We start from the raw sequence: 115,343 nt of genomic DNA on the forward strand, positions 1-115,343 counted from the left end.
CCGCTCCACCGCGATGGGGCAGCGTCCATTTGGTGTGTTGGTGGTTCGCCCGCCTCCCCCCCCCCCCCCCCCCCCCCCCCCCCCCCCCCCCCCCCCCCCACGTCCGCGCACCGTGCCCGACGGCCGAGTCGTCACGGCGCCACAGGCGTGCCATACCCTTGCTCCGGAGCGGCGGCGTGACCGGAGGAGTCGATGCTGGGATGACGGCTGAGCGACCGATGCCCACGCAGGACGACGTGCTCGGGTACTTCGACACGCTGTCGAACTGGGGGCGCTGGGGCGACGACGACGAGCTCGGCACGCTGAACCACATCACCGACGACGTCCGGCTGGCGGCGGCGCGGGCCGTGCGCCACGGCCGGGGCGTGTCGTGCGCGTGGGAGGTCGCCGTGCCGGAGGAGATGGAGCGGGCGACCACGACGTGCCCGTGCGCGGCCGACATGCCCGGCGCCGAGAACATGCCGGTGCCCGGTTTCCGCAACGACCGGCGGTGGGGCTTCTCCTTGGAGCGGCTCGGCCTCACGTTCCACGGCAACACCGTGACCCACGTCGACTCGCCGTGCCACCTCTTCTGGGACGGCACGATGTACAACGGGCGGTCGCACTCGTTGGTCGACCCCGCGACGGGATCGGCGTGGGCGGCTGTCACGGCGGCGGCGAACGGGATCGTCACGCGTGGCGTCCTGCTGGATGTCGCGAGGGTCCGCGATGTGCCGTGGCTGGAACCGGGGCAGGGCGTGTTCCCCGAGGACCTGGAGGAGGCCGAACGCCGGCAGGGCGTGCGGGTGCGGTCCGGCGACGCGGTGCTCCTGCGTACCGGCCATGGCCGCGCCCGGCACGAGGCCGGCCCGTCCGGCGGCTTCACGCAGGCCGGCTGGCACGCGTCCTGCCTGCCGTGGCTGCACGAACGCGGGGTCGCGCTGATCGGCGCCGACACCCCTCAGGACGTTCAGCCGTCGGGGTACGAGGACGTGTTGATGCCGGTGCACGCCGTGGGTCTCGTCGCGATGGGCCTGTGGTTGCTCGACAACTGCGACCTGGAGGCGTGCGCGACGACCGCCGCCGAGCTCGGCCAGTGGGACTTCCAGCTCGCGGTGGCGCCGGTTCGCTTCGCCGGCACGTCCGGCAGCCCGGTCAACCCGATCGCCACGTTCTGACCGCGAGACCCGCGGATCGCCTCGCCGTCGCCCGGCAGCCGGAGGTAGCGCGCACGTGGTGCGGGCGGCTTTGGAGAACGTCGACAGAAATGCGCGGCTCGCCTTGGTGGTTTCGGCATGTCGTGGCCTCGGCATGGGCCACTACGTTGGCGGGCATGGACAATGACGTTCGTCACGCCGCGCCGCGTGCCCGCTTCGATCGCCAGGGGCGGCGCCTGCTAGTGCTCGGCATCGGGGTCTTAGCCGTGCTCGTCTCCGCCACCGTGCTGGCCTTGAAGGACCTCGGCGCGGTGATGGTGCACTTCGTGGCCCAGGGGACGCCGGTCTGGGCGCTGGGCCTGTTCGTCTTCGCCGTGTGCGCGGGCATCGCGAAGATCGTGGCCTCGTTCAGCGAACCCATGGGCCGCGTCGTGCGGATAGTCGAACTCCGCCGGGCGGCCGGCGACGATCCCGGCCGCGACGACTGAGCCGCGCGCCCGTGCGGCGGGTCATCGCCGCGGCTGGAAGTAGCGCTTCGTGATGTGGTTGCCGACGGCCGTGCCGAGCGCGGTGCCGTCGACGTCCGCGGACCGGAAGTGGATGCCTGCCCAGATGCGGGCTCCGACGACCTCGGCGGTCGCCTGCGAGAAGCTGTCGAAGTGCCGCGTGGTGCCGCTGTCGACGCTGAACGCGCTGAAGGGGACGCGGTCCCGGCCGAAGAAGTGCGCGTACGCCGTCATCTGCGCGGCCGTGCGGCACGTGTGGCCGGAGGGGTAGTCGGGGTTCGGCGGGGTCGTCACCAGCGGGGTCCAGCCGGGGTCGGCCGCGGTGGCGGGGTTGCCGTCGGTGTCGGCGGACCGGATGGCGGTGATCGGCCGCCAGAAGTGCCAGAACTCCTTGTCGTTCGCGCACGCGATCGCGCCGTCCGCGCCCGTGACGTCCGCCAGCGCGTAGAAGCGCGCGGTCTCCAGGACGTCGAGTCGTTGGGTGACGGCGAGGTCCCGCTTCATCCCCCAGCTGACGGAACGTCGGTCGTGCCACCAGAGCGCCGCGTCGGTCTGGTCCGCGGTGCGGGCGGTGCTCGTCGCCGAGCCCAACCGCTTGACCTCGTCGAAATCGCGGGCGTACGCGTGGCTCGTGACCGCCGGCGGCCCCGGGGTGCGGAACATGGTCGCGTCCGGAACGGCGAACGGCTTCAGGAAACCCACCCAGGCTCCCGTGTTCTCGAAGCCAGGGGGAGTGGGGCGGTACTGGCCCGGCTCCGTGCCGACGGTCCAGGGCCGGGGGTCGAAGGCGCCGTCGTCCTGCCGTGCCGTGATCATCGCGGCGGCGGCCTGTGCGCCGACCCGGATGCCGTCGCGCTTCGCCGGTCCCTCGGGGATGCCGGCGAGCCACTGGTGGTACTGCGTGCGCAGCCTTTCCCGCTGTGCCGGGAAGATCGCGTCCAGCACCCGGTAGGCGGCCGTGCCGACGGCGGCGTCCGTCGACTCGCGCCCGTTGGCCCGCGGTGCGACGAGGTAGGGCTCGTACGGCGTGCCGGCGATCGCGTTCACCGCGTCGTAGACGGCGCCGCTGACCATCGCGAAACCGCGTCCGGCGACCTGTGGCGGCGACTGCTGCGCGACGTCCCAGATGGCGGTCTGCGCGTTGAGGTCCCAGACGACGACCGCGTTCGGTGACGCGTTCGCCTCGGCGACGGCCGGCGGCGCGAGGGCGAGCGACGCCGTCAGGGCAAGAACCGCGTGAACCGCCGTGCGGCGCGTCATGACCATCGTCAACCCCGGCTGTATCCCTAGCGCATCGACACGACTACGCAACGTATCGCCAGGTGTCGGGCAGGCGCAACACCCAGCCGCCGCCGCAGGCGGGTTCGGGTCGATCTCATCCATGACCTGCGGTTTTCCCCTGGAGGTCGGCCGGAGGTCGGAGGTCACCTGTTCGTGTGGTCCACGCGCCGTGCGGGGCCGTGCAAAGGAAAACCCCGGCTCGGCCACCGACGTCTCGTGGACGGAGGTGGCCGAACCGGGGTCCCGGGTGTGCGGTCAGGCGGCCGCCGGGCCCCGGTAGGTGGCGCTGCCGAAGGCGAGCATCGGGTAGCCGACGAACCCGAACAGCCAGAGGCCGACGACGCCGAACCCGCTGCCCTTGCCGAACGACTTCGCCATGTCGATCGCGACGAGCAGCGAGATGACGATGTTGACGACCGGGATGAAGAACAGGATCAGCCACCAGCCGGGACGGCCCACGATCTTCAGCTGCACGTAGATGTTGTAGAGCGGGATGATCGCCGCCCACCCGGGCTTGCCCGCCTTCGCGAAGACCTTCCACATGGCCACGATCAGGAAGAGGCCGATCACCGCGCCGATGACGGCGGGGATGACGAGGGCGGACGAGTCGGTCTGGTTCACCGCGTGATTCCTTCCGGCAACCGGCGGAGGTGCGGGCGCTGATCGCACGCATCGGGGTTCCCCCAGCCGGTCGTGGCGCGGAACGTTCCCAGTCGGCGGGCGCGAACGCACCGGTGTTGGCCGATTCGTGAGCCGTTCGAGATCAATCCAGTGCTCGGGCCCGCCGGGTCGCCGGGCCGCCGGTGTCCGGCCATCAAACGGGTGATGACGGCCGGAGGTGCTGCGGTCGAACAGCCGGGGTGCCATGTTGAGAGGTGGCGTAGTGGCGTGCACTCTCGCGGGAGGCGCGATGCGGCGGACAACGGTCGTCCTGCTGTCGGTGACGGGCCTGCTCGCGGGGTGCCTCGGCCAGGCGCGGGACGAGGACCCGGCCCGCAACGCCGACGCCAGGGAAGTCACGTTGACGATCACGGCCAACGCGGTGGCGGGCGGGAAGAACGCGCGCGGCGCGGACTGGATCGCGAACTGGGTGATCCCCAGGTTCACCGAGGCGCAGAAGGCCAAGGGCGTGGACGCCACGGTCCGCTTCGAGCAGAACGGCGCCGGCGACGAGGACTTCAAGACGAAGGTCGCGCTGGACCTCAAGACCGGCGGCGGCGGTGACGTCGTCGAGTTGGACGGCATCTGGCTCGGTGAGTTCGCCCAGGCCGGTCTGGTCGAGCCGCTGGACGACGTCGTCGGCGGGGACGAGGTCGACTCGTGGGACGGCTGGCGGCAGATCCCCGCCGCCGTGCAGGGCCTCGGCGAGTTCGACGGCCGGCGCTACGGCGTGCCGATGGGCACCGACGGCCGGGTGCTGTTCTACAACAAGAAGCTGTTCGCGCAGGCCGGCCTGCCCACCGACTGGCAGCCGCGCAGCTGGGACGACGTCCTCGACACCGCCGCGAAGCTCAAGTCGCTGCCCGGGGTCTGGCCGCTGCAGCTCAACGCCGGCACCGCGATGGGCGAGGCCACCACGATGCAGGGCGTGCTGCCCGCGTTGGTGGGCACCGGCACGGCCGTGCACGAGGACGGCAAGTGGCAGGGCGCCACGGCCGGCGTCAAGGACGTCCTCTCGCTCTACCAGCGCGTCTACCGGGACGGGCTCGGCGACCCGATCCTCCAGCAGGAGGCGAAGGGCCGTGACCGGTCTTTCGCGCTGTTCGCCGAGAACAAGATCGGCATCCTGATGGAGAGCGACTACTTCTGGCGCTCGGTGGTCGAGCCGCGCGTCGGCGTCGCCAAGATGGCCGACCGCGACACGGCCGTCGGGTGGGCGCTGATCCCCGCCCGCGTGCCCGGCGCCGGGGTCGGCGGCCAGGACTTCGTCAGCATGTCCGGTGGCGGCGTGCGGGTGGTCAACCCGAACACGCCGTACCCGCGGCAGGCGTGGGAGCTCATGGAGTTCCTCAACTCGGCCGAGGCGGTCAAGTCGGCGTTGGCGGGCGCCGCGCAGGTCACCCAGCGCACCGACGTGAACGACGAGGTGCTGGCGGGCGACCCGATGCTGGCCTTCATCGCCGAACGCGTGCTGCCGATCACCCGCTACCGGCCCGGCCTGGCGGACTACCCGAAGGTGTCGGCGGCGTTGCGGCAGGCGACCGCCGACGTGGTGGCGGGCAAGAGCCCGGAGGACGCCGCGAGGTCCTACCACGACGCGCTGGTCGAGGCGGTCGGCGAGGACGCCGTTGCGGGCGGCTGAGGACCGCGACCCGGCGGGGCTCGGCACGACGCGGGCGATCGGGTTCCTCGCGCCGGCGCTGCTGCTGATCGGCCTGTTCCTGGTGTTCCCGGCGCTGTGGACGCTCTACATCGGGATCACCGACTACCAGCTGACCGGACCGGCCGCGGCCGAGCCGAGCGTGGTCGGCCTGGACAACTTCGCCACCGCGCTGGCCGACCCGCTGTTCGCCAACTCGCTCTGGCTGACCGCGCTGTTCGTGCTCGGCTCCGCGCTCGTCGGGCAGAACGCGCTCGGCTTCGCGCTCGCCTGGCTCCTGCGCCGGGTGCGGCCGCGGCTGCGGCGCGTCGTCGAGGCCTTCGTGCTGCTGGCGTGGATCCTGCCCGGTCCCGTCGTCGCCTACCTGTGGTTCGCCGTGCTGAGCCGGGACGGCGGCACGCTCGGCCTGCTCCTCGGCCAACCGGGGACGGCGTGGCTGGTCGAGTACCCGATGGCGAGCCTGATCGTGTTCAACACCTGGCGCGGCACGGCGTTCTCCATGCTGCTGTACAACTCCGCGCTGCGAGCCGTGCCGCCGTCGCACCTGGAGACCGCCCGGCTGGCCGGCGCGGGCGGCTGGCAGACCGTGCGCGACGTGGTGTTCCCGCACATCCGCGCGCACGTGCTGACCAACACGCTGCTGATCAGCCTGTGGACGGCCAACGACTTCACGCCGTTCCTGCTCACCGCGGGCGGCCCGAACCACGAGTCGGAGGTGCTGCCCGTGCTGATCTACCGGCAGGCGTTGGAGAGCGGCCGGCTCGGGTACGCGTCGGCGATGTCGTTGCTGCTGCTGGTCGGGAACCTGGCGGTGGCGCTGGTGTACCTGCGGCTGTTGCGCAGGCGCGCGTGACACCGGGGTCGGTGGTGCGCCGGATCGGCTTCCACGTGCTGATCGCGGTGGTGCTGGCGTTCTTCGCGGTGCCGATGCTGTGGCTGGCCGGCGCGCCGTTCGACACGCGGCCGGGCTTCGGCATCCGCTGGCCGGAGTGGACGTCGGCGAACGTCATCGCCACCCTCGGCCACCCGTACGTGGTGCGGTCGCTGGTCAACTCGCTGGTGCTGTGCCTGGTGGCGACCGCGGTGACGACGGCGTTCGCCGCCTTGGCCGCCTACGCGCTCTCCCGCGTGCGCATCCCCGGCCGGGACGTGCTGCTCTACGTGCTGCTGTTGCTGTCCAGCGTGGTCACGGGCACCGCGGCCATGGTGCCGCTGTTCGTGCTGATGCTGCAGCTCGGGCTCATCGACTCCCGCTTCGGCACGGCGCTGGTGATCGCGGGCGGCATGCTGCCCGCCGCCATCTTCATCCTGAAGGACTTCGTGGACTCCGTGCCGCGCTCGTACGAGGAGTCCGCGCGGGTGTTCGGCGCCTCGCCCCGGCAGGTGCTCGGGCACGTGGTGCTGCCGACCGCCAGGCCGGGGCTGGCGATGATCCTGGTGTGGTCGTTCGTCAACGCGTGGGGCAACTTCCTGCTGCCGTTCCTGCTGCTGCGCGACGTCGGCAAGCAGCCGGCCGCGGTGCTGATCCGGACGTTGCAGGACGAGGGCGGCAGCGCCAACCTGACCGTGATCCCGGTGTTCTCGCTGCTGTACTCCATCCCGGTCGTGCTGCTGTACCTGGTCGTCGACAAGCGCTACGGGTTCCGATTCCACGGGGGGATCAAGAGCTGATGGCGGGCATCGACATCACCGGTCTGTCCACTGTGTACCCGAACGGGGTGCGCGCGGTGGACGGCCTCGACCTGGGCGTCGTGGACGGCGAGCTGTTCGCGCTGCTCGGACCGTCCGGCTGCGGCAAGACCACGTTGCTGCGCACGATCGCCGGCCTCGAGCTGCCCTCGGCGGGCGCCATCGCGATCGGGTCGCGCGACGTGACCCGCCTGCCACCCGGCGGGCGCGGGGTGGCGATGGTGTTCCAGGACTACGCGTTGTTCCCGCACATGACGGTGGCGGAGAACATCGCCTACCCGCTGCGCGTGCGCCGTGCGCCCAAAGCGCGGCAACGGGAAGCGGCGGTCGAGGTGGCCGAGGGCCTGAGCCTGTCCGCGCTGCTCGACCGCAGGCCCGGTCAGCTGTCCGGCGGTCAGCAGCAGCGGGCGGCGCTGGGGCGGGCCGTCGCCGCGGGCGCCGACGTCCTGCTGCTGGACGAGCCGCTGTCCAACCTGGACGCCCGGTTGCGGCTGGAGGCCAGGACGTTCCTCAAGCGGTTGCAGCACGAGCTGGCGCTCACGACCGTCTTCGTGACCCACGACCAGGCCGAGGCGCTGGCGCTGGCCGACCGGATCGCGGTGATGGAGGCGGGCCGGATCCGCCAGCTGGGCACGCCGCGCGAGGTGTTCCAACGGCCCGCCGACACGTTCGTCGCGAACTTCATCGGCTCCACCCCGATGAACCTGATCGGGGCCCGGACCCGCGACGGTCACGTCGAGTGCGCCGGGACCAGGCTGCCGGGCCCGCCGGGACTGGCCGACGGCACCCCCGTCGTGGTGGGCGTGCGGCCCGAGTACCTGGCGCCGGCCGGCGAGGGCATCACGGGCCGGGTGTCCACGGTCGAGAACCTGGGTGTCTCGTCATTGGTGACCCTCGACTGCCCGGACGGCACGCTGATCAGCCTCACCGTGCCGGAGCAGGAGGAGCCCACCCTCGGCACGTCCCTCACCGTCGCCGCCGCGCCCGGCAGGCTGCTGTACTACGGCGCGGACGACGGCCGCCTGCTGGGCGGCTGACCGGTCCGAGGGAGCGCACCTCGCGCGACGTGGTTCCGGACCGCGCAAGGCACGCCGCCGGCGTGGCGGAACGTCGCTACACTCGGTGATCTTCCGGCGGAGGGTGTCCGATGTTCGAGTTGGTGGCGAAGCTCGCGGAGATCTTGTCGTCACACTGGGTGCGGTTCCTCGACGGTCGGCGGTCCGGGCGCGACGCCGAGGTCGCGGCGCACGTCGTCGGCGTGGTGCTCGCCCTCCAGGACCTGTGTGTGCGCGGCGAGCGGCTGCTCGTGCTCGCCGAGGAGCTGGCCGGCGACTCGCCCGGGCCGCGGACCTCGGCGGAGTTCGAGGGCGTGCTGGCCGAGCAGGTGCGCGAGGTCGGGGCGCTGCGGCTGCGGCTGTCGGACGCGAAGCCGCTGCTGGCCACCGTCGACCCGCTGTTCTACCCGGAGCTCGCCCCGGTCGTGGACCAGAAGTCCGGTCTGCTGACGCGGTGGACCAGGCAGGCGTCGCTGAGCGCGTTCTCCACCACGACGTTGTTCTTCCTGCCGTCGCGCGACGTGGCGAACCTGGTCGAGGAGGCGGGCGCGGGAGCCGAACTCGACCGCGGCCCGTACGCGCACGCCGTGGCCGAGGGCGTGCGCGCGGTCCGGGCGCGGGAGCTGCGGGACCTGCGCACCGCCGCCGCCAAGGGCGCCGGGATCCACGCCGAGATCGCCACCGCACGGGCGGGCCTGGCCCGCACCAAGGACTTCTGCGCGACGTTGCTCCGGGCGACCGAGGCCGCCGTGGGCCCGGAGGCCATGACGCGGCTGCGGCGCGAACTGCTCCCCTGACCGATCGGGTCAGCGGTGGTGCCGCAGCGCCCGGACCAGCTCCGGGTCGCGCGGGTAGCCCATCGTGGCGAACGCGATGCCGCCGATGTCGGTGGCCAGGACCGTCGTCCGCGCGAAACCCAGCAGCACGGCCAACCGGTCGACGTTGAACATCATCCGCTGGAACAGGCCGGTGCGCCGGAGGGGTTCGTCGAGGCGGACCTCGTCCACGCTCAGCTCGACCCGGTTCGACCAGCTGAACTGGAGCAGCGCGGTGGCGGCGCCCTCGCGCAGGACGAGGTCGACGCTGCCGGTCCCGCCGGGGTACAGCACGAGGTCGGCGCGCGCCCCGTCGAGCCGGTGCAGCAGCGTCGCGGCGAACCGGGAGGGGCTGATCGGCGCCCACGCGCGCCACGTCGCCACGAACTCGTCGTCCAGGCCCACGACGGTCAACCCGGGCTCCAGCCGGCGGAAGGCCGCGATGTCGACGGGTTCGGCGGCGTGGTCGGGTCGCCCGGCCGGCGTCACCGAGATCCGAGCCGCGTCGGCCACCAGTTCGTCCCACAGCGGGTCGGGGCGGAACGGCGGGAACGGCAGGTCGCCGCCGAGCGCCTCCCAGGCGCGCCGCCACCACGCCACCGCGCGCACGGGCCGCATCCCGACGAGCGTGGCCGCGACGACTTGGCACCGCACCAGCACCAGCGACGCGCCGACCGCGACCAGCTCGATCGAACCCGGCCGCTCGCTCGTCAGGGCCGCGTGCTCGGCGGCGTGCTCCATCTCGGAGTAGGCCACGACGTGGGGCGCGTCGGCGATCCGGTACTCGATGGCCGAGTCCAGCACGGCCCCGGTGCCCACCGGCTGGAACACGACGTCGTCCGGGGTGAGGATCAACGGCCACACGCCGTGCTCGTCGCCCATCACGAACTCCACGGCGGGGTCGCCGTCGGGCGCGCGGATGTCGCGGCACCGGCGGACCGCGTCGGCGTCGATCAGGACCGCGTCGTCGAGGGCGGGCACGTGCACGCGGACGCCGTTCGCGACGGCGGTCACCCGGAGGCCGGGCAGGTGTTCGAGCGCGCGGATGACGTCCGTGACGTCCATGCGGCCTCCGATCGTCGGCTGCGGCCATTGTCCACGCACGCGCAACGCAAGAACGCCGATCTCTCCGAGCGGCGGTTGTCGTGGGCCGGCCGGATTGCGGCGTGGTGCGCTCGGCGGCGTTTGCGCCGGTGCCCGGCGTCAGCGGTCGATGGCGATGTCGACGGCGACCGGTGCGCCCGTCGCGTCCACGTCCAGGTGGACGGGGAAGAACCCGTCACCGATGGAGGTCATCGCCATCATGACGTCGGCGCCGCCGACCGCGAGGGTGGCGGCCTCGTGGTCGGCGGCCCGGACGGCCGCCATCACCTGCCAGTGGTGCGAGTGCGGGCGGAAGTCGAGGGCGAACCTGCGCTCCGGCTCGGACCTCTTGCGCTCCTCCAAGGCGACCGCCCGCCGGTACGCCTCCCGGATCGGGAGGGAGAGCCAGCCGTAGGCGTCGTCACCCGGCGTGCCGGTGCGACCCGCACCGAACTCGGTGGCGACCTCGTCCTCGTCCCCGCCCCAGAACACCACGTCGGCGAGGCCGTCCAGGGAATCGTCGTGGACCCAGGAGCCGAGCGCGTCCGCGTCGGCGAAGGCGAACCGGGCGTGGTCGATCCTGATCCGCGTGAGCGGGCGGCGCTCGGCCACCTCGCCGTCGCCGAGCTCGATGCGGATGCGGGCCCAGCCCCACTGCCCGCGCGTGGCCGCCACCCGCAGCGCCCGGTCGGTCGGCACGCCGCCGACCGGGACGACCGGCACACCGGTGACCAGGAAGTCCGGGTCGCCCGCCGCGATCGCGTGCCGCACCCGCTCGCGGTGCGGGATCCGGCGGGGGAACCGGTGCGGCGAAGCGCTGAGCCCGCGCGCACTGCAGTGCTCGTCGAACTTCGCGGCGAACCGCTCCGCCGCGTGCTCGGGGATGTCGTACAGCCGGCGACCGGACTGGTGGTCGAACGACCGCGCGGCGGCGTCCGCGTCGGGACCGACGACCTCGAAGTCGACCGCCGCGACCCCGCCGGGTCCGCCCACCTCGTCCGGGGAGCGGTCGCCGGACCACAGCCCCAGGTACCCGCCGTCCACCAGCACCAGCTGCCCGGACGGACAGGTCACCGAACCGAGCTCCACCTCGTGCACGGCGAGCAGTCTACGAACCGCGCGCGAGCACGTGCCGGTGGCCGGGTGCGAACCCGGTGTGCCGCGGCGGCTCGTCGGGCGGCGGTGCGGGTTCGGGCGGAGTTCTCGTTGGTGTGGTTCGGGTCGTGGGAAATTGGTGAGCCGAGGCGTTGGCCGGCCAGGCGTCGACCATGTAGAATAGCGGGAAAGTGTCGCGCGATCCGTTGTACGCGAACGATGTGGCCGCCGCGTTCGGAGCGGCACCGCGGAAGTCCTTGGCAGGCAAGCACTGGCCGTCGGGGCACGGCGTCCGGCTGGACGAGGTGGTCGACCTCGTGGCGTGAACGGCGGCACTGCACACCGGGCGAGGGCCGCTGCCCGTCGTGAACGTCCCGACGCGGTTCTCGGCGATCTGCGGGACGTGGCCGCTGGATCCCGCGTTGTCCTGGGGAGCTGACGGAGAGTCCACTGTGGAGGGTCTGGCGGGGCTGCGGTTCGACCGCGGCGTGATCCCGGTTCGGACGCCACGTCGTACCGCGAAGCAGGCAGACGCACGGCAAGAGAGGAAGACATGGCCAGTACCGAAGACCAGGTCCGAACCGAACCGGGTGCCGCCGACCGCGCCGCGATCGCGGCACTGCCCGTGAACCTGACATCGGCGTGGCAGGCGCACGACGCCGCCGCGTTCGCCGACCTCTTCATCGACGACGGCACGATGATCCTGCCGGGCCTGTACCGCAAGGGCAAAGAGGACATCCGCGCCTACATGGCCCAGGCCTTCCAGGGCGCGTACCGGGGCACCAGGGTCACCGGCGAGCCCATCCACCTCAAGATGCTCAACGACGACAGCGCGGTGCTGGTCACCAAGGGTGGCGTGCTAGCGCCCGACGAGACCGAAGTCCACCCGAGCCGGGAGATCAGGGCGTCGTGGATCGTCGTGCGCCAGGGCGGGCAGTGGAAGCTGGCCGCGTACCACAACAGCCCGGTCAACGTCTGATCTGACCCGGCCTGTGCGCTCAGGCCAGGCGGGCCGCGGCCGCGGTGCGCACGGGCGTGGTGTCGATCGGGTCGTCGGCCAGGTCGCGCAGGCGCGCCCGGGTTTCCCGGGTGAGCGGCGCGCGTGCGGCGGCGAACGCCCGGACCTGTTCCTCGCAGTCCCACAGGCCTTCGACCAGCAGGTGGTCCGATGAGACGGGGCTGAGCGCGACCAACGCGTCGAGGTACGCGGCCCGTTCGTAGGAGTGGGGGGTGTCCGACCACAGTCGTCGCAGGACGGGGACGGCCCGGTGCGCCGCGGCGTGGTGGTCTGCCGTCGAACCCGACAGCCGCGACAGCCGGGCGAGGCCGGTGGCCGCGACGTCGTAGCCGCACCAGTCCTCGCCAGGTGGGCGTTCCAGGGTGGACAGCATCAGCTCGACGTCCCGGTGGTCGCCGTGCGCGGCGAGGACGCGGGTCGCGATCCGGCGGAGGGGGTGGTCGGGGTCCGCCGACCAGCGGCGCGCGTGGTCGGCGGCCCGCGGTCCCAGCGGTTGGAGGGCACGGCCGAGTCCGGGCACAGGGGTGTCTAGGATGAGGTGCTCCGCCAGGTCCAGCAGTGCGGGTTCCGGACCGCGTCGGGCGATCTCGAACAAGGCCTGGGTCTTCGCGGCTCTTGGCACGTCGCGGTCGCGGAGCAGGGCGAGCAGTTCGCCGGTGGGGCGGTCGCGGTGCGGGTCGGGTCGGCCGGGAGCGCGGTCGGTTGCGGGACGGGTGGCCCAGGCGTGCCGCCGCTCCCAGGTCAGCCAGGGGTCGCTGCGCCAGAGCAGGCCACGCCGGTCGTCCGGGGTCAGGCGGCGCCGCGCGGTGCCGGCGAGGTCGTCCCACCAGGCGCGGGGCCATTCGGCGGCTGCGGTTTCGAGCACGTCGATCCAGTGCGGGCCGCCGCGGACGTGGTCCCGGACGGCGGTGACGGCCTCGCGGGACCCGGCGGTGCCGAGGGCCACCAGCAGGGAGGCGAGGGTGAGGGCCGTCTGGTCGTCCCCGGTGTCCCGGAGCAGTGCGGTGATCGGGTGCAGGGGCAGGGCGAGATCGCGGACCAGTCGCGCCAGGTACACCGCTCGGTCGTCGACCTGCCAGTCCCAGCGGTAGTCGTGCACGACGCAGTCGTGGACGAGGTCGGCGGAGGTCGGGTCGGTGGTCGCGAGCATCGCTCCCCGGCCGCGGCCGCGCTGGAGCATCCCGGCGAGGGTGTCGGCAGGGGCTGGGCGCATCGACGCCATTGTGGGTCGGGAGGGGCGGTCGAGCCAGCGGATTCGGGTCCGGCTCGGGTCAGCCGCTCTGGTTGGACGTGTGGGTTCCGGCCGCGTGCGGAGGTGGCGGGGTCGAGGCGGCCCACGGGGCGGCCAGGTGGTCGTGTCGCGCGGCGAGGTGGTCTTGCAGGCGTGCGTGGCGGAACTGGTAGGTGGCGCCGACCTGGCGCAGGAACCCCAGGCGGTGGGCTTCGGCGAGGAACGCCTGGAGCCGCCACGGGAGGCGTCCACGGGCCGCCGGCAGGAGCCGTGCGCTGGTGTAGTGCGCCCACGCCGACGCGTTCAGGGCCACCACGAGGCACACGGCTGAAGTGTCGAGGAGGCGATCCGCTCGAACGGACGACGCGGGCGTCACGACGTCGCGGAGACCGCTGGGGTTCTTGATCCACCTCAGGGCGGCGAAGCCGACGCCGACGACCGCACCGCCCACGAGCCCGGCCGACGCGGCGTCGAGGGAGGCGGTGAAGCTGCCCCTGCCGAGGCTGAAGACGCAGCAGGTCGCGCCCATCAGGAGGTCGAGCAACGCCGCGACGGACATCCACAGCACCACGCGCCGCCAGGGTGAAGCGGTCGTCGGCGCCCAGCGGTGCAGCTGCCACCAGGCCAGGTCGTAGGTGCCCTGTCGTCGCAGCCCGGCGGCGAGGTGCGTCAGGTGGTGCGGGGCCCGAGCCGGGTCCCGGCGGCGCCGGGCGGTGTCCTGGCGGTGAGCGCGGGTGTAGAGGGTCGGGACGAAGGCGTCCAGCAGGTGGTGCTCGACGGCGGCGGGGGTGGGGAAGCGGCCGGTGTCGGTGAGTTCGGTGGGGTCGCCGGGGGCGTCGGCGTACGCGGTTCGGGCGAGGGCCACCACGAGCGGGTTGGCGAGCGCCTGGGCGGTCGGCCCGTCCGGGTGCCCGGCCAGGACGTCCCAGTGCTCCTGGCGGGGGCCGGGTGGGGTGGCCAGGCGGAGCAGGGTGACGGCGTCGTCGGGGCGGACGGGTGCGGGCGTGACGACCGCCGCGCCGGTCAGGACGCGGCCGTCGGCGAGCAGGTCGTCGATCGCGCTCGGCCCGAAGGTCTCCGCGTCGGCCAGGGCCCGGTAGTCGGCGGCGATGCGGCGTCGCAGCCACGCTCGCGGGCGGTCGCGGGCCGGGGCGAACGAGGCGAGCGAGAGCAGCACCGGTCGCCGTGACCGGCCTGGTTGTCGCCCGGCCGGGTGGTGCGGTGAGCCCGGATCAGGTGACGGGGTAACCCGGCGGTCCGCGTGAGGCCGGTTCCGGGTCACGTGGACGTGGCGTGACCGCGGTCCCCGGAGGGCTGAGCCCTCGCGACTCGTCCGAGTGGACGTGCCGGACCGCGCACATGGGGGTCGCACCGCCGGGTAGTACCGCGGGTGGCTGAGCGCGGCCGGCACAACTCCGAGTGGGAGTCAGCAATGGGAAAGTCAATCGTGCAACCGAGGTCGGGGGCGGGTGGGCGGTCCGCCGTCTACGTCGACGGCCCCTATCCCGGCACCGAGGAGACCGCGGCGGAACTGGCGGCCTCCGGGTTCGACACCGCGATCCTCTGGAGCCTGCACGTCCACGAGAACGGCGACCTCTACTACAACGAGAACCTGATCGTGTCGGAGGGGGAGTACTGCGGCGACGAGGGCTGGCCGACCTGGGTGGCGTCCTTGAAGACCAGGCCGGACTCGAAGGTCGGTCGCGTCGAGGTCTCGATCGGCTCCTACGGCGCCGCCGACTGGGAGAACATCGAGAGCCTGGTCCTGCGGCGCAGCGACGACGGCGGGACCGGGCCGGACAGCATCCTGTACCGCAACTTCAAGGCCTTGCAGGACGAGCTCCGGGTCGACGCGCTCAACAGCGACGACGAGTCGTGCTACGACGTGGACTCGACCGTGGAGTTCGCCAGGATGGCGGAGGGGATCGGGTACCGGAAGTTCACCTTCGTGCCCTACGAGGAAGTGGACTACTGGAAGGAAGTCGCGAGGGAACTCGGCTCCCTGGTGGACCGCGTCTACCTGCAGTGCTACGCGGGAGGCGGGGACAACGACCCCGCGGAGTGGGTGGGCGAGCTGGGCCTGGCGGTCGACCCCGGGCTGTGGTGCAAGCACGGCTCGGACTGCCGCGAAGGCGACTCGCCGGAGGAGGTCGGGCAGGCGTTGCGGGAGATGGGCACGACCACGCCGATCTACGGCGGCTTCATGTGGCGCTACTCCGACATGCGCCTGTGCTCGAAGCCGGGGCAGACCGTGGCGGACTACGCGGCGGCGATCAACTCCGCGACCGGCGCCAAGGACGTGTCGAAGCCCGCCGCCACGGGCCGGCCCGGACGATGAGCGGTCGCGCGGTGCCGTGAACGCGGGCGACCGGCACACCACCCGCCGTCCCCACCGGCCCCGGATCACGCACCGGCCTCGATAGGATCGCCGCTCCGGCGAGAGCGGGGAGGAACGGCGAGGGTGACCGGCGACGACGTGCTGGAGATCCTGGACGCCCTGCGGGAGGCCGGCAGCGACGTGTGGATCGGCGGTGGCTGGGGCGTCGACGCCCTGCTGGGCAGGCAGACCCGCCCACACCGGGACCTGGACCTCATGCACCGCGGTGAACAGGAGCCGGCCGTCCTCGCGACCCTCGCCGAAGCGGGGTTCGCCGAATCGGTCGACTGGCGTCCGGTGCGCTTCGTCGTCGCGGACGCGAAGGGCCGCGAGATCGACCTGCACCCGCTCGTCTTCGCCGCCGACGGGAGCGCGACGCAGGCTTCGCCGGAACCAGGGCGCCCGTTCGCCTACCCGGCCGCGTGCTTCGTCACCGGCACGATCCTGAACCGCACCGTGCCCTGCCTGTCCGCCGAGCAGCAGGTCTACTTCCACCAGGGCTACGAGCCGACCGACCGGGACCGCCACGACATGGCCCGGCTGCGCGAGGCGTTCGGGATCGCCACCCACTTCTGACCCGCCGCACGTGCCCGCCGGCGGTCCGTTCCCGCACGTGCCCGCTGTGTGGGAGCGCGGACCGCCGGTGATTCCGGGTGTCAGAGGCGTGCCGCGCCCTTCGCGGTGGTGGTCGCGGCGGCTTGCGCACGTCGTTCACGGGCGCGTTCCTCGGCGGTGCCGCGAACGCCGTCGGCGGCGGCGGACAGGGTGGGTGCGGAGTGGTCGCCGACGATCCCGCCGCGGATGCTGTTGTTCGCCGCCACCTCGGCCACCGGGTTGTTCGCGGTCAGCCGGAGGACGCCGTTGACGATGTTGTCGTCCAGGGTCGTGCGGCCGCCGGTCGTGTTCGAGATGCCGACGTCCCGGGCGAAGTAGCCGCCGGAGGCGCAGCTGTCGAGGCCGCCGTTCGGGCCGAGCTGCACGCCGCCGAGGTTGCCGGCGAACGTGGCCCGACCGCCGACGGCGGTGCCGCAGACGACGCTGCCGGTCGGGTTGTTCAGCACGGACAGCGCGCCGTCCACGAAGCTGTCGTGCAGGTCGGTGAAGTACGCCGCGGTGGTGCCGACGTCGCCGGTGACCTCGCTGCCGGTCACGCTGACCTCGCCGACGCCCGAGGTGAGGTCGCCGTCGATCCTCGAACCACGCTCGACGAACAGGAAGCCCTCGATGGTCGCCGTGCCCTTCGGCTCGACGACCACGCCGCCGACGTCGGTGTTGTTCAGGTAGAGCCCGAAGCCGCCGGCCGCGAGGGTGATCCCGCCGTCGACCCTGGTGTCGGTCGAGTCGAGGTAGCCGTCGGCCGCGACCTTGACCGAACCGTTGACCGTGCCGCCGGTGATCACGAGGTTCGAGCCGGCGGCCACGCGCACGTTGCCGGTGACGGTGGTGCCCGTCAACGAGCACGACTCGCCCGGCGGCACGTACAGGTCGCTGGGGACCGTGACGGCGCCGCCGCTGCCGACGCAGTACATCACCAGGTCCGCGCGCGCGTCCTGGGCGGCGCCCAGCACCGACGCGGCGACGATGGCGCTCAAGGTGGCGAGCGCGGGTGCGGTCCGTCTGGTCATCTCGGTTCTCCCTGTTGCGGTGGAAGGAACTACTCGCCGATGTCGGATCGCGAGGCCGCGCGCACGATGACGGCCTGCTCCCTCGTGGTCAGCACGCCCCTGGCCACCAGGTCGGTGGTGACGAGGTCGACGTGCCGGACGAAGGCACCGTGGTCGGGGTGCTCGCCGTGCTGGTCGACGAGGTCGCTGACGGTGCAACCGTCGCCGGTGTCGACGTTCGCGACCCGGGTGTCCTCGTCCCCGATGACCACCGTCGGCCGCGTGTCGGAGTCGGGGCAGGCGTCCGCACCCGGTTTCACCACGGCGAAGGACGCGGACTTCACCTCGGCGGCGTTGCCGGCCTTGTCGGTGGCGCGGTACCGCACGGTGTGGCTGCCCGCCGTGCCGACCACGACGGACGACGAGTACGCGGTCCACTCGCCGCTGTCGAGCGCGTACTCGACCCGGTCGACGCCCGACTGCGCGTCCGTCGCGGTGATCGTCACGGTCGCGGTGTCCAGGTAGGCGCCGTCGGGGTTCCTGGCCCCGGACACCACGGCGGACGTCGTCGGCGGCTCGGTGTCGACCGGCGTGGTGACGACGGTGAAGGCCACCATGCCCTCCGGCGAGGTGTTGCCCGCGTTGTCCGTCGCGCGGAAGTGGACCATGTGCGATCCGGGCGCGGTGACCTCGACCGGCGCGGTGTAGGCCGTCCACGGCCCGGAGTGCAGCTGGTACTCCCGGCCGCGCACGCCCGAGTCCGCGTCGGTCGCGGTGATGGTGACGGTCGCCTTGTCGACGTAGTTGCCCTGCGCGTCCTTGGTCCCCGCGACGTCGGCGGCCACCTCGGGCGGTGTCGTGTCGGACGGCGGTTCGACCACGCGGAACGACACCGAGCCGATCTCGGAGGTGTTGCCCGCCCGGTCGGTCGCCCGGTACTGCACGGAGTGGTCGCCGACCGCCGTGACGCGGACCGGCGCGGTGTAGGGCGCGAAGCCGGTGTCGTCCACCTCGTACTCGACCGACGCCACCCCCGAGCCCGCGTCGGAGGCGGTCACGGTGACCGTGGCGCTGCCGAGGTAGTTGCCGGCGGCGTCGCGCGGGCCGGTGACCTCGCCGGCCGCGGTCGGCGGGGTGGTGTCCTCACCACCCTCGGTCACGGTGAACTCGCCGGACATCGTGCCGTGGCCGGGGATCGTGCACAGGTAGCGGTACTTGCCCGGGGTGAGCGTCACCGCGGCCTCGTGCCTGCCGTTGCGCGCGTCGAACGGGTTGGCCAGGATGTTCAGCTCCACGTCGTGGTTGTAGCCGGGCGTGGAGGTGTCGAAGGTGAGCGTGTGCGGCATGCCGGTGGTGTTGCCGGTGGCCTCGCTGTTCTCGAAGACGATCGTCGTCGGGCCGGGCGCCGCGGTGCTCGGCGCGGACTTGTAGCGGGTGATGTCGTTGTCCGCGGTCCAGGTCAGCACCTGCTCCTGGGCCTGGACGGGAGCGGACGGCAGCGCGGTGGCCGGGAGGACGGCGGCCAGGGACAGCAGCGCCGCGGCCACCGCGGCGGTCGGACGTCGGAACATGGTGCACCTTCCTGAGCGCGGACCTGCCGGACGGCTAGAGCGACCGCACTCGGATGTTGCGGAAGTCGATCACGTCGGACGGGCCGTGGTTCTGCAGGCCGAGGAAGCCCTCGGCGAACTGGCGCAGGTCCGTGGGCGGGTCGCTCGGCCGGGACGACTGCTTGCCAGGCGCGTTGTCGAACTCGTTGATCACCACGCCGTCGCGGACGATCGTGTAGTGCTGCCCGACGACCCGGATCTCGTAGTCGTGCCAGCCGCCCTTGGCGGGCGCGCCGGACGGCGGCAGCCCGACCGGGTCGAAGTTGTAGACCGATCCGGTCTTCTGCGGCTCGCCGGTCTCGCCGTCGTAGATCTGGATCTCGTGCCCGCAGTAGATCGCCACCCACGCCGCCGACGTCCGCGCCGAGCCGACGGTCCCGCAGCTGTCCGGCGGGCGTTGGTCCACGGGCGTGCGGGGATCGGGGAACCTGGTGAACACGCCGCTGTTGGCGCGCACGCCGTCCGGTGACATGTCGCGGAACTGGAGCTTCACCGAGAAGTCCCCGAACTGCTCGCGCGCGTACCAGAGCATGCCCAGCCCGCCGGAGGAGCGCAGCGCGCCGTCCGGCTGGATCGAGAACGACCCGGACGGCGCCTGGACCCAGCCCCGCAGCGACGCCGCGGTGCCGTCGAAGATCGGCTCGTAGCCGGTGTTGCCCGCCGTGCCGATGTCGGAGCCGGCGGCGGCGCGGGCCAGCGCGGTGTTCTCGCGGGCGGTGAGCACGCCGTCGCGCTGCAACCGGTCGGCGACCTCGGTGACGTGCCGGACGAACGTGCCGTGGTCGACCCACGGGCTCTCGTCGTCGATCAGGTCGTTGACCGTGCAGCCGCCGCCGACCGGCTTGTTGGCCACGCCCGAGTCCGACTCGCCCAGCCACACCGTGGCCCGGTCGTCGGGGACCGCGCAGCCGACGTCCACGGTGAGCGGCACGACCTGCGTCTCGCCGTCTGCGTAGGTCACGGTGAGCTTGGCCTGGTACTCGCCCACCCGGTCGTAGGTGTGCCGCGGGTCGGCCTCGGTGGACGACGTGCCGTCGCCGAACTCCCAGCGGTGCGACGCGCCACCGGACTTGGAGCCGGTGAAGGCGACGGTGAGCGGCTTGCCGTGCACCGCGACCGAGCCGGCGGCCGGCTTCGGCGTCTTCGCGCCGCCTTGGTAGGTGATCCGGATCAGCTTCTGGTTGGGGTGCAGGCTGAAGAACCCACCGCCGTAGTCCAGCAGGTAGAGCGCGCCGTCCCGGCCGAACTTCGCGTCCATCCAGCTCTGGAGCCGGTCGTCGCCGAGGCCGCCGGGGATGATCGCGCGCAGGCTCTCGGCGAAGGCCGGGGGAGCGGCGGTCGGCACACCGGCCGGGTCGACGGTCACCGCGACCCGGTTGGCCGAGTTCGACTGGTCGCCGATGAACCACTTGTCGTCCCAGTACTCCGGCCACGCGACACCGCTGCCGGTGTCGACCAGCTCCCGGTGGTAGGTCGGTCCGGTCATGACGGCCTGGCCGCCACCGCGCAGGTACGGCTGGGTGTAGGTGGCGTCGGCGGCGTTGTAGGTGGGGATGCCGCTGCCGTCCGGGCGGTCCGGGAACACCGGGCCGCCGCCTCCCGGCGCGTACCAGATCATGTTGTCCTTGACCGGCGGCAGGTCGACCAGGCCGGTGTTGCGCGGCGAGTGGTTCTTCGGCGCGTCGCAGTCGTACCAGCCGGTCAGCACGGTCGCGTCGGTGTTGCTGCGGTCGCGGTAGGGCTGCTTGTTCCCCATGCAGAAGGGCCAGCCGTGGTTGCCCGCCTCGGTGATGATGGTCGCGGTCTCGTACTTGGCCGGGCCCAGCTCCGGGCTCGGTTGCAGCGCGTCCGGACCGACCCAGGCGGCGGTCAGCCACTGCGTGACGGGGTCGATCTGCAGGCGCGAGATGTTGCGCACGCCCATCACGTAGATCTCCGGGCGGGTCTTCGCGGTCCCCGGCGGGAACAGGTTGCCCGGCGGGATCGTGTACGTGCCGTCCGGCTCGGGGTGGATGCGGATGATCTTGCCGTTGAGGTCGTCGGTGTTGCCGGCGGTGCGGCGGGCGTCCTGGAAGGACAGTCCCTCCCACTCGGCGGTCCAGTTGTTGCCGGAGTAGCCCTGCGAGCCCAGGGAGGAGTTGCTGTCGCCGGAACCCACGTACAGGTTGCCCTTGGCGTCGAACGCCATGCCGCCGCCCGCGTGGCAGCAGCTGTGCTGCTGGACCTCCCACTGGAGCAGGTCCTTGCGGGTGGCCAGGTCGATCGTCTGCGTCGCGCGGTCGTAGGTGAGGCGCGAGATCGTCCGCTTGCCCGTCCGCTTCTCGCGGTCGACGGTGTCGTGCGGCATCCAGTAGACGTAGAGCCGGCCGTTCTCGGCGAACGCCGGGTCGGGCACGATGCCCAGCAGGCCTTCCTCGTTCTTGACGAGTTCCGTTCCGCTGCCGCGGTTGCCCATCACCGGCAGCGTCGCCAGCAGCTTCACCTGCTTGGTGTCAGGTCGGAACTGGTGGATCGTGCCGCAGCCGAGGCCGACGTGGGGATCGGTCCACGCGACGACGGGGCCGGTGGGGCAGGCGGCCTTGCCGACGTAGAACACCGTGCCGTCCGGGGCGACGGTCAGGCCGTGCGGCTCGCCGATCTGGTCGAGCCGGCCGGTCTGGTTGGCCGCGGTCAGCCGCTCGACCTCGTAGTTCGACGCGATGGTGGCCTGGCAGTCGCCGCGCACCAGGCCGGTCGTCCACTTCAGGGCGCCGGTCAGGTGGCTGCGGAGGGCCTGCTCGCCGTAGCCCTCTTCGGTGTGGCCCATGCCGGTGTAGAAGGACCGACCGCCCTCGTAGTCGCGGCACCAGGAGACCGGGTGGAACGGGCCGTTGGCGCCTGGACCGGGGTCGTAGTGCCGCTCCTCGACCTGGGCGACCGTGTGCACGACGCCGACCGGGTTGGGCTCCCAGTTGTACCAGCGGTCCGATCGGGCGAGGATGAGCGGCAGGCCCTCGTTCGCCGGGTGCTGCCGGTCGAGGAGGTTCACCACGGACCGGTGCACCTGGGGGTCCGGTATGGGTGTCGGGTCGCCGGCGTACAGGCGCAGGTCGGCGAGCTGGGTGATCGGCTCGCCCCCGTTGGCCGTGATGTCCAGGCGGTAGTGCTGGAACGACCGCGGTTCGGCGATGGTGAACGTGCGGCTCTGGAAGCGCTCCGGGAAGGTCTGGCCGGTCCGGCGGTCCAGGTCGGTCCAGGTCGTGCCGTCCGCGGAGCCCCGCAGCGTCCAGTCCTTCGGGTCGCGGCCGGGTGCGTCGTTGGCCGAGGTGAGCGTGTAGCGGTTGACCGCGGCGGCGGCCGGCAGCCGGTAGGCCGCCCACGCCGTCGTGCTCCGGACCAGCCACTTGGTCTCCGGCTTGCCGTCGGCCAGCATCTCCTTGGTCTCGTTCGGCGGGTTCTCGGCGCTCGCCGTCACCGCGCTCGCCGTCTCGGGGGTGGCGGTGGTGCCGACGGGACGGGTCCCGATGAGACCGGCGAACCAGGACGACTCGGGCTGCGCCTTCGCGGCGTCGGCCACCCCGAGGAACCCGCCGCCGTTCTTCACGTAGTCGCGCAGCGCCGCTTCCTGGTCACGGCTGAGCGTCGCGCCGGAGGCGGACAGGAACACGACCGCGCGGTACCCGGCGAGGGTGTCGGCGGTGAACACGGCCGGGTCGGACGACGCGTCGACGGCGATGCCGTTGGCGGCCCCGATGTCCCGGAACGCCTCGGTGGCGCGGGCGACCGGGTCCTGCTGCTCGGCGGCCGGGCCGTGGAAGACCAGGACCGACGCCGACGCGGCGGTGGTGATCGGCGCCTGCCGCGGCACGGCCGGTGACGCGGTCGCGGAGGTGAGTGATCCGCCGAGCAGGACCGCCGCCGCGGTCACCGCCGACAGCGCCCTCCTCCCTGTTCTCCCGCGGTGTCCGCCCGGAGAGGTCGTTGGCCCCATCCCTCACTCCTTCGTCGTCGCCGGCCACGAGGTCATCGCGTGGGCGAGTGCTGGTGCTGCCCCTCGGTCGGGGCGTGCGCGGTCGCCGCGCCGTGGCTGTGCCCGCGGAACCGGTCGATCGCCTCCTGCGCGCCGGGCGGCATGCTGCCGTCGGCGTTGCGCACGAGGAAGATCCCGGACATCCCGGTCTCCGAGTGGTTCTGCACGTGGCAGTGGTACATCCACGCGCCGGGGCCGACGCCGTCGCCGGCCAGCACCTGGAACCCGAACGAGCTGCCCGGGTTGAGGTCCTTGTTGTCGATCACCCGGCTCGGGTCGGACGCCCCTTCGAGCATCCCGGTGCGGTTGTCGGCCCACCGGTGCGCGTGCAGGTGGAACGTGTGGAACTGGTTGCCGTGCCCGATCGCGATCCACTCCACCCGCTGGCCGAGGTCGGCCTCGAAGATCGGCGTGTGCGGCGCGACCAGGTTGTTGACGGTCATCTCGTTGAACACGACGGTGAACTGCTTGTCCGGCAGGATGTCTCCGCGGCGGCGCACGACCAGCGCGCCGTACAGCCCGCGCGCGATGCCCAGGGAACCGTGGTCGGTGCCCATGGCGTGGTCGTGGTAGTGCCAGTAGCCCGCGTTGCCGGGCATCAGGCGCCTGCCCGAGGTGGCGGTCATCTCCCGTGATCGCCAGGTGTAGGTCCGCGTCTCGCCGGGGTTGTTGAAGGAGGCGTTGAGCGGGCTGCCGTCGGACTCGACGCCGTAGTCGACGCCGTGCGGGTGGATGGACATCCGCCGGTCGGTGTTGTTGACCAGGGTGACTTCGAGCGTGTCGCCCTCGTAGATCTCCAGGACGGGACCCGGCACGGTCGCCTGACCGGGCGCCAGGCCGTAGCCGTACAGGTTGTCCGGCAGGGCTTCCGCGTACAGGGTGACCTTCTTGACCACGCCCTCCTGCGCGTTGGCGACGTGCCGGGGCGCCACCGGGCCGAGCGCCATGGCGGCCGGCACGGCGAGCCCGGCCGTGCCGGTCGCCAGCACGGCGCGCCGGGACACGAGCCTGGTGAACCAGCCGGGTTGGGCGTGCTCGTCCATCGTTCTCCGTCCAGGTCGACGGCATTCGCCCGGAAAGGGCGGAGCCGGTGCCGGAAAGGCGCGGAACAATGAGGGCGTGAGCCGCTCGGGAATGGACTCGGCGTCCATTCCTCGCGCGGCGAACAAACCGTCCGGGGCGCGCTCGCGCGGACGGCGTCGGAGGTTGTGGTTGTCCGGTGCGGTTGCGCGAAGTTTGGCAGTCTTTCGCAACAACCATCTGCAACTTATGCATGGTTTCAACGAAAGTGAAGGGCCAAGTGGCCTAACGGACCGGACAATCCGTGTCATAGTGTGGGAAAGTCGTGCATCGTTCACTCGGTCGGCCCATCGGGCCGCACTCGGCGCGGACAACACCGGTGGCTCGTGCTCGTCCGAATTCGTTCTCGGTCCGTGCCGGTTGCCGTCGATCCGCGATCGTGCTTTTTCGCCGACGATCGCGGGTCGCGGTCGGACGTCGGTTTCCGCCGGGTGCGGCGATTCGTCCGGGCGACAGCCGTGGTGTCAGAGTCGTCTCGTCGTGAACAGGGTCGTCCCGCGGGCCGGGTCCACTTCCACCCGCTCGGTCTCGGTGAACCCGAGCTTGGTCAGCACGCGGCGGGAGGCGGTGTTCCAGTCCCAGACCGTGGCCCACACCCGGTGGTGCCCCGACGACCTCGCCCAGTCCAGGACCGCCGACGCGGCTTCGGTCGCGTAACCCTGACGCCAGGCCCGGCGCAGCAGCTCGAACGCCAGTTCCGGTTCCCCTTCGGCTCCTCGGCCGCTGTCGATCAACCCGCAGTAGCCGATGACGTCACCGGTCGCCTTCCGCTCGATGGCCAGCAATCCCGTCGACGACGGCGGCTCGTCGGCGCGGATCGCCTGCTCGAGCTCCTCGACCGTGGGGCGGCCGTCGGCGTCGATCCGGCGGTGCGGCGGCACTCGCGGATCGCGTTCGGTCCACAGCTCGCGCTGGACGACGGCGTCGGCCACCCGCCACGGCCTGAGCAGCAGGCGATCCGTTTCGAGCACGACCTCGCGTCCCGGTGTCACCTCGGCTGCCATGACCGCGACTGTCCACCACGTGGCCGCTTCACCTCGCGGAGGGCTCCCCGTCCCGCCAGGGCTCGGTGGCCCGCCAGGCCTCCAGCGACGAGGACAGGCCGTCGACCAGGAGCGGGAGCTGCGGGGCCAGCGCCAGGCAGGCGACCACCTGCAGGTCGCGCAAGCGCTCCATGGCGCGCAGCACGCCCGGGTCGACCGCGCGCAGGCCGAGTTCGGCCGCGGCGGCGTCGTAGGACGCGATCGCCTCCTCGCCGGTGTGCGCGAGGTCCCACTCGACCGGGGCGACGCCGACGTGCTCGTAGTCGGAGTACAGCAGGGCGTCGGCGGTCTCGATCAGGTTGTAGAACGGGGCGTCGCCGTGGACCACTTGGACGGGCACGCCGGGGAACATCCGCGTGAACGCGGCGGGCGACGCGATGGCGGGCGACAGGACGGCCCACTCGGCGCGGGCCCGGGCCAGGTCGGCGGCGGGCAGCAGGTCGTCACGACCTTCGAGGTCGTCGAAGGCGAGGTCGACGTACCCCTGCATCCCCGGGTAGAAGCCGGTCTCGCCCGGGTACTCGGCCAGGATCGAGTGCAGGCGCGCGACGACGGGCATGCGCTTGACCACGTCGTAATCGGTGGGGGTCACGCCGTCGACCTTCTCCCAGAAGGTCATCGCGAAACCGTCGCGCTCGACGGGCTCGGCCGGGACGAGCCCACTGGGCACGACGGTCGGCTCGCCGCGTGCCGCCAGCCACCTCGACACCGCCAGCTCCGTGCGCTGGAAGCCCGTCGACGAGGTGCCGCGCGGGGTCACGACCGGCACTCGTGCGACGACCGGTGACGGCGCGAGGTCCACCACCACCGAGAAGACGTCGTACACGACCTCAGCCTCGGAAGCGTCCAGCCCCAGCGCCGTCGCGGCGTCGACGGCGGCGTCGCGGGCACGTCGTGAGCGGGCTGCGCGTTCTTCCTCGGTGATCATGAGCGCCACTCTAGGACTCGGCGCCGGGGGCGGCCGGCCACCCGACTTTAAGACCACCGTAATCCCCGGTCCCATCCTGGTTCGTGGCGTCGCGGGGCACGGCCGCGCGCGGAGACCAAGGGGGATCGATGAGCAGGACGACGTGGTGGGCACGGGTGGCGATGGGCTGCCTCGCGGTGGGGCTGGCGACCGGGCAGGCGAGCGCGGAGACGGCCGCCGTGGACCTCCAGCTGGTGGAGGCCGTGAGCCCGTCCACCGACGCCGACAAGTCCGTGCGGGCGCTGTGCCCGCGGGGCACGAAGCTGTACTCGGCGGGCGGCGCGGTCGACAACCGGTCGGGGGACGTGGCGATCGACGCCATCCGGCCGTTGGCGGACCTGTCCGGGGTCGTGGTGCGGGCCAGGTCGCTCACGACCACGCCCGCGTGGGCGGTGACCGCCTACGCGGTCTGCGGCACGGGCAACCCCGAACTGGCGCGCGAGGACCCGTTCGGCACGGCGGAGGTCGTCCCCAAGGAGCACTCCGACTCCTGCCCGGTCGCCAACAGCCTGACCGGTCTCGGTGGCGAGGTCGTCGGGAACGACGGCGCGGACAAGGCGGCCCTGTACGGGCTCGTGCCCGACGAGGGCCTGACCACGGCCACCGCGATGGGGTCCGGACCGGCGAACGCGCAGTGGACGGTGAAGGCGTCGGCGATCTGCGACGCCACGATGGCCGGCAGCCTGGTGCGCGTGGTGGCCGACTCGGGCGAGTTCCCCGACCTCGGGGCGCAGGAGGCCACCGCGACCTGCGACGACGGGTTCCGGCTCGTGGGCGGTGGCGGCTTGGTGAGCGGCGAGACGCCCGACTCCGAGGCGATCCTGGTGAGCGCCAAGCCGGACCCGGGGACCGACTCGATGACGGTGATCGCGCCGGAAGGCGCCAGCCGGTGGAACGTGGAGGCCTACGCGATCTGCCTCAAGGAGGCGTGAGCCCCGCACCGCGCGGCGTGGAGTCGGGGAACGGGCTCGGCTCCACGTCGATCTCCCGCATCCGCGACACGTAGGCCCGGTAGCGCCGTCGCGCCTCGCCGTGGCTGCCCGCCGCCGTCAGGGCCCGGACCAGGGTCAGGTGCGCGGTCTCGTCGTAGCCGTCGCGTTCCAGGACCCGCAGGCAGTACCGGGTGGTCGCGACGTGGTCGCCGGCGGCGGCGACGTGCTCGGCGAGCGCCGAGGCGACCTGGAGGTAGGTGAGGCGGGTGTCCTCGCGCAGCTCGGCCGCCCAGTCCGCGTAGGGGTCCTCCTCCAGGAAGTCGCCGGTGTAGGCGGTCTCCGCCGAGGCGAGCAGCGCCGGCGACCGGCCCGCCAGCCCGGCCTTCGCGTCGGCGTGGAACCGGAGCACGTCCACGTCGACCGCGGCCGGGTCCAGGCGCACCTGGTCGTGGTCGGCGACGATGCCGTGCCGGTCGCACCGGTCGGGGTCGAGCACCAGGCGCGCGGTCGACAGCGCCACCGAGAACCGGTTGGCGACGCGTTCCGGCGGCTCGTCCGGCCACAGCAGCGCCATCAGCGCCTCGCGGGTCGCGGGCCGTCCCCGCCGTGCGACGAGGATCTTGACCAGGTCGCGCGCCTTCTTCGACTGCCACGCGGTTGCCGGGACCGCCGCGCCGCGGACCAGCACCTGGAACCCGCCGAGGGTGCGGATCGACACCGCGGGCCCGGTCGACCGGCCGCAGCTCTCGGCGACGGACGCGGCTTCCGCGACCAGCCCGCGGGCGCCGATCCGGCCGGCGGCCTGGCCCGCCACGGTGACCAGCGCCAGCCCGTCCGCCCCGCCGAGCACGCGTGCCTTGGCGATCGACACCTCGATGCCGCCGATCGGGTTGCCGATCTCGGCCCACGCCGCGGCGGCCTGGGCCAGCAGCGACAACGCCTCGTCGCGCCCGGTCCTGGCCCTGCCGAGCAGTTCGAGCGACGCGGCGACGGCGGCCCGGTCGCCGCGACGGGCGGCCACCGCGTGGGCCCGGCCGGCGTGGGAGGCGGCCTCGTCGGGTTCACCCCGGGCCAGCGCCAGCCGTGCGGCGGCCAGCAGCGCCGCCGGGTAGCCGAGGCCGGTGCCGCACGACAACGCCCGGCGCACGAGGTCCTGGGCGGTCCCGGGCTGCTCGTCGGCCAGCACCCGGGCCAGCCCCGCCAGCGCGGGCACCAGCTGCGGCACCGCGTCGTTCTCCTCGGCCAGCCGCACCGCCTCGGCGAAGGCGTCCCGGGCCAGCGCCCGCTCACCCCGGAGCCGGTGGACCTCGCCCAACGACTCCAGGGCCAGGCTGGCGAGCCGCGAACCCGTCCTGGTGTACACCTTCCGCGCCGCGTGCAGGTCGGCCGCGGCTTCGTCGAGCCGCCCCAGGCCCAGCCACGCCGCGCCCCGGTTGTTCAGCGCGAGCGCCCGGTAGCTGGTGAACCCCGTGAGGTCGGCCAGCCGCAACGCGGTGTCCAGCTCGGCCAGCGCCTCCGCGTGGTCCGCCTCGTGCACGAGGTGGGCGGACCGGTTGACCCGGATCCTGATCTCGGCGAGCACGTCGCCGGCGAGCCGGGCGTGCGCCAACGCCCGCGCGTAGTGGTCCGCGATCGCCGGGCGGTCGCCCTCCGCGTCGGCGATCATGGCCAGCACGGTGTGGGTGGCGGCCAGGGCCGCGTCGTCGCCCGCTTCCTCGGCCAGCGCCGACGCCGCGGCGATCTCGGCCCGGCTCGACGCGACGTCGCCCCGCGCCCAGTGCGCGCTCGCCGCGAGCCCGCGCACCCTGGCCTCGGCCGCCGGGTCGGCCCCGGTGGTCGAGCACTCCTTGCAGGCCGCCAGCGTCCGGTCCGGCGCACCGCTGAAGTAGTGCATCGCCGCGATGCGGGCCGCCAGCGCCGGAGGCGTGCGGGCGCCCGGCGGAGTCGCCCGCCGCAGGCACGCCAGCGCCAGGCCCCACTCGCCGCGCACCTGGTGCGCCACGCCGGCCAGCTGCCACGTGACCGGGTCGCGCTCGTCGGGCGGGATCTCGGCCACGGCGGCGATCACGGTGTCCGCGCCGCCCTGCTGCACCAGCTCCTCGCCGCGTTCGGCCAGCAGGGCGCCGACGACCCGGTGCTCGCCGAGCCCGGCCAGCGCGGCGAGCGCCTCGGCGGGGCGGCCCTGCCCGGCGAGCCAGGCGGCGGCGGTCGTGCCGAGCCGTCGTCGCTCGTCGGCGCCCAGCCCGGCGCGGCCGGCGACGAACGCGCGTGCCAGCGGGATCAGGCCGAGCCGACCCGGGTCCGCGATCAGCCGCTCGACGAACAGCCCGCGGGCCAGCAGGTCGGCGAGCACCCGCGCGGCATCGGCGAACCCGAGCGCCGCCAGCAGGTCGGCGTCGAAGCGGTCGAACAGCGCCGCGACCGCCAGCAGCTCGCGGACCGGTCGCGGTTCCCGGTCGAAGACCTCGTGGGCCAGGTAGTCGTACAGCGCGCGGTTGTGCGGCAACGCGGCGGGCGGTGCGTGCCGCGTCGGTCCGGGGCCGGTCGTCGGGTTGCGGCCCAGCGCCTCGGCGGCCATCCGCACCGCCACCGGCCAGCCGCCGGACAGGCGGTGGACCTCCGCGGCGGCGCGGTCGTCGGCCACCAGCTCCCGCGTCTCCCGTTCGGTGAACGCCAACTGCGCGGCGGTCACCTCCAGCGGCCCGGACGGCCGCTGCACCGGGAACGGCGGCGGCTCCCGGCCGGACAGCACGACGTGCAGGGCAGGCGGCGCGTGCAGGCACAGCGCTTCGAGCAGGCCGCACGTCCGGTCGTCGGGGCCGATGACGTGCAGGTCGTCCACCACCAGGAGCAGCGTCCGCCCGCCGGCGGCCTCGGCGATCGCGTCGCACAGGGAGGCGGCCATCGCGTGCGCCCGGTCGGTGCGCCCGGCCTCGCCCGCGGCCTCGTCGTCGGCCAGGACCGCGGGCGGCTCGAAGCGGAGCGAGGGCAGGACGACGCGCAGGGCCCGGGCGAGGCGGACGAGCAGCGGCTGGGCGGAGCGGTCCTCCTCGGTGAGCGTGTGCCAGGCGACCTCCGCCCGCGCGGTCCACCCGGCGAGGAACGTGGTCTTGCCGTACCCGGCGGGCGCCACCACCGTCGTGATCCTGCTCGACCGCGCCGCGGCCAGCAGGTAGTCCAGGCGAGGCCGCACGACGGTGTCGGTGGTCCCGGTCTGCGTCACACGTAATCCATCGCACATCGATGCCCGTTGATGCGAGCTCGTCGCCGGATTCACCCGATGTGATCAGCCCGGGTGGCCGGTCGGCCGTGCCGCCTTATGCCGACGCTAAGGCCACCGGAAGGCGCGTGACGACCGTGGTGCGCGACCACCTCACCGACCTTCCAAGGGGCATCGATGAAACTCCGGACCTCCCGCGGGAAACGACACCTGCCGGGCACCGCGATCGTGCTGCTGCTGATCGCGGCGCTCGCGCCCGTGGTGACCACGTCGGTCGCCAGGGCCGAGGACCCGTGCGCGGACCGTCCCGCCACCGAGCTGGACCGGCGCGCCGACTGGCGCTGCGTCGGGCTCGCCACCTACGCCGATCCCGCCGCCGTGCCGCGGCCGGTCGCGCTCACCGACGAGGAGGCCCAGCGGCTGGACGTGACCCAGCCGGAGAGCTGGGAGCTCGGCGTCGCGGTCTCCCCGGACGGGCGGCTGTACCGGCAGATCACGCCGTCGCCGGTCGGCCCCGAGGAGACCCGCCCGGTCAACCCGACGCCGGCGGACGAGGACCCCGAGGGCGAGCCGCGGCCCGACACCGACGAGCGCACGGCGGGGGACGGGTTCGGCACCCGCACGGTGTTCGACGCCGACGACCGCGTGCTGCGGACCGCGACCACGAGCTACCCGTGGCGGGCGATGGGCTCGATCTCGGCGCCCGGCTCCACCACCTCGCACTGCTCCGGCTCCCTGGTCGGGCCGCGGCACCTGCTGACCGCCGGCCACTGCATCCACCAGGGCGGCGGCGGCAAGGGCCAGGGCTGGTTCCCGAACCGCAAGGTGGCTCCGGGCCAGAACGGGATCGGCGCCTACCCGAACGGCCTGAAGAACTCCACCTGGTACTTCAGCGTCTCCGGCTGGTACGACTGGGGCAACCCGGCCTACGACTACGGGATGATCGTGCTGGCGGACGAGGAGTCCACCGCGCGCCTGGGCTGGCTCGGGTGGCGTCCCCGCGGGTACTGGGGCGGGCACTGGACGTTCGGCTACCCGGGCTGGGACCACCAGTGCGCGGCCTCGCCCTCGGCCGACGGGCAGTGCGACAACCACCTGTACGGCGACGACAACTCCACGAAGATCGTGCTGGCCAAGATGATCAAGACCCGCGCCGATACCCAGACCGGTCAGAGCGGATCACCGATCTACCAGTACAACGGCGGTGACCGGCGGGTGATCGCGATCATGGCCTACCACGGCAACTGGGGCACCAAGGTGACCGGGAAGAGGTCCGACAACTTCTGCCACTGGATCCACCTGCAGCCCAGCGCGTTCAACGACCACGAGTGCGAGTAGGGCCACGGGCGCCGAGGGCCCGCCTCGGCGCCCGTGGTCGGGGCGATCCACCACCTGAGCCACGACCGGCCGGCGTGCGCGCCAGGTCGTGAGCCGATGTCGCGGGGCCGGTCGCGTTCGGATCCGTTCGGATCCGTTCGCACCGGCCCTCGCGGCGTCGCGGACCGGATGTGCTTCCCGGTGGCCTGATGGTGCCCAGGAGAGGAACGCCCGTGCGCTCACGCAGACGCCCCGGCCGGGGTCGCTCGTCCACACCGGGAACACCGCCGAGACCCCGTGCCGCGCTGGCGATCGGGGTCGCGCTCGCCCTGGTGGCGAGCGCGCTCAGCGTCCCCACCGCGTTCGCCGATCCCGCGCCGCGCGGTTGGCCCGGCGTGACCCGGTCCGAGTCCGTGCCGGGCACCGGTGTCGAGGTGCGCCCGCGCCCGCCCGACCCGGTCGTCGAGTCCGCCGTCACCGCGCCGAAGGCCGCTCGCGACGTCGCCCGGCCGAAGGCGGGCGCCGCCGAGGTCGAGGTGGCGGCCGAGCCCGCCCGCGCGGCCGACCTGCCGGTGCGGGTCGGTGTCGCCGGCGCCAAGAGCCCGCGGCGGGTGCGGGTCGAGGTGCTCGACCGGCCGGTGGCCGAGAGGGCGGGCGTCGGCGGTGTGCTGTTCCGCGTCCAACGCGCCGATGGCGCCGCCGACGCCGGGCCGGTCACCGTGGACGTGGACTACTCGTCGTTCCGCGACGAGTTCGGCGGCGACTACGCGTCCCGGCTGAGCCTGGTGCGGCTGCCCGCCTGCGCGGCGTGGGCGCCGGAACGCGCCGAGTGCGTCACCGGCACCCCCGTGCCCGCGCGCAACGACGTGCGCGGCAGCCGCATCCGCGGCGAGCTCACCGCGTCCGGCACGCCCGGCGTCCCCGACGACGAGAAGCAACGCCGCCGCGTCACGGCGCCCGACGTGCTCTACGCGGTGACGGCGGCGTCCGGCGGCAGCGCGGGCAACTTCAAGCCGACGTCGCTGTCACCGTCGGCCACGTGGGAGGTCGGCCTCCAGTCCGGCGACTTCTCCTGGGCCTACCCCCTCGACCTGCCCCCGGTGCCCGGACCGGAGCCGGACGTGGCGCTGGCCTACTCCTCCGGCGGGATCGACGGGCGCACCGCCGCGAGCAACAACCAGGCGTCCTGGATCGGCGAGGGCTTCGACTTCCAGCCCGGCTTCATCGAGCGCCAGTACACCTCCTGCGCCGCGGACGCGGCGGGCGGCAACAACGCGACCCCCACCGGGGACCTCTGCTACGCCTCGGCCAACGCCGTCGTGGCGCTGCCCGGGGTGGCCGGCGAACTCGTGCACGACGCGGGCCGCGGCGTCTGGCGCGCCGAGCAGGACGACGGCTGGAAGGTCGACCAGCTCTTCGGCGCCGACAACGGCGACAACGACGGCGAGCACTGGCGCATGACCGCGCCCGACGGCACGCAGTACTTCTTCGGCCTGCGTGCCGCCGCGCGCTCGGCGTGGACCGTGCCCGTGTTCGGCAACCAACCCGGCGAACCGTGCCACGCCTCGTCGTTCGCCGCGTCGTGGTGCCAGCAGGCGTACCGGTGGATGCTCGACCGGGTCGTGGACCGGCACGGCGACACCATCGCCTACTACTACGACACCGACACCAACCACTACGGCCGCAACAACACCGCGTCCCTGGCCACGCCGTTCGTGCGCAGCGGGCAGTTGGCGCGCATCGACTACGGCCTGCGCGACGGCCAGGCCGAACCCGCCGCGCGGGTCGTGTTCACCGCCGCCGACCGGTGCCTGCCGGGTTCGGCGTGCACGCGGTCGCAGCCGGCCGACTGGCCCGACGTGCCGTGGGACCAGCAGTGCGACGGCGGCACGTGCGCGGGCAAGCACTCGCCCGTCTTCTTCGGCGCCAAGCGGCTGGCGAAGATCACCAGCCAGGTGCGGCGGGACGGGCAGCTCGCGGACGTCGACTCCTGGGCGTTGAACCACCTGTTCCCGGCCACCCACGACGCCACCAGCCCGGTCCTGTGGCTGGAGTCGATCACCCACACCGGGCACGTCGGCGGCACCGCGGTCACCCCGGACGTCAACTTCGACGGCGTGCTCCTGGACAACCGCGTCGTGCCCGACCTCGACCAGCCGTTGATGAAGCGGTGGCGCGTCGGCCGGGTGCACACCGAGACCGGCGGCGAGATCCAGGTGACGTACGCCTCGCACGGCTGCGCTCAAGGCAACCTGCCCGCCCCCGACGGCAACGGCCTGCCCTGCTACCCGGCGAACTGGTCGCCGGAGGGCACGTCCACGCCCAAGCTGGACTGGTTCCACAAGTACCTGGTCACCGAGGTCCGGGAGATCGACCGGGTCGGCGGTTCACCCGACGAGGTGACGTCCTACGAGTACTCCGGTGACGCCGCGTGGCACCACGACGACGCCGAACTCGTCCCCGACGAGCTGAAGTCGTGGGGCCAGTGGCGGGGTTACCAGAGCGTGAAGGTCCGCACCGGCGAGCCGTCCGGCCCGCGCACGCTGGTCGAGCACCGCTTCTTCCGGGGCATGTGGGGCGACCGCAAGGCCGACGGCACCACCCGCCAGGACGTGGTCGACGGACGCCGGGACGACCCCGCGCTGCGCGGCTTCTCCTACGAGGAGATCACCTACGACGGCGACGGCGGTCCCGAGGTCGAACGGGAGATCACCGAACCGGAGGTCATCGGCCCGAACGCGGTGCGCCGCCGCGCGTCCGGCGACCTGGGCGCCTACGTCACCGAGGTCAAGAAGACGAGGGTCCGCACCGCGTTGGCGGGCGGCGGCTTCCGGGAGACCGAGGAGCAGCACTTCTACGACGACCTCGGGGCCCACGTCCGGACGTCGGACCTCGGCGACCTCGCCGTCGCCGACGACGACACGTGCACGCGCGTGGAGTACGCCCGCAACCTCGACGCGTGGCTGATCGCCACCCCCAAGCGGGTGGTGAAGGTGTCGGTGAACTGCTCGGTCGCCGACTACGCGCCGGGCGACGTGATCTCCGACGAGCGCACGTACTACGACGGGTCCGACGACCTCGACGCGCCGCCCGCCAAGGGCGACCCGACGCGCGAGGAGGAACTGTCCGGTTGGGACGGTGCCGCCCCGCGCTACACCACGGTCGAGCGGTCGGTGTACGACGCGCACGGCCGTGAGGTCGAGGAGTACGACGCGTTGGGCGACAAGGAGACCACGGCGTACACGCCGGCGGTCGGCGGCCCCGTGACGTCGGTGACGACCACCAACGCGTTGGGGCACACCGAGAGCACGGCGTTCCAGGTCGCCACCGGCGACGCGGTGGAGCAGGTCGACGAGAACGGCCGCCGCACCACCATGACCTACGACCCGCTGGGGCGCCTGACCAAGGTGTGGCAGCCGGGCCGCGGCGCCGACGACGTGCCGGACGTGGAGTTCGAGTACCTGTTCCGCAACGACGCGCCGTCCGCCGTGATCACGAAGAAGCTGCTCGGCCACGGCGGTCAGGTGGCCACCCACACCCTGTTCGACGGGCTGCTGCGGGAACGCCAGGTGCAGGCGCCCGCGCCCGACGGCGGCCGGATCGTCACCGACACGATCTACGACAGCCACGGCCGGGTGGCGCGCACCAACGCCGCCTACCACAACCCCGACCGGCCCGGTACCGACCTGCTGGCCGTGTCCGACCGGGACGTCCCGGCGCAGACCGCGTTCGGCTACGACGGCGCGGGTCGTGAGATCGCCGAGGTGCTGCTGGTCGGCGGCACCGAGAAGTGGCGCACGACCACCGCCTACGGCGGCAACTGGGTGAGCGAGGACCCACCCGACGGCGGCACCGCGACCACCGAGCTGCTCGACGCCGAGGGGCGCGTGGTGGAGCTGCGCCAGTACTCGTCCGGCTCCCCGTCGGGCGACTACGACGCCACCAGGTACACCTACACCAAGGCGGGCGAGCAGGAGACCATCACCGACCCGGCGGGCAACACCTGGCGCAGCCACTACGACGTGCGCGGCCGCCTCGTGCGGGTGGACGACCCCGACCAGGGCACGTCCACGATGACGTACGACGACGAGGACCAGCTCCTCACCAGCACCGGCTCGCGCGGCTCCACCCTGACGCACAGCTACGACCCGCTGGGCCGCAGGACCGCGACGCACCAGGGTGGCGCCAAGGTGCTGGAGTGGACCTTCGACAGCCTCGGCAAGGGCCTGCCGGTGGCGGAGATCCGCTACGTCGACGGGCAGGCGTACCGGGACGAGGTGACCGGCTACAACGACGCCGAGCTGCCGACCGGCAACGCCGTCACCGTCCCGGCGCGGGAAGGCGCGCTCGCCGGTCGGTACGAGTCGACGTTGGCCTACAACGCCGCCGACCAGGTGACGTCGGTGTCGCTGCCCGCGATGGGCGGCCTGCCGGCGGAGGTGCTGGAGCAGGGCTACGACCAGTTCGGCAACGTCGACTCGATGCGGGGCCTGTCGAGGTACGTCGAGCAGACGCTGCGCACCGACCTCGGCGAGGTCGGCATGTACATCATGGGTGACGCGGGCCGGCAGGTCGCCCAGGCGTTCGAGTACGAAGAGGGCACCCGGCGGCTCGTCGGCGCCACGATGTACCAGGAGAACGCCGCGACGCCCGTCGTGGACCGCGAGCTGGAGTACGACCCGGCGGGCAACATCACCAAGCTGGTCAACGCCTCCGCCGGCCGGGCGGTGGACACGCAGTGCTTCCGCGTCGACCACCTGCGGCGGCTGACCGACGCGTGGACCGCGCCGTGGTCGTGCGACGAGGAGCCGAGCGCCGGCGGGCCCGCGCCGTACTGGCACTCGTACACCTACGACAAGATCGGCAACCGGCTCACCGAGGTGCTGCACGGTGCGGACGGCGACACCACCCGCACCTACGAGTACCCGCGGCCGGGTTCGAAGCAGCTGTCGTCGGTGCGTACCACGAGGCCGGGCGTGCCCGACGACGTGCGTTCCTTCGAGTACGACGTCGAGGGCAACACCACCGTTCGCGGTGCGCAGTCGTTGTCCTACGACGCCGAGGGCCACGTGACGTCGGTGGTCGAGGGCGACAAGACCACGTCGTTCGAGTACGACGCCGACGGCGACCGGCTGATCCGCCGTGACCCCGAGGGCACCACGTTGTACATCGGCACGACCGAGCTGCACGTGGACAAGGTGGGCCTGCTCACCGCGACGCGGTACTACGAGCACAACGAGGACACGATCGCGGTCCGCACCCCTGAGTCGTTGACGTGGCTGTCCGCCGACCACCACGGCACCGCCGAGACTTCGGTGGACGCTTCGTCGTTGGCCGCGGAGCACCGGCTGCGCCTGCCGTTCGGCGTCGATCGCGGCGAGAAGCCGGGCGGCTGGGTCGGTGATCGCGGTTTCGTCGGCGGCACGGAGGACGCCTCGACCGGTCTGACCCACCTCGGCGCGCGCGAGTACGACCCGGAGACGGGCCGGTTCCTGTCGGTGGACCCGATCATCGACGAGGAGGACCCGCAACAGCTGCACGGCTACCTGTACTCCAACAACAACCCGCTGACGTTCAGCGACCCGGACGGCCTGCTGTGGGGCTGGGTCAAGAAGGCCGCGAAGGTCGTGACCAAGGTGGCAGAGGTCGCCTCCTACATCCCGGGTCCGATCGGCACGGCCGCGGGCATCGCGGGTGCGGCGGCGCACGCGGCGCTGGGCAACAAGAAGAAGGCCCTGGAGATGGCGGCCGGCGCGGCGGCCAACCTCGTGCCGGGCGGCAAGCTGCTGCTCAAGGCGGGCATGGCGGTGGCCAAGAAGGTCGGCAAGGCCGCCACGAAGGCCGCCGCGAAGGGTGCCAAGGCGACGGCGAAGGCGGGCAAGGCCGTCGCGAAGGCTGCCAAGGGGACGGCTAAGGCGGCCAAGACCGCCGTGAGCAAGACGAAGAGAGCGGTCAAACGGGCCACCGGCAAGATGGACACCCCCAAGCAGTTGAACCACACGCGCGGCACCAAGGAGAACGCCAATGCGGTCAAGACCCGCAAGTCGGTGGGCAAGGAGCATTCGACGTTCCTGCTCGGCCGCCGGTGGGCGAACGCCCACACGAGGGTCGCGAACGCGCTCGGCAAGGCCAAGCCGAGCCAACCGCACATCCGAAAGCTGAACTTCGCGTGGCCGGTGGGGCGCGACAGCAACGGCAAGCTCCAGAGGTCGGTTCGGGTGAGCAACGGGAAGCAGGGCATGCACGGCTCGCCGTGGCACAAACCCAAGAAGCCGAAGGGCAAGAGCGGGAAGAAAAAGAAGAAGTAGCGCCGTTCGAGTGCCGGGCGGCACAGCGCGCGGACCTGGTCGGACAGGGCGCGGGTCCGGCCGGGTCGCCGGAGTTCTGACGAGGTAGGTTCCGAGGATGAGGAGGAGTCCGGTGGACGACGTACTGCGGCACGCCCGCGCGGCGTACGGGGACTTGGGGAAGCCGGACTACTCGTTCTTCCAGCGCGCCCGTGAGAACAACCCCTGGGCCGGCCTGCTGAAGTCCCTGTCCGCCCGGTTCAAGCTCGAGGACTGGACGGACTGGGAGGACGGCGTCGGATTCTCCTACACCGTGCGCAGCCGGGCGGACTCCAACCGGTCCTGGAGCCTGTGGCTGTCGGCCGTCGGGCCGTACGCGTTGTTGTGCGCCAACGTGGCCGAGACCCTGCGGCGGCAGGACGTGATCACGTTCGCGGACGAGGCGGACCCCGACCCGGCGGATCTGGTGCGCGAGCTGCACGCGGCGAGCCTCACCCTGCTCACGGCCGACGAGGTGGAGACGACCGTCGACTTCACCTCGTTCGAGGGCAAGTACCCCGCTTCGACCTTCGTCCTGCTGTTCGGCGAGGAAGACGTGCCTTGGTGGCCCGAGGAGTGACCGCTGGGCGCGCTTGCCGGGTCGGATGTCGGGGCTGGTCGGGCGTTACCGCGACCAGTCAGGCCAAGGGCGGAGGACGCGCCGGCGCTGAAAGGCGTCGGAATGGGCCAAAGGGCTCAGCCACCGGCCGCGCGGGATGCGGAGAGGCTCCCTCCTGTGCACTGGCGGGTGGGGCCTCTTGAGGCCACGCCGTCGTGGTGAGCGGTGCGTTCCAAGAAGGTCGGACGGGCGGTCGCGCGAGGTGGCCGCCCGTTCCGCTGTTCGGATTCGTTCGACCCCGTGCGAACACCTCGCCGAACACGGTGCGCGGGACCCAGGCTGGCGGCGGTGCCGGGTTGGCCGGTGGGCGGCTGAGGAGAGCTCGCATGGGTGCAGCGTGGAGACGTCTGGTGGCGCGGGGTGCGGCGTTGGCGGTTGGTGGGGCGCTCCTGGTCGTGCCGCCCGCGGTCGCGGGGCCGGAGGGGTGGGGTGAGCTGCCCGGCGCGCGGTCGGTGGCGGGGAAGGTGGCCGGCAACGCGCCGGTGCCCGGGTTGGCGGTCGACGCCGCGGCGGTGACGAAGGCGCCCGAGCAGCAGGTCGCCGCCACGGCACGTGGTGGGGCGGTCGAGGTCGTCGAGCAGGGCGGGCAGGGGGTGTTGTTCCGGGTCGCGCGCGCCGGAGCACCCGTGTCGGTCGAGTTGGACTACGCCGGGATGCGGCACGCGTTCGGCGGGGACTACGCGTCACGGCTGCGGGTCGTGGACGTGGCCACCGGGGAGGTCGTGCCCGCCCGCAACGACGTCGAGGCGGGCAAGGTCCACGTCGAGGTCGCGGGCGGCAGGGCCGGGGGGTGGACGGCCGGGCCCGACGGGACCCGGGTCGCACCGACGCGCAGCGCCACCTACGCGCTCACCGCCGGCACGTCGGGTGAATCGGGCAGCTTCTCGCCCACCTCGCTGGCGCCGTCGGCGACCTGGGCGGTGGGCGTGCAGTCCGGTGACTTCTCCTGGAACCACCCGATCGAGGTGCCGCCCGCGCCCGGCCCGACGCCGCAGGTCGCGTTGTCCTACTCCTCCGGCGTGGTGGACGGGCGGACCGCCTCCACGAACAACCAGGCCTCCTGGCTCGGCGAGGGCTTCTCCTACGAACCCGGCTTCATCGAGCGCACCTACGAACCCTGCGCGGAGGACGGCGAACCCGGCAAGGGCGACCTGTGCTGGGACCGGCAGGCCGCGCACATCGTGCTGCCCGGACTCACCGGCGAGCTGGTCTGGGACGCCGGCCGCGACCACTGGCGCGCGGCCAACGACGAGGGCTGGCGGGTCGAGCTGCGCACCGGCGCGGCCAACGGCGACGACGACGGCGAGCACTGGCTGGTCACCGGCCCGGACGGCACGCGGTACTCGTTCGGCTCCGCCGGCGCGGCCGAGTCGGTCTGGACGGCGCCGGTGTTCGGCAACGACGCGGGCGAGCCGTGCCACGGACCGTCGTTCGACACCTCGTGGTGCCGGCAGGCCTACCGGTGGAACCTCGACCTGATCACCGACACCCACGGCGACCAGGTCTCCTACCACTACGACACCGAGGTCAACCACTACGGCCGCGCCGGGGTCGCGGGCAACGCCACGCCGTACGTGCGCGCCGGGCACCTGACCCGCATCGACTACGGCCACCGCGCCGGCACCGAGCCCACCGCCCGCGTGGTGTTCACCGGCGCGCCGCGCTGCATCCCCGGTTCGGCCTGCCAACCGTCCAGGCCGGCCGACTGGCCGGACACCCCGTGGGACCTCGCCTGCGCGGGCGGCGGGTGCGCGGTCGCGGGACCGAGCTTCTGGGGCACGACCAGGCTGGCGTCGATCACCACGCAGGTGCGGTCGGGCGACGGGTTCGCCGACGTGGACTCCTGGCGGCTCGACCACGTCTTCCCGGCCACCGCGGACCACACCAGCCCGACGCTGTGGCTGCGCGCCCTCACCCGTACCGGCCACGTCGGCGGCACGGCCACCATGCCGCCGCTGCTGTTCGACGGCGTGCGCCTGCCCAACCGCGTCCCAGTCGGCAACGACCTGGAACCGATGAACAAGTGGCGCCTCTCCCGCGTGCACAACGAGACCGGCGGCTCGACCGAGGTCACCTACCTGGACGATCCGTGCGACCCCGGGTCCCTGCCGCGCCAGGACGTGAACGCCGAGAAGTGCTTCCCGTCCTTCTGGCTGCCCACGGGCCTGTCCTCGCCGCAACTGGGGTGGTTCGCCAAGTACGTGGTGGGGGAGGTCGCCGAGGTGGACCGGGTCGGCGGCGCGCCGCACGCGGTCACCCGGTACGAGTACGTGGACGAGGGCGCGGCCTGGCACTACGACGCCGCCGAGCTGGTGCCGGACCGGTTCAAGACCTGGGGCGCGTGGCGCGGCTTCCAGAAGGTGCGCGTGTCCACCGGCGGCGCGGACGGCCCGCGCACGCTGACCGAGCACCTGTTCCTGCGCGGCATGGACGGTGACGTGCTGCTGGACGGCGGCACGCGTGACGTGAAGGTCCAGGACTCGCAGGGCAAGCAGCTCGAGGACGTGCCGGGCTACGCCGGGTTCGCCCGGGAGACCGTGGTCCGCGACGCCGTCACCGGCGCCGAGGTCTCCGCGCGCTTCCAGCAGCCGTGGCTGTCCGAGCCGACCGCCGTGCGGCAGCGGCAGAACGGTCCGCTGGAGGCCCGCATCCTCAAGGTCGACTCGGTGCAGACCCGCACCCCGCTGCCCGGCGGCGGCTCGCGGATGTCGGAGACCACCACCAGCCACGACGGCTACGGCACCGTGACCAAGGTCCACGACCTGGGCGACGTGGCCGTGCCCGACGACGACCTGTGCACCGTCACCGGCTACGCCCGCAACACCGATGCGTGGATCGTCGACCGGCCCAACCGGGTGACCACGGCGAGCGTGCCGTGCGACGACCAGCCGACGCAGGTGTTCGCGCCCGCCGACGTGATCTCCGACGAGCGCACCGCCTACGACGGCGCGGACAGCACCGACACCCCGCCCACCAAGGGCGACGTCACCCGCACCGAGGAACTGGCGTCGTGGGACGGCGACCGACCGGTGTACGTGACCACGTCCCGCGCCACCCACGACGCGCACGGCCGCGTGGTCACCGCGGACAACGCCACGGGCTCCCGCACCACGACGACGTACACGCCCGCGACCGGCGGTCCGGTCGCCGCGGTGACCACGACGAACGCGTTGGGCCACACCGGCGCCGAGGAGCTGGAGCCCTACCGCGGCCGGGTCGTCGCGACCACCGACGCCAACGGCCGCCGCGGCGAGCAGACCTACGACCCGCTCGGCCGGCTCACCGCCGCGTGGCGACCGGGCCGCCCGAGCACCGAGCCGCCGACCGCCCGCTACGAGTACCTGGTCCGCGCCGACGCGCCCTCGGTGGTCACCACGCACCGGTTGCTGGGCTCCGGCCAGTACCTGACCAGCCACACGCTGCACGACGGCCTGCTGCGCGAGCGGCAGACGCAGCAGCCCTCCCCGGCCGGCGGCCGGATCGTCACCGACACGCTGTACGACAGCCACGGCCGGGTTGCCAAGACCAACGCCGCCTACCACAACCCCGAGGAGCCGGGCACGTCGCTGCTGGTCGTCGCGGACGCCGACGTGCCGTCGCAGGAGGCCGTCGAGCACGACGGCGCGGGCCGCACGGCCGCCGAGGTGCTGCGGTCCTACGGCGTGGAGCGGCACCGCACGACCTACCGCCACGAGGGCGACCGGGTCAGCGTCGACCCGCCCGCGGGCGGCACGCCCACCACGAGCGTCACCGACGTGCGCGGCCGGTTGGTGGAGCTGCGCCAGTACACCGGCGACGGACCCGACGGCGAGCACCACACCACCCGCTACGGCTACACGAAGGCAGGCAAGCGGTCGTCGGTGACCGACGCGGCGGGCAACACCTGGCGCTTCGAGCACGACCTGCGCGGCAGGCAGGTGCGGGTGGACGACCCGGACAAGGGCGTCGCCACCAGCACGTACGACGACGAGGACCGGCTGACGAGCGTCACCGACGCCCGCGGCGTCACCCTCACCCACACCTACGACGCGCTGGGACGCCGCACCGGCGTGTCCGAGGGGACGGACCGGCGCGCCGAGTGGACCTTCGACGCGCTGCCCGGCGGCATCGGGGAACCGGCCGCCGCGATCCGGCACACCGACGGCGCGGCGTACCGCACCGAGGTCACCGGCTACGACGCGCTCGGCCTGCCCACCGGCACGGCCGTCACCGTCCCCGCCCGCGAGGGCGCGCTGGCCGGCCGTTACGAGGTCACCGAGACGCGCGACCAGGCGGGCGCGCTCGTCAGCACCGGCCTGCCCGCGGTCGGGGACCTCCCCGCCGAGACCGTGACCACCGGCTACACCGCGCTGGGCCAGGCCGACACGCTCGGCTCCGACCTCGCGCCCTACGTCACGGCGACCGGCTACACGGCCGTGGGCGGGCTGGGCCACCGCATCCTCGGCGACCGGGTCATGCGCTCCTACGCCTACGACGACGCCACCCGCAGGCTCACCGGCCTGAAGACCGAACTGGAGACCGGCGAGGTCGCCGTCGACCTGGCCCTGGGCCACGACCCGGCGGGCAACATCGTCTCCAGCGCCGACGCCGCCTCCGGCGACACCCAGTGCTTCCGCGGCGACGCGCTGCGCCGCCTGGTGGAGGCGTGGACCACGACCGCCGACTGCGCGGCCGGGCCGAGCACCGCCGCGCTGGGCGGCCCCGCGCCGTACTGGCACACGTACGGCTACGACGCGGCGGGAAACCGCACCCGCGAGCAGCACCACGCCGAGAGCGGCGACACGACCCGCGACTACGCCTACCCGGCGGTCGGGCAGGCCGGGCCGCACCGCGTCACCTCGGTGACCACCGGGTCCGTTGTGGACGGTTACACCTACGACGCGGCGGGCAACACCGTCGGCCGCCCCGGGCAGGTCCTGGCCTGGAACGCCGAGGGCAGGCTCGCCCGGGTCGACGCGGGCGGGCAGGTCACCACCTTCGAGTACGACGCGGACGGCGACCGGCTGCTGCGCCACGACCCGGAGGCCGACACCCTCTACCTCGGCGACACCGAGGTGCGCCTGGACCGCGCCACCGGGGCGCTCACCGCCACCCGGCACTACGGCGTGGACGGCACCGTCCTCGCGGTGCGCACCGGCGCGGGCCTGAGCTGGCTCGTCGACGACCACGCCGGCACGGCGGGCACCGCGATCGCCGCGGCCGACCTGGCCGTCACGACCCGCCGCCGGCTGCCCTACGGCGCGCCGCGCGGCACGACGCCGGCGTGGCCGAGCGAGCAGGGCTTCGTCGGCGGCACGAACGACGCCTCCACCGGCCTGGTCCACCTCGGCGCACGCGAGTACGACCCGGCGATCGGCGCGTTCGCCTCGGCCGACCCCATCCTCAACGCCGAGGACCCGCAGCAGCTGCAGGGTTACGCCTACGCGGGCAACTCGCCGGTCAGCCACGCCGACCCCACCGGTCTCACCGCGCGGCTCCTGGTCGGGTCGTGGACCGAGCCGATCACGTGGGACAGCGGGCTCACCGGGTTCCGCTGGAGCGACGACGTGGCCGGACCGGGCCTGCTCCACACCCCGCACCCGACCGCGGACGCGCGCGACGTGTTGGGCGGCGGTGACACCGGCGAGATCATCAAGGCGATCCTGGAGAACCGCGGCGGCTGGTCGCCGAAGGTCCCGCCCGGCTACCAGACGCCGCCGTCGAGCGGGAGCCTGCCGCCGATCCCGACCACGCCCGGACCGACGAGGCCCACCACGCCGGACGGCTACCCGGTGCACAGCCCGGGCGAGGGCTCGTGGCGGGTGGACTGCCGGACCTCGGGCGCCGTGCGCACGTGCCACTACACCCCGATCAAGTCGCCGTCCACGTCCTTCGGCGGCGGGTACGAGATCGGCACCGGCTGGGGAGGCGGCAGCGCCCCGTACGGGCGGGTGGGCGACGACTACGAGATCGGCGAGTTCGACTACGTGGCCTGGGACGTCGAGGAGCGCGAGTACTGGGAGTACGACCGGTGCAAGCCGTGGAACCCGTGCGACACCAAGCCCGGCAAGGTCGAGGGCTACAGCCCGCCCGGCCTCTACACGTCCAAGAGCGGCTCCAAGACCAACAGCAAGGCCGGCAGCGCCCACTCGTCCAAGAGCAAGTCGACCAAGACCAAGAGCAGCTCGAAGAGCTCCACCAAGAAGAAGAAGTGAGGGCTCCGGCGATGGCCTTCGGCACCGGTGCGCCCCGACTTCGTACACGCTCGGCCGAGGTGACCGGCGGGGCACGGCGCGACGACGGCCGACCTCGCACGCGCGCGGTCGTCGCGGTGGCCGTGCTGCTGCTGACCTGCGTCACCGGTGCGGTCCGCCCCGAAGCGCCGCGGGCGGAGGCCGCCGCGGCGGCCTCCGCCGAGGAATCGGCCTCCGCGAAGGCGCGCGCGACCGGCGAGCCGGTCGAGGTCGACGCCCTGGGCACGGAGAACGTGGAGGTCGTCGCCAACCCCGAGGGGCACTTCACCGCGACCACCTACGACCAGCCGGTCCGGGCGCGCACGGCGACCGGCTGGGCGCCGATCGACACCACGCTGGTCACCCGGCCGGACGGGACGGTCGGGCCGAAGGTCGCGGCGGTGCCGGTCGCGTTCTCCGGCGGCGGCTCGGCGCCGCTGGCCAGGACCGGCGCGGGCGAGGACGTCACCGGGCTGGACTGGGCCGCGCCGCTGCCGCCGCCCGTGCTCGACGGCCCCGCCGCCACCTACCGCGACCTCCTGCCCGGTGTCGACCTCGTCCTCACCGCCACGCCCACCGGGTTCTCCGAAGCGGTGGTCGTGCGCGACCCGGCGGCCGCGCGCGACCCGCGGTTGTCGGCGCTGAGGTTCGGCCTGCACGGCGGGGGCGCGCCCGCCGCCACGGCGGTGGCCGCCGAGGAGACCACCCCCGAACCCGCGACGGGCGGGCAGGCCTGGAAGTCGGCCGGGGACACCACCGCGCCCGCGCGGTGGGACGTCACCGACGACGCCGTCACCCTGCGCCCGGACGCGGCCCTGCTCTCCGACCCGGCCACGACCTACCCGCTGTCGATGGCCGGCCCGGACTGGGGCCGCAACCGGCACTGGATGCTGTTGTCCCACAACGCCACCACCGGCGCGAAGGCGGCGTACTGGGACTCCTCGCACCTCGCGCGGGTCGGTCGCGTCCGGGGCGACGACACCCGCTGGCGGTCGTACTTCGAGATGGACACCGCCTGGCTCGCGGGCAAGCGGATCAGGACGGCGACCTTCCGGATCTTCGAGTGGTGGGCCGAGTCCTGCCAACCGCAGCCGGTGGAGCTGTGGCACATCGGCGCGATCAGCCCCACCACGACCTGGGGCGACGCGACCCCGTTCCACCGCAAGGCCGCCGAGGTGGCCACCGCCCACGGCTACGACGCCGGGTGCGAGCACCAGTCGATCGGGTTCGACGTCAAGGACCTGATGGCCGAGGCCGCCGAGAACCGGTGGCCCACCACCACGCTGGCGCTCAAGGCCCGCGAGGACGCGACCTCCTACGCCGCCAAGGAGTTCCTCAACCGCCCCGTGCCCGAGCTGGACCTGGGTGACGAGAACTCCCCGGTGCTGGCCATCACCGCGGACTACAACACCGTGCCCGACCGCCCGACCGACGTGACCGTGGCGGGCAAGCGCTGCACGGGAGCCGACCCCGTGGTGGTGAACACGACCACACCGGAGTTCGCCGCCGCGGTCGCCGACGCGGACACCACGCCAGGCCAGCAGATCCGCGCGGTCTACCGGTGGTGGGAGGGCGACGGCGCCACGCCGTCGGACGTCGCGAGCGTGGCCGCTCCCTACAGCGGTCCGGGCGTGAGCAAGGCCGTCGTGCCCCTGGACAAGGCGCTGCGCCACGGCGCCACCTACACCCTCGGGACCGTGGTCGACGACAGGATCGACAGCAGCGACGGGCAGTCGTCGTGCCGGTTCACCGTGGACACGGTCAAACCCGCCGCGCCGCCCGCGGTCTCGTCGGCGCAGTTCCCGCCGAAGCCCGCGCCGGGCCCGCCGGTCTTCACCACGGGACAGCTGACGTTCGACGCGGGCGGCGACCCGGACGTGGTCGCCTTCGTGTACGGCATCGGGTACAGCTCGGCCGTGGCGAACACCCCCGTCGACGCGGCCGCGCCGGGCGGCCGCGCCACCGTCCCGTTCACCCCCGACGTCCCGGCCACGTCGTCGTTCAAGTCCTACGTGGTCTCGGTGAAGGCCGTCGACCGGGCGGGCAACAGGTCCGACAGGACCACCACCTACCAGTTCATGGTCGGCACCGCCACCACGACTGGCACCGCCTACGGGAACTGGAGGGCGGACTCGGTGTCCGGCGGCAAGCTGGTCGACACCAAGGAGCTGGCCGGGCAGCCGACGTTCGACGCCACGATCTCCGGCGCCGTCACGTCCACGAAGGACCGCGCCGACAAGCTCGCCGCCGCCGTGCGCCTCGACGGCACGTCGGCGCACGCCGTGACCGCCGCGCCGGTGGCGCCGCGGACCGCCGAGGGCACGTTCGCCAGCTTCACCGCCGCGGCCTGGGTGAAGCTGGACCGGGCGCAGGACTGGGCGGCGGCGATCAGCCAGGACGGCGTCCGGCACAGCGGGTTCGCCCTGAAGTACAACCACTACCCGCGGTCGTGGCAGTTCGACATGGAGGGCTCGGACACCGCCGAGCGGACCACCGCGACCGCCACGTCGCTCGCCGCGCCGCAACTGGGGGTGTGGACGCACCTCGCGGGGGTCTACGACCACGCCGCGGGCACGATCTCGCTGTACGTCAACGGGCAGCTCGCCGCGCGAACCGCGTTCCGCAGCACCTGGTACGCCGCCGGTCCCACCGCGCTGGGCCGGGCCCGCTACGACGGCGAGGCGAACGACTTCTGGCCGGGCGACCTCGACGAGCTGCAACTGCTGCCGTGGGCCGCGTCGGCGTTCGAGGTGCGGCAGCGGATGGCGGGCCAGGCACTGGGCCCGACCGCGAAGTGGGCCCTGGACGAGGGTTCCGGCCCGACCGCCGCGGACCGCGACAGCGGCCACGTGCTGGCGTTGCAGGGCGGCGCGTCGTGGGCGCCGGACCGGACCGGCAAGTCCTCGCTGCGCTTCGACGGCCGCGACGGGCACGCCTACGCGGGCGGTCCGATCGCCGCGCGCTCGCCCGAGGGCACGTTCGACAGCTTCACCGCCTCGGCGTGGGTCAAGCTCGACGATCCGGCGGACTGGGCGTGGGCGGTCAGCCAGGACGGCGTCCGCGACAGCGGTTTCGTCCTGGGCTACTCGCAGTACCCGCGCGGCTGGAGCTTCGGCATGAGCGCCGTCGACGCGGACGGCGGCGGGGGCGACGGCTACGTGATCGCACCGGCCGCGCCGCAGCTCGGGGTGTGGACGCACCTGACCGGGGTCTACGACCACGCCGCCGGCGCCCTCACGCTGTACGTCAACGGCAGGCAGGCGGCGTCCAAGCCGCACCGCAGCACCTGGTACGCCGGTGGCGCGCTGCAGGTGGGCCGCGCGAAGAACGACGGCTGGCAGACCGACTTCTGGCCCGGGCAGGTCGACGACGTGCGGGTCGTGCCCGGCGTCCTGACCGCGGGTGCCGTCCTGACCCTCGCGCAAGCGCCCGCGGTGATCAAGCAGGGCGGCAAGTGGGCCCTCGACGACAGCACGGCCGACGCGACCGGCAACGGCCACGCCCTCGCGCTGTGGCCGGGCGCGTCCTGGACCTCCGGCCGGCGTGCGGGCGGCAGCGGCCTGCGCTTCGACGGCACGGCCGGGCACGCCTACACGGCCGGGCCCGTGATCAGCACGGACGCGAGCTTCACCGCGTCCGCCTGGGTGAAGCTGGACGCCCTCGACCGCCACCAGACCGTGATCAGCCAGGACGGCGCCCACGGCAGCGGCTTCCGCCTGCACTACGACAAGGACGCCAAGGCCTGGTCGTTCACGGTCGCGGGCGACACCGCGGCGGGCGGAACGACGCCCGACGGCGCGGTCCGGGCCACGACCGAGCTCAGGCTGGGGGAGTGGACGCACGTCGCCGGTGTCCACCACGCCGCCCTCGACCAGCTCCAGATCTTCGTCAACGGCAGGCTCCAGCGCACCGCGCCCTACGTCGGCGGCTTCCGCTCCGACCGGGGCCTGGTGGTCGGCCGGGCGCAGGGCGTGGCCGGCTCCGTCGACCACCTGTCGGGCACCGTCGACGACGTGGAGGTGAGCGACACGGCCGCCACGCCGACCCAGGTGTTCGGGCTCACCGGCCTCGGCGTGCCGGTCGCGTACAACAACTCGCCCACGGCCGTCGCGGACCTGGCGACCGCGGAGAGCGCCGTCACGGTCCTCGGCCTGACGCCGGACGTGGTGAGCACGCTGGAGGTGACGGTCAAGCTCAAGCACACCTACCTGGGCGACCTGGTGCTGCGCCTGATCTCCCCGGACGGCACCGAGTACCTGCTCGAAGACCTCACCGGCGCCGGCGACGTGGACGACTTCGACAAGACCTACCCGCTCAACGCCTCCGGTGAGATCGTCAACGGCGCGTGGAAGCTGCGCGTCGAGGACAAGACCCTCGGTGACACCGGCTCGATCACCAGCTGGGGCTTGCGCGCGCCCGTGAGCGACGACCCCGCCTACTCCGCGCCGTGGCGGCGGATCAACGGCACCGGGTTCGCGGTCGGCAACAACACCACGACCGAGCGCTCGGTGACCGTGTCCGACATCCCCGGCAACGCGCCGACCAACCTCAACGTCACGATCGACAAGACCTACTCCTCGGCCTCGGACACCAAGCTCAGCCTGATCTCGCCGGACGGCAAGGAGCACGTGCTGCACGACCCGGCGGCACCCTCGCCGCCCGTGCCCGCCAACCCGTGCGGCCCGTACGTCGACCCGTACGGCCTCAAGAGCCACTTCGTGGTGAACGTGATGAGCGCGCCCGCGAACGGCGTGTGGAAACTGCGGTTCAAGCACACCAGCGCCACGGGTGCGCCCACCGTCACCGCGTGGCAGCTGTGGTCGCCGATCAACCTCCGGGCCTCGACCTCCGCGCCGAACACGAAGTTCGCCAACGCCACCGACACGCCGATCGAGAACTGGCAGACGACCAGTGCCGCCCACGCCTGCGGCCTGCCCGGCACGGCGGCCAACGACGTGCGCGTCGCGGTCGACGTCCGGCACCCCAACCGGGGCGACCTGAAGCTGGAGCTCCTCGCGCCGGACGGCGCGGCGACCTACCTGCTGGAGGACTTCGCCGACGACGACACCGGCGACAACGTGCTCAAGACCTACACCGTGGCGGGTTCCGCCCAGCTGCCCAACGGGCACTGGACCCTGCGGATCACCGACAACCGCAACGACTGGGTCGCCCACCTCAACGAGTGGAGCGTGCAGGTGCTGCCCAGCGCGCAGTCGACGCTGCCCGCCGGGTGGAAGGCGGAGAACACCGCGGACGTGCCGATCGTCGACGACGGCTGGAGCGAGTCGCCGGTCACCGTCACCGGGCTGACCGGGATGGCGCCCGCGGTGTGGCGGGTCGACGTCGCGATCAGGCACACCCACCGCGGCGACCTGGCGCTGTACCTGGAAGCGCCGGACGGCACCGGGTACCTGCTGGAAGACCTCACCACCACCGAGGACGCCGACGACCACGCCAAGACCTACCACGTCAACGCCTACGGCGAGATCGCGAACGGGGTGTGGAAGCTCAAGGTCCGCGACGCGGTGTGGGGCGACACCGGTTTCATCGACTCCTGGGGCCTGTCACCGCCCTCGTTCGGCGGCGCGAACACCGACGTGCGGGTGCCCGTGGCCGACCTCCAGACCGCGGAAAGCCCGCTGACCGTGACCGGGGTGACCGGCGCCGTGCTTAACGGCGTGCACGTCCGCGCGACCGTCACGCACCCCAAGCCCGAGCAGCTGGTCGTCACGCTGGTAGCGCCGGACGGGACCACGACGTTCCCGCTGCACGACCGCAAACCCGTGCTGCCCAAGGCGTTCCGGCTCGACGCGTCGGCCGTCGCGTTCGCCGGCACGTGGAAGCTGCGCGTGCAGGACGCGGTGACCGGCGAGGCGGGGTCGATCGACTCGTGGGGTCTCGCGCTGGCGCCGGCCGTGGCGTGGCCGGAACAGCGCGGGACGGCGTTCAAGGTCGACGGCACTACCTCCGGCGTGATCGCCACGGGGTCCAAACGGGTCACCGGGATACCGGGCAACGCCCCGCTCGACCTGCGGTTGTCGTTGGACACGTCGTACTACTGGGTGAGTGAGTTGAAGATCGCGTTGGTCGCGCCGGATGGCACGTCGTACACGGTGCACGATCGGGGTGCGGTGTTGGCGCGGACGTTCACGGTGGACGCTTCGGCGGAGGTGGCCAACGGGGTGTGGAAGTTGTCGGTGCAGCGCAACAGTTCCAGCGGCACGGTGGACGTCACCGGGTGGAGCCTGTGGTCCCCGGTCAACCAGCAGGCCACCGCGCCCGGACCGAGGACGAAGTTCGCCAACGGCGACGACAGGGCCCTCGTCGACGACGGCTGGTCGTCGACGAGCAGTTACGCCGAGGTCTTCGGCATCACCGGCGCCGCAGCCAACGACGTGCGCGTGACCGTGGACGTCAAGCACCCCAACCGCGGCGACCTGAAGCTCCAGCTGCGCGCACCCGGCGCGGCGGCGACCTACCTGCTGGAGGACGTGCCCGACGGCGACACCGGCGACGACGTGTTCACCACCTACACCGTGCCGGGCGTCGCGCAGATCGCCAACGGCTCGTGGGAACTCCTCGTCACCGACACCAGGACCGGCAACACCGGGACCGTCGACGGCTGGAGCCTCCAGGTGTTGCCCAGCCCCCAGGTCGTGCTGCCCGCGGACTGGCGCGTCGAGAACGGCGCCGACACCCCGATCGCCGACTACGCCACCGTCGAGTCGCCGATCACCGTCACCGGGCTGACCGGGATGGCGCCGAAGGACTGGCAGGTCGCGGTGGCGCTGAGCCACACCTACCGGGGCGACCTGGCGTTGCACCTGGTCGCCCCGGACGGCACGGCCTACGCGTTGGAGGACTTCACCGGCACGGGCGACGCGGAAGCGCTGGTCAAGACCTACACGGTCAACGCCTCCGGCGAAGCCGCCAACGGCACGTGGAAGCTGCGGGTCCGCGACGGCGTGTGGGGCGACACCGGCCACCTCGACTCCTGGAGCCTGGCCGCCGCACCCGCCGGCACGCCCGTGCCGGCCGTCGCGTGGCCCAAGGTGTCCGGTGCGGCGTTCAAGGTCGACGGCACCACCACGGGCGCGACCGGGACCGCTTCGGTCCGGGTGGCGGGGACACCGGGCAACGCCCCGTCCGACCTGCGGTTGTCGTTGGACACGTCGTACTACTGGGTGAGTGAGTTGAAGATCGCGTTGGTCGCGCCGGATGGTACGTCGTACACGGTGCACGATCGGGGTGCGGTGTTGGCGCGGACGTTCACGGTGGACGCTTCGGCGGAGGTGGCCAACGGGGTGTGGAAGTTGTCGGTGCAGCGCAACAGTTCCAGCGGCACGGTGGACGTCACCGGGTGGAGCCTGTGGTCCCCGGTGAACCAGGTGCCGACCGCGCCGGGTCCGCAGACGAAGTTCGCCAACGGCGCGGACGTGGCGCTGCCCGACGACGGCTGGACCACGGCGGAGAGCGCCGTGCAGGTCGCCGGCGTCACCGGCACCGCACCGGCGAACCTGCGCGTCTCGGTCGACGTCAAGCACCCCAACCGCGGCGACCTCGTGCTGCACCTGGTCGCCCCGGACGGCACCGCCTACCTGCTCGAGGACTTCGTCAACGCCGACACCGGCGACAACGTGTTCAAGAACTACGTGGTCAACGGCTCGGCCGAGACCGCCAACGGCTCCTGGCGGCTGCGCGTGCTCGACGGGGTGTCGGGCAACGCGGGCACGATCGACGGCTGGAGCCTGCACCTGGCCGGCCTGACGGCCGTGGCGCCGGGCACGCGGTTCGAGAACACCGCCGACGTGCCGGTGCCGGACAACGGCACGGCGGAGTCGACGGTGTCGATCGCGGGCATCACCGGCGCGGTGCCGCCGGGGCTGCGGGTCGGGGTGGTGGTCCGGCACGCCCAGCAGGGCGACCTGAAGCTGGACCTGGTGGCTCCCGACGGCACGGTGTACCCGCTCGAAGACCTCACCGGCACCGGCGACGCGGACGACGTGGTCGAGGACTACGGCGTCAACGCCTCCGCAGAACCGGCCAACGGCACGTGGCGGCTGCGCGTGGCCGACACCGCGCTGGGCGACGTCGGGGTGATCGACTCGTGGAGCCTCACGTTCCCCGCGCCGACCAAGTACCACAACCCCCGCGACGTCGCGATCGCCGACAACGGCTCACCGGCCACGAGCGTGATCGCGGTCGACGGTCGGACCGGCGCCGCGCCGGCGGACCTGCGCGTCGTGGTGAGCGTCAAGCACCCCAACCGCGGCGACCTCGTGCTGCACCTGGTCGCCCCGGACGGCACCGCCTACCCGTTGGAGGACGTCCCGGACGGCGACACCGGCGACGACGTGCGGCAGACGTACTGGGTGGACGCCTCGGCCGAGCCCGCCGACGGGGGGTGGGCGTTGCGGGTGAGGGACGTGGTGACGGGCAACAGCGGCGGCCTGATCGACGCCTGGAGCCTCCAGTTCGGTGCGGGGTGATCCTCCGACCGGGGCGATCCCTCCCGCTGCCGCCGGGGGTGTGATCCGTCGTCGGTCGGCCCGGGCGGGCTCTCGTCCGGGCCGACCGGCTCATCCGCACCGGGTACCGCTGTCCCGTCCGGAGCACCTGCCCGCGCCCGTGCGCCGAATCCCGGGGTGCAATGTCACCGCGGGGAGGTCACGTGATCCCGGGCCCGAAACCTGCGGCCCTTTCCAACTCGCTGCACCATGTGACATGGTACCGGCGTGTCCACTCCTCTCCGAGTAGTCGTGGTGGGTGCGGGCATCATCGGCTCGGCGATCGCCCGGGCACTGGCCCGCGAGGACTGCGCGGTCACCGTGGTCGACCGCGGTGCCAGTGCGGGCGGGACGTCCGCCGGCGGTGAGGGGAACCTGCTCGTCTCCGACAAGGAACCCGGTCCCGAGCTCCGGCTCGCGCAGCGCTCGCTGGCGTCCTGGCTCAGCATCGAGGACGAGTTGCGCGACGAGCTGCCACCCGGGTTCCCCGGCCTGGAGCTGGAGCGCAAGGGCGGCCTCGTCGTCGCCACCACCGAGGCGGGCGCGGTGGCGCTGCGGGAGTTCGCCGACGCCCAGCGCGCCGTCGGGGTCCGGGCCGAGGCGCTCGACGACGACCGCGTCCGCGACCTCGAACCCGACCTCACCCCGAACCGCACCGCCGCCGTGTTCTACCCCGACGACATGCAGGTGCAGCCCGTCGTCGCCACCGAGGCGCTGCTCGCCGCCGCCCGCCGCCACGGCGCCCGGGTGCTCCAGGGCGTCGAGGTCACCGGGCCGGTGCTCGACCGGGGCAGGCTCGTCGGGGTCGACACCACGGACGGCGTGCTGACCGCCGACGCGGTGGTCCTCGCCGCCGGTCCGTGGTCGGGCGCGGTCGCCGAGCGGCTCGGGGTCGTGCTGCCGGTCGCGCCCCGCCGCGGCACCGTGCTGGTGACCTCCCGCATGCCGCAACGCGTGTGGCACAAGGTCTACGACGCCGACTACGTGGGCGCGGTCGGCTCCGGCGCGGCCGACCTCCAGGTCTCCAGCGTGGTCGAGTCGACGGCGGCGGGCACCGTCCTCATCGGCTCCTCCCGCGAGCGGCGCGGGTTCGACGAGCGGATCGAGTCCGGGGTGCTCGCCGCGCTCGCTGCCAAGGCGCTGCTGCTGTTCCCCTTCCTCGCCGACGTCCAGGTCATGCGCGCCTACGGCGGCTTCCGCCCGTTCGTCCCCGACCACCTGCCCGTGATCGGCCCCGACCACCGGCTGCCCGGCCTCTGGCACGCCACCGGTCACGAAGGCGCGGGCATCGGCCTGAGCCTGGCCACCGCCGAGGTCCTCCGCGACCAGGTCCTGCACGGCGCCGACCCCCTGGCCGCCGAGTTCCGCCTGGACCGCCCGGCCCTGCGCCCGCACCTCGAAAGGGCCGCCTGATGACGCAGATCCGCATCGAGGTCGACGGCGCCCCGGTCGAGGGCCTGGCGGGGCAGAGCATCGCCGCGCTGCTGCTCGCCACCGGCCGCACGTCCTGGCGCCGCACCCGCGCGGGCCGCCCGCGCGGCGTGTTCTGCGGCATCGGCACGTGCTTCGACTGCGTCGTCACCGTCAACGGCCTGCGCGACGTGCGGGCCTGCCAACGCCGCGCCGCCGAGGGCGACCGCGTCGAGCTGCAGGAGGACGACCGTGCCTGACGTCGTCGTGGTCGGCGGCGGACCCGCCGGGATGGCCGCCGCGCTCGCCGCCCGCCGCAACGGCGCGAAGCGGGTCGTCCTCCTCGAAGCGGGCGACGACCTCGGCGGCCAGTACTGGCGGCACCTGCCCGCTCGGCGCGCCGACCCCGACGAGGGGACGTGGCACCACGGTTGGCACCGCTTCCTCGACCTGCGCGCCGCCCTGCGGCGCGACCCCGGCTGCGAGGTCGTCACGAACGCCCACGTGTGGTCCGTCGACCGCCGCGACGACCGGCCCCCGCTCGTGCACGTCCTCGTCGGTGAGGTCGACGGGCAGGCCCGAGCGCCGCGCACGTTCGACCCCGGAGCGCTCGTCCTCGCCACCGGCGCGCACGAGCGCACGCTGCCGTTCCCGGGCTGGGACCTGCCCGGCGTCGTCACGGCGGGCGCCGCGCAGGCGCTGGCCAAGGGCGAGCGGGTGGCCGTCGGCCGTCGGGTCCTCGTCGCGGGTTCCGGCCCGTTCCTGCTGCCCGTCGTGGCCGGCCTGACCCGCGTGGGCGCGCGGGTCGTCGGCGTGGTCGAGGCCTCCGGTCCCGCCCGGCTCGCGAAGGGCTGGGGCGCCAGGCCCTGGCGACTGGCGGGCGCCGGCGGCAAGGCCGTCGAGCTGGCCGGCTACCTGCGGGTCCTCGCCGCCCACCGCATCCCCTACCGGCTGGGCGCGGGCGTCGTCGCGGCCCACGGCGCCGACCGGGTCGAGGCCGTCACCATCGCCCGGCTGGGCCCCGACTGGTCGCCGGTGCCCGGCACCGGGCGGCGCGTCGAGGTCGATGCCGTCTGCGTCGGCCACGGCTTCGTCCCGCGCGCGGAACTCGCCACCGCGGCCGGCTGCGCGGTCGGCGCGGACGGCGCCGTCGAGGTCGACGACCGGCAGCGCACGTCCGTGCCCGGCGTCCTCACCGCGGGCGAGCTGACCGGCATCGGCGGCGTCGAGCTGTCCCTGGCCGAGGGCCTGGTGGCCGGGGCGGTCGCCGCCGGGGGAGAACCCGCGCCCGCCGCCCTGCGCCGCCGCGCGGTCTTCCGCGAGTTCGCCACCAGGGTCGACGCCGCCCACGCCATCGGGCCGGGCTGGCGGTCCTGGGTGGACGACGCCACCGTGGTCTGCCGCTGCGAGGACGTCACCGCCGGAGCCCTGCGCCGGGCCGCCGAGTCGACCCGCTCCAGAGGGCTGCGCTCGCTCAAGCTCACCACCCGCGCGGGTCTCGGGCTGTGCCAGGGGCGCACCTGCGGCGCGGCGGTCGAGGACCTGCTCACCGGCGTGCTCGACCCCGGCCGCACCGCCAACCGCCCCGTCGCCGTACCGCTGCGCCTCGGTGAGCTCGCCGACCACAGCCGCACCAGCAACCGAGAGGACGTCCCATGAGTTCCGGACCGGCTTCCCTGCGCGGGGTCATCGTCGCCACCGCCCTGCCGTTCAAGGAGGACCCCTCCGCGCCCTCCGGTCTGGCGGTCGACTACGACCGCTACGCCGAGCACTGCGACTGGCTGATGGCCAACGGCTGCCACGGCATCGGTCCCAACGGCTCGCTCGGTGAGTACTCCGCGCTGACCGACGCCGAGCGCCGCGCGGTCGTCCGGGTCGCCGTGGACGCGGTCGGCGACCGGGGCGTCGTCGTCGCGGGCGTGCACGGCCCCGGCTGGCACCAGGCCAAGCACTGGGCGGAGCTGGCCGCCGAGGACGGTGCGCACGGCGTGCTCGCCCTGCCGCCCACCATGTACCGGGCCGGCCGCGAGCAGGTGATCGAGCACTACACCAGGATCGACGAGGTCGGCCTGCCGATCATGATCTACAACAACCCGATCGACACCAGGGTCGACCTCGTGCCCGACCTGGTCGCGGAGATCGCCGAGCTGCCCAACGTCCGCGCCATCAAGGAGTTCAGCGGCGACGTGCGCCGGCTCTTCGCGATCGCCGAGCTGTGCGACATCGACGTGGTCGTGGGCGCCGACGACGTGCTCTTCGAGCTGATGGCCGACGGCGCCGTCGGCTGGTTCGCGGGCTTCCCCAACGCCCTGCCCGCCGAGTCGGTCGTCCTCTACGAGCACCTGCTCGCCGGCCGCCTCACCGAGGCCAGGGAGCTGTACAAGCACCTCGTCGCGCTGTTCCGCTGGGACTCGCGCACCGAGTTCGTGCAGGCCATCAAGCTCGGCATGGACGAGGTCGGCCGCTACGGCGGACCGTGCCGCCCGCCGCGCGGCCCCCTCACGGCCGAGCAGGCGACGAGGGTGCGCGCGGACCTGGGCCGGGCGGTGGCCGGCATCGAGGCCCTGCGGGTGGCGGGGGTGGCCTGAGGTGCGCGCCTCCCGGATGTTCTCCGCGGTCGACTCGCACACCGAGGGCATGCCGACCCGCGTGGTGACCGGCGGCGTCGGGGTCGTCCCGGGCGACACCATGAACGAACGGCGGCTGCACTTCGTCGAGCACCTCGACCACGTGCGACGGCTGCTGGTCAACGAGCCGCGCGGCCACTCGGCGATGAGCGGTGCGATCCTGCAACCGCCCACGCGGCCCGACGCGGACTTCGGCGTGCTCTACATCGAGGTGTCCGGCTGCCTGCCGATGTGCGGGCACGGCACCATCGGCGTCGCCACGGTCCTGGTGGAGACCGGCATGGTCGAGGTGACCGAGCCGGTGACCACGATCCGGCTGGACACCCCGGCGGGGCTGGTGGTGGCCGAGGTCGCCGTCCGCGACGGGCACGCCGACGGCGTGACCCTGCGCAACGTCCCGTCCTACTGCGACCGGCTCGACGAGGTCGTGGACGTGCCGGGGTTGGGCGCGATCCGCTACAGCCTCGCGTTCGGCGGCAACTTCTACGCGATGGTCGACCTCGACGAGGTCGGGCTGCCGTTCGACCGCGCCCGCAAGGGCGAGATCCTCGCCGCCGGGCTGGCGATCATGGACGCGGTCAACACCTCCGCGCCGCCGGAGCACCCGGAGATCGACGGCGTGGACCACTGCCACCACGTGGAGTTCATCGCGCCCGGCTCGGACGCGCGGTTCTCGCGGCACGCCATGGCCATCCACCCCGGGTGGTTCGACCGCTCGCCGTGCGGGACGGGCACGTCCGCGCGGATGGCCGAGCTGCACGCGCGCGGCGAGCTGCCGCTGGAGCGGGACTTCGTCAACGAGTCCTTCATCGGCAGCCGGTTCACCGGCCGCCTGGTGGGGGAGACGACCGTCGGCGGGCGGCCCGCGGTGCTGCCGACCGTCACCGGGCGCGCCTGGATCACCGGGGTCGGGCAGTACCTGCTCGACCCGACCGACCCGTACCCGGCTGGTTTCGAGTTCTGAAAGGTGCGCCACGGCGCGAAGGGCGCGAAGTACCGAATAGCGAACTCACGGGCATGGGGGTGGGATACTCGGCAGCTCTCATACGGGTAAGGTCAGCGCTGTGTGACATTGCAGTGCGGGGGCGTACCCCACGACAGCGGGAGGCCGCAGAGGTGAGTCCGTCGACCATCAACCCGTTGGCCGTGGGCGCGAGCCTGCGCGGCACGGTGGAGGACGCGGTCGCCGCCGCCATCGTCTCGGGCGAGCTGGCGCCGGGCACGCTGGTCACGGCGCCGACGCTGGCCGCCCGCTTCGGCGTGTCCGCGACCCCGGTCCGGGAGGCGATGCTCAACCTGCAGAAGCGCGGGTTCGTCGACGTGGTGCGCAACAAGGGCTTCCGCATCACCGACGTCAGCGAGCAGGACCTCTGGGAGATCGTGCGGCTGCGCCAGCAGCTGGAGGGCCCGCCGATGCGCGAGATCGCCAGGACGATGCAGCCCTCGACCGTGGCCGAGCTGCGGGTCAAGGCCCAGGCCATCGTGGACGCCGCCGCGGCGGCCGACCTGGCCGCCTACCTGGCCGCCGACCTGGACTTCCACCTGCGGCTGCTGGAGCTGCACGGCAACCGCAGGCTCATCGCGATCGTGAAGGACCTGCGCCAGCAGACCCGCATGGTCGGGCTGGCCGGCATGGTCGGCACCACCGAGCTGGCCAGGTCCGCGGCCGAGCACCACAGCCTGGTCGACCTCCTGGAGGCCAGGGACGGGCGGGGCGCGGAAGCGCTGCTGACCGACCACATCGGCCACGTGCTCGGCTGGTGGAGCGGCAACTCCGAGGACTGAGACCGAGAACGACCGACGAGCCCGCCCGGTGCACGGCGGGCTCGTCGTGCTGCCCGGGAACCGTCGGCGCGCGTTCCGGGGCCGTTGCGGGCCATTGCCGCGTGATCGTTCCCGGGGTGGACCACCCCGGCCGGAAAAATATCGCGTCGGCGTCTTCAAGTGCGAGGTGTGACATACTACTGTCGCCCTATCGGTGATAGCGGTCACTGCTCCTTCGTCCCGCGTGACCGGCCGACGCTGTGCTTCGACGGCCCCCGCGCGCCGACTCTTCCCCGGTGCGCCCGACCTCAACGCCTCTCTCAGTCGCCGGTTCGACCAGGCCGTCCGCCATCCAGGGCGACGGCCTACCGAGCCGCACCCGACGGAAGGTAGGACCCCGTGAGGAGAACCACCACCCTGGCGATCGCCGGGTTCACGGCCGGCGCGCTCGCCCTGTCGGCGTGCTCGGGAACGGACCAGGCCGCCACCACCGGCGGTGGCACGGGCGGCACCCCCGCCAAGGGCGGGACGGTCGGCGTCCTGCAGTCGAGCGACTTCTCCTACCTCGACCCGTCGAGGGGGTGGGACGGCGGCGTCAACGCCTTCTACCGGCTGGTCTACCGCCAGCTGGTCACCAAGGCGGCCGGCGACGCCGAGAACCCCAACGAGATGGTCCCCGACCTCGCCGAGAGCCTCGGCACCCCGTCCGCGGACGGCCTGACCTGGACCTACAAGCTCAAGCAGGGCCTCAAGTTCGACACCGGCGCGCCGATCACCTCGCGCGAGGTCAAGTTCGGCATCACGCGCGGCTGGGACCCCGAGATCGGCATCGGCGCGCCCTACCTCAAGCAGTTCGTCGCCGCGCCGCCCGACTACCAGGGCCCGTACCGCTCCGGCGACCTCGACACCATCGAGACCCCCGACGAGCGGACGATCGTCTTCCACCTCAAGGCGCCGTTCCCCGAGTTCGACGCGGTGCTGTCCATGCCGAGCGGCACCCCGTTCCCGGTCGGCTCCGGCGGCGGTGACTCGTTCATCAACGACGTGGTCGCCTCGGGCCCGTACGACGTGAAGTCGTTCACGCCCGGCAGCCGCATCGAGCTGACCCGCAACCCGAACTGGGACGCGGCCACCGACAGCGTCCGCAAGGCCTACCCGGACGCCTGGAACTTCACCATCGGCGTCGACGGCGCGACCATCGACGAGCGCCTCATCGCCGGTCAGGGCGCCGACGTCAACGCCGTCGCGGGCCAGGTGCAGACCGCGACCATCGCCCGGATCCAGACACCGCAGCTCAAGCAGCGCACCGTCAAGGCGCCCTCGACCTGCCTCACCTACCTCGGGCTGAACACCACCAAGGGCCCGCTGGGCGACGTGCGGGTGCGCCAGGCGATCAACTACGCGGTGGACAAGAGCGCGGTGCTCAACGCCACCGGCGGCAACCAGTTCGCCACCATCTCCACCACGATCCTGCCGACCTCGGTCTCCGGCCACACCGACTACGACCTGTACCCGAGCAAGGACCACGCGGGCGACGTCGACGAGGCCAAGCGGTTGCTGGCCGAGGCGGGCCACGCGGACGGCTTCACCCTGACCCTGGACGTGCGCTCGAACGCCGTCGCCCAGCGCCAGGCCGAGGCCGTCCAGCAGTCCCTGGGGCGGGTGGGCATCGAGGTCGGGCTGAACGTGATCGACGTGTCGACCTACTACGAGACCATCGCCACCCCGGCGGCCCAGCACGACGCGGCGATCACCGGCTGGTGCCCCGACTGGGCCTCCAGCGCCTCGACCTTCCTGCCGCCGCTGTTCGACGGGCGCAAGATCACCGCGAAGGGCAACCAGAACCTCGCCCAGCTCAACGACCCCGCCGTCAACGCGGCCATCGACGCGGGCATCGCCGAGACCGACCTGGCCGAGGCCGACACCGCGTGGGGCGAGCTGGACCGGAAGATCATGGAGCTGGCGCCGATCGTGCCGCTGAACGTCGAGAACCGCATCTTCCTGCCGGGCTCCAACGTCACCGGCTTCCACGCGCCCGGCGGCGACATCGACTACGCCATCCTCGGCCTGAAGGACGCGGGGAAGAGCTGAGGATGACCATCACGCCTCCCGCCCTCCAAGCGCAGGCGGCGGCCGAGCAGGGCACCGTCGGCACCACGCCGGACCCGCGCCCGGGCGTCACCCGCGCGCTCCTGCGCCAACCGTCGACGGTGGCCTGCCTCGGCTACATCGCCCTGGTGCTGCTGATGGCCGCGTTCGCGCCGCTGATCGTGAAGGTCGGCGGCTGGGACCCCTACACGTTCGACCAGACCGCCATCGACCCCGACCTCGGCGGCGTGCCGCTCGGCCCCTGGGGCGGCATCTCCTCGTCGCACTGGCTCGGCGTCGAGCCAGGCACCGGCCGGGACGTCTTCGCCCGGATCGTGTACGGCGCGCGCACGTCCATGCTCATCGCGCTCGCCGCCACCACCCTCACCACCGTGCTGGGCGTGCTGCTCGGCCTGCTCGCCGGCTACTTCGGCGGCCGCGTCGACATGGCGGTCTCGCGGCTCATGGAGTTCCTGATGGCGTTCCCGGCCCTCATCTTCATGATCGCGGTGCTGTCCGCGCTGCCCGCCGACGACCGGCAGGCCCTGGTGGTGGTCGTGATCGCGGTGTTCGGCTGGCCCTACCTGGCGCGGATCGTGCGAGCGCAGACGCTCTCCCTCAAGGAGCGCGAGTTCGTCGAGGCCGCCCGCGCTTCCGGCGCCTCGCGCGCCACCATCGTGTTCACCGAGATCCTGCCGAACCTGCGCTCGACGTCGCTGGTCATGGTGACGTTGGCGGTGCCCGGCTACATCGGCACCGAGGCCGGCCTGTCGTTCCTGGGCGTGGGCGTCGTCCCGCCCACGCCGTCGTGGGGCCAGATGATCGCCGGCTCGGTGGGCTGGTACTCGGTCGTGCCCACGTACTTCCTCGTGCCCGGCACGTTCCTGGCCCTGCTGGTGCTGTCCTTCATGGTCCTGGGCGACCGGGTGCGTGCGGCGCTCGACCCCGGAGGCCACCGGTGACCCGCTACGTGGTGAACCGGGTGTTCGGCATGCTCGTGGTGCTGTTCCTGGTGTGCCTGCTCACCTACCTGGTGTTCTTCGCGCTCTCGCCCGACCCGGCGGTGCAGATCTGCGGCAAGAACTGCACGCCCGAGCGCATCGACCAGCTCCGGGCCAACCTGGGGCTGGACGCGCCGTTCCTCACCCAGTTCGCGGCGTTCCTCGGCGGGCTGGTCGCGGGCCGGACCTACGGCAGCGGCCCGTCCCTGGTCGAGTGCCACGCGCCGTGCCTCGGCTACTCGTTCCAGACCTCGCAGCTCGTCACCGACATGGTCGTGCAGCGGCTGCCGGTCACCGCCGTCGTCGCGATCGGCGCGGCCGTGCTGTGGCTGCTCATGGGCGTGGCCGGCGGTCTGGTCAGCGCCGTGCGGGAGGGCCGGTTCGCGGACCGGTTCATCACCGGGCTCACCCTGGGCGGCATGTCGATCCCGAACTACGTGCTCGCGCTCGCGCTGCAGTACGTCTTCGTGATCTGGTTGCGGTGGCTGCCGTTCCCGCAGGCCGTGCCCTTCGCCGACGACCCCGTCCAGTGGTTCCTCAACTTCGTCCTGCCCTGGACGGTCCTGGCGATCGGCTACGCCTCCTCCTACACCCGGCTCACCCGCGCGAACGTCCTGGACACGCTGCGCGAGAACTACGTGCGCACCGCGCGCGCCAAGGGCCTGCCGCCCGCGCTGGTCTGGCGGCGGCACGCGCTGCGCCCCGCGCTGACCCCGGTGGTCACCATCGCGGGCATGGACTTCGCGGGACTGCTCGGCGGCGCCCTGATCACCGAGACCGTGTTCGGGATCAACGGCGTCGGCAAGCTCGCGGCGGACTCCATCACCAAGAACGACCAGCCGGTCATCATGGCCGTCACGTTGCTGGCCGCGTTCTTCGTCGTGGTCGGCAACGTGGTGGTCGACCTGCTGTACCCGGTGATCGACCCCCGGGTCAGGGTGGGTGCCGCGACATGAGCGAGCTGCTGACGGTCCGCGGGCTGACCGTGTCGTTCGACGGTGTCCCGGCGGTCGACGCGATCGACTTCTCCGTGCCGACCGGCGGGGCGCTGGGCGTCGTCGGCGAGTCCGGTTCGGGCAAGTCGATGGCGAGCCTGGCGGTCATGGGCCTGCTGCCGCCGGAGGCGAGCCGGTCCGGCTCCATCTCGTTCGGCGGCCAGGAGCTCACGGAGCTGTCCGAGCGGGGGATGCGTGCCGTGCGGGGCAACCGGATCGCGATGGTGTTCCAGGATCCGCTGTCCTCCTTGAACCCCTACTACACGGTGGGCGCGCAGATCGCCGAGGCCTACCGGGCGCACCGGCCCGGTGTCTCCCGCCGCGCGGCCCGTGCCGCCGCCGTCGAGGCGATGGAGCGGGTGCACATCCGCGAGGCGGGCAGGCGCGTGGACGACTACCCGCACCAGTTCTCCGGGGGCATGCGCCAGCGCGTGATGATCGCGATGGCGCTCAGCGCCGAACCGGAGCTGATCATCGCGGACGAACCGACCACCGCGCTGGACGTCACCGTGCAGGCGCAGATCCTCGACCTGCTGACCGAGGTCCGCCGGGACACCGGGGCCGCGCTCGTCCTCGTCACGCACGACCTCGCGGTGGTCAGCGAGGTCGCCGACGAACTGGTCGTCATGCGCGGGGGCCAGGTGGTCGAGACCGGGACGGCCGAGCAGGTCTTCTCCGACCCGCGGCACCCGTACACGCGGGCGCTGCTGGACGCCGTGCCCCGCATCGACGGTCGCACCGACGCCCCGCGCACGTCGGCCCAGGCCACCACCGGAGGAGGGACATGAGCCCGGAACCGCTGCTGAGCGCCCGAAACCTGGTCAAGGAGTTCCCGGTCGCGGGAACCGCGGGCCTGCTGCGCCCCGCGCGCACGTTCCGCGCCGTCGACGACGTGTCCTTCGACCTGCACGCGGGCCGGACGCTGGCCCTGGTCGGCGAGTCCGGCTCCGGCAAGTCCACCACCGCGCGGCTGGCCACCCGGCTGGTCGACGTCACCTCCGGCACGGTGCGCCTGGCCGGCCGCGACATCACCGCCGCGACCGGCCGGGAGCTGCTGGAGGTGCGCCGCCAGGTCCAGGTGGTGTTCCAGGACCCGTTCTCCTCCCTCAACCCCCGGCACACCGTGGAGCGGATCGTCACGGCCCCGCTGCGCTACCAGAAGCGGCCGATCCCCGGCGGGGCCAAGGCGTTCGCCCAAGGGCTCATGGAACGGGTCGGGCTGGCGCCGGACCACGTCGGCCGCTACCCGGCGCAGTTCTCCGGCGGGCAGGCGCAGCGCATCGGCATCGCCCGCGCGCTCGCGGTGAACCCCCGCGTGCTGGTGTGCGACGAGGCCGTGTCCGCGCTGGACGTCTCGGTGCAGGCGCAGATCGTCGACCTGCTGCGCGACCTGCAGCGCGAGGAGGGCTTCGGGTGCCTGTTCATCGCCCACGACCTGGCGGTGGTCCGGCAGATCGCCACGAGCGTCGCGGTGATGACGGGAGGCCGGGTGGTGGAGGCGGGGGAGCGGGACGCGGTCTTCGACGACCCGCGGCACGAGTACACGCGCGCCCTGCTGGCCGCCGTGCCGCGCATCCGGCCCGAGTGGGATCGGGCCCGGCTGCGCAACGCCGCCAAGCGCCGGGACCTGGCCGATGTCGCCGCGCGCGACCGGACTGATGCCGCCGCGCGCGACCGGACTGATGCCGCCGCGCGCGACCGGACTGATGCCGCCGCGCGCGACCGGACTGATGCCGCCGCGCGCGACCGGACCGATACCGCCGCGCGCCACCGGACCGACACCGGGCTCACCGCATGAGCGGGCTCGCGAACGAGTCGTTCGGCGCGGTGCCCCGGGTCCCCGCGACGCCGAGCGCCGGCGGGGTGCGCGCGTGAGCCCGGTCGAGTACGCCCTGCCCGGCGCGTGGGTGCGCGAGTTCACCGTCGACGCGCCCCTGGACTGGTCCGACCCCGGCGACGAGACCGTCGAGCTGTTCGTGCGGGAGTTCACCGACCCCGACCGCAGGCGCGACGACCTGCCGCTGCTGACCTACCTCCAGGGCGGTCCGGGCGGGGCCAACCCGCGTCCCGCCGCGCTCGACGGCTGGCTCGCCGAGGCGCTGCGGCACTACCGCGTGGTGCTGGTCGACCAGCGCGGCACCGGCCGCAGCAGCCCCGTCGACGGCACGGTCGTCGCGGGCTTCCCGGACGCGCGCGCCGCCGCCGGGCACCTGCTGCGGTTCCGCGCCGACTCGATCGTGCGCGACCTGGAGCACGTCCGGAACCGCTGCTACGGCGGGAGGACGTGGGCGACGCTCGGGCAGAGCTTCGGCGGCTGGATCACGCTGGCCTACCTCTCGCACGCACCGCAAGCGCTCGCCGCGTGCTACGTGTGCGGCGGCATCCCCGGCATGCCACCGGACCCCGACGAGGTCTACCGGCGCACGTTCACCCGCGCCGAGGCCAAGACCGCCGACTTCTACCGCCGCTACCCGCAGGACGTCGCCGCCGTCGCCGCGATCGCCGACCGGCTCGCGGAGGGCGACGTGGAGCTGCCGGACGGCTCGCCGCTGTCCGTGCGCCGCTTCCAGCTCCTCGGCGGCGACCTCGGCTTCACCACCGGCCACCAGCGGCTGCACTGGCTGGTGTCCGAGGCGCTGCGCCGCGACGGCCGGCTCACCGACCAGTTCCTGGAGGCGGTGGGGGTCAAGACGTCCTACGCGGGCAACCCGCTGTTCTGGGTGCTCCAGGAGTCGATCTACGGCGACGGCGCGAACGGCCCGTTCCGCTGGTCGGCGCAGCGCGAGCGGGACCGGCGGCCGGAGTTCGCCGAGGACCGCCGGCCGCTGCTGCTCACCGCCGAGATGACGTTCCCGTGGATGTTCCGGGAGATCCGGGCCCTGCGGCCGTTCGCGCCCGCGATGGAGGAGCTGGCGGACGTCGAGGTCTGGAGCCGGCTCTACGACCCGGAGCGGCTGGCGGCCAACGACGTGCCGCTCGCCGCGGTCGTCTACCACGACGACCTGTTCGTCGACGCGGGACTGCAGCACGACACCCTCGGCAGGCTCGGCAACGCGCGGGCGTGGGTGACCAACGAGTACGAGCACGACGGCATCGGCGACGGTCGCGTGCTGCGCAGGCTGCGGGAGATGGTCCGCGACCGCGGAGGGGAGAGGCGATGACCGAGGCGACCGTGCCACCGCACACCGGGACCAGACCACCTCGCCTGGCCGACGAGAGCCCCGGCTTCCTGGCCGGCATCGGCCAGGGCTGGGCCGACCGCGAGGTCCCGGCCCCGGTCGACGCCGCCGCCGCACGTGCCGCCGCCGAGCACCGCGCCCGGCTCAGCGCCGCACTGCCGCAGCGCACCATCGTCCTGGCCGCCGGTCACGCCCCGCGCCGCAACGGCGACGCGGACCACGCGTTCCGCGCCGACAGCGACTTCGTGTGGGCCACCTCCTGCCAGGTCGAGGGCGGCGTGCTGGTGATGACCCCGCGCACCGGCGGCCACGACGCGGTGCTCCACCTGCCCCCACCCGCCCGTCCGGGGGAGCGCGACTTCCACGCCGGCGCCGCCCACGGCGAGCTGTGGGTCGGCCCGTCCGCCGGGATCGCCGCCTGGTCGACCGCGCTGGACCTGCCGGTGCGGCCCGCGGCCGACTACGACGGTCGGGAGGCCGACGACCCGGAGGGGCTGCGCGCTGTGCTCTCCGACCTGCGGATGGTCAAGGACGAGTGGGAGGTCGGGCAGCTGCGCGAGGCGGTCGACCAGACCGTCGCCGGGTTCGCCGCCGTCGCCGACGAGGTGCCCCGAGCGGTGTCGCGGGGCTTGGGCGAGCGGTGGTTGCAGGGCACGTTCGACCGGCACGCCCGCACGTTCGGCAACGGTCCCGGCTACCGCACGATCGTCGGCTCGGGCGAGCACGCCCCGATCCTGCACTGGGTGAGCTGTGACGGCCCCGTCCTACCGGGTGAGACGCTGTTGCTGGACATGGGCGTGGAGGCCCGCTCGCTCTACACCGCCGACGTCACCCGCACCATCCCGGTCGGCGGCGCGTTCACCCCGGCCCAGCGGTCGGTGCACGACCTGGTGGAGGCCGCGCACCGCGCGGGCATGGACCGGGTGCGCCCCGGCAACACCTTCAGCGACTTCCACTTCGCCGCGATGGAGGTCCTGGCGCGGGGCCTGCACGACTGGGGCCTGCTGCCGGTGTCCGTCGACGAGGCGCTCGCCCCCGAGGGCCAGCACCACCGCCGCTACCTGGTGTGCGGCATCGGCCACCACCTCGGCCTGGACGTGCACGACTGCGGCTCGTCGGGCTACGAGCGGTACCAGGGCGCGCCGCTGCGGCCGGGCATGGTGCTGACCGTCGAGCCGGGCCTGTACTTCCACGCGCACGACGAGACGGCGCCGCCGGAGCTGCGCGGCATCGGCGTGCGCCTGGAGGACGACCTCCTCGTCACCGCCGCCGGCCACGAGGTCCTGTCGGGTGCGCTGCCGATCGACGCGGCGGGCGTCGAGGCGTGGGCCGCCCGGTGACCCGCCCTTCGCCCTGGCCGGTGGGACGCACGCGCTCGCAGTCCGCTCGGGCCTCGTAGACGCTGCGCCGTCGATCCGCGACGCGGTCGACGGCACGACAGGAAGCACTTCTCGGGAAGGGACCATCTCCAGTGGCCGAACCTCGCAAGGGCCAGTTCACCCGACGTCTGTTCCTCCGGACCTCCGCGCTCGGCACCGCCACCGTCGCGGGCGCGGGGCTGTTCGCCCTCGACCCCGCGGCCGCCGCCGTGCCGGGCGGTGCCGTGCCGGCCGGTGCGCCGCAGGCCGGTCCGGGCGGGACGGCCCCGGTGCGGCCGTTCCCGCTGCGCGACGTGCGGCTGGGCGCCGGTCTGCTCCAGGAGAAGCGCGACCGCGTCAAGGCGTTCCTGCGCGCCTACGACGAGCGGCGCTTCCTCGTGCTGTTCAACAACCAGGCGGGCAGGCCGAACCCTCCCGGCGTCGCGGTGCCGGGTGGCTGGGAGGACGGTGGACTGCTCAGCGGCCACTGGGCGGGGCACTACCTGAGCGCCCTCGCCCAGGCGTACGCCGACGGCGGGGAGGCGGTCTACAAGTCCAAGGTGGACTGGGTGGTGGCGGAACTGGCCGCGTGCCAGGCGGCGATCACCGCTCGCCTGGACTCCGCGCCCGGTGGCGGTGACCAGCCCCCGCCGGCGATCGGCCGGGTGCCGGGGCGGTTCGGCAGCGCGCTGAAGCTCAACGGGACGAGCAAGGCGCAGTACTGCACGTTGCCGCAGGAGGCGATCAACCAGCTGACCGACTTCACCATCGCCGCCTGGGTCAACCTCGCGTCCACCGGCAGCTGGAGCAGGCTGTTCGACTTCGGCCAGAGCACGGCGGTGAACATGTTCCTCACCCCGCGCGCGGGCGTGGCCGGGAACGTGCCGCGCTTCGCGATCACCACCGGCGGCTCGGGCCAGGAGCAGCGGATCGACGGCGCCTCGGCCCTGCCCACCGGTCAGTGGGTGCACGTCGCGGTGACGCTGGCGGGCTCGACCGGCACCCTCTACGTCGACGGCCGACCGGCGGGCGTGAACACGAGCATGACGCTGAACCCGTCCCACCTGGGCAACCCCGGGAACCGGTGGATCGGGCGGTCGCAGTACGGCGACCCGCACCTGGACGCGGCGGTCGACGAGTTCCACGTCTTCGACCGGGCGCTGACCGGGGCCGAGGTGCGGTCCCTGCTGGACTCGCCGGCCGGGACCACCGGCGGCGGGAGCATCGCGTGGTACCGGTTCGACGAGGCCGACGGCACCACGCTGGAGGACGCCTCGCCGAACAACCGGGACGCGGGCGTCGTGGCGGCCTCCTCCGCCGGGCCCGCGGACTGGGTCCCGACGTTCCCCGGCTACCTCGGCGCGATCCCCGAGGACGCGGTGCTGCGCCTGGGTCCGCCGCGCTGGGCGGTCTACGGCGGCAACGCCCAGACGAACACGTGGGCGCCCTGGTACACCCAGCACAAGATCATGCGCGGTCTGCTCGACGCGTACTACCACACCGACAACGCCCAGGCCCTTGACGTCGTGACGAAGATGGCGGACTGGGCCCACCTCGCGCTCACCGTCGGGGACAAGAACCACCCCGCCTACGAGGGGCCGCTGACCCGCGACGACCTCAACCGCATGTGGGACCTCTACATCGGCGGCGAGTTCGGCGGCGCGAACGAGGTCTTCCCGGAGATCGGCCACCTGACCGGCGACCCGAAGCACCTGGAGACCGCCAAGTGCTTCGACAACCGGGAGTCGCTGTTCGGCGCCGCCGTCGAGAACCGGGACATCCTCGTGGTCACCCCGCAGAACCGCCCCGGCCGCCGTCGTCCCGAGCGGTTGCACGCCAACACCCACGTGCCGCAGTTCGTCGGCTACCTCAGCGTCTACGAGCGGGGCGGCGGCCGGGAGTACTTCACCGCGGCGAAGAACTTCTTCGGCATGGTCGTCCCGGGCCGCATGTTCGCGCACGGCGGCGTGGGCGGCAACTACCCCGGCTCCAACAACAACCTCGAACTGTTCCAGAACCGCGGCAACGTCGCCAACGCCATCGCCACGAGCGGCGCGGAGACCTGCACGACCTACAACCTGCTCAAGCTGGCCCGCAACCTGTTCCTGCACGAGCAGGACCCGGCGTACCTGGACTACTACGAGCGCGGCCTGTTCAACATGATCACCGGGTCGCGGGCCGACACGACGGCCACCGGCGACCCGCAGGTGACCTACTTCCAGCCGGTGGCGTCGGGCACCGTGCGCGGTTACGGCAACACGGGGACGTGCTGCGGCGGCACGGGCCTGGAGAACCACACGAAGTACCAGGAGACGGTCTTCTTCCGCACGGCCGACGGCAGCGCGCTGTGGGTCAACCTCTACGTCCCCGCCACGCTCACCTGGCCCGAGAGGGGTTTCACCGTCACGCAGCGGACCTCCTTCCCGCGCCAGGACCGCACGGAGCTCGTCGTCGACGGCGACGGCAGGCTGGACCTCAAGCTGCGGGTGCCCGCGTGGGCGCGGTTCGGCTTCACCGTCACCGTCAACGGCCGGGCGCAGGACGTCGACGCGCGGCCCGGCACCTACGTGACGCTGAGCCGGGACTGGAGCCGCGGCGACGTGGTGGGGGTCCGGATGCCGTTCGGGCTGCGGATCGAGCGGGCCCACGACCGACCCGACACCCAGGCGGTGTTCTGGGGCCCGCTGCTGTTGCAGATCATGGGCGACCCGGGCGACGGGGCGTTCCGGGAGCTGTCGCTGTACCGCCACCTCAAGCGGGACGGCGACTACGGCCGTGCCGCGATCACGCCCGGCGCGGTCACGGCGTCCGGTGACCCGACGTTCACCGCGGGCGGCTTCACGCTGCGGCCGTACCACATCAGCGACAACCAGCCGGCGTCCTCGTACTTCCGGCGGGTCGAACCGACGGTCGTCTTCGGCTCCGTCGACACCGGCGTGCCCAACCGCAAGCGCAACGACGGCCTCCCGCGCTACGACGTCCCCGTCCAGGGCGTCGTCTCGCCCGGCGTCGACGGCCCGACCTTCCTGGACCTGCTCTGGGACCAGGCGCCCTTCGCCAACCACGGGCGGTTCGTCGCCTCGGTCACCGCCCTCGCCAACGCCTTCGCCACCGCGGGCGCGTTCACCCAGGCCGAACGGGACACGGTCGTGGCCAAGGCGGCCTCGGCCGAGCGGGAGCTGTAGCCGGCAGGTCTCCTCGACCGGGGACGGGTCTTCCCGCTCGGCGGACGTCGGTCGCACCGCCGCCGTGCCGCCGGAAGACCCGTCGCCGGCGAGCGCTCCGCCCGGTCCTGCAGCTCCCACGCGTGGTCGAGGACGTTCGCGGCGATCCGACGGGCGGCGTAAGGGCGGTCCGTCGGACAGAGGTGTGCCATCCGATCGGAGTATGCGCTTCCTCCTCCTCCTCCTCGGTTCCGACCTCCAGGCCGACCGCCCTCGTCGGAAGGACTCCACTGTGGAACAGGATCGCAAGCATTGCCGAAAGGATTTTCGGCTGCCACAGTGCTGAGAGGCGCACTCACCGCCGGTCGCGGGGCCGGTGGGCGAGTCGATGCGTCCTGTGTGGACGATGCGTCCTCCGCCGCCTCCCGACCGGACGATCAGCTCTCGCGTGAGGATGTGAGGATTCGATGAGGCGTTTCGGCAGAGTGGTCGTGCCGGTGCTGGCGGGCCTGCTCGCGGGCCTCGTGACGTGGCCGGGCGCGGCGCAGGCGGCGGCCGGCCCGCCGGTGGTGGCCCCGCCGACCGGCACCGTCCGGGTGCACCTGCTGGTCCCGTCCGACGTGCCGCACGACCAGCGCTACGTCGACGGCATCACCAGGGTGATGGTGGAGGCCCAGCGCTACTACAAGCAGGAACTGGGCAAGACGTTCCGGCTGAACACCCCGGTGGTCGAGGTCGTCACCGGCGAGCGCGTCCGCAGCTGGTACGAGAACACGCCCAACGGCTCGGACCGCTACTGGTGGACGGTGTTCAACATGCAGCAGGAGCTGATGCGCCGGCTCGGCCTCGGCGCGCCGGACCGCCGGTGGCTCAACGTCGGCGAGATCCGCGCGGAGGGCCCCGGCGCGGGCGGCGGTGGCGGCAGCGGTTGGGTGATCCTGTCCGGGCACGACGCCGACGGCGCGGCGGGCGTCAACGGTCCGATGAACCGGTGGTACGGCGGCATGGTGCACGAGCTCGGGCACGCGTTCGGCCTGCCCGACTCCCGCTACACCGACGGCACCCCGATGTCGGCGTCCTTCTACGACTACCCGAACACGCACTTCAACCAGAGCCAGAAGAACGCCATCCTCAACGGCCCGTACGGCAGCTTCCTGTACTGACGCCGGGCCACCGGGCACCACCGCACGCCGCTGGGCGCCGAGCATCCCGCAACCGGGGTGCGACCCGCGCTCCGGTGCCGCGCGCCGTCCCACGCCTCGCCGGCCGGGCGGTCCACCGCCGGACCTCCGGGTCGTTCGCCGCCATCGCGTTCAGCCCAGCCTCATCCCTGCGCTTCCACCAAGAGGTCTCCGTGTTGAAGAACTCGCGAACGACCGGTTCACGACGCCGGGCGCGCACCACCGCCGTCTGGCTCATAGCGGCGCTCTCGTTGGCGTCCGCCACGCCCGCCCGAGCCGCCGGGCCGGGCGCACCCACGTCCGAAGACCGTTACCCGGCAACGGAAAAGCCGATCTCAACCGTCCTCACCGAGAACGACTCGCGTGAGCACGTGCACGTGAAGTTCGCGGAAGGGACCCAGGTCCGACTGCGCAACGCCGAGTTGACGTCGGCCGCGGGCGCGGACCTCTCGGCGGTCCGGAACGTGCTGCGGTCCGGCTCGGTCTCGGCGGTGCGGCGGCTGTTCACGGCGTCGGAGGAGGCGTTGCGGACGTTCACCGACCAGGCGGCGGCCCGCTCGGGTCGCGGGCAAGCCGACCTGAACCTGTGGTACCGCCTCGACCTGCGGCCGGGCACGGACCCGGCCGCGGTGATCGACGCGCTCAACGCGCTGCGCGAGGTCGAGGTCGCGTACGCCGAACCGCTCGCCGTGCGACCGCCGATCGCGCCCGACTTCACCCCTCGCCAGGGTTACCGCTCCGCCGCCGGCAGCGGCGGCATCGACGCCGACTACGCGCGGACGATCCCCGGCGGCACCGGCGCGAACGTGCGCGTGGCCGACATCGAGTACGCCTGGAACTTCGCCCACGAGGACCTCTCCAAGCTGCGGGCCCCCGGCGTGTTCGTCCGCAACGGCACCGCGACGGACCCGTTCAACGACAACAACCACGGCACCGCCGTGGCGGGCATCCTCGTCGGCGACGTCAACGCGGGCGGCGTGACCGGGTTGGTCCCGGACTCCCCGATCCACGTCACGAACGCCGCCAACGCCGAGCGCGGTTGGGACGTCGCGAACGCCGTCATCGTCCTGGCCCGCGCGCTCCGGCCCGGTGACGTGCTGCTGATCGAGCAGCAGACGTCGGGTCCGGCCGGCTGCACCGGGTACGTCGCGCCCGAGTGGGTCCCCGCGATCTACGACGCGATCGTCGCGACCACGTCCTCGGGCATCACCGTGGTCGAGACGGCGGGCAACGGTTCGATGAACCTGGACAACCCGTGCTTCGGCAGCAGGTTCCCGCGCGGCAAGCCCGACTCCGGCGCGATCATCGAAGGCGCCGGTGCCGCTCCCGGGTGCGGCACCGCCCGCACCCGGCTGAACTTCTCCACCTACGGCAGCCGCATCGACGTCCAGGGCTGGGGAAACTGCGTGGTGAGCACCGGGTACGGGAGCCTCTACAGCAACGGCGCCAACGCCTACTACACGGCGACCTTCGGCGGGACGTCCAGCGCCGGTCCCATCGTGGCGGCGGCCGCGGCCTCCCTGTCCAGCATCGCCGAGCAGCGGGGCGTCACCCTCACCCCCGGCCAGGTGCGCGCCATCCTGAAGTCCACCGGAACCCCGCAGGTGAACCCCGGCACCGGGAACATCGGCCCCCTGCCGAACCTGCGCGCCGCGATCGCCGCCCTGCCGACAGGTGGCAACCAGTCACCGGCCACGTCCACCGCCGGGACACCGGACGGGGCCCCGGCCGGCCACCGCTCCACCGCGATGGCGCCCAGGTGAGCACGTCGTCCGGCACGTGACCGCGGGCCACCGCTCCGTCCCGGCGCGCCGCCTCTCCACCCCGCACCGACCGGCCGTCGCCATCCGGCTCGGCCCACGCGCGACCCTGCCCGACCTCCGGAGGTCCCAGTGTCCATGAAGAAGCTCCTCGCGGTGATCGCCTCCGGCGTGATCTCCGCGTCCGTCCTGGCCTTGCCGGGCCCGGCTGCCGCGAGCACCCCCGCCCCGGTCGCCGCCCACACCCTCGACGACCACGACCACGCCGATAGCGCGGCGCCGCACTCGCACGGGCAGTCGGCTGCGGACCGTTGCCACCACGCCGGCGAGTTCGCGCCCATGGCCGGGCTGGGCGAGCGCGTGTGCTCGTTGGGCAACGGCCAGTTCAAGGTGCGCACGGCGCACGGCGACCGGGTGACCCACTTCGACGCCCCCCTGGCCAAGGACAAGGGCGTTCGGGACGAGGTGACGTCGTCGGCGGTCATGCCCCTGGCCGCGCGTGCGCACCACTGCGCCACGGACTCGTACCGCATCCAGCTCGTGTACCTGATCCCCGCCGGTGCGCCCGACGCGTCGGCCACGATGGTGCCGCTGATGAGGCAGCACTTCCTCGACTCCAACGCCATGGTGTCCAACCGCGCCGCGCAGTACGGCGGGGACCTGGCGTTGCGCGTCGCGTGCGACTCCGCGGGCCAGCCGGCCGTCCGAGTCCTGCGCAGCAGCCACAACAACAGCGCCATCAGCGCCATCGACCAGGAGGTCGCGCGCCAGGGCCAGCGGATCACCGGTCAGGACAACGTCGTGTACTGGGGAGACGGTGGTTGCGGCGGCGGCGTCGCCTACGGCAGCGGTGACACGCGGCCCGGCGTGGAGAACGGCGTCAACAACGCGCCCGGCATCGCGGTGGTCTACGGGCGGTGCCCGTTCACGTACATGCTGCACGAGCAGGGGCACTCGATGGGCGCCGTGCTGCCGAACACCCCGAACAGCTCGGGCGCCGGTCACTGCAACGACGACGCCGACGTGATGTGCTACAAGGACGACGGCCCGCGCTCGGGCAACTACCGCTCGAACGTGTGCCCGTCCCCGAACGGCAACCTGGACTACTACTGGGACTGCAACGTCAACGACTACTTCCACCCGAACCCGCCCGCCGGGTCGTTCCTCGCGACGAACTGGAACCTGGCGAGCTGCAACAACCGGATGGTGTACCGGTCGAACTGCGGCGCGACCCCACGGACGGTCCAGCTCCCGTCGTAACCGCTCCACCCGGCACCACCCACGACCGCCCGGTCGTGAGCCGGCCGAGCACGACGAACCCCTTTCACCGTGCGGCGGAAGGGGTTCGTCGTGCCCGGCGCGCCATCCACCTCGACCCGCGGGTCTTCCGGTCGAGGGACCGTGCGCCGGCCGCCCACATCCTCACCGCCGCCGGGGCGGTCGCGCTCGCGGCGCCCCGAGCCGCAGGGGTGGCGTCGGTGTTGTCGCCCCTCGCACGCCGACCCGGCCGAGGCCGAATCGATGCCGGGACCGCTCGGGACGGCCGACCCTTAGGGGTCGGGAGGCCACCGGTCTCAGGGTGCGGCCGGATGTGGCGGGTGGACGGCGGCCGTAAGGTCCTCGTGTGCCACTCATAGAGACCGCCGCGCTGGGAATGCGCTACGACGGCAAAGTGACCGCGCTGGCGGATCTGACGTTGGAGATCGAGGCTGGGGTCGTCGGCCTGGTCGGGGTCAACGGCGCGGGCAAGACCACGCTGATCAAGCTCGCGCTGGGCCTGCTCACGCCCACCAGCGGGCGGATCCGCGTGCTCGGGCTCGACCCGATCGCGGACGGGGAGCAGGTCCGGGCGAAGGTCGGCTACATGCCCGAGCACGACTGCCTGCCGCCGGACATGGTCGCCGCCGAGTTCGTCACGCACATGGCGCGCGTCAGCGGCCTGCCCGCGGCGGCGGCGCGGGAGCGGGCGTCGGAGACGTTGCGGCACGTGGGCCTCTACGAGGAGCGCTACCGCCGGATCGGGGGCTACTCCACCGGCATGAAGCAGCGGGTCAAGCTCGCCCAGGCGCTGGTGCACGACCCCGAACTGCTGCTGCTCGACGAACCCACCAACGGGCTCGACCCGGCGGGCAGGCGGGCGATGCTCGACCTGGTGCACCGCATCGGCACGGAGTTCGGCATCTCGGTGGTGGTCTGCTCGCACCTGCTCGGCGAGATCGAGCGGATCTGCACGTCGCTGGTCGCCATCGACGCGGGCACCCTCCTGCGCTCGGCGACGCTGTCGTCGATGACCGAGCACAACGACCTGCTCGTCGTCGAGGTCGACGAGGGCGCGGAACGGCTGGCCACCGCGCTCACCGCCGGGGGGCTGGACGTGCGCCGGCAGAACCGCGTGCTGACCGTCCGCCTCGGCGAGGACGACGGCGCGGTGTACGACCTCATCCGGGACGCCGTCGCGGACCTCGACCTCTCCCTGCACCGGCTCGAACGGCAACGGCACCAGGTCGCCGACCTGTTCCGCGACCGCCCGGCCCAGGAGGTGTCCCATGCCTGAGTCCGGCGTCATCCACGACATCGGCTACCAGCGCTACACCGGCCCGAGGCTCGGCCCCGGCCACTCGGCCCGCGCGCTGTACGTGCACAGCGTCCGCAGAGCCTACGGCCTCGGCCGCAGCCCGTGGGCGAAGGTGCTGCCGATCGGGCTGATGGGCCTGGCCTCCCTCGCCTCGCTGATCATCGTGATCATCAACAGCCAGCTGCCCGAGCCGGTGCTCGACTACGTCGGCATCGCCTCCACCTTCACCTTCGCCGCGGCGGTGTTCGTGGCCGTGGTCGCGCCGGAGCTGGTGTCGGTGGACCTGCGCACGAACCTGGTGCAGCTGTACCTGTCCCGGCCGCTGAGCCGGTCGGGCTACGCGCTGACCAAGGTCGCCGCGCTGGCCACGGCGACGTTCCTGCTGTTCGCGGCGCCCATGCTGATCATGTTCATCGGCATGGCCTTCGGCACCGACGACGGCGTCCCGGGGGTGCTGGAGGAGTTCGGCGGGCTGCTCGTCGGCCTGGTCGCGGCGGTCGTCCACGCCGTGCTGCTGGCGGCGCTGGGCCTGCCGATCGCCTCGCTGTCGGGACGGCGGGTGTTCGCCACCGGCATGATCATCGGCGTCTTCCTGCTCACCGCCCCGATCTCGGCGGTCCTGAGGGAGCTGGACTCCGGCACGATCGGCCGGCTCGCCGGGGTGCTCGACCCGGCGAGCCTGCTCAACGGCGTGGACCAGTGGCTGTTCGGCGCGGACGTCGACCTGGTCTCGATCGGCTCGTTCGGACCGGTGTACGGCCTGGTCGCGGTCGCGCTGGCCGCGCTGGGCACGATGGCCGCGGTGTGGCGGTACAGGGGGATGAAGTCGTGAACACCGTCGAACTCACCGGCGTCTCCCGCTGGTACGGCAACGTGGTCGCGGTCAACGACGTGACCCTGTCGGTCGGCGCCGGGCTGACCGGCCTGCTCGGACCCAACGGCGCGGGCAAGACCACCGTGCTGCACCTGATGGCGGGCCTGCTGGCCCCGTCGCAGGGCGAGGTCGTGATCGGCGGTGAGCCCGCGTGGGCCAACCCCGCCGTGTACCGCAAGCTCGGCCTGGTCACCGAGCGCGAGAGCGTGCCCGGGTTCCTCACCGCGTGGGAGTTCGTCCTCGCGAGCGCCAAGCTGCACAAGCTCCCCGACCCGACGGCCGCCGCCCGCGCCGCGCTGGACGTCGTGGACCTGCGTGACGCGCAGGACCGCCGGATCTCCACCTACTCCAAGGGGATGCGCCAGCGGAGCCGGGTCGCCGCGGCGCTGGTGCACGACCCGGACGTGCTGCTGCTGGACGAGCCGTTCAACGGCATGGACCCCCGGCAGCGGATGCAGATGATGGAGCTGCTCGACGGCATGGCCGCGGCGGGGCGCACCATCGTGTTCAGCTCCCACATCCTGGAGGAGGTCGAGCAGCTCTCCGGCACCGTGCAGGTGATCGTGGCGGGCAGGCTGGCCGCCTCCGGCGACTACCGGCACATCCGGCGGCTGATGACCACCCGCCCGCACGTGTTCACCATCGCCTCCTCCGACGACCGCCTCCTCGCGACCGCGCTGATGGGTGAGCCGTCGGTCTCCGGGGTGAGCCTCGCCGAGGCGGGTCTCCAGGTGCACACGAGCGACTACGGCGCCTTCACCCGTGCCCTGGCCAAGCTCGCCAAGGCGCGGGGCATCCGGCTGACCACGATCCTGCCTTCGGACGAGTCCCTCGAGAAGGTCTTCTCCTACCTGGTGACCACATGAACCCGACGATCATCCGCCTCACGGCGAGGGCGCTGCTCGGCCGCAGGCGCGTGTTGCTGCTGCTCCCCATGCCGATCATCCTGCTCGGGCTGACCCTGCTGAGCGTGAGCAGTGAGGACGATCCCCCGTCCGACTGGGGCCCGCTGGTCTTCTCCAACCTGGGGCTCGCGGTCATCCTGCCGCTGACCGCGCTGATCGTCGGCAGCAGCGCACTCGGCCTGGAGATCGACGACGGCACCATCACCCACCTGATCACCAAGCCGTTGCCGCGCTCGGAGATCATCCTGTCCAAGCTCCTGGTGTCCTGGCTGGTGACCACCACGGCCACCGCCTTGCCGCTGGCGATCGCCGCCCTGATCGCGGGTTCCGGCACGTTGGCGGTCGGCCTGGTCCTCGGCACGGCGCTGGGCGCGTTGGCCTACAGCGCCCTGTTCCTCGCGCTGAGCGTGATGACCAAGCGCCCGGTCGCGGTCGGCCTCGTCTACATCGTGCTGTGGGAGAACCTGCTGGTGTCGTTCGTCGACGGCGCCCGCGTGTTCAGCATCCGCCAGCACGCGACCGCCATCGCGGACGCGATCGGCGACACCCCGCTGATCGCCTCGACGATGTCGGTGCCGACCGCGTTGATCTTGGCGTCGGCGTTCGTCGTGGTGGGCACGGTCGGGGCCACCCGGCGGCTGCGGTCGTTCGCGCTGACGGGGGAGGCGAACTAGACGTTCCTCCGGCGGGATGCGTCGAACGGGGCGAAGAGCGCGGCCCGGTCCGCTTTACTTGTCGTGGCACCGCATCAGGGGGTTCGATGGCCACGGTGAGACACCTGCTGGACCGCCGGTTCAACGGGTACCTGGGGATCAAGCTGCCGCACGAGCTGGACGACGTCGTGGAGTCGGTCGTGGCCGGGTACCTCGACGCGACGCCCGCCGCGCGGCAGGAGATCCTGGACGCGATCCGGCCCCGCGCGGCGGGCGTGCTCTGCGTGTTCGGTCAGCGGATGGCGACGATGGCCGTGCGGACCGACTCGACGGTGCCGCTCTACCGCGGCCTCATCGGGATGGGGATGGCGGAGCGGACGCTGGACGACCCGCGCAACAGCCTCTTCGTGCTGGCGGCGGTCAACCACAGCGCCACGACGCTGGGAACCAGCATCACCCGGGTCGCCACGGACCTGCGCCGGTACCTGCCGGAACCGGCGTTCGAGAAGTTCCTGGCGTTCGACCGGCGCGACGAGCGGGACAAGTCCCTCCCGGCGTTCGCGATGGCCGCGTACGGGTCCGGGGCCGAGTTCCGGTACGGACACGGCCCCACGCAGGCGTGAGCGCGGGGCCGCAGGTCGTCATCCGGCGGCATCGTCCCTGGGATTCTTCGGGCCGCGCACGACGATGTACGCGAACAGCGCGCCCATGACGGCGACGCCCGCCCACATCGCCTGCTGCCAGCCGTCGACGAACGACTGCTGGGCGGCGTGGACGAGCTGCTGCCCGGGCGAGCCGCCGCCGCCCGCGACCTCGACGGCGTTGGCGATGCCCGAACGGGCGGTGTCCGCGGCGGCCCGCGGGACGCCGTGCAGCCGGTCGTCGATCGCGTCGCGGTAGCCGGCGGACACGAGCGCGCCCAGCACGGCGACGCCCAGCGCGGTGCCGAACTCGCGGGTGATGTCGTTGAGCGCGGAGGCGACGCCCTGCTTCCCCCGCGGCAGCGAGCGGGTGATGGCCTCGGTGGACGGCGTCATGGACAGGCCCAGCCCCGTGCCCATCACGAGCATGCCCGGCAGGATGGCCGGGTAGCCGCCGTCCACGGAGACGAACAGCGCCATCAGCACCAGGCCGGCTCCGGCCAGCGCGATGCCCGCGGCCGTGGTCGGGCGGGAACCGACGCGGGCGGCCACCTTGGGCGCCAGGCCGGAGGTCGCCATCATCATGAGGGCCATCGGCATCATGGCCGCCGTCGACAGCAGTCCCGACCAGCCGAGCACCGCCTGGAAGAACGGGAACAGGACCACGGCGATCCCCGCCTGGACGCCGAAGACCACCAGCAGCGTGATCGAGCCGCCGGCCAGGCCGCGCTCCCGGAACAGGCGCACGTCCAGCAGCGACGCGTCCCGGCGGTGCAGCTCCCAGACCACGAAACCGAGGCCGGCGACGAGGCCGACGGCGAGGCCGATCAGCGTCACGGGTGCGGTCCAGCCGCGTTCGGGTCCTTCCTGGAGCGCGAAGACGAGGCCGATGACCGCGACGGTGGAGACCAGCGCGCCGAGGGTGTCGAAGGAGTGGGCCGAGCGCTCACGGGAGTCGGGCACCGATTTCAGCGTCATGCCCAGTGCCACGACGACCAGGGCCACCGGCAGCACGAACAGCCCGCGCCAGTCCGCGACGTCCACCAGGAGGGCGGAGAGGAACATGCCCAGCACGCCGCCGCCTCCCGCGACGCCGGTCCACACGCCGATCGCCTTGCCGCGCTGCCCCTCGGGGAAGGTGGAGGTGATGACGGCGAGGGTGATCGGCATGATCATCGCGGCGCCGACGCCGGCGGCCACCCGGGTCGCGATCATGATTTCGGCGGTCGGCGCCAGGCCCGCCGCGACGTTGGCGACGCCGAAGAGGCCGAGTCCGGCGACCAGCACGGGCTTGCGGCCCAGGCGGTCACCGAGCGCGCCGAGCGGCAGCAGCAGCGCGGCCAGGGCCAGGGTGTAGACGTTGATGATCCACAGCACCGTGCTCTGCGAGGCGCCGAACTCGACGGCCAGGTGGGTCTGGGCGACGTTCAGCCCGGACACCGACGCGATCACGGCCATCAGCGCGACGGAGACGGCGATCAGGATGGCGCGGAGCTGACGCGCGTCCGGTGCGCCGTGCCCACCGCCGGTGTCGGCGGTGGTCTCCTGCGCGGACTGGTTCGTACTCATGGATTCCTCTCGACAACGGCATGGGGGAGGAGCGGCAGTGCGTGCCGATCGGGCCGCTGCCTTCGGACGGTAAGCGCACTTTGCGTCGATGGCATAGCATGTTGCGTATGACGCAAGAAGAAGGCACGCTGGACGGCCTCGTGCGCAAACGCATCCGAGCCCTGCGGGTGGCCCAGGGCCTGTCCCTGGAGGAACTGGCCGTCCGCGCCCACCTCAGCCAGTCCTCGCTGAGCCGCATCGAGAACGGGCAGCGCCGCCTGGCGCTGGACCAGCTCGTCACGCTGGCCCGCGCCCTGGACACCACCCTCGATCAGCTGGTCGAGAACGCCGCCGACGACGTCGTCATCAGCCCGATGGTCCACGGCGCCCACGGTCTGAGCTGGCCGATGAAGGGCGACCCGGCCATGAGCGTCATGCGTCGGCGGCTGACCGAGCCACCGCCCGACAACCCGTCCAGGATGCGCGCCCACCCGGGTCGGGAGTGGTTCGTCGTGCTGTCCGGCACCGCGATCCTGATGCTGGGCGACCGCCGCTTCCGGATGGAGGCCAACCAGGCCGCCGAGTTCCCGACGATGATGCCGCACGCCATCGGCGCGGAGGGCCGTCCTTGCGACATCATGTTCATCTTCGACCGCGACGCCCGCCGCGGCCATCGCGAGACCGACGACCAGCGCGAGAACGGCGACGCGCAAGACGGCCGGTAGCCACACCTTGCGCGGCCCGCAGCACGCCGGGCCATTTCCTTGCGTAATGCGCAAGAGGGTGTGCTTGACGAGCATGAAGCACCTAGCGTGGGGGTATGCCGCAAACACACACCCACGAGCACGGCCACCACCAGCAACGCGGCGCGGACGACGGGCAGGCGGAGATCCTCGACCTGGACGCGGAAGTCCTCGCCGGGCACATCGCCGCCATCACCGAGTGGCTGCCCCTCAAGAGCGGCCCTCGGCGGATCGTGGACCTGGGCTCCGGCACGGGAGCGGGCACCTTCGCGCTGCTCGATCGCTTCCCCGAGGCGCACGTCACCGCCGTCGACGCCTCGCCCGGCCACCTGGCACGGCTGCGGGAGAAGGCGCGTGCCCGTGGCGTGGACGAGCAGGTGCGCACCCTGGCGGCCGACCTCGACGACGCCACCTGGCCCGACCTGGGCACGCCCGACCTCGTGTGGGCCTCGGCGTCGATGCACCACCTGGCCGACCCGGACCACGCCCTGCGGGCCGTGCGCGACCTGCTCGCGCCCGGCGGCCTGTTCGCCGTCGTCGAGCTCGCCGGCCTGCCCCGCTTCCTGCCCGAGGACGCCCCCGCCGACCGGCCGGGCCTGGAAGCCCGCCTCCACGCCGCCACCGACCGCTTCCACGCCGAGCACGTGCCCCACCGCGGCGCCGACTGGGGACCCGTGCTGACCGCCGCCGGCTTCACGGTCGAGGGCGTGCTCACGGTCGCCGTCGACCTCGACGGGTCACGCGACGCGGCGATCGGCCGCTACGCCTCGGAGGTGCTGCACCGCCTCCGCGGGGCCGTCGCCGCGGAGCTCGCGCCGGCCGACCTCGTCGCACTCGACCGGCTGCTCGACCGCGGCAGCCCGCACGGCCTCCTGCGCCGCGACGACCTCGCGTTGCGCACCGAGCGCACCGTCTGGGCGGCGCGCCGCGACTGACGGTCCATCCCGAGCGACAGCCCGGCCCCGGATCAGGCCGGGGCGTTCCAGACCACGCCGCACAGGTAGCGGTCGAGGGAGTCGTCCAAGCGTGCGCCCGGGAAGGCCCGCCGGTAGTGCGCGTGGCACTCGTCGCGCGTGGGCGGGGTGTTCCGGGTCACGTGCTCCAGCCACGTCGGGTGCAGGCGCAGGCGGAGGACGTCCAGGGCCACGGCGGGTGACCGGTGCCGCACGGCCATCATCACCGCCACCCGGAACGCCTGCGCCCGGTGCCACGATGGACCGCGCCCCGGCGGGTTCACCACGTCGATCACCACCAACCGGCCACCCGGTGCGATGAGCGACCGGACGTGCGGCAGGACTCGGCCGTAGTCGCGCACGGCGAAGAGGGTGTTCACCGCCAGCACCAGGTCGAAGCGCCCGTCCCGGTCCGGTGCCACGTCGAACAGGTCCCTGGTCTGGTAGGTGATGTTGGGCCGGGCGTTGTCGGCCTCCGCCAGGGCGATCTCGCGCGCCGCGCCGTCCACCGCCAGGACTTCCGCGTAGCGGTCCGCCAGCAGACCGCTGTACCGGCCCGAGCCGCACCCCAGGTCCAGCGCCCGCGCACCGTCGCCGACGACACCGGTCAGCCACGGCCGGTACAGCAGGTCGGTGACCTCCGCGTACCGTCGGTAGCGGCGGGCCAGGATGTCGAAGTGCGCGGTCACCAGGCGATCGTCGGGTCGACGAACGCGTTGCTCACCAGGGCTTCCGCCGTCAGCCCGGCCGGGACCGCGCGGCGCTTGGCTTCCTGCAACGGCTTCAGGTCCTCGATGAGCTTCGCCACCCGGGCGGTGTCGAAGTCGCCGACGGTCGGCGTGACGCCGTCGTTGCCCAGCCCCAGCCCGCGGATCTGCTCGCCCGCGTACTCGGCCCGCGCGACGCTGTACTCGGTGCCCGCGTTGAGCTCGCGGACCATCCGCACCAACGCCTCGTTGGTCGCCTTCGGCTCCGCCGAGTAGGCGCGCGTGCTGCGCTGCAGGATCGGCACGAGCTTCGTCAGGCACGGGCTCAGCCGCTCGACCTCCGCCGACGACACCGCCAGCGTCTCCGGGTAGATCGGATAACCGCTGTCGTGCACCAGCGCGAAGTCCACCGGCCGCTTCCAGGCGTCGATCTCCCGCTCGTAGCGGTACGGCTCGTTGGTCGCGTACCCCTGCTGCGCGATCGCGCCGTCGGCCGCGACGAACCGGGCCGGCGCGCCGTCGTAGGAGCCGTCCACCTGCGCCTGCTTCAACTGTCCGCTCTGGACCAGGTAGTCCATGTAGGACGCGCCGTTGGCGTACACGACCGTGGTGTCGGTGCGGCCGATGTCGGCGATGGACGCCCAGTCCGGGTGGTGCTCCTTCGACCACATGATCATCTGCGGGCTCTTGTCCAGCGGCGCGAACACCGCCGTGGTCGGGAACGTCCCCGCCTCCTGCACCGCCTCGTCGGTGGCGATGCTGCCCAGCGTGATCGAGGGGTCCGCCGCCATCAGCGCCGACACCCGCTGGAACCCGGTCACCGGTCCGCCCGCGCGGACCTGGAGCCGCACGCCCGTGTCGCGCCCGTCGTCCAGCAACGGCCCCTCGACCGCCTTGCGCTGACCGTCCACGGTGAAACCGCTGCCCAGCAGCCGGTACAGGCCGCCGTGCTCGGCCTGCGGGAACCAGTTCATCTGCACCACGACGGTGTCGGGGCACGTCCCGCGAAGTGACTCGGCGGCGGGGGGCAACGGCTCGCCGCCCTGGCCCGCGTCGGGCGTCGCGCAGCCCGCCAGTAGCAACACCGATAGCGCGAGCAGTGATGACGCACGTCGGGCAGAGGACATGAAGCCCATCTTCGCATAGCGACGAACCAGGTCGTGCGCCGTTCTCCCGTATTGCCGTCCTTCGGATGTGAGAGTCTCCCCGGCAGGGAGGTGGCGATGGAGGGGTTGCTGGCACTGTCCGAGGTCGACGTGGCGTTCCCCGGCGGGGTGCACGCGGTGGACCGCGTCGGCTTGGACGTCCGGGCCGGCGAGATCGTCGCGCTGATGGGTCCTTCCGGGTGCGGCAAGAGCACGGTGCTGCAGGTCGCCGCCGGGTTGCGCGCGCCGACGTCGGGCACGGTCACCCGGCGCACCGACCGGGTCGGCTACGTCTTCCAGGACCCGACCCTGCTGCCGTGGCGGACCACCCGGCGCAACGTCGAGCTGTTCGGCGAGCTGGACGGCCTGGCCAAGGCCGAGCGCCGCGCCCGCGCCGACCGGGTGCTGGCGGCGGTGGGGCTGGCGGAGTTCGGCCACGTCCGGCCCGCGCGGTTGTCCGGCGGGATGCGAATGCGGGTCGCGTTGGCGCGGGCGCTGCTGGTGGAGCCGGAGCTGTTCCTGTTCGACGAGCCGTTCGCCGCGCTGGACGAGCTGACCCGGCACGAGCTGGGGGACGAGTTGCTGCGGCTGTTCGCGCGGCACGGGTTCGGGGCGTTGTTCGTCACGCACTCGGCGGGGGAGGCCGTGTACCTGGCGGACCGGGTGCTGGTGATGTCGCCCCGGCCGGGCCGGATCGTGGCCGAGGTTGCGGTGCCGTTCGGCTACCCGCGCCCGCCTGGGCTGCGGTCCAGCGGCGAGTACGCGGCGTTGGTGGGGTCGGTGTCGGAGACGTTGGTGCGGGCCTCGTGAGGATCAAGCGGGTCGCGCGGACCGTGCTGCCGCCGTTGGCGGTGTTGTTGGTGGTGCTGGGCGCGTGGACGTTCGTCAGCCACGTCGTGCTGTCGCCGCGCCGCCGGTTCCTGCTGCCGCCGGTGGACGAGGTGATCAGGGTCGGGTTCGGCGATCCCGACAACCTCGCCGAGCTGCTCGCGGCGCTGTCGCTGACCAGCCGGGTGGCGGGGTTGGGGCTGCTGATCTCGGTGGTGCTCGGCGTGGGGCTGGCCGTGCTGATGGCGCAGTCGCGGTGGCTGGAGCGCGCGGTCTACCCCTACGTCGTGGTCGTGCAGACGATCCCGGTGCTGGCGCTGGTGCCGTTGTTCGGGTTCTGGTTCGGCTTCGGGTTCTCCAGCCGGGTGCTGGTGTGCGTGCTGCTCTCGCTGTTCCCGTTGGTGGCCAACACGTTGTTCGGCATCCGGTCCGTGCCCGCGGCCCAGCACCAGCTCTTCGACCTGCACCGGGCGGGGCGGTGGACGCGGCTGTGGAAGCTCCAGCTGCCGGCCGCGCTGCCCGCGATGTTCACCGGTTTGCGGATCGCGTCGGGCGGCAGCGTCATCGGCGCCGTGGTCGGCGACTTCTTCTTCCGGCAGGGCGAGCCGGGCCTCGGCGTGCTGATCGACCAGTACCGGTCGCAGCTCGCGTCGGCCCGGATGTTCGCCGCGGTGATCCTGGCGAGCGCGCTGGGCATCGCGGTGTTCGTGGTCTTCGGCGCCCTCGCCCGCTGGGTCGTCGGCCGGTGGCACGAGTCGGCCGACGGGTGACGGCCGGCGGGTCGTGACGGGGAGGGTCGGCGGGGCGTGACGGGGAGGGTCGGCGGGCCGTGACGGGGGAGGGACTCCCGAGGCGGCCCGGCCGGGCGCCCGCTGCAACGGCGCGGCTTGCCGGGCACGTTCTCCGCCCACCGCCGGCGCCCCGCCGCGGCCGCCACCGCGCGACCAGCAGGCCGCCGACCAGCAGCCCCACGGTCCGGGCGGCGATCACGCACCCCCACGCCGTGCGGCCGACGGTCGCGTCGGCGACGGCGGGTCCGGGACTCGTGTAACGGGCCGGCGGGATCGCGGCAACCATGTGGTGTGAGCGAGACAATGGCAGACGCGGTGGCGGACCACGTGGAGCCACTTCAACACCCACCACCCGGGACGCGGGCCGGCGCCGCGGCCGAGTTCGAGAAGGTCTACCGGGCGAACGTCGGCATGATCACCGCCTACTTCGCGCGGCGCAGCGCCGATCCGCAGACGGTGGCCGACCTGACCGCGGACACCTTCGTCCGGGCGATCACGTCGTTCGCCACCTTCGACCCGGTCAAGGGCAGCGCCCGAGCCTGGCTGACCGGCATCGCGAGCCGGGTGTTCGCCCGGCACTGCGAGGCGCACAGCCAGCGCGCCGACAGCACGCGGCGCATCGCCGGGCAGCGGCCGCTCGACCCCGACGTGGTGGACGACCTGCTCGACCGGATCGACGCCGAGCAGGCGGCGGGCGCGCTGCTCGCCCGACTGGCCGAACTGCCCCGGCCCGACCGCGAGGTCGTGGAGCTGGTGGACCTGGACGGCCTCACCCCGAAGGAAGCCGCCGAGGCGCTGGGCGTCTCGGCGGGCGCCGTGCGCATCCGACTGTTCCGGGCCCGGGCGAAACTCCGGAAGACCACTGGGAGGCAACGATGATGGCCAAGTTCGAGGACCAGCTCTTCGAAGACCTGATGCGCAGCCACGGGTCCGAGCTGGACGCCGTGCCGGACCGGGCGGCGAGCGGGCGGCGCGGCGTCGGCCGCGCGGTGGGCATCGGCGGCACGGTGCTGGGCGTGGCGGGCGTGGTCGCGCTGACCGGTGCGTTGCTCCCCGGCGGCGCCCCCGCCGCCTACGCGGTCACCAAGGGCGCCGACGGCTCGGTGACGGTGTCGATCACCGACGTCACCGGCGTGACCGGTGCGAACGAGGAACTGCGCAGGCTGGGCGTTCGTGCGGCCGCGGTGCCGATGCGCGACGGCTGCGTCGCGCTGTCCAGCCTGCCCGTCGACACCGACAGCCACGGCACCGGGATCACGTCGTTGACGAAGGGGCCGGGCGGGCTCGGCACCGGCTCGCTGACGTTCGACGCGGACGTCATCCCGGAGGGCGACACGCTGCTGCTGGCTGCGGCCCAGTCGTCCACCAGCGTCTCCCTGGCCGTCGCGTTGGTCGTCGGCCCCGCGCCGGACTGCGTGAGCGTGTCGACGCCGCCGGCCGACGGCTCGACGGACGGCTCGACGGACGCCGAGTCGGGCCAGGAAGTCCGGCCGGGAACGCCCGCCGCGAGCTCCGTCCAGCAAGGCGGCCGCTGATCCGGCCACGAACGCCCCGGGAAGCGCGCCGCCGCTGCCCGGGCCGTTCGCCGTGGATCGGGTCAGGCGCGCCAGACGGTGCCGCGCCGTTCGTACTCCAGGAAGGTCTCCACCTGCTGGGCCTGCCGCGGGCCGAGGAAGCGCTCGACCAGCCACAGCGCCACGTCCAGGCCGGAGGTGACGCCGCCGCCGGTGACCAGGTTCCCGTCGTCGACCACGCGGGCGTCGACGACGGTCGCGCCGTGCGCGGCCAGGTCCGCCTTCGCGCGGTGGTGGGTGGTCGCGTTGCGGCCCCTGGCCAGTCCCGCCGCCGCGAGCACCATGACACCGGTGCAGATCCCGACGTGCAGCACGGCGGCGTCGGCCAGGCGGCGCAGGAAGTCCCGGTCGGCCATCAGCCGGCGCACGCCGACGCCGTCCGGGTCGGTGTAGCGGCCACCGCCGGGCACCACCAGCACGTCCGCCTCGCGCGGCGACCAACCCCGGCCCACCTCGACGCGCGCACCGAAGCTGCACGTCACGGTCCCGGGCCGACCGGTGGTGACCAGCGTGGTGGTGAGCGCGCCGTCGCTCATCGCCGCGGCCAGGCCCAGCACTTCCGCCGGCGCGGCCCAGTCCTGCTCCTCCACCCCGTCGAACATCAGCACCTGCACCCGCAACGGGTTCGCCGCCGTCGGCGCTCCCGCCGCCCGTGCGCCCGGACCGGCGGTCGCGCCGACGGACAACGCCGCTGCCCGCAGGAAACCACGACGCTCCACGGTGAACCTCCCGGTTTCGTCCCCGTCCAGGAAGTCGTTCCGACCCGGCCGCGGGTTCCCGGCGCTCTTCGGGCGGCTACCGGGATCCGTCGCCGCGGACGTCGCAGCGCAGGCTCGCCGCCATCGTCGACGGGCCGAGCACGAACAGCACCAGGGGCACCAGGAGACCTCCGGCCTGGCGGATGCCGGACGCGAACTCCGAGGGCGCCACGACGATCAGCGGAACCATCAGCAGGGGGAGTGCCAGGGCGACGGCCCCGCCCACCACCGCGAGGGCCCGACCCACGGGTTGCCGCAGCATCAGCAGCACCCCGCCGGCGAGGCAGCACGCGCCTTCGACGCCCAGCACGCTCCTGAGCACGGTGCCGAAGGCGTTCGCCGGGGTGTCCGCCGCGCCCAGCGCCCCGAACGCCGCCGCCGGCGTCAACGCACCGAGCGCCAGCGCGAGGGTCACCGCGAGCGGGACTCCGCGCGTCCGGCGGCCGTGCGGCTGCGGCTGCGGTTGTGCGACCGGTCCGTACATCAACTCGTCCTCCGATCGGCCGACTCCGGCACCACGTCCAGCGGTCCCGCCACCCCGTCGGGAGCGGCTCCTCGCTCGCCGTCGTGGTGGCCCAGTCAACGCCATCCGGTGGCGGCAGGGCGTGGCCTTGGCCGCAAACGGTCACCTTGGCCGCACGTCGCCCGCCGGGTCCGGTGATCAGGTCGCCCTTGACCGGACCGCCGCCGAACCGCATTGTGGGAGCGCTCCCGTGATCCCTGCCGTCGAGAGTGGACCCCCGTGCAGAGCCAGACCAAGCGCCGCCTGTCGCCCGAAGACCTCGACGCGCTCGTGTCCGACGCCGTCGGCGTCGGGTGCCGGCTGGAGGCGGAGTTGACCGACGGCTGGTTCAACACCGCCTACCGCGTCCTGCTCGACGACGGCCGGGCCGCCGTGATCAAGATCGCGCCGTCGGCCGATGCCCCGGTCCTGCGCTACGAGCGCGGCATCCTGGGGACGGAAGCCATGGTCTACCGGCGGATCGCGGCGCTGCCCGGCGGTGGTGTGCCGACACCCGACCTGCTCCACGCGGGCAAGGAGTTCCTCGCCGTCTCCCTCCTGGAGGGCGAACCGTGGGACAAGTCGGCCGGCCGCGTGCCCCCGGCCACCCAGCGGGCGCTGCGCCGCGAGCTGGGCGCGATCACCGCCCGCCTGCACACCCTGGCACCGGAGGACGGCCGGTTCGGCTACCCGGCCGCGGCGTCCGGGCTGTCCGCGCCGGACTGGCGGACGGCCTTCACCGCCATGGTCGACGCGCTCCTCGACGACGCCGCGCGCTGGCACTCCCCGCTGGGTGCGACGCCCGCCGAGATCCGCGCCCTGGTGGCCGAGGGCGGAGCCGCCCTCGACGAGGTCGCCGAACCGCGGCTGGTCCACTTCGACCTGTGGCCGGGCAACATCTTCGTCGACCTGCCCGGCGACGGCGACGGTGACCGGCCGCCCCGGATCGTCGGCCTCATCGACCATGAGCGGGCGTTCTGGGGTGATCCGGCGGCCGAGCTGATCTCCCTGGCCTTCGGCGGCGACGCGGGCCCCGACAGCGACCTCGTCACCGGGTACGCTGAGGCTGGCGGCGTCCTCGACTTCACGCCCGCGTTCCGGCACCGCCTGGCGCTGTACCACCTCTACCTGGGCCTGCTGCTCGTCATCGAGTGCGGCCCCCGCGGGTACGGCCCCGACCACCTCGCGTTCTGCCGCGGCTACCTGGCCGACGGCTTCGACCGGCTGCGGACGCTGGGGTGAGGCGACACCGGCGACCCGGGCGTCAGAAGCTGATCTCCCGGATCAGCGCACCTCCCGACGCGGCCGTCTCCTCGAAGAACTCGACGAGGTCCACGTAGTCGTCGCGCAGGTTGTCGATGCCGTCGTCGTCCCAGAACCGCCGCCAGGGGTAGACCTCCTGCGCACTCAACTCCCGCGGGTCGTAGTGGGTCGCCAACACCTCGAACGGCGTCGCCCTCAGCGTGGTGGCGGCCTCGGCGACCATGTGGTCGGTCCACCCCGAGAGGGTGCTCTCCTCGTCGATGACGAAGCCGTCCTCGTTCAGCTCGATCGCCACCCCGGCCGCGTCCAAAAGGAACTGGATGCCCGCCCACGACTTCTCCAGGGAGTAGTAGGGCAGGTCCTCCTCCAAGTGCTCCAGCGCCCATTCCGGATCCTCGATCGCCCGGTCCAGTTCCGCCGGGCTGACCCGGGTGAACGCCAGTGTCGTGCTCATGTGCCCGCCGTTTCCGCGTTGATCTTGTGGGGCCACCAACCTGCACAGGATCTTCGGCGCCGTCAATCGGTCGATCGACCGACACGGCCGCGGACCCGTGCCGCCGGCCGCGGGTGTGGTGGTTCCCGGTGCTCCGGCGTCAGCGGTTCGCCGGCGTGTAGGTCAGCTGTCCGTCGGCGGGCAGCAGGTAGCCGTTCCAGCGCTGTTCGGGCACCTCGCCGCCGAGTTCGGCCGCGGTGACGAGGTCGACCTCGAAGCCGATCAGTCCGAGCCGGAAGTCGACCTGTCGGAACACCTCCTCCGCCACACCGGCCAGCCACGCGTCCAGCGGAGCACGCCAGGCCTGCGACCGCGGCTCACCGTCCGGTCCGAACGGGAAGCCGCCGACGCGCCGGTCCACTCGGGCCAGCGCGCCGAGCGGGAGGTACCACGTCACCCAGTCCTCGGCCTCGTCGAAGCGGGTGGCGAGGCAGCCGCACACGACCGAGCCGACCGGCGTGCGCGCGATGCCGCGCAGGTGGCCGAACTCGTCGAGCGACGCCACGGTGACGGGTACCGCGACCTGGTCGGCCGGTTCCCGGTCCCGGTGGCCGTAGCCGTCGGTGGCGGCGGCTGCTCCCCACAGCGCGGTCAACGCGCGTTGAAGGCGTTCGTCGTCGTGGTCGCCGACCTCCAGCGACAGCTCGTAGAAGCCGCCGGTCCAGTTCTCCGCGTCGGTGAACGCCATCGGGTCGTGCACCGCCGCAGTGTGCCAAAGGGTGACGCGCTCGTCGTGCGCTTTCTTCCCCGCGGTACCGCCGATCGGACCAGGGTCGCCGAGCGGATGCCCGGGCGGCAAGACCGCGGCTGGATGTTGTGCGGAAGTCGCGGTACGTTTGGGAGCGCTCCCAGAATGTGTCTTCCACCCTGCACGAGGAGCCGAAAACATGTTGCGACGGCGTTGTCGCCCGGCCACCTTGATGGCCGGCCTGCTCGTCCTGGCCCTGTCCGCGTCCCTGCTGCCGTCGGTGTTGGTGAGCGGCAGCGCCGCGGCCGGCAGATCCGACACCCGTGCGGCGCCGCTCACGGAGCTGACCGTGGCGTCCGAACAAGTGGCGTCCGGCCTGCGGCGCCCCATCGCGATCACCGGTCTGCCGGACGGCCGGATGCTGATCGCGGAGAAAGAGGGCACCGTCCGCGCGTACCACCCCGACACCGGCCTCGCGGCCGCACCGGTGCTCGACCTGACCTCCCGGATCGACGCGTCGGACAACGAGCGCGGGCTCCTCGGCATCACGCCCGCGCCGAACTTCGCCCGGACCGGGATCCTCTACGTGGCGTACACGAGCCTGCCTGCGGGCGAGCTGACCCTGGCGCGAGTGCCCATCGGCGCTCCTGAACGCGTGCAGGTGCTGCTCACCCAGGAGCACGCCGAGTACGGCAACCACAACGGCGGCCAGGTGGCGTTCGGCCGCGACGGCTACCTCTACTGGTCCCTCGGCGACGGCGGCGGCGCGTACGACCCGTTCAAGTCCGGTCAGGACCTCGGCACCCTGCTCGGGAAGATCGTGCGGATCGACGTCAACCGCACCTGCGGGCCGAAGCCGTACTGCGTGCCCACCAACAACCCGTTCGTCCGCGTGGCGGGCGCGCGGCCGGAGATCTGGCTCTACGGGCTGCGCAACGCGTGGCGGTTCTCCGTCGACCCGGTCGACGGCTCGCTGTGGATCGGTGACGTCGGCCAGGGCCTGGTCGAGGAGGTCAACCACATCCGCCCGTGGCAGGGCGGGGCGAACCTCGGCTGGTCGTGCAAGGAGGGCACCCCGGTGTTCGACCCGCAGCAGTGCAAGCCGGGCGGGCGGTACACCGATCCGGTCTTCGAGTACGACCACTACAACGACAACTGCTCGGTGACGGGCGGTGTGGTGTACCGCGGGTCCCGGACGCCGGAGGCGTGGGGGACCTACGTCGCGGCCGACTACTGCTCGACCCGGGTGTACGCCGTGCGTCCGAAGTTCGACGGCACCTACGAGTCCGCCGCGATCGGCCACCTCCCCACCCAACCGTCGGCGATCGCCACCGACGCCAAGGGTGAGCTGTACTCGCTCAGCGACCTCCCGGGGGGCCTGAACCGAGTGCGGTTCGAGCGGGTCCAGCCGACCGCGGGCAGCGGGGTCGCGAACTGCTGACGCGTCCGCAAGACCTCTGGGGACGGCCGCGACCGCGCGGCCGTCCCCGGCTCGTTCCGGTGGCGGCCTCGGCCAGGGCCGGGAACGACCGCGCGGCCGCCCCCGGCTCATTGCGGTGCGGGCCTCCGCCGGGACCGGGAGCTTCAGCCGATGCCGAGGGTCTCCGCCACGGGGCGCCGCGGGTCGTACGCGGGCCAGCCCGGGTCCCCGGTGCCGGCGAACGCGACCCAGGCGTCGTGCACCCGGGCCGCGAGGCCGGGCGGGACGGGGTCGGGGCCGAGCAGGCCCGTGTCACCGTGCAGCCAGGGCTCGTCGGCGACGTCGAAGACGAACGGCAGCTCGACGGTGTGGGCGGCGCCGAGTCGTCCGTCCAAGGCCGTCGAGCGGTACCCGAACGAGTAGACGTGGGTGCGGCCACCCGAGAGCCGGGCGTGGGCTTGCGCCAGGCGGGCCGTGCCGGCCCCGAACAGCGCCTCCCCGAGCACCGCGGAGCGCAGCTCGCCCGGTGTCGCGTCGGGCAGCGCCGTGCGGTGCGCGGCGACCTTGGCCTCCGGGTCCGCGTGCACCCTGGCGGCGAGGGCGAGCACGTCCGCCGTCGTGGAGGACTCCAGGTCGCCCCGCGGCACGAGGTAGAGGCGCCCCTCCTCGGTGTTCGCGCCGATCAGCAGGTCGACGTCGCCGGCCGGGCCGTCGGTGAGGCCGTCGGCCGGCTGGACGGCGAGGACCAGGCTGAACGGGCTGAGGCCGACCAGCGGGTCCGTCGCGGCGCCGGTGCGCAGGTCGAGGCCGGCCAGCGCGGGCAGGACCTCCAGGAAGCGCTCGTCCGGGATCGCGGCGAACGCTTCGGCGGTCGGCTCGACGCCCAGCGCCGTGGCGGCTGCCGCGGTGACCCGTCGCGCCTGCTCCGGGGTGAAGGCGCCGGTGCCGCTGCCGCTCTGGACGATCGCCCGCCGGAACAGGCCCTTGGCCTCCGGGGTGGCGAGCAGCGCTCCGACGAGCGTGCCGCCAGCGGACTGGCCGAAGACCGTGACGTTGTCCGGGTCGCCGCCGAACGCGCTGATCGCGGCGCGCACCCAGCCGAGCGCGGCGAGCACGTCGAGCAGCCCGCGGTTGGCCGGAGCGCCTTCCAGGTCGAGGAAACCGGGGACGCCGAGGCGGTAGTTCACCGTCACGAGGACGACGCCGTCGCGGGCGAACGCGCGGCCGTCGTAGAGCGCGGCACGCGTCGAGCCGGTGACGAATCCGCCGCCGTGCACGAAGACCATGACGGGGCGCTTGCCGCCGTCGGCGGCGGGCGTGCGGACGTCGACGGTCAGGTACTCCTCGCCACGCACCCAACCCGGCCCGAAGTAGGGGGACAGGTCGAGCCGGCCGAAGTCGCGGACCGGTTGCGGAGCCGTGGGCGACGGTCGGGTGCCGTCGCGGACGCCGGACCAGCCCGGGTGCGGCGCGGGCGGTGCGAAGCGGCCGGCGCCGATCGGCGCCGCCGCGTAGGGGATGGCGCGGTAGAACTCGCCGGAGTCGTCGCGGACGCCGCGCACGGCGCCCGCCGGGGTCGCGACGACCGGGTCTGCGTGCTGGGTCACGGGAAGCGCTTCCTTTCGGGGGGTTCAGGAGAGGCGGGAGAAGGCCGCCCACTCCTTGATCGCGAACTTCGACCCGTCGCGCTCGACCCGCGCGGCGCCGTGGCCGCCGAGGTGCGCGGGGAAGACGAGCGCGTGGTGCTCGGCGGCGTGGCCGAGCAGCTTGTGCCGGGTGGCCCGGGACTCGGCCGGGTCCTCGCAGAAGCAGGAGTTGATCCCGGGCTCCGCGATCTGCAGCGCGGTGTGCACCAGGTCCCCGACGAACAGGGCCCGATCGCCGCGGGACTCCAAGGCGAGCACGGACGAGCCGGGGGTGTGCCCTGGTGCGAGGTCGAGCCGCAGGTTCCCGTCGATCCGGTACGACCCCTCCCACAGCCGGGTCAGGCCGGCCTCGTGGACCGGGGTGACGCTGTCCTCGAAGACGTTCTGGTTCCCGCGGCCCAGCACGGACCTGTGCTCGTTGGCCGGGTCCCAGAACTCGAAGTCCCGCCGCGTCATCAGGTAGGTGGCGTTCGGGAACGTCGGCACCCAGTCACGGCCGTCGAGCCTGGTGTTCCAGCCGACGTGGTCGACGTGCAGGTGCGTGTTGACCACGATGTCGACGTCCTCGGGGCGCACGCCGGCGGCGGCGAGCTGGTCGAGGTAGCCCGTGTCCAGCCGACTCCAGACCGGCGAGTACGGCCGGTCCTTGTGGTTGCCCACGCCGGTGTCGACGAGGATCGTGCGCCCCTCGCTGCGCAGCAGCCAGGACTGGGCCGCCGTGTGGCACTCGTCCGTCTCGGGGTCCCAGAAGTCGGGCGCCAGCCAGTCGCGGTGCTCGTCCCACGAGCCGTCGGGACTGTCCGGGAAGAACTCGCCCGGCGTCAGGCCGACCGGGCCGTAGAACTCCTTGATGCGGGTGACGGTGACGTCGCCGAGGGTGATCTCCTCGGGGTGCTGCTCCATGTGCGTCCATCCTCGATCCAGTGTGTATGGCCGAACAGGACCGAGCCTGGACACGCGGACGGGCACGAACCACTCCCGCGTTGTCCTACCCCTCGCAGGGTGTGGTCGGGGTCCCGCCGTGCCCCGGATACTGGGCGCATGGACGCACCTGGCCCACTCGGCGACTTCCTGCGGGCCAGACGGGCTCGGCTGCGACCGGAGGACGTCGGTCTGCGCGACCTCGGGCCCCGCAGGCGGGTCGCCGGCCTCCGGCGCGAGGAACTGGCCCAGCTGGCGGGCGTCAGCGTCTCGTACTACACGAGGTTGGAGCAGGGCTTGTCCCGCGGCGCCTCGGCCGAGGTGCTCGACGCGATCGCCCGCGCCCTGCTGCTCGACGACCACGAGCGCGAGCACCTCGACCGGCTCGCCGGGGCCGCCCGCCGCACGCCCCGCGCGCGCCGCCCCCGACCCGAGAAGCTCGCCGACGAGACGCGCGACCTGCTGCGCGCCGTGGACGGCGTCCCGGCGCTGGTGCTCGGCCGGCGTGCGGACGTGCTGGCGTGGAACGCCCTCGGGCACGCCCTGCTGGCCGGCCACCTGGACTTCCACGGCCCGGACGACCTGGCGGCGCGGCCGAACATGACCCGGCTGCTGTTCCTGGACCCGCACTGCCGGGAGCTGTACGCGGACTGGAAGCGCAAGGCCCACGCGGTGGTCGGCAACCTGCGGATTACCGTCGGCAAGCACCCGCAGGACCCGCTGCTCGCGGAGCTGATCGGTGAGCTGACGATGAAGAGCCGTGAGTTCGTCGCGCTCTGGGCCGACCACCGGGTGGCGCCCTGCGACGCCGCGACGTACGACCTGTACCACCCCGTCGTCGGCGCCTTGACGGTGACCCAGCAGACGCTGTCGATCGCCCGTTCGCCGGACCAGGTGCTGGTCGTGTGCACGACCTCCGGCGGCTCGTCCTCCGAGGAGGCCCTGGCACTGCTCCGCCAGACGAGCGGCCGACCCGGGCAGACCCCCCGTGCGGGCGACCGGCCGATCGCGGCCATCCGGGGTGCCTGACCGCGACGGGGTGGGGGCGCTAAGAAAATTTCTCGCCAACGAGAGAACGTTGACCCGGACATGCCTGGTGGGTCACCATGGCTGACGGAAGGCGTTCTTCTGGGAGCGCTCCCGGTCCGCAACACTGTCGTTCTGGATCGAGAACATTTCGGCCAGGGTGGCGGCGTGATCCAAGGAGGATCTGTCCGTGCGCACTCATCTTCAACGTCGTCGAGGGGCGGCGGTCGCGGCGGCTCTGGCACTGGTCGCCGCCACGCTGGCACCGTCCGCCGCGCAGGCGGCCCCCGACGCCGGCCCCTCGGTCAAGGTCAACCAGGTGGCCTACGTGCCGGGCCTGCCGAAGCAGGCCACGGTGGTCAACGGCTCGGGCTCGCCGGTGGCCTGGGCGCTGCGCAACGCCTCCGGGGTGACGGTGGCGTCGGGGCAGACCAGCGTGCGCGGCGCGGACCCGTTGTCGGGTGACCACGTGCACATCGCCGACTTCTCGTCCTTCGACACCCCCGGCGCCGGCTACGTGCTGTCGGTGGCGGGCGCGAACAGCAACCCGTTCGACATCTCGGCCGACCCGCTCAAGCGCCTGCGCTACGACGCCCTGGCGTTCTTCTACCACCAGCGCAGCGGCACCCCGATCCAGGCCGAGTACGTCGGCTCGCGGTACGCGCGGCCCGCCGGGCACCTCAACGTCGCCCCGAACACGGGTGACGACCGCGTGCCGTGCCGGGTGTCGTGCGGCTACACCTCCGACGTGCGGGGTGGCTGGTACGACGCGGGCGACCACGGCAAGTACGGCGTGAACACCGGGATCGCCGCCTGGCAGCTGATCAACGAGTACGAGCGCACCCTGCACGTGGCCGACGCGGACCGCGCGGCCCTCGGCGACGGGAAGCTCGCGATCCCCGAACGCGGCAACGGCGTGCCCGACATCCTCGACGAGGCCCGGTGGGGCGTCGAGTTCCTGATGAAGATGCAGGTGCCGCCGGGGCGGGCGGACGCGGGCATGGTGCGGCACAAGGTCAGCGACGAGAACTGGACCGCCCTGCCGACGCGTCCCGACCAGGACGCGCAGCCGCGACTGCTCTCCGCCGTGACGACCGCCGCCACGCTCAACCTCGCCGCCGTGGCCGCGCAGGCCGCACGGGTGTGGCGCGACATCGACGCCGACTTCGCCTCCCGCGCCCTGACCGCCGCGCAGCGCGCCTACACCGCGGCCAAGGCCAACCCCGCCCGCTACGCCGATCCCAACGACGGCAACGGTGGCGGCACGTACGTCGACAACAACGTGACCGACGAGTTCTTCTGGGCCGCCGCGGAGCTGTTCACCACCACCGGTTCCAGCGCTTACCGCGGCGACGTGACCGGGTCGTCGTTGTTCCGCGGCAAGGGGTTCGACCAGGGCGGGTTCGACTGGTGGTGGACCTCGGGGCTGGGCGACACGACGTTGGCGCTGGTGCCCAACGGCCTGTCGGCCTCGGACGTGTCGGCCACCCGCGCGGCGTTCGCCTCCTACGGCGACCGGCTGCTCGACCAGGCGTCGTCCCAGGGCTACCCGGCGCCGGCGAGCGGCTACTACTGGGGCTCCAACGGCGTGGTCGCCAACGCGGCGAACGTGCTGGCGCTGGCGCACGACTTCACCGGCCAGGCCAAGTACCGCACGGGCGTCTACCGGACGTTGGACTACCTGTTCGGGCGCAACCCGTTCAACCACTCCTACGTGACCGGCTACGGCGAGCGCGCCACCCGCAACTCCCACCACCGGTTCTGGGCCAACCAGCTGGACCCGTCGCTGCCCATCCCGCCGGCCGGGTTGCTCGCCGGCGGCCCCAACGCCGACCTGCAGGACCCGGTCGCCCAGGCGCAGTTGGCGGGCTGCAAGCCCCAGAAGTGCTACCTGGACGACATCAACGCCTGGTCGGTCAACGAGGTCGCGCTGAACTGGAACTCCGCGCTGGCGTGGCTGTCGGCGTGGGCGGCGGAGAAGGCGGGGCCCGGTTCGCCCGCGGACACGACCGCCCCCAGCACGCCGTCCGGCCTGACCGCGACCGCCTCGGGCGGCTCGGTGTCCCTGTCGTGGGGCGCGTCGACCGACGACGTCGGCGTGACCGGCTACGACGTCCTGCGCGCCACCGGCTCGTCCGGCACGTTCACGCAGGTCGCCACGGCGCCCGGCACGACGCACACCGACAGCGGCCTGGGCGCGGGCACCTACCGGTACCAGGTGCGGGCGCGGGACGCGGCGGGCAACACGTCGGCCGTGTCGTCGTCGGTCTCGGTGACCGTGCCGGGCGGCGGGGCCGGCTGCACGGTCGTCGCCACGACGCAGACCCAGTGGGGCACCGGCTACGTCGTGCAACCGGTGCGGATCACCAACACCGGGACGTCGACGATCACGTGGGCGGTGGCGTTCACCCTGCCGTCCGGGCACTCGATCACCGGGTCGTGGAACGCGGCGGTGACCACCAGCGGCCAGGCCGTGACCGCGCGGGCCACCCGCTCGCTGGCGCCGGGGGCGACGGCCGAGTTCGGGTTCCAGGCCGCGCGCCCGGACGGCAGCACCGCGCTGCCCTCGGGCTACACCTGCACCGGCTGATCCCGCGTCACGGCGGCGGCGCGGTGCTGCCCCGGACGACCAGCTTCGTCGGCAGCTCGACGCGGTCGTTGTCCGGCTCACCGCCCGCCGCCAGGGTCAGCAGCATCCCGGCGGCCTCCGCGCCCATCCGCCGCAACGGCTGCCGCACGGTGGTCAGCGGGGGATCGGACCACTGGGTGAACGCCAGGTCGTCGAAGCCGACCACGCTCAGGTCGTGCGGGATGCGCAGCCCCGCTTCGCGCGCGGCGTCGTAGACGCCCAGGGCCTGCAGGTCGTTGGCGGCGAAGACGGCGGTGGGCCGGTCGGGCAGCCGCAGCAGCTCGCGCGCGGCGTCCCGGCCGCCGTCGTGGTAGAGCGGCGCGGTCCGGACGAGCTTGCGGTCCTGCGGCACGCCGGCCGCGTCGAGGGCCGCGCGGTAGCCGTCCAGGCGGGCGCGGCAGCACAGGAACTCCGACGGGCCGTTGACCATGGCGATGCGGCGGTGGCCGAGGCCGACCAGGTGGCGGGTCGCGACCAGGCCGCCGTTCCAGTTCGTCGCGCCCACCGACGGGATCGAGTGGGTCGGCTCACCGGTGGGGTCCAGGGCGACCAGCGGGATGGCGCGGCTGCCGAGCTGGGCCAACTGGGCCTCGCTGAACTCGGCGGAGACCGCGATGACGCCGACCGGACGGCGGGCCAGCATCTGCCGCGCCCAGGCGCTCTCCGGCGTGTGGCCGCCCTGCATCTCCGTCAGCGTCACCGCCAGGCCGTGCGGGCGGACCGCCTCCTCCACCCCGCGGATGATCTCCAACGCCCACAGGCTGTCCAGGGACTGGAAGACCACCTCGACGATCGGGACCGCCTCGGTCTTCTCGTTCTTCTGGAAGCCGTGCTCGCGGATCAGCTCCTCGATGCGCCTGCGCGTCCCGTCGGACACCCCCGGCCGCCCGTGGATCACCTTCGACACGGTCGAGGCGGACACCCCGGCCAGGTCCGCGATCCGGGAAACCCGCACCTCACCGCCCCCGCGCCCATCCACAGCCACGAGCGGCAGCCTACGCGAAACGGCGCAGTCGACCGATCTTGACCCGACACCCCGCGCCCGGCGTGACCGGTATGGGTGGCAGGCTGAGCCGACTCGAGGGCGCGGGTTGGGTCGAGAGCTTCTGGGAGACCTCTAGGTGTACTGCCCTGGGAGGTTGTGGGCGGTTCGACCGCGGGCCGCGCCGCCGCTTCTACCGGCTCACCGCCGACGGCGCCGACGCCGCGCGGGCCCTGTTGCTCGAACGTCGGGGTGCGTCGCGCCGGCGCGGCGCGGTATCGGCGGCTGGTCGAAAGGTGGACGCCGGTCCTCTGGCACGTCGCGCGGGGCCGCGGGCTCCCGGTCGAGAGGCCGAGGAGGTCGTGCGTGCGGGCCGCCGACGAGCCTTCCGGATTGAACGTTCAACAGGGACGTGGCGGTCCGTCGTGCCCCCCGTCAGGCGCTGCCGCCGCGCACCAGTTCGGTGGGCAGGAGGAGACCGGGTTCGCCGTCGTGCCCGTGCTCGACCTGGCGCAGGCAGCGGGCGATCAGTTCGCGCGAGATGCGCTCGACGGGGATGCGGGCGCTGGTGAGGGTCGGTTCGGTCACCAGGCCGACGGCGCCGCCGTCGAAGCCCGTGATCGCCACGTCGGCGCCGACCCGCAGCCCCAGGGAGTGCGCGACGCTGAGGACGACCGCGGCCACGGCGTCGCTGCCCGTCACGATGGCGCTCGGCGGGTTCTTGCCGGTGAGCAGTTGGTGCGCACGCCGGCGGACGCCCTGGTCGGGACCGCGGAAGACCGACGCCTTGGGCACGCGCAGGCCGTGGTGGGACAGGAGCTGGAGGAAGCCGTCGAGGCGTTCGGCCTTCCAGTACTGGTCGCCGTCGGTGCCGAGGTAGGCGAACCGCTGGTGGCCCTCGGCGACGAGCAGGTCCACCACCGCGCGCATGCCCGCCACGTTGTCCACGTCCACCCAGTGCTGCGGCAGGTCGGGGGAGAGGCGGCCGAAGGAGGCGAAGGGGATGTCGCTGTCGGCCAGGAAGCGGGCCCGCTCGTCCCGCACGCTGGACTCGGACAGGACCACCGCGTCCACCGCGTGCCGGGCGACGAGGTCCTTGAACACGCCGAGGGGGTCGTCGCGGTGGTGGGTGAAGACGAGCACCTGGTGGTCGACGTCGGCGCCGGCCTTCACCAGGGCGAGCAGGAAGTGCAGGGTGAAGCCCTGCGCCCGGTCCAGCTGCTCGCCGAAGATGTGGTAGCCGATCTGCATCGTCCGCCGTGAGCGCAGGGTCTGCGCGGCGCGGTTGGGCTGGTAGCCCAGTGCCCGCATGGCGCTGGTGACCTTCTCGTGGGTCGCGGCGGAGTAGTACTCGTCGCGTCCGTTGAGGACGTTGGACACGGTCTGCCTGGACACGCCCGCGGCGGCGGCCACGTCCACGATGCCGACGCGCCGCCTTCCCTGGTCCGCACCGTCTCTGGGCACCGGGGTCCACCTCCTCGTACCGGGACATCATTCACCCCGGGTGACCACGTCGTCGCATTGAACGTTCAATGTTGCGCACTCGTTACCACCGCCACCGTTGACCCGCCGAGATCGTGCTGACATCTTCCATGGAACGTTCAATGTGACGAGCGCTTCACCGCCTGGAGGTCGTGTGTCCACCGCACCACCGGTCATCGCGCCGGCCGTCGACGGCGTCGGCCGGATCGTCCACTTGCGAGCCGACGGCGTGAGCTTGGTGCTGCACCACAAGGACTCCGGGCTGCCGCAGGTCCTGCACTGGGGCGCCGACCTCGGCCCCGACGCCGGTCTGGAGGCGTTGGCGTCGACGAGCGTGCCCGCGGTGGTGCCCAACGCCACCGACACGCCGGGCGCCGTGGCGGTGGTGCCGGAGCACGCGACCGCGTGGCCGGGGCTGCCCGGCCTGCGGGGCCACCGGGAGGGGCGTGACTGGTCGCCGCTGTTCACCGTCGAACGGGTCGTCGAGGACGGTGGCTCGTGCCTGGTCCGGGCCGTCGACGCGGCGGCCGGTCTCGCCCTGGACCTGGAGGTCGGGCTCACCCCCGCGGGGCTGGTGCGCCTGCGCGCCACCGTGCGCAACACCGGTGACACGGCCTACACCCTCGCCGGGTTGGTGCTCGCGCTGCCCCTGCCGCGTCGTGCCACCGAACTGCTCGACCTCACCGGGCGCTGGGGCCGGGAACGCACGCCCCAGCGCAGGCCGTTCGGCGTGGAGGCGCACGTGCGGGACAGCCGGCGCGGTCGGACCGGGTCGGACGCCACGCTGGTCCTGGTGGCGGGTGAGAGCGGCTTCGGCTTCCGACGGGGGCAGGTGTGGGGCGTGCACGTCGCGTGGAGCGGCAACCACCGCACGTACGCCGAGCGGGTGCCCACCGGCGAGGCCGTGATCGGAGGCGGCGAGCTGCTGCTGGAGGGCGAGGTGCGGCTGGAGCCGGGGGAGACCTACACGACCCCCGAGGTGTTCGGCTCCTGCGGCGACGGGTTGGACGAGCTGTCGGCCCGCTTCCACCGCCACCTGCGGTCGAGGCCCCACCACCCGCGGGGGCCGCGGCGCGTGGTGCTCAACACCTGGGAGGCGGTGTACTTCGACCACGACCTGGAGCGGCTGCGCGACCTGGCCGACCGGGGCGCGGAGGTGGGCGCGGAGCTGTTCGTGCTGGACGACGGCTGGTTCCGCAACCGGCGTGACGACACCGCCGGCCTGGGCGACTGGCACGTCGACGAGCGGGTCTGGCCCGACGGCCTGCACCCGCTGGTCGACCACGTCCGCTCACGGGGCATGGAGTTCGGCCTGTGGGTGGAGCCGGAGATGGTCAGCGCCGACTCCGACCTGCTGCGCGAGCACCCGGACTGGATCCTGGCGACCGGTGGTCGTCGCCCGCCGCTGATGCGCGGCCAGTACGTGCTCGACCTGACCCGGCCGGAGGTGCGGGACCACCTGCTGGAGCGCCTCGACGCGCTGGTCACCGAGTACCGGATCGCCTACCTCAAGTGGGACCACAACCGCGACCTGGTCGACGCGGGCGACTCGCGCACCGGCCGCGCCGCCGTGCACGCCCAGACGGCGGCGGTCTACGGCCTGCTCGACGAGCTGCGCCGCCGCCACCCCGGCCTGGAGGTCGAGTCCTGTTCCTCCGGCGGGTCGCGGGTGGACCTGGGCATCCTGGAGCGCGCAGACCGGGTGTGGGCCAGCGACTGCATCGACGCGTTGGACCGGCAGGGCATCCAGCGCTGGACGGGCCTGCTGCTGCCGCCCGAGCTCATCGGCGCGCACGTCGGCGCCGCCCGGTCGCACACCACCGGGCGCAGGCACGACCTGTCCTTCCGGGCCGTCACCGCGCTGTTCGGCCACCTGGGCATCGAGTGGGACCTCGCCGCCGCCGACCCGGCGGACCTGGCCGGGCTGGCGCGCTGGGTGGCGTTCTACAAGGAGGTCCGCGGCTGGTCGCACCGCGGCCGGGTGGTGCGGTCGGACTCGCCGGACCCGGCGATCCTGGTGCACGGCGTGGTGTCCGAGGACGACGTGCAGGCGCTGTTCGCCGTGGTCGCGGTGGCCTCGGGGACGACGACGTCGCCGGGGCGGGTGACGCTGCCCGGCTTGCCGCCCGACGCGCGGTTCACCGTGCGCCCGGTCGACCACGCCGGCCTGCCGCCGTCCACGTCCCTGGTCGCAGTCCCGTGGCTGGCCACCGGCACCTGCCTGTCCGGGCGGGAACTGGCCGAGGTGGGCGTCCAGATCCCGCCGCTGCACCCCGAGCAGGCCCTGCTGCTGCACCTGGAGCGGGAGGAGGGCGCATGACCGCCGCACGCCGCGGCGACCTGCGGGTGGCCCTGCTCTTCCTGCTGCCGGCGGGTTTCGGGTTCGTGCTGTTCTACGCCTGGCCGGCGCTGCAGACGTTCTACCTGAGCTTCACCGACTACAGCCTGCTGGCCGCGCCGAACTGGGTGGGCGCGCAGAACTACCGCGACGCCCTCGGCGACGCCAGGTTCGGCAACGCGCTGCTGGTCACCGTCGAGTACGTCGTGATCAACATCGGCGTGCAGACCGTCGTGGCGCTGCTCGTCGCGGTCCTGATGCACCGGCTGACCAAGTCGTCCTTCGTCCGGGGCCTGCTGTTGCTGCCCTACCTGATCGCCAACGTCGTGGTGGCGCTGGTCTGGTACAACATGCTCGACGCCCAGCTGGGCATCGTGAACGCGGTGCTGTCGTGGGTCGGGATCGACCCGGTGGCGTTCTTCGGCGAGACCTCCACGGCCATCCCGACCATCGCGCTGGTCAACGTGTGGCGGCACCTGGGCTACACGGCACTGCTGATCTTCGCCGGGCTCCAGGCCATCCCCAGGTCGGTGTACGAGGCCGCGGCGATCGACGGCGCGTCGGAGTGGCGGATCTTCCGCGGCGTCACGCTGCCGCTGCTGCGGCCGGTGCTGGCCATGGTGCTGGTGCTGACCGTCATCGGGTCGTTCCAGATCTTCGACACCGTCGCGGTCACCACGCGCGGCGGCCCGGTCGACGCCACCCGCGTCATCTACTTCTACATCTACGAGAAGGCGTTCCAGCAGTTCGACTTCGGCTACGCCGCGGCGCTCTCGGTCGTGTTGTTCGCCATCCTCGCGGGCTTGGCGGTGGCGCAGCTGCGCCTGCTGCGCGCGGGCAGCTCGGACCTGGACTGAAGGGAGCCCGCGATGACCACAATCGGTACGGGGTGGCGCAAGGCGCTCGGCTGGGCGGTGTTGGCGCTGCTGGTGCTGATCACGCTGTTCCCGTTCTACTGGATGCTGCGCGTCTCCCTGTCGGACAACCGGGCGTTGGCGGCCGACGCCGACTCGCTGCTGCCCGCCGGGTTGACGCTGGGCGCGTTCGAGCGCGTGCTCGGCCTGGCGTCGCTGGAGGAGGCCCGCGCCCAGGGCGGGTCCGGCGCGTCGATCGACTTCGGGCGCTTCCTGCTGAACTCGGTGCTCACCTCGACGCTCATCACCGCCGGGCAGGTGCTGTTCAGCTCGATGGCCGCCTACGCCTTCGCGCGGCTGCGCTGGCCCGGGCGCGACGCGGTGTTCTTCGTCTTCCTCACCGCGCTGATGATCCCGCCGATCTTCACCGCGCTGCCCAACTTCGTGCTGATGCGCGACCTCAAGCTGCTCAACACCTACGCCGCGATCGTGCTGCCGTTCTTCTTCATGACGCCGTTCGCGGTGTTCTTCATGCGCCAGTTCATGCTGGGCATCAGCCGCGAGGTCGAGGAGGCGGCGCGCATCGACGGCGCCGGGCACCCGAGGATCTTCTTCCGGATCATCCTGCCGATGAGCCGGGCCCCGTTGGCGACGCTGGCGCTGCTGGCCTACGTCACCGCGTGGAACGAGTACTTCTGGCCGCTGCTGGTCGGCCAGGGTGAGGGCGTGCGCGTCCTCACGGTGGCGCTGGGCGTGTTCCGCTCCCAGACCCCGCAGGGCAGTCCCGACTGGGCCGGCCTCATGGCCGCCACCCTGCTCGCGGCGCTGCCGGTCATCGCGCTGTTCGCCGCCTTCGGTCGGCGGATCGTCGACTCCATCCAGTTCTCCGGCATCAAGTAGCCGTCCGGACGCGGGTGGGACAAAGGAGTTTTCACCGTGCACAACAAGTTGTCCAAGCCGGCCGCCCTGGCCGCCGCCGTCTCGTTGGCGCTCGCCGGCTGCGCCGGGGCGCCGGGCGGCGGCAGCGGCTCCGACGAGATCACCTACTGGCTGTGGGACGCCAACCAGCTGCCCGCCTACCAGGCGTGCGCCACGTCCTTCCAGCAGGCCAACCCCGGCACCACCGTGAAGGTCGAGCAGTTCGGCTGGGCCGACTACTGGAACAAGCTGACCACCGACCTCGTCGCGGGCACCGCCCCGGACGTGTTCACCAACCACCTCAACTACTTCCCGACCTACGCGGGGAAGAACCAGCTGCTCCCGCTCGACGAGTTCGTCGCACGCGACGCCGTGCCCACCGACGTCTACCCCAACGACCTGGCCGACCTGTGGACCACCCAGGACGGCAAGCGGTACGGCCTGCCCAAGGACTTCGACACCGTCGCGCTGTTCTACAACAAGAAGATGCTCGCCGAGGCGGGCGTCGCCGAGTCCGACCTGGCGAACCTCACCTGGAACCCCCAGGACGGCGGCACCTACGAGAAGCTGATCGCCCGGCTCACCGTCGACGCCAACGGCGTGCGCGGCGACCAGCCCGGCTTCGACAAGTCCAAGGTGGCCGTGCACGGCCTGGGCCTGGACGAGAACAACGGCGCCGGGGTCGGCCAGCAGATGTGGAGCGCGTACGCGCTGAGCACCGGCTGGACCTACACCGACAAGAACCCGTGGGGCAGCCGCTTCAACTACGACGACCCCCGCTTCCAGCAGACCATGGGCTGGTTCCGGAGCCTGATCGACAAGGGGTACATGCCCAGCCTGGCCGTCGCCCGCTCGGGCACCAGCGTCAACGACGGCTTCGGCGCGGGCAAGTACGCGCTGAGCACCAACGGCTCCTGGATGATCAACAGCTACTTCGGCTACGACGGCGTCGAGGTCGGCGTCGCACCCACCCCGACCGGCCCGTCCGGCAAGCGCGCCACCATCTTCAACGGCCTGGCCGATTCCATCTACACCGGCACCGACAACCGCGAGGGCGCCTGGAAGTGGGTCAAGCACCTCGCCTCCGCCGAGTGCCAGAAGTCGGTGGGCGAGAAGGCCGTGGTGTTCCCCGCCCTGCCCGAGGCCCTCGCCGTGGCCGAGAAGTCGTTCGCCGCCAAGGGCGTGGACATCACCGCCTTCACCAAGCCCCTCGCCGAGGGCTCCACCCACCTGTTCCCGATCACCGACCACGCCCCGGAGATCTCCGCCGTCATGGGGCCCGCCATCGACGCCGTGCTGTCGTCCCAAGCCGACCCCGGCTCGTTGACCCAGGCCAACGAGCAGGTCAACGCCCTCTTCCGGTAGACAACGACCACCCTGGAGCACCGATGCGACAACGACCGGCAAGATCCCGGACCACCATCGGCGCGGTGACCGCCGCGCTGGTGCTGGCCACCCTGTCCCCGATCCCCGGCTCACCGACCGCCGCCGCCCAGCCCGCGCCCACGGCCGAGACTCTGCGCGTGGACCTCGCCGCCTCCACCGGGGCGTTCCGCGGCGGCGCCACCGGCATCCTCTACGGCCTCGGCGACCCCGGCGTGCCCTCCCACGACCTCATCGCCGGCATGAAGCCGCGCAGCGTCGCCCAGAAGCCCCCGGACGGCGAACAGCACCCCAACGGCGACGCGCTCGTCGTGGCCGACGACCTCTTCGCCTCCGGCGGCGCGGACGTCTACATCAACTCGCAGGACATCTACAGCGCCTGGCCCTACCAGGACCTGGGCATCGACGACTACATCGCCCGGCTGCGGCCCCAGCTGGAGAAGGTCGCCGCACGCCCGGACCGCGACCGGTTCGTGTGGACGATCTTCAACGAGCCCGACTGGATCTGGTACGGCGACTGGGCCACCAAGAAGGACAAGTTCCTCGCCGACTGGACGAAGGTCTACCGGACCGTCAAGTCCGTGCTGCCCGACGCGCGCATCGACGGACCCGGCGAGGCCAGCTACAACCCGGGCCGGCTTCGCGACTTCCTCGTCTACGCCAAGGCGAACGACGTCCTGCCGGACATCATCACCTGGCACGAGCTCAGCCCGGACTCGCTCAACCACTACCGCGCCCACCACGAGGACTACCGAGCCATCGAGAAGTCCCTGGGCATCGATCCCCTCCCGATCAACATCACCGAGTACGCCAACCGCCGCGACACCTCCGTGCCCGGTCAGATGATCCAGTGGATCACCATGCTGGAGGACACCAAGGTCGAGGGGCAGATGGCGTACTGGACGCTCGCCGGCAACCTCAGCGACCACGCCGTGCGCACGTCCCGCGCCAACGGCGGCTGGTGGCTGACCAAGTGGTACGCCGACCTGTCCGGCGACACCGTCCGCGTCACCCCTCCCCGGCCCAGCACCCGGGACACCCTCCAGGGCCTGGCCACCCTCGACCGCGCCGACGCCAAGGCCACCGTCCTGCTCGGCGGCACCGCCAACCCGGTCGACGTCGCCGTCACCGGCCTGGACCGCAAGACCTTCGGCGGGCACGTGGACGTGCGCGTGTCCAAGACCAGCTGGTCCGGCTACGAGGGCGACGCCGGGCAGCCACCGGTGGTGGCCGCCGCACGCGTGCGGGTCTCCGACGGCGGGATCACCGTCAAGGTGCCCGGCGGCGACCCCCTGGCCGCCTACCAGGTGATCGTCACCCCGGCCGGGCTCGCCTCCGCCCCGGTCGCGAACGCGCCGTGGACCGCGAGCCACGAAGCCGAATCCGGCCTGGTGGAGAACGCCGCCGTGGTCAACCAGGCCGATCCGTCGGGCTGGCGCTACACCACGTCCGGCGGCAAGGACGTCGGCTACATGAACAACGCCGGCTCCCGCGTCACGGTCGACGTCGACGTGCCGCGCACCGGGACCTACCGGCTCGGCGTGCTGTACGGCACCGGCGGGTTCGTCGGCAGGCAGGCGCTCTACGTCGACGACGCCCACCGCGCCACCCTCACCTTCCCGGCCACGCTGAACTGGCAGTACCGCGGCCGGCTCGACACGCCGGTCCAGCTCACCGCCGGTCGCCACCGCCTGTCCCTGCGCACCAGCGACCCGACGGGCTTCCTCGGCAGGCCCGCCGACGTCGCGCTGGACCGCATCGACCTCACCGAGATCACCGGCCCGGAGACGAGCACCTACCAGCTGACCGACTCGCGCCGCACCGGCGGCTCGGTCGACCGCGGGGTCCGGGCGCTGCGCGCCCTCGTGCCCGACGCCGTGGTGCTGGGGCCGGGTGACACCGTGACCACCTACGTCTCGGCCGCGGAGGACGGCTACTACGGGCTGTCCACCACGTGGTTCGGCGCCGGCCGCAGCGCCCTGGGCCTGACCCTGTCCGACCGCCGGGTCGAGGGCGGAGACCTGACCGCCGACCGGGCGGGCGCGTGGACGGGCAGCGTGACCGCGCACCTCAAGGCAGGCGTCACCGAGGTCGTGCTCTCCAACGAGGGCCGCACGCCGCTGGTCCTGGGCACGCTCACCCAGGTCCGCGACACCGCCGCCGACCGGCACGCGGTCCGCGTCGAGGCCGAGGCCGGGCAACTCGGCGGGACGGCGGCGATCACGTCCGGCCCGTGGGCGTCCGGCGGCTCCTACGTCGGGCAACTCGGCAACGGCGGCACGCTGACCGTGCCCCGGCCGGCCGCGGTCCGCGGGGCCGGCCAGTACAACCTGACCGTGGCCTACGCCCAGGCCGAGAAGAACACCGGCCACCCCTACAACACCGACGCGGTCACCAGGTTCCTCGACACCACCGAGGACGGTGGCGGCACGACCCGTGCGCCCTACCGCCACAACTACACCTGGGACGGGTTCTGGCCGGAGACCTCGCCGCTCGACCTGACCACCGCCGGCGGCGCGCTGACCCTCGGCAACGCCACCGGCGCGGGTCCCAACGTCGACTGGGTCCAACTCGCCCCGCTCGTCGCAGCGAACTCGGTCACCCCTCGGCGCTGACCCCGCGGCGCCCGGCCGGGTGAGGACCCGGCCGGGCGCCGAATCCGCCTCTCCGGTGCCGAGGTGTCGCTTCGCCGTGATGGCGTGGACAACGAAATCTGCGGCTTCACCGCTCGCGACACCCACGGAAAGTGGCATCTGAATTCACCTTCATGGCGCGGTGCGGCGGAGTTACAGTGGCGATTCCTTTGCCGTTGCGGATTCGCGGAGGCGCCCCGATGCGGACGAGTGGGATCAGGAATTCGTGGTCGGCGCTGCGGCGTTCCGCCGCGGGTGTTGTCGTCGCGGTGACGGCCGCGGCCGGGTTGGTGGCCGCCGTGCCCGCGGCGCAGGCGGCGGACGCGGAGCTGCTGTCGTGCGTGGGCAGCGGCGCCAACACCTACGAGCCCGGGGTGACCGCGCAGATCAGGCCCGTCACGATCACCTCGCGCGCGGACTACGGCCCGTGCGTGTCCAGCGGGTCGCCGGCGATCACGTCCGGCGGGTACCGGGTCGTGGTGACCGGCCTGATCTCCTGCCTGGCCGGGAGCGTCTCCATCACGGTGACCATCACCTGGAACACCGGCGAGACGACCACGGTGGCCGCCGCCGGCGTGGTGGTGCTGCGTCCGGCCAACGAGACGGTCGTCGTGTACCAGGGCAGGGTGACCGCCGGCCGGTTCGCCGGAGCCCTGGTCGTCATGAACGCGGTGGTGCTCAACACCACGCCGCAGCAGTGCCTCACGCCGGAAGGCGTCACCGGTTCCGGCGGCCCCGCCGACATCGTCATCACCCAATTGACCTGACGCGGGTTTGTCGCACGCGGCCGGAACTCGATTCGACCGGTCCGCCTGACAGCGCGTTCCGGTGATTGCTCGTTATTGACGACCGCCGAGAAATGGCGGCTGTCGAACGTCACGCGGCTCGGATCACGCCCGGCCGCGTTCCTCGTGGGAGCGGGCCGCCTGGCGCCCCCTCACCGGCGTCATCCTTCGCCGGTGAGGGGGCGCATGAGGGCGGTGAGGGCCTCGTCGAGGCGACCGGCCAGGGTCCGACCGGTGGTGGCGACCAGGCGGGCGTCCACCGTCGCGGCGAAGGCGGCGCCCTCGGCCAGGACCTTGGCGCCGCCCTCGGTGACGGTGAGGATGTGCCGCCGCCGGTTGATCGGGTCCCGCCGGCGCCGGAGCAGTTCGCGCTGCTCCAGGTGATCGACCAGGCGGACGACCATGCCGGGCGTGACCTGCATGAGCGTGGCGACGTCGTCCTGGGTCCGGGCCAACCCGCGGTCGACGACGTCGAGCACGCCGAGGTGCTTCGGTGTCAGCCCCGCCTCCTTCAGGTGCAGCGCGAACTCCTTCTGCACGACCGCGCCGAGCACGGTCAGCCGGAACGCCAGCGAGTCGGAGAGTCGCTCTTCCGGGTGCGTTGTCGCTTCCATACCGGTACTGTAGCATCACTCAACAGTTGAGTGAGTACACAGTGCAGGAGTGACACAATGACCGTCCTACTCGTGTTGAACACACTGGCCGCGCTGCTCAGCGTGGGGTTCGCCGCGGCGGCCGGAGCCCGCCCGGCGTCGATGAGCGGCTCGACGACCGTCGAGGCCGCCGAGCGGTTCTTCGCCTACATGTACGCGGCGCGCGCCGTGCCGCTCGGGCTCGTCGCCGCGGTCCTGCCCTGGTTCGAACGGGGCGCCGGGGTCGCCTGGTTGCTCTTCGTCGCCGCCGCGATCCAGCTGATCGACGTCGCCATCGGCGTCTGGCGCAAGGAGAAGGGGCTGATGGGTGGCGGCGCGGTGCTGGCGGTGATCCATGCGGTCGCCGGGATCGCCATCCTGTAGTGCACTGGACGGGTCCGAGAGGAAGGTGCCCGGGGTGAAGTCGGTCTACGCGATCTCCATCGTGCTGTCGTTGCTCGCCACCGGGCTGTACGCCGGGTTGTGCTTCGGCATCGCGTTCAACCCGGGCGTCGCCACCATGAGTCCGAGCGCCTACGTGTCGTACTGGCAGGCGGTGAACCGGGACTACGGGCGGTTCATGCCGCCGCTGTTCGTGGTGGGGATGCTGGCGTCGAGCGCGGTCGCGGTGCTCAGCTACCGGAAGGACGCGACCGTGCTCGTCGCCGGCATCCTCGCCGCGGTGGCGATGCTGGCCGGCATCGTCATCACGGTCACGACACTGGTGCCGCTGAACGTGCTGGCGGACAGCTGGGTCGGGTCGATCCCGGACTCGTGGGCCGCGCACCGCGACAGCTGGCGCCGCTTCCACCTGATCAGGACGGTCGTGGCCGCGGCCGGGTTCGCCGCGGCGGCCGTCGTGCCGGTCGCGCAGCTGAGGTAGTCCGGTCGGGGCGGTTCAGGGTTCGGTGGTCGACGGCGCGCTGCGGTTGCGGCGGTAGTCGGTGGGGCGCTGGCCGGCTTCCCGCAGGAACGCGTTGTTGAACCCGCGCGAGGTGCCGAAGCCGCACAACCGGGAGACCTGCGCGATGGTCAGGTCGTCCCGCCTGCCGTCGCCGAGGATCTCCTGGGCGCGCGCGATGCGCATCCGGCGGAGCACCGTCATGGGCGGTGTCCCGTCGTCGAAGAGCTGGAACAGGCTGCGGCGCGAGATGTTCAGGGCCGCCGCCACGTCCTCCGCGCTGAGGTCGGTGCGCGAGAGGTTCTCCCGCATGACGGCCAGTGCCCGGCCCCGGAGCGCGGGCCCGGTCTCCGTCAGCTCGACGTCGTCGCCCAGCGCGCTGCGCACCAGCAGCTCGACCAGGCTGACCAGGAACGGCCCGGCCGCCGGGGTCGCGCAACGCGGTGTGTGGAGGATCCTGGTCGCGGACTGGACGAACAGGTCCACCAGGTCCCGGTCGACGGGCAGCGGCGAGAACATCGCCCGCCGGAGCACCTCGACGTCCACGGTCAGCCGCGACGAGTCGATGTCCACGATCAGCTGCCGGTCCGGCTTGTCCCACAGGACGCGCCGCGGCTCGTCGTGGAACTGGAGGTAGAGCGAGCCGGGGCCGATCTCGTGCGCGGAGCCCCGCGCGTCGATCCGCGCGCCGTTGCTGCCCGAGAGGATGAGTTGCACGCGACCGCCGTCGATGCCGTCCGCCCGGCTGCGGTCGACCAGGAACGCGCCGGCGTCCATCCGGCCGGCCACCACGCCCGCCTCGCCGACCCAGTGCCCGGTGTAATCGGCCTGGAAAGTCGGGTCGGCCACAATCAACGGCATCCCGCTCTTGCCGTACCGCGTGCTCTCGGTCAGCTCATTCCAATAGTCGAGCCGGTCGGTCGGATCCGCGTTCCGGTTGTGAATCCTGATGAATCTTGAACGCTCCGCCGGGACCTGCCCCCCAGAAGCTCCCTCGCGCATTGGTACCTCCCCGCACCAGTGTCGCTGTGGCATCGGACCAGGTCATGGTAACCGCGGACGGGCGACGAGCGCGGGTGAACCGGAGAACTGCGCCAAGATCGGTTTCCGGTGCGCCGGCCGTCGTGGTCCGGACGGCCTCGGCAGATAATGAGAATTATTCGGAACGGCCGCTGACCGCACTTCGCGCGGCCGTCGGCAAAGATCGCCACCTCCTCGTGCGGGCCCGCGCGAGCGTGCCCGCACAGGCCTCCCACCTGCGTCGACTCCTCTCGGTGCCCGGGACGCGATACGCGGGGTGAACAGGAGTGCAGGATTGACGAACTCCAGTGCAAGTCGATTGCCGCCGCCGGACACCGCGCCATAACGTCGCCGACAACATTGACGAGCCGGCACTCCGGCTTACCGCCACGAACGACCGACGACTGAATCCGGTGGCTCATGACGACCTTGAAAATGATCCGACCGCCCGTCCGCGCGGAAGTGTCGCTGCACGAGGAACTGTCCCGGTTCTACGTGAACCACCTGGGCGCCCTCGACCGGGGCGACACGGCCGCGTTCGCCGCGGATTTCGTGCCCGAAGCGACCTTCGCGGCGAGCGGATTCGACCGGCTCGTGCACGGGCGCGCCGCGATCGAGGCGGCGGCCGCGGCCGGCGTCGAGCAGCGGGCCCGCGACGGCATCACCCACCGGCACCTGGTGTCGATGCTGCGGGTCGTGCCGCGCACCGCGACGCTGGCGCGGGCGAGCAGTTACGTCCTCGTCGTGGAGAGCGGCGCGGGCACGCCGCCCGTCGTCTACGCCAGCACGCTGTGCGAGGACGTCCTGGTGCGGCGCGACGACCGCTGGCAGGTCCGGGCCCGCAAGGTGACCCGCGACGACAAGCCGTGGCGGTCCTGATGGGCGGGGACGACCGGAGCGCGGTCGAGCGGTTCTACGCCGAGCAGGTCCACGCGCTCGACCGCGGCGACTTCGACGCCTACGGCGACACGTTCGCCGCGGACGCCGAGTTCGTGATCGACGGTCTGCGGACGCTGCGGGGACGTGCCCGGATCGTCGAGCACAGCCGGGTCCTCCGGGACGCCCGGTCCGCGCGCGGCGCCGTGCAGCGGCACTTCATGTCGAACTGCGCGATCACGCCGACCGGCGACGGCCTCCGGGTGCGGGGCACGGTGCTGACCGTGGAGTCCGTCGTGGGCCAGGGCTCGCGCGTCTCCGGGGTGATCGAGTTCGCGGACGTGCTCCGGGTCGAGGGGAACGCGGGGCACCGGGTCGTGTCGCGGACCGCGAAGCCGAACTGACGAATCGTTGATCTCAAGGGGGGACGTGGGGTTGAGCATGACGAGCACTCGAAGGGTCGTGGTGTCCGGCATCGGTGTGGTGGCGCCGGGCGCACCAGGGCGGAAGAACTTCTGGAACCTGATCTCCGAGGGGCGCACCGCCACCCGGATCATGACGTTGGTCGATCCGACGCCGTTCCGGTCGCGGGTCGCGGCCGAGGTCGACTTCGACCCGGCGTCGTGCGGCCTGAGCGCCGCCGAGGTGGCGCGGCTGGACCGGGTCGGGCAGTTCGCGCTGGTCGCCCTGCGGGAGGCGATCGAGGACAGCGGGATCGACCTGGGCCAGGGCGACCCGGGGCGGACCGGCGTCGTGGTCGGGACCGCGGTCGGGTCGACCCCGGCCCTGGAGTCCGAGTACGTGCGGATGAGCGGGCGCGGCACCGCCTGGGAAGTGGACGAGTCCCTGGCGAGCCCGCACTACTACGACTACTACATCCCCAGCTCCATCGCCGCCGAGCTGGCCGTCGAGGTCGGCGCGGAAGGGCCGGTCTCGGTGGTGTCCAGCGGGTGCACCTCCGGGCTCGACGCCGTGGCGCACGCGGTCGAGCTCGTGCGGGAGGGCACGGTCGACCGGGCCGTGTGCGGCGCGTCCGACGCGCCGATCTCGCCCATCACGATCGCCTGCTTCGACGCGATCAAGGCGACGACGCCGCGGCTCGACGAGCCGGAACGGGCGTTGCGGCCCTTCGACAAGAGCCGCAACGGGTTCGTGCTCGGCGAGGGCGCGGCGATGTTCGTCATCGAGGAGCTGGAGTCGGCCCGGCGGCGGGGCGCGCCGATCTACGGCGAGCTCTCGGGCTTCGCGAGCAGGTGCAACGCCTACCACATGACCGGGTTGCGGCCGGACGGCGTGGAGATGGCGGCGGCGATCACCGCGGCCCTGGACCAGGCGGGCCTCGCGCCCACCGACATCGGGTACGTCAACGCGCACGGGTCGGGCACCAAGCAGAACGACCGGCACGAGACCGCGGCGTTCAAGCTCGCGCTCGGCGAGCACGCCTACCGCACCCCGGTCAGCTCGATCAAGTCCATGGTCGGCCACTCGCTGGGCGCGATCGGCTCCATCGAGATCGCGGCCTGCCTGCTGGCCCTGCAGCACCGGCTGCTGCCGCCCACCGCCAACTGGACCGAGCGCGACCCCGAGTGCGACCTCGACTACGTCCCGGTCCACGCGCGGGAAGCGGCCCCGGAGCACGTGCTCAGCGTGGGCAGCGGGTTCGGCGGGTTCCAGAGC

At 72.9% G+C, this 115,343-nt stretch carries 86 protein-coding genes (1 of these 86 cut by a window edge); 60 read left to right on the forward strand and 26 right to left on the reverse strand.

The genetic code is table 11. The features are described 5' to 3' along the window. Positions 1-200 precede the first annotated feature (200 nt). Entirely contained in the window at positions 201-1,157 is a 957-nt protein-coding gene (locus tag ACZ7GX_RS16105) for a cyclase family protein (RefSeq protein ID WP_498777243.1), read from the forward strand. Positions 1,158-1,312: 155 nt separating this feature from the next. After that, positions 1,313-1,624 (forward strand): hypothetical protein, encoded by a 312-nt coding sequence (locus ACZ7GX_RS16110; RefSeq protein WP_498777245.1) that lies wholly within the window; start codon positions 1,313-1,315, stop codon positions 1,622-1,624. Positions 1,625-1,645: 21 nt separating this feature from the next. On the opposite strand, the gene ACZ7GX_RS16115 is transcribed toward ACZ7GX_RS16110, so the two are convergent. Both ACZ7GX_RS16115 and ACZ7GX_RS16120 read right to left on the reverse strand, forming a co-directional pair. After that, positions 1,646-2,902 (reverse strand): vanadium-dependent haloperoxidase, encoded by a 1,257-nt coding sequence (locus ACZ7GX_RS16115; RefSeq protein WP_498777247.1) that lies wholly within the window; start codon positions 2,900-2,902, stop codon positions 1,646-1,648. Between the two features lie 276 nt (positions 2,903-3,178). Further along, positions 3,179-3,544 (reverse strand): DUF5684 domain-containing protein, encoded by a 366-nt coding sequence (locus ACZ7GX_RS16120; protein ID WP_498777249.1) that lies wholly within the window; start codon positions 3,542-3,544, stop codon positions 3,179-3,181. 289 nt (positions 3,545-3,833) lie between these two features. On the opposite strand from ACZ7GX_RS16120, the gene ACZ7GX_RS16125 reads away from it, so the two are divergent. From ACZ7GX_RS16125 to ACZ7GX_RS16145, 5 genes are all read left to right on the forward strand, one after another. Beyond that, a complete protein-coding gene (locus tag ACZ7GX_RS16125) occupies positions 3,834-5,225 on the forward strand; it encodes an extracellular solute-binding protein (RefSeq protein WP_498777251.1) in 1,392 nt (463 codons plus the stop codon). Beyond that, positions 5,212-6,096 (forward strand): carbohydrate ABC transporter permease, encoded by an 885-nt coding sequence (locus ACZ7GX_RS16130; protein ID WP_498777253.1) that lies wholly within the window; start codon positions 5,212-5,214, stop codon positions 6,094-6,096. The genes ACZ7GX_RS16125 and ACZ7GX_RS16130 overlap by 14 nt, the downstream gene beginning before the upstream one ends. Beyond that, positions 6,093-6,914: an ABC transporter permease subunit gene (locus tag ACZ7GX_RS16135; RefSeq protein WP_498777255.1), complete on the forward strand. Its 822-nt coding sequence runs from the start codon at positions 6,093-6,095 to the stop codon at positions 6,912-6,914. The genes ACZ7GX_RS16130 and ACZ7GX_RS16135 overlap by 4 nt, the downstream gene beginning before the upstream one ends. Then, positions 6,914-7,969, forward strand: a complete 1,056-nt coding sequence (locus ACZ7GX_RS16140; RefSeq protein ID WP_498777257.1) for an ABC transporter ATP-binding protein — start codon at positions 6,914-6,916, stop codon at positions 7,967-7,969. The genes ACZ7GX_RS16135 and ACZ7GX_RS16140 overlap by 1 nt, the downstream gene beginning before the upstream one ends. Positions 7,970-8,079: 110 nt before the next feature. Continuing rightward, a complete protein-coding gene (locus tag ACZ7GX_RS16145; protein WP_498777259.1) occupies positions 8,080-8,784 on the forward strand; it encodes a hypothetical protein in 705 nt (234 codons plus the stop codon). A gap of 9 nt (positions 8,785-8,793) precedes the next feature. Here ACZ7GX_RS16145 and ACZ7GX_RS16150 read toward each other — a convergent pair whose 3' ends face one another. Both ACZ7GX_RS16150 and ACZ7GX_RS16155 read right to left on the reverse strand, forming a co-directional pair. Beyond that, positions 8,794-9,867, reverse strand: coding sequence for a hypothetical protein (locus ACZ7GX_RS16150; protein WP_498777261.1), 1,074 nt, complete (start codon positions 9,865-9,867; stop codon positions 8,794-8,796). Positions 9,868-10,005: 138 nt separating this feature from the next. Then, positions 10,006-10,983 carry a hypothetical protein gene (locus ACZ7GX_RS16155; protein WP_498777263.1) on the reverse strand — a complete coding sequence of 326 codons (978 nt, stop codon included), beginning with the start codon at positions 10,981-10,983 and terminating at the stop codon, positions 10,006-10,008. Between the two features lie 188 nt (positions 10,984-11,171). Between ACZ7GX_RS16155 and ACZ7GX_RS16160 the strand changes: the two genes are divergently transcribed. Next, positions 11,172-11,306 (forward strand): hypothetical protein, encoded by a 135-nt coding sequence (locus ACZ7GX_RS16160; protein WP_498777265.1) that lies wholly within the window; start codon positions 11,172-11,174, stop codon positions 11,304-11,306. 227 nt (positions 11,307-11,533) lie between these two features. Next, a complete protein-coding gene (locus ACZ7GX_RS16165; protein ID WP_498777267.1) occupies positions 11,534-11,959 on the forward strand; it encodes an SgcJ/EcaC family oxidoreductase in 426 nt (141 codons plus the stop codon). 19 nt (positions 11,960-11,978) lie between these two features. Here ACZ7GX_RS16165 and ACZ7GX_RS16170 read toward each other — a convergent pair whose 3' ends face one another. Both ACZ7GX_RS16170 and ACZ7GX_RS16175 read right to left on the reverse strand, forming a co-directional pair. Beyond that, a complete protein-coding gene (locus tag ACZ7GX_RS16170) occupies positions 11,979-13,211 on the reverse strand; it encodes a hypothetical protein (protein WP_498777269.1) in 1,233 nt (410 codons plus the stop codon). Between the two features lie 58 nt (positions 13,212-13,269). After that, complete coding sequence (locus tag ACZ7GX_RS16175; protein ID WP_498777271.1) at positions 13,270-14,406, reverse strand: hypothetical protein; 1,137 nt, start codon at positions 14,404-14,406, stop codon at positions 13,270-13,272. A 255-nt stretch (positions 14,407-14,661) separates the two neighbouring features. On the opposite strand from ACZ7GX_RS16175, the gene ACZ7GX_RS16180 reads away from it, so the two are divergent. Together ACZ7GX_RS16180 and ACZ7GX_RS16185 are read left to right on the forward strand one after the other, a co-directional pair. After that, positions 14,662-15,567, forward strand: coding sequence for a lysyl endopeptidase (locus ACZ7GX_RS16180; RefSeq protein WP_498777273.1), 906 nt, complete (start codon positions 14,662-14,664; stop codon positions 15,565-15,567). Positions 15,568-15,690: 123 nt separating this feature from the next. Next, a complete protein-coding gene (locus tag ACZ7GX_RS16185; protein ID WP_498777275.1) occupies positions 15,691-16,182 on the forward strand; it encodes a nucleotidyltransferase domain-containing protein in 492 nt (163 codons plus the stop codon). Between the two features lie 80 nt (positions 16,183-16,262). On the opposite strand, the gene ACZ7GX_RS16190 is transcribed toward ACZ7GX_RS16185, so the two are convergent. The 6 genes from ACZ7GX_RS16190 to ACZ7GX_RS16215 all read right to left on the reverse strand — a co-directional run bounded on the left by ACZ7GX_RS16190 (position 16,263) and on the right by ACZ7GX_RS16215 (position 25,880). Beyond that, positions 16,263-17,231, reverse strand: a complete 969-nt coding sequence (locus ACZ7GX_RS16190) for a hypothetical protein (protein WP_498777277.1) — start codon at positions 17,229-17,231, stop codon at positions 16,263-16,265. Positions 17,232-17,260: 29 nt separating this feature from the next. Next, on the reverse strand, positions 17,261-18,781 hold the full coding sequence (locus ACZ7GX_RS16195) for an OmpL47-type beta-barrel domain-containing protein (RefSeq protein ID WP_498777279.1): 1,521 nt from the start codon (positions 18,779-18,781) through the stop codon (positions 17,261-17,263). Between the two features lie 34 nt (positions 18,782-18,815). Continuing rightward, positions 18,816-22,790, reverse strand: coding sequence for a ThuA domain-containing protein (locus ACZ7GX_RS16200; RefSeq protein WP_498777281.1), 3,975 nt, complete (start codon positions 22,788-22,790; stop codon positions 18,816-18,818). Positions 22,791-22,822: 32 nt separating this feature from the next. Then, a complete protein-coding gene (locus ACZ7GX_RS16205; protein WP_498777283.1) occupies positions 22,823-23,872 on the reverse strand; it encodes a multicopper oxidase domain-containing protein in 1,050 nt (349 codons plus the stop codon). 501 nt (positions 23,873-24,373) lie between these two features. Next, entirely contained in the window at positions 24,374-24,913 is a 540-nt protein-coding gene (locus ACZ7GX_RS16210; RefSeq protein ID WP_498777285.1) for a GNAT family N-acetyltransferase, read from the reverse strand. A 28-nt stretch (positions 24,914-24,941) separates the two neighbouring features. Then, positions 24,942-25,880: an aminoglycoside phosphotransferase/kinase family protein gene (locus tag ACZ7GX_RS16215; RefSeq protein WP_498777288.1), complete on the reverse strand. Its 939-nt coding sequence runs from the start codon at positions 25,878-25,880 to the stop codon at positions 24,942-24,944. A 128-nt stretch (positions 25,881-26,008) separates the two neighbouring features. Here ACZ7GX_RS16215 and ACZ7GX_RS16220 point away from each other — a divergent pair, with 128 nt between their 5' ends. Beyond that, positions 26,009-26,851, forward strand: coding sequence for a hypothetical protein (locus ACZ7GX_RS16220; RefSeq protein WP_498777290.1), 843 nt, complete (start codon positions 26,009-26,011; stop codon positions 26,849-26,851). On the opposite strand, the gene ACZ7GX_RS16225 is transcribed toward ACZ7GX_RS16220, so the two are convergent. Then, on the reverse strand, positions 26,838-30,074 hold the full coding sequence (locus ACZ7GX_RS16225) for a winged helix-turn-helix domain-containing protein (RefSeq protein WP_498777292.1): 3,237 nt from the start codon (positions 30,072-30,074) through the stop codon (positions 26,838-26,840). The genes ACZ7GX_RS16220 and ACZ7GX_RS16225 overlap by 14 nt on opposite strands. Before the next feature lie 174 nt (positions 30,075-30,248). On the opposite strand from ACZ7GX_RS16225, the gene ACZ7GX_RS16230 reads away from it, so the two are divergent. From ACZ7GX_RS16230 to ACZ7GX_RS16360, 27 genes are all read left to right on the forward strand, one after another. Continuing rightward, positions 30,249-31,409: a trypsin-like serine peptidase gene (locus ACZ7GX_RS16230; RefSeq protein WP_498777295.1), complete on the forward strand. Its 1,161-nt coding sequence runs from the start codon at positions 30,249-30,251 to the stop codon at positions 31,407-31,409. Positions 31,410-31,621: 212 nt separating this feature from the next. After that, positions 31,622-37,696 carry an RHS repeat-associated core domain-containing protein gene (locus tag ACZ7GX_RS16235; RefSeq protein ID WP_498777297.1) on the forward strand — a complete coding sequence of 2,025 codons (6,075 nt, stop codon included), beginning with the start codon at positions 31,622-31,624 and terminating at the stop codon, positions 37,694-37,696. Positions 37,697-37,808: 112 nt separating this feature from the next. Beyond that, positions 37,809-38,294: a hypothetical protein gene (locus ACZ7GX_RS16240; protein ID WP_498777298.1), complete on the forward strand. Its 486-nt coding sequence runs from the start codon at positions 37,809-37,811 to the stop codon at positions 38,292-38,294. A gap of 365 nt (positions 38,295-38,659) precedes the next feature. Next, positions 38,660-44,527, forward strand: coding sequence for an RHS repeat domain-containing protein (locus ACZ7GX_RS16245; RefSeq protein WP_498777299.1), 5,868 nt, complete (start codon positions 38,660-38,662; stop codon positions 44,525-44,527). 59 nt (positions 44,528-44,586) lie between these two features. Then, positions 44,587-53,034 (forward strand): proprotein convertase P-domain-containing protein, encoded by an 8,448-nt coding sequence (locus ACZ7GX_RS16250; RefSeq protein ID WP_498777300.1) that lies wholly within the window; start codon positions 44,587-44,589, stop codon positions 53,032-53,034. Positions 53,035-53,280: 246 nt separating this feature from the next. Further along, positions 53,281-54,465 carry an NAD(P)/FAD-dependent oxidoreductase gene (locus ACZ7GX_RS16255; protein WP_498777301.1) on the forward strand — a complete coding sequence of 395 codons (1,185 nt, stop codon included), beginning with the start codon at positions 53,281-53,283 and terminating at the stop codon, positions 54,463-54,465. After that, positions 54,465-54,722: a (2Fe-2S)-binding protein gene (locus ACZ7GX_RS16260; protein ID WP_498777304.1), complete on the forward strand. Its 258-nt coding sequence runs from the start codon at positions 54,465-54,467 to the stop codon at positions 54,720-54,722. The genes ACZ7GX_RS16255 and ACZ7GX_RS16260 overlap by 1 nt, the downstream gene beginning before the upstream one ends. Next, positions 54,715-56,121 carry an FAD/NAD(P)-dependent oxidoreductase gene (locus ACZ7GX_RS16265; RefSeq protein ID WP_498777306.1) on the forward strand — a complete coding sequence of 469 codons (1,407 nt, stop codon included), beginning with the start codon at positions 54,715-54,717 and terminating at the stop codon, positions 56,119-56,121. The genes ACZ7GX_RS16260 and ACZ7GX_RS16265 overlap by 8 nt, the downstream gene beginning before the upstream one ends. After that, positions 56,118-57,050 (forward strand): dihydrodipicolinate synthase family protein, encoded by a 933-nt coding sequence (locus ACZ7GX_RS16270; RefSeq protein ID WP_498777308.1) that lies wholly within the window; start codon positions 56,118-56,120, stop codon positions 57,048-57,050. Before ACZ7GX_RS16265 ends, ACZ7GX_RS16270 begins: the two co-directional genes overlap by 4 nt. 1 nt (position 57,051) lies before the next feature. Beyond that, the gene (locus ACZ7GX_RS16275; RefSeq protein ID WP_498777310.1) at positions 57,052-58,053 is read left to right on the forward strand and encodes a proline racemase family protein; all 1,002 of its coding nucleotides are present in this window, start codon (positions 57,052-57,054) and stop codon (positions 58,051-58,053) included. 152 nt (positions 58,054-58,205) lie between these two features. Beyond that, positions 58,206-58,874 carry a GntR family transcriptional regulator gene (locus ACZ7GX_RS16280; protein WP_230565214.1) on the forward strand — a complete coding sequence of 223 codons (669 nt, stop codon included), beginning with the start codon at positions 58,206-58,208 and terminating at the stop codon, positions 58,872-58,874. Positions 58,875-59,252: 378 nt separating this feature from the next. Then, a complete protein-coding gene (locus tag ACZ7GX_RS16285; RefSeq protein ID WP_498777313.1) occupies positions 59,253-60,944 on the forward strand; it encodes an ABC transporter substrate-binding protein in 1,692 nt (563 codons plus the stop codon). A gap of 2 nt (positions 60,945-60,946) precedes the next feature. After that, complete coding sequence (locus ACZ7GX_RS16290) at positions 60,947-61,903, forward strand: ABC transporter permease (protein WP_498777315.1); 957 nt, start codon at positions 60,947-60,949, stop codon at positions 61,901-61,903. After that, the gene (locus ACZ7GX_RS16295; RefSeq protein ID WP_498777317.1) at positions 61,900-62,898 is read left to right on the forward strand and encodes an ABC transporter permease; all 999 of its coding nucleotides are present in this window, start codon (positions 61,900-61,902) and stop codon (positions 62,896-62,898) included. The genes ACZ7GX_RS16290 and ACZ7GX_RS16295 overlap by 4 nt, the downstream gene beginning before the upstream one ends. Further along, positions 62,895-63,725 carry an ABC transporter ATP-binding protein gene (locus ACZ7GX_RS16300; protein ID WP_498777319.1) on the forward strand — a complete coding sequence of 277 codons (831 nt, stop codon included), beginning with the start codon at positions 62,895-62,897 and terminating at the stop codon, positions 63,723-63,725. The genes ACZ7GX_RS16295 and ACZ7GX_RS16300 overlap by 4 nt, the downstream gene beginning before the upstream one ends. Continuing rightward, a complete protein-coding gene (locus ACZ7GX_RS16305; protein WP_498777321.1) occupies positions 63,722-64,735 on the forward strand; it encodes an ATP-binding cassette domain-containing protein in 1,014 nt (337 codons plus the stop codon). The genes ACZ7GX_RS16300 and ACZ7GX_RS16305 overlap by 4 nt, the downstream gene beginning before the upstream one ends. Before the next feature lie 73 nt (positions 64,736-64,808). Continuing rightward, entirely contained in the window at positions 64,809-66,098 is a 1,290-nt protein-coding gene (locus ACZ7GX_RS16310; RefSeq protein ID WP_498777323.1) for an alpha/beta fold hydrolase, read from the forward strand. Then, positions 66,095-67,456, forward strand: a complete 1,362-nt coding sequence (locus ACZ7GX_RS16315; protein ID WP_498777325.1) for an aminopeptidase P N-terminal domain-containing protein — start codon at positions 66,095-66,097, stop codon at positions 67,454-67,456. Before ACZ7GX_RS16310 ends, ACZ7GX_RS16315 begins: the two co-directional genes overlap by 4 nt. Positions 67,457-67,587: 131 nt before the next feature. Further along, entirely contained in the window at positions 67,588-70,659 is a 3,072-nt protein-coding gene (locus ACZ7GX_RS16320) for a beta-L-arabinofuranosidase domain-containing protein (protein ID WP_498777327.1), read from the forward strand. Positions 70,660-71,105: 446 nt separating this feature from the next. Further along, positions 71,106-71,801, forward strand: a complete 696-nt coding sequence (locus ACZ7GX_RS16325; protein ID WP_498777329.1) for a hypothetical protein — start codon at positions 71,106-71,108, stop codon at positions 71,799-71,801. A gap of 395 nt (positions 71,802-72,196) precedes the next feature. Then, positions 72,197-73,582, forward strand: coding sequence for a S8 family serine peptidase (locus ACZ7GX_RS16330; RefSeq protein ID WP_498777331.1), 1,386 nt, complete (start codon positions 72,197-72,199; stop codon positions 73,580-73,582). 135 nt (positions 73,583-73,717) lie between these two features. Then, a complete protein-coding gene (locus tag ACZ7GX_RS16335) occupies positions 73,718-74,839 on the forward strand; it encodes a hypothetical protein (RefSeq protein WP_498777333.1) in 1,122 nt (373 codons plus the stop codon). A 364-nt stretch (positions 74,840-75,203) separates the two neighbouring features. Beyond that, the gene (locus tag ACZ7GX_RS16340) at positions 75,204-76,133 is read left to right on the forward strand and encodes an ABC transporter ATP-binding protein (protein WP_498777334.1); all 930 of its coding nucleotides are present in this window, start codon (positions 75,204-75,206) and stop codon (positions 76,131-76,133) included. Continuing rightward, positions 76,126-76,986 (forward strand): ABC transporter permease, encoded by an 861-nt coding sequence (locus tag ACZ7GX_RS16345; protein ID WP_498777335.1) that lies wholly within the window; start codon positions 76,126-76,128, stop codon positions 76,984-76,986. Before ACZ7GX_RS16340 ends, ACZ7GX_RS16345 begins: the two co-directional genes overlap by 8 nt. After that, a complete protein-coding gene (locus tag ACZ7GX_RS16350; protein ID WP_498777336.1) occupies positions 76,983-77,894 on the forward strand; it encodes an ABC transporter ATP-binding protein in 912 nt (303 codons plus the stop codon). The genes ACZ7GX_RS16345 and ACZ7GX_RS16350 overlap by 4 nt, the downstream gene beginning before the upstream one ends. Further along, on the forward strand, positions 77,891-78,607 hold the full coding sequence (locus ACZ7GX_RS16355) for an ABC transporter permease (RefSeq protein ID WP_498777338.1): 717 nt from the start codon (positions 77,891-77,893) through the stop codon (positions 78,605-78,607). The genes ACZ7GX_RS16350 and ACZ7GX_RS16355 overlap by 4 nt, the downstream gene beginning before the upstream one ends. Positions 78,608-78,693: 86 nt before the next feature. Then, positions 78,694-79,209 carry a hypothetical protein gene (locus ACZ7GX_RS16360; protein WP_498777340.1) on the forward strand — a complete coding sequence of 172 codons (516 nt, stop codon included), beginning with the start codon at positions 78,694-78,696 and terminating at the stop codon, positions 79,207-79,209. An 18-nt stretch (positions 79,210-79,227) separates the two neighbouring features. Here ACZ7GX_RS16360 and ACZ7GX_RS16365 read toward each other — a convergent pair whose 3' ends face one another. After that, positions 79,228-80,796, reverse strand: coding sequence for an MFS transporter (locus tag ACZ7GX_RS16365; protein WP_498777342.1), 1,569 nt, complete (start codon positions 80,794-80,796; stop codon positions 79,228-79,230). Positions 80,797-80,903: 107 nt separating this feature from the next. On the opposite strand from ACZ7GX_RS16365, the gene ACZ7GX_RS16370 reads away from it, so the two are divergent. Beyond that, a complete protein-coding gene (locus tag ACZ7GX_RS16370; protein WP_498777344.1) occupies positions 80,904-81,500 on the forward strand; it encodes a helix-turn-helix domain-containing protein in 597 nt (198 codons plus the stop codon). 95 nt (positions 81,501-81,595) lie between these two features. After that, positions 81,596-82,453, forward strand: coding sequence for a class I SAM-dependent methyltransferase (locus ACZ7GX_RS16375; RefSeq protein ID WP_498777346.1), 858 nt, complete (start codon positions 81,596-81,598; stop codon positions 82,451-82,453). Positions 82,454-82,485: 32 nt separating this feature from the next. On the opposite strand, the gene ACZ7GX_RS16380 is transcribed toward ACZ7GX_RS16375, so the two are convergent. Continuing rightward, the gene (locus tag ACZ7GX_RS16380; protein WP_498777348.1) at positions 82,486-83,160 is read right to left on the reverse strand and encodes a class I SAM-dependent methyltransferase; all 675 of its coding nucleotides are present in this window, start codon (positions 83,158-83,160) and stop codon (positions 82,486-82,488) included. Next, positions 83,157-84,305 carry an ABC transporter substrate-binding protein gene (locus ACZ7GX_RS16385; RefSeq protein ID WP_498777352.1) on the reverse strand — a complete coding sequence of 383 codons (1,149 nt, stop codon included), beginning with the start codon at positions 84,303-84,305 and terminating at the stop codon, positions 83,157-83,159. The genes ACZ7GX_RS16380 and ACZ7GX_RS16385 overlap by 4 nt, the downstream gene beginning before the upstream one ends. 96 nt (positions 84,306-84,401) lie before the next feature. Here ACZ7GX_RS16385 and ACZ7GX_RS16390 point away from each other — a divergent pair, with 96 nt between their 5' ends. From ACZ7GX_RS16390 to ACZ7GX_RS16405, 4 genes are all read left to right on the forward strand, one after another. Continuing rightward, a complete protein-coding gene (locus ACZ7GX_RS16390; RefSeq protein WP_498777354.1) occupies positions 84,402-85,133 on the forward strand; it encodes an ABC transporter ATP-binding protein in 732 nt (243 codons plus the stop codon). Continuing rightward, the gene (locus tag ACZ7GX_RS16395; RefSeq protein ID WP_498777356.1) at positions 85,130-85,921 is read left to right on the forward strand and encodes an ABC transporter permease; all 792 of its coding nucleotides are present in this window, start codon (positions 85,130-85,132) and stop codon (positions 85,919-85,921) included. Before ACZ7GX_RS16390 ends, ACZ7GX_RS16395 begins: the two co-directional genes overlap by 4 nt. A gap of 348 nt (positions 85,922-86,269) precedes the next feature. Then, on the forward strand, positions 86,270-86,821 hold the full coding sequence (locus ACZ7GX_RS16400; RefSeq protein ID WP_498777358.1) for an RNA polymerase sigma factor: 552 nt from the start codon (positions 86,270-86,272) through the stop codon (positions 86,819-86,821). Further along, positions 86,818-87,477, forward strand: a complete 660-nt coding sequence (locus ACZ7GX_RS16405; protein WP_498777360.1) for a hypothetical protein — start codon at positions 86,818-86,820, stop codon at positions 87,475-87,477. Before ACZ7GX_RS16400 ends, ACZ7GX_RS16405 begins: the two co-directional genes overlap by 4 nt. Before the next feature lie 62 nt (positions 87,478-87,539). On the opposite strand, the gene ACZ7GX_RS16410 is transcribed toward ACZ7GX_RS16405, so the two are convergent. Both ACZ7GX_RS16410 and ACZ7GX_RS16415 read right to left on the reverse strand, forming a co-directional pair. Continuing rightward, positions 87,540-88,235: a DJ-1/PfpI family protein gene (locus ACZ7GX_RS16410; RefSeq protein WP_498777362.1), complete on the reverse strand. Its 696-nt coding sequence runs from the start codon at positions 88,233-88,235 to the stop codon at positions 87,540-87,542. A gap of 76 nt (positions 88,236-88,311) precedes the next feature. Beyond that, entirely contained in the window at positions 88,312-88,758 is a 447-nt protein-coding gene (locus ACZ7GX_RS16415; protein WP_498777364.1) for a hypothetical protein, read from the reverse strand. Positions 88,759-89,016: 258 nt separating this feature from the next. On the opposite strand from ACZ7GX_RS16415, the gene ACZ7GX_RS16420 reads away from it, so the two are divergent. Further along, positions 89,017-90,018: a phosphotransferase family protein gene (locus ACZ7GX_RS16420; RefSeq protein WP_498777366.1), complete on the forward strand. Its 1,002-nt coding sequence runs from the start codon at positions 89,017-89,019 to the stop codon at positions 90,016-90,018. A 22-nt stretch (positions 90,019-90,040) separates the two neighbouring features. On the opposite strand, the gene ACZ7GX_RS16425 is transcribed toward ACZ7GX_RS16420, so the two are convergent. Then, positions 90,041-90,493, reverse strand: a complete 453-nt coding sequence (locus tag ACZ7GX_RS16425; protein WP_498777368.1) for a DUF1877 family protein — start codon at positions 90,491-90,493, stop codon at positions 90,041-90,043. A 139-nt stretch (positions 90,494-90,632) separates the two neighbouring features. After that, positions 90,633-91,232, reverse strand: coding sequence for a hypothetical protein (locus ACZ7GX_RS16430; RefSeq protein WP_498777370.1), 600 nt, complete (start codon positions 91,230-91,232; stop codon positions 90,633-90,635). Between the two features lie 187 nt (positions 91,233-91,419). Between ACZ7GX_RS16430 and ACZ7GX_RS16435 the strand changes: the two genes are divergently transcribed. Beyond that, positions 91,420-92,661 carry a PQQ-dependent sugar dehydrogenase gene (locus tag ACZ7GX_RS16435; RefSeq protein ID WP_498777372.1) on the forward strand — a complete coding sequence of 414 codons (1,242 nt, stop codon included), beginning with the start codon at positions 91,420-91,422 and terminating at the stop codon, positions 92,659-92,661. Positions 92,662-92,804: 143 nt separating this feature from the next. On the opposite strand, the gene ACZ7GX_RS16440 is transcribed toward ACZ7GX_RS16435, so the two are convergent. Together ACZ7GX_RS16440 and ACZ7GX_RS16445 are read right to left on the reverse strand one after the other, a co-directional pair. Continuing rightward, positions 92,805-94,247: a carboxylesterase/lipase family protein gene (locus ACZ7GX_RS16440; RefSeq protein ID WP_498777374.1), complete on the reverse strand. Its 1,443-nt coding sequence runs from the start codon at positions 94,245-94,247 to the stop codon at positions 92,805-92,807. A 24-nt stretch (positions 94,248-94,271) separates the two neighbouring features. Continuing rightward, positions 94,272-95,189: an MBL fold metallo-hydrolase gene (locus ACZ7GX_RS16445; protein WP_498777376.1), complete on the reverse strand. Its 918-nt coding sequence runs from the start codon at positions 95,187-95,189 to the stop codon at positions 94,272-94,274. Positions 95,190-95,327: 138 nt separating this feature from the next. On the opposite strand from ACZ7GX_RS16445, the gene ACZ7GX_RS16450 reads away from it, so the two are divergent. Together ACZ7GX_RS16450 and ACZ7GX_RS16455 are read left to right on the forward strand one after the other, a co-directional pair. Then, positions 95,328-96,236: a helix-turn-helix domain-containing protein gene (locus tag ACZ7GX_RS16450; protein ID WP_498777378.1), complete on the forward strand. Its 909-nt coding sequence runs from the start codon at positions 95,328-95,330 to the stop codon at positions 96,234-96,236. Positions 96,237-96,423: 187 nt separating this feature from the next. Continuing rightward, positions 96,424-98,823, forward strand: a complete 2,400-nt coding sequence (locus ACZ7GX_RS16455) for a glycoside hydrolase family 9 protein (RefSeq protein ID WP_498777380.1) — start codon at positions 96,424-96,426, stop codon at positions 98,821-98,823. 7 nt (positions 98,824-98,830) lie between these two features. Here ACZ7GX_RS16455 and ACZ7GX_RS16460 read toward each other — a convergent pair whose 3' ends face one another. Both ACZ7GX_RS16460 and ACZ7GX_RS16465 read right to left on the reverse strand, forming a co-directional pair. Then, a complete protein-coding gene (locus ACZ7GX_RS16460; protein WP_498777382.1) occupies positions 98,831-99,847 on the reverse strand; it encodes a LacI family DNA-binding transcriptional regulator in 1,017 nt (338 codons plus the stop codon). Positions 99,848-100,279: 432 nt separating this feature from the next. Continuing rightward, positions 100,280-101,308, reverse strand: a complete 1,029-nt coding sequence (locus tag ACZ7GX_RS16465) for a LacI family DNA-binding transcriptional regulator (protein WP_498777384.1) — start codon at positions 101,306-101,308, stop codon at positions 100,280-100,282. 172 nt (positions 101,309-101,480) lie between these two features. On the opposite strand from ACZ7GX_RS16465, the gene ACZ7GX_RS16470 reads away from it, so the two are divergent. From ACZ7GX_RS16470 to ACZ7GX_RS16495, 6 genes are all read left to right on the forward strand, one after another. Then, entirely contained in the window at positions 101,481-103,646 is a 2,166-nt protein-coding gene (locus tag ACZ7GX_RS16470; protein WP_498777386.1) for an alpha-galactosidase, read from the forward strand. After that, positions 103,643-104,521: a carbohydrate ABC transporter permease gene (locus ACZ7GX_RS16475; protein WP_498777388.1), complete on the forward strand. Its 879-nt coding sequence runs from the start codon at positions 103,643-103,645 to the stop codon at positions 104,519-104,521. Before ACZ7GX_RS16470 ends, ACZ7GX_RS16475 begins: the two co-directional genes overlap by 4 nt. 12 nt (positions 104,522-104,533) lie before the next feature. Next, complete coding sequence (locus ACZ7GX_RS16480; protein ID WP_498777390.1) at positions 104,534-105,418, forward strand: carbohydrate ABC transporter permease; 885 nt, start codon at positions 104,534-104,536, stop codon at positions 105,416-105,418. A gap of 36 nt (positions 105,419-105,454) precedes the next feature. Next, a complete protein-coding gene (locus ACZ7GX_RS16485; RefSeq protein ID WP_498777392.1) occupies positions 105,455-106,801 on the forward strand; it encodes an ABC transporter substrate-binding protein in 1,347 nt (448 codons plus the stop codon). Positions 106,802-106,824: 23 nt separating this feature from the next. Beyond that, positions 106,825-109,434 carry a hypothetical protein gene (locus ACZ7GX_RS16490; protein WP_498777394.1) on the forward strand — a complete coding sequence of 870 codons (2,610 nt, stop codon included), beginning with the start codon at positions 106,825-106,827 and terminating at the stop codon, positions 109,432-109,434. A gap of 218 nt (positions 109,435-109,652) precedes the next feature. Further along, entirely contained in the window at positions 109,653-110,219 is a 567-nt protein-coding gene (locus tag ACZ7GX_RS16495; protein WP_498777396.1) for a hypothetical protein, read from the forward strand. Between the two features lie 179 nt (positions 110,220-110,398). Here ACZ7GX_RS16495 and ACZ7GX_RS16500 read toward each other — a convergent pair whose 3' ends face one another. After that, a complete protein-coding gene (locus ACZ7GX_RS16500; protein ID WP_498777398.1) occupies positions 110,399-110,851 on the reverse strand; it encodes a MarR family transcriptional regulator in 453 nt (150 codons plus the stop codon). A gap of 72 nt (positions 110,852-110,923) precedes the next feature. Here ACZ7GX_RS16500 and ACZ7GX_RS16505 point away from each other — a divergent pair, with 72 nt between their 5' ends. Both ACZ7GX_RS16505 and ACZ7GX_RS16510 read left to right on the forward strand, forming a co-directional pair. After that, positions 110,924-111,253 carry a hypothetical protein gene (locus tag ACZ7GX_RS16505; protein ID WP_498777400.1) on the forward strand — a complete coding sequence of 110 codons (330 nt, stop codon included), beginning with the start codon at positions 110,924-110,926 and terminating at the stop codon, positions 111,251-111,253. A 34-nt stretch (positions 111,254-111,287) separates the two neighbouring features. Beyond that, positions 111,288-111,752 (forward strand): anthrone oxygenase family protein, encoded by a 465-nt coding sequence (locus ACZ7GX_RS16510; RefSeq protein ID WP_498777402.1) that lies wholly within the window; start codon positions 111,288-111,290, stop codon positions 111,750-111,752. A gap of 15 nt (positions 111,753-111,767) precedes the next feature. Here the strand turns inward: ACZ7GX_RS16510 and ACZ7GX_RS16515 are convergent, their stop codons facing one another. Further along, positions 111,768-112,631 carry a helix-turn-helix domain-containing protein gene (locus ACZ7GX_RS16515; RefSeq protein WP_498777404.1) on the reverse strand — a complete coding sequence of 288 codons (864 nt, stop codon included), beginning with the start codon at positions 112,629-112,631 and terminating at the stop codon, positions 111,768-111,770. A gap of 594 nt (positions 112,632-113,225) precedes the next feature. Here ACZ7GX_RS16515 and ACZ7GX_RS16520 point away from each other — a divergent pair. The 3 genes in view from ACZ7GX_RS16520 to ACZ7GX_RS16530 are tightly spaced (at most 37 nt apart) and all read left to right on the forward strand, a layout consistent with a single transcriptional unit that may run on beyond the window. Then, the gene (locus ACZ7GX_RS16520; protein ID WP_498777406.1) at positions 113,226-113,669 is read left to right on the forward strand and encodes a nuclear transport factor 2 family protein; all 444 of its coding nucleotides are present in this window, start codon (positions 113,226-113,228) and stop codon (positions 113,667-113,669) included. Next, the gene (locus ACZ7GX_RS16525; protein ID WP_498777408.1) at positions 113,657-114,070 is read left to right on the forward strand and encodes a nuclear transport factor 2 family protein; all 414 of its coding nucleotides are present in this window, start codon (positions 113,657-113,659) and stop codon (positions 114,068-114,070) included. Before ACZ7GX_RS16520 ends, ACZ7GX_RS16525 begins: the two co-directional genes overlap by 13 nt. Before the next feature lie 37 nt (positions 114,071-114,107). Then, a protein-coding gene (locus tag ACZ7GX_RS16530) for a beta-ketoacyl-[acyl-carrier-protein] synthase family protein (RefSeq protein WP_498777410.1) crosses the window boundary here: on the forward strand, positions 114,108-115,343 show its 5' portion. It continues 36 nt past the right edge of the window; the window shows 1,236 of its 1,272 coding nt (coding positions 1-1,236); its start codon is at positions 114,108-114,110; the stop codon falls past the right edge of the window.

The organism is Actinosynnema sp. NPDC037264 (assembly GCF_055603705.1).

Excerpts from the sequence above, each read along its gene's own strand:
- ACZ7GX_RS16325 (WP_498777329.1), top strand. The coding sequence starts at position 71,106 with ATGAGGCGTTTCGGCAGAGTGGTCGTGCCGGTGCTGGCGGGCCTGCTC.
- ACZ7GX_RS16165 (WP_498777267.1), top strand. The coding sequence starts at position 11,534 with ATGGCCAGTACCGAAGACCAGGTCCGAACCGAACCGGGTGCCGCCGAC.
- ACZ7GX_RS16205 (WP_498777283.1), bottom strand. The coding sequence starts at position 23,872 with ATGGACGAGCACGCCCAACCCGGCTGGTTCACCAGGCTCGTGTCCCGG.
- ACZ7GX_RS16125 (WP_498777251.1), top strand. The coding sequence starts at position 3,834 with ATGCGGCGGACAACGGTCGTCCTGCTGTCGGTGACGGGCCTGCTCGCG.
- ACZ7GX_RS16190 (WP_498777277.1), bottom strand. The coding sequence starts at position 17,231 with ATGACCAGACGGACCGCACCCGCGCTCGCCACCTTGAGCGCCATCGTC.
- ACZ7GX_RS16355 (WP_498777338.1), top strand. The coding sequence starts at position 77,891 with ATGAACCCGACGATCATCCGCCTCACGGCGAGGGCGCTGCTCGGCCGC.
- ACZ7GX_RS16370 (WP_498777344.1), top strand. The coding sequence starts at position 80,904 with ATGACGCAAGAAGAAGGCACGCTGGACGGCCTCGTGCGCAAACGCATC.
- ACZ7GX_RS16315 (WP_498777325.1), top strand. The coding sequence starts at position 66,095 with ATGACCGAGGCGACCGTGCCACCGCACACCGGGACCAGACCACCTCGC.
- ACZ7GX_RS16215 (WP_498777288.1), bottom strand. The coding sequence starts at position 25,880 with ATGATCACCGAGGAAGAACGCGCAGCCCGCTCACGACGTGCCCGCGAC.
- ACZ7GX_RS16515 (WP_498777404.1), bottom strand. The coding sequence starts at position 112,631 with ATGCCGTTGATTGTGGCCGACCCGACTTTCCAGGCCGATTACACCGGG.
- ACZ7GX_RS16490 (WP_498777394.1), top strand. The coding sequence starts at position 106,825 with ATGCGACAACGACCGGCAAGATCCCGGACCACCATCGGCGCGGTGACC.
- ACZ7GX_RS16500 (WP_498777398.1), bottom strand. The coding sequence starts at position 110,851 with ATGGAAGCGACAACGCACCCGGAAGAGCGACTCTCCGACTCGCTGGCG.
- ACZ7GX_RS16365 (WP_498777342.1), bottom strand. The coding sequence starts at position 80,796 with ATGAGTACGAACCAGTCCGCGCAGGAGACCACCGCCGACACCGGCGGT.
- ACZ7GX_RS16105 (WP_498777243.1), top strand. The coding sequence starts at position 201 with ATGACGGCTGAGCGACCGATGCCCACGCAGGACGACGTGCTCGGGTAC.
- ACZ7GX_RS16520 (WP_498777406.1), top strand. The coding sequence starts at position 113,226 with ATGATCCGACCGCCCGTCCGCGCGGAAGTGTCGCTGCACGAGGAACTG.
- ACZ7GX_RS16145 (WP_498777259.1), top strand. The coding sequence starts at position 8,080 with ATGTTCGAGTTGGTGGCGAAGCTCGCGGAGATCTTGTCGTCACACTGG.
- ACZ7GX_RS16260 (WP_498777304.1), top strand. The coding sequence starts at position 54,465 with ATGACGCAGATCCGCATCGAGGTCGACGGCGCCCCGGTCGAGGGCCTG.
- ACZ7GX_RS16140 (WP_498777257.1), top strand. The coding sequence starts at position 6,914 with ATGGCGGGCATCGACATCACCGGTCTGTCCACTGTGTACCCGAACGGG.
- ACZ7GX_RS16335 (WP_498777333.1), top strand. The coding sequence starts at position 73,718 with ATGAAGAAGCTCCTCGCGGTGATCGCCTCCGGCGTGATCTCCGCGTCC.
- ACZ7GX_RS16245 (WP_498777299.1), top strand. The coding sequence starts at position 38,660 with ATGGGTGCAGCGTGGAGACGTCTGGTGGCGCGGGGTGCGGCGTTGGCG.
- ACZ7GX_RS16210 (WP_498777285.1), bottom strand. The coding sequence starts at position 24,913 with ATGGCAGCCGAGGTGACACCGGGACGCGAGGTCGTGCTCGAAACGGAT.
- ACZ7GX_RS16450 (WP_498777378.1), top strand. The coding sequence starts at position 95,328 with ATGGACGCACCTGGCCCACTCGGCGACTTCCTGCGGGCCAGACGGGCT.
- ACZ7GX_RS16405 (WP_498777360.1), top strand. The coding sequence starts at position 86,818 with ATGATGGCCAAGTTCGAGGACCAGCTCTTCGAAGACCTGATGCGCAGC.
- ACZ7GX_RS16150 (WP_498777261.1), bottom strand. The coding sequence starts at position 9,867 with ATGGACGTCACGGACGTCATCCGCGCGCTCGAACACCTGCCCGGCCTC.
- ACZ7GX_RS16180 (WP_498777273.1), top strand. The coding sequence starts at position 14,662 with ATGGGAAAGTCAATCGTGCAACCGAGGTCGGGGGCGGGTGGGCGGTCC.
- ACZ7GX_RS16360 (WP_498777340.1), top strand. The coding sequence starts at position 78,694 with ATGGCCACGGTGAGACACCTGCTGGACCGCCGGTTCAACGGGTACCTG.
- ACZ7GX_RS16475 (WP_498777388.1), top strand. The coding sequence starts at position 103,643 with ATGACCGCCGCACGCCGCGGCGACCTGCGGGTGGCCCTGCTCTTCCTG.
- ACZ7GX_RS16385 (WP_498777352.1), bottom strand. The coding sequence starts at position 84,305 with ATGTCCTCTGCCCGACGTGCGTCATCACTGCTCGCGCTATCGGTGTTG.
- ACZ7GX_RS16375 (WP_498777346.1), top strand. The coding sequence starts at position 81,596 with ATGCCGCAAACACACACCCACGAGCACGGCCACCACCAGCAACGCGGC.
- ACZ7GX_RS16345 (WP_498777335.1), top strand. The coding sequence starts at position 76,126 with ATGCCTGAGTCCGGCGTCATCCACGACATCGGCTACCAGCGCTACACC.
- ACZ7GX_RS16270 (WP_498777308.1), top strand. The coding sequence starts at position 56,118 with ATGAGTTCCGGACCGGCTTCCCTGCGCGGGGTCATCGTCGCCACCGCC.
- ACZ7GX_RS16110 (WP_498777245.1), top strand. The coding sequence starts at position 1,313 with ATGGACAATGACGTTCGTCACGCCGCGCCGCGTGCCCGCTTCGATCGC.
- ACZ7GX_RS16415 (WP_498777364.1), bottom strand. The coding sequence starts at position 88,758 with ATGTACGGACCGGTCGCACAACCGCAGCCGCAGCCGCACGGCCGCCGG.
- ACZ7GX_RS16445 (WP_498777376.1), bottom strand. The coding sequence starts at position 95,189 with ATGGAGCAGCACCCCGAGGAGATCACCCTCGGCGACGTCACCGTCACC.
- ACZ7GX_RS16230 (WP_498777295.1), top strand. The coding sequence starts at position 30,249 with ATGAAACTCCGGACCTCCCGCGGGAAACGACACCTGCCGGGCACCGCG.
- ACZ7GX_RS16495 (WP_498777396.1), top strand. The coding sequence starts at position 109,653 with ATGCGGACGAGTGGGATCAGGAATTCGTGGTCGGCGCTGCGGCGTTCC.
- ACZ7GX_RS16115 (WP_498777247.1), bottom strand. The coding sequence starts at position 2,902 with ATGACGCGCCGCACGGCGGTTCACGCGGTTCTTGCCCTGACGGCGTCG.
- ACZ7GX_RS16300 (WP_498777319.1), top strand. The coding sequence starts at position 62,895 with ATGAGCGAGCTGCTGACGGTCCGCGGGCTGACCGTGTCGTTCGACGGT.
- ACZ7GX_RS16435 (WP_498777372.1), top strand. The coding sequence starts at position 91,420 with ATGTTGCGACGGCGTTGTCGCCCGGCCACCTTGATGGCCGGCCTGCTC.
- ACZ7GX_RS16195 (WP_498777279.1), bottom strand. The coding sequence starts at position 18,781 with ATGTTCCGACGTCCGACCGCCGCGGTGGCCGCGGCGCTGCTGTCCCTG.
- ACZ7GX_RS16480 (WP_498777390.1), top strand. The coding sequence starts at position 104,534 with ATGACCACAATCGGTACGGGGTGGCGCAAGGCGCTCGGCTGGGCGGTG.
- ACZ7GX_RS16425 (WP_498777368.1), bottom strand. The coding sequence starts at position 90,493 with ATGAGCACGACACTGGCGTTCACCCGGGTCAGCCCGGCGGAACTGGAC.
- ACZ7GX_RS16200 (WP_498777281.1), bottom strand. The coding sequence starts at position 22,790 with ATGGGGCCAACGACCTCTCCGGGCGGACACCGCGGGAGAACAGGGAGG.
- ACZ7GX_RS16170 (WP_498777269.1), bottom strand. The coding sequence starts at position 13,211 with ATGCGCCCAGCCCCTGCCGACACCCTCGCCGGGATGCTCCAGCGCGGC.
- ACZ7GX_RS16390 (WP_498777354.1), top strand. The coding sequence starts at position 84,402 with ATGGAGGGGTTGCTGGCACTGTCCGAGGTCGACGTGGCGTTCCCCGGC.
- ACZ7GX_RS16220 (WP_498777290.1), top strand. The coding sequence starts at position 26,009 with ATGAGCAGGACGACGTGGTGGGCACGGGTGGCGATGGGCTGCCTCGCG.
- ACZ7GX_RS16290 (WP_498777315.1), top strand. The coding sequence starts at position 60,947 with ATGACCATCACGCCTCCCGCCCTCCAAGCGCAGGCGGCGGCCGAGCAG.
- ACZ7GX_RS16305 (WP_498777321.1), top strand. The coding sequence starts at position 63,722 with ATGAGCCCGGAACCGCTGCTGAGCGCCCGAAACCTGGTCAAGGAGTTC.